Origin of the sequence: Pseudomonas sp. PA27(2017) (assembly GCF_001945445.1) — a bacterium.
Taxonomy (GTDB): Bacteria; Pseudomonadota; Gammaproteobacteria; order Pseudomonadales; family Pseudomonadaceae; genus Aquipseudomonas.
Map to the genome: position 1 here is coordinate 57543 of NZ_MSXW01000019.1, position 85921 is coordinate 143463.

Consider the following 85921-nt stretch of genomic DNA (forward strand, 5'->3'; position numbering starts at 1 on the left):
TGATTAGGCTGGGATCTTGTATACGAGGCCTTCTAACGCTATTCACCGCAATCATAGTGATCGTGATTAGCATCGCTGTAGCAGCGGCAATATTGGTGGCAACGATTCCTTTGCTGCCCATCGTAGCTCTGTCCATCGCAGCGCTCTGCGCGCTACTGCAATAGACCGTTCCTATTGTCGTTACAGCCCTGCCGCAATCAGCAAATCAGAAGGTTTGCAGCCCAGCGCGGTCGCGATGCGGGCAATGTTGAGAAAGGTGACGTTGCGCTCCCCTCTCTCGATTTTCCCCATGTGAGAGCGATCAATTCCCGAGGCGTCGGCTAGCGCCTCCTGAGACAGCTTTTGCTCCTTTCGACGCACACGCACAGCCTTCCCGAGGCTTGCTAAGGACTGGTCGTGGTCATGTGAAACAGAGATGCGTGGCATGCCATGCATCCTTCCGATATGCTTCAAATACGACCACGGTATTTACGACCCATTTATCAATCACCGCGGTAGCACAGGGAGTACCCCCAGAGATGACAAAGCTCACCTATGAGGATCTGGCCACGAGCAAACTGGCTCAACTAATCGGCCGAAAGGAATCCTTTGAGGTCGTTGGTCTAGGCGGCAAATTGCTCGAGGCCGTGAAGCAGGTAGAGAACAAGATCGAGGTGACCGGAATGACCTGCCGTGTTTACACGGCGGGCCGTATCGGCCTGGCGGCAGGTAGCTTTGCGGGCGGGATAACAGGAGCGCTGGGTGTGCTGACCGCCACCGGCATAGCGCTGCACAACCTCATGACCCTCAGCCCCGATTACGAGATAGAAAAGTATCCGACGTTCAACAGGCTCGTCGTCAGATACAAAAAGAAGAAGTAGCCCTTCACAAGCAACACCCCACCCAAAACATTGAGGATACGCATACGCGTGTGTGTCCTCGGATTGCAAAAATTCAGAGGATGAATAAATGAAATGCGCATATCTCGCGGCTGCGATCACGCTAGCTGTTAGCGTCCAAGCAGCAGGCCAACAAGATCAGAACCAATATGTAAGCGGCACCAACGTATACGTTTGCCCAGACAAGACCAACAAAGATCGTAACTATGACTGCCGCGTTCAAGGCACCAAAACCCCGCGCTTCAAGCAGCTCCCTTTCGTTGATAGAGAAACAGGAAAGCGCACCTTGGAAACCGTGCATGCCTACATCCCCCTGCGTTGCGGCGAGTATGGATGCGCCGTTGTGAATAACTGGCAGGGTTTCGAGCAAGGCGAGCTATTGGGCCGCGGCGCGCCGGGAATTTACCTCATCGACTCAGGCTGGTACCTAGACTACGACGCTGAAGGGAAGACGACTGCTTACCGGATGGATGTAGGCCCCCAGCGCGGTCAGGCAGCTTATGCAGCCAATGATCGTCCGGCTAACTATGGCAAGGAATCATGCTTCGACGACGAGATAGCCTCGATACAAGAAGAAGATCCAAATTTCCCCATCAGCTTTGACATGATGAATGAGATTCGTGAGAACTGCGGCTTGCCCAAAGAGGAATGAGTTGTCTCCTCCTGCAACGTGCATAAAGCCTCACGCCAAGCTCTGGCGTGAGGCTTTATTTTTTTGGTTCCCGCGAGGCCACCCTCTCTGAGTTGTCGGCGGTCGAGAGATAATAGCTCCTTTGTAAAGAGTTCCTTAGGCTTGCTCTCAGCTTCTCGTCCCTTTGCAAGCGGGATATTTCGAACAGCCCCAGAACTGATTTCCGGCATTTTTTCCTTTACGAGCAGTCCGGCGCACCATGGAAGCACCGCAGCTAGGACAACGATTCGAAGCTGCTGGTCGGACTGTTCCAATCGTGGCCGAATGACTTGGGGCTGGAGTCAAAGAACGATTGGCCTGAGCAGTCGGTTTTTTCGTAATTTGAATACTCACAGCTGCTGGCGCAGGTACAGCGATTCCCAGAGCAATGCAGTCCCGCTTGGCCGCTGCTCGATCGGCAAGGGCCTGCATTAGAACTTGATCTGGCAATGGCGTAGCTGAAGATAGCCTTGGAGCAGCGGCTTGTAACGCAGCCAAGCCAGCCCGGAGTCTATTCTGGAGATCGATCTGTTTAGTCGCAGAAGCGGAGCGTACAGCGTTCTCTGCCTGTACATCAGACGCATCTGGAGAAGCGTTATATCGGAACTTAGCTTCATGGCTTTGACGCCACGCAAGCATTTTCCTAGTCAACGCGTCACCAAAGCCCGGCACTGAAAGAACAGCCCTTGAATTGATGTCTGCAGCTGTTTCGATGCCGAAGGAAGCCAAGGTAGCGGTTTTCGCTGGACCTATTCCTGGAATCTTTGCACGTCTTATCAAAAATCGATCCAAGAACTCAGTTCTTTGGCGAGCCTCTCGTGTTGACTTCAGCTTCATTAGCGACTGGGCAAGATCGTCATCAACTTGCTGATACCGCCCCACGAGCCCTTCCAACTCGGTACGCAGAACAACCATCTCTTTCAGCCCGATGCGCTGAAGGTACGCCTGCGATGCCAAGCCTACTCGGTCGTCTGCATCTTTATAGGCTTGCAGAAACGGAGCTGTATGCACTGGGGCTTTGGAAAAAATCCCTACCAAGCCGTAGATACCAAGCCCTACCCATATAAGCGCTAATTTGGGGGCGAAAATAGCACCCACAACTGCAGCAATTATAGCCAAACCACCGAACGCCACTTTGTCAGAACCCTTGCTCTGCGCTTGAGTAACGGCCGTACTGGATGGGCCAAGATCTCCGCTCCAGGTCGGAAGTACCTCATCAGGCCGAGGCAGTCTTACAGCTTGGATCGCCGCCCATACTCGCTCCAAGTCGAAAGAGGCCACTGCCGGGATACTGCCCGCGATAAGTCCAATCGGAAACATCTCAACGCCAGACTGACTGGCAAGCCTGCACCAGAGGCAACTCCCAGCCGCACCTGGGAAATAATGACTTCGCACATTCGTGCACTGACGCAAATTAGTCTCGAGGCCTTGGAGCAAGCCCACCCAAGATCCGGGGTCTGGGCGGGCACTTGCGGTTAAACCGAACGCAGCTTCAAATGCTGAAGCGATAGAAGGAGTGAAATCACTCAGCAAAACTGAACCAGGTGGCGGAGTGGTGAGTGTTTCGTTTTGACGCTTGACGGAAAATGCAAATCGATTCTGTGCGATCGACTGGCCCAAGCTAAGGTCAGCTCCTCTGAAGCGGCCTGCGTAGGGGTGCTTACCCATAACCAAAAGCTGAAATATAGCGACAGCAAGACCAAAATTGTCGTGTGCTTGGGTTCGCTTAACATTACTAAGGCTGGCGCCATGAAGCTCAGGCGGGGTGAAGTCCTCTGTACCGACAACGCAGGGATAGAGCTGCCCCTTCAAGCTGAACTGAAAACTGTCGGCATCAATTAGTGCAACCGTAGCGTCCTGCGCAACCAGAACTCCAGAGTGATTAAGGTCACCGATAACGCATCCGGCTTGATGAACAGTTGCGACCGCGCGTGCGACGTTCTGAGCAACCCGAACAAGGAATCGATAGTCTGCTTTAGGGAAATGTATCTTGCGCGACTTCGGACTGTACAGTTCATGCAATGGTCGGTATCCCCCAACCAACCGCATGGAAAAACCGGCAAACACTCCCGAAGAATCAATAACCACATCAGAGGGAAATGCAACCAGATTGGTCGAGTCTGCAAGACTGCCCTCGACCATAGCTCGGACCTTACTTTCGCGCGATGGCCGAAGCTCAGGTTTGTATATTTTCACTGCTCGATCAGAATAGCCGGCAAGAGCGTAGACGTCCCCCTCTCCGCCCTTCCCAAGACGCTTATCGAGTTGTTCCTTCTTACCGGAAATCCAAACTGACAGGCTATTCATTTGCACGAAATCAGAATGAGCGTTTTGTCGTCATCTGTACGCTCACAGAGGGCCGGGCTGTCTAAATAACGTGCAAGTGAAACTGACAGTTCAGCAAGACGCCCTTCTCCATCGTTCTGATCGATAGGTTTAATCATCGGATCAAAAAATCTAGCGAAAGGCTGATGCGTTGCATGCTCCAAAGCAACCGACTCAAGCCCATCGGAAAACAACGCAAAGGCGTCATACTCAAGATCCAAGTGGAGCGTATGCAGTCGAATCTCCGGATCATCCGTGACGAAGAACGTCGTCGACGCAAACTCTCCATTTTCCGGCCAGCACAATGCTTCCCATACACCATTTTTACGAGCGACAAGCGCGCTGTCTCCAACCTGCAGAGCTAAGACGCGACTTTTGGAAATCACCAGCATTACGAGGGTCGCGGCAAATTGCCGCCTCGTCACTCCACGCTTTTCAGCAGCCATGGAGAGACGGTCCCGTAGCTTGTCTATCCAGCAGAGAAGGATTTCACTGTCGGGTAGGTCATTGTGACACTCAAACCATGCTCTGAAGTCGTTCATCAAACTACGGCAAAGCAAGGATGCTCCTTGCCCACCATGACTCGCGCTCCCTGCACCGTCTGAAACAACCGCGCAGAGAATATTTGGCTTGATCTGCATGACGCTATAAGCATCCTGCTTCCGGGTACCCATTCGCACATGGGATGTGCCCGTACGAGATGCAACCGCCCAGCGCCAGCGTGGACTAACCTGCAACGGCCCAGCCCTCTGGAGCAGTCGGATTTACGAGGGGAACAGCATCGCCTGGGTTTGACTGAGATACGGCGCTTAGAGAGCTAGAAAGCCAAGCGAAGAGCTCGCGGAAAGCGAGGCCTTTTAGTTTTAAGGGCTGACGAGTTCCGAGCTCGGAAAGGGTGGACATATCCGCGCCGGCAACGCCAACGGAGTAAAACATAAATTCCTTTTTTGCCTCGCCCTCGTGGATACGGCGACGCGCCTCCTGCCAGTTGTCAGTTGGGGCACCATCGGTAATTAGGAAAACCCATGGGCGGTAATATTTGACACCGTTATCACGATATCGAGCTTTACGATCACGCAGGAGATCAAGAGCCCGCTCGACAGCCTCGCCCATCGGAGTTGTACCGCTGGCCTCCAATACCTCAGGGAAAAAACCATCGACCGTAGTGAAATCGGTGCGCACTTCGACGGGGCCAAATGTCACCACAGCTAACTCCACGCGCTTAGCGGCCATAGCGTCCGCATTCAAATCATCTTTGAAAAACTGCAGTGCATCGTTGAGCTGCTGTATGGGATCTCCGTTCATTGATCCCGAAGTATCCAACAATAAAATGCAAGGGCACCGCTGCTCTGGATTCTCTGCGAACTCGGCATCTGCGAATGGTTGCTGCTCGTAATCAATCATATTTTTCTTCCATTCCGTAACGATATCATCCTGCCACCATAATAATAGAGCGGATTAAAGATCTCACCTAATTTCGTATGTTCTACACTCTAGAAATGCAGCACCCGGCTGTGTGATGAGATAGCTGAGCGCACAAAAGGCAGCCACCAAGCCGGCATGCTGTGGGTAGCGCGGGGAAAGTCACCTATGGTTGCTATGGAATCCTGCGCTGATCGGGTGGCCACCCTTCCGTTGCAAACATCCCTTATCAGACCAAATGCGCTATAAAGCACCCGACCATACGCAACTTGGAGGTATGCATGTACGGAAAATTCGAGCTGGGCACAGCATGGCGTCTAAAAACTGATCCAGCGGGTGATGTGTACAAAGTACTGATGCACTCACTAGGCATCGGTGCTGGTAGCAAAGAAAAAAATGAGCCGAAAATCACCTTTGAGCTAGGTGATTCGATGGCCAGTTTTTCCGTAAACTGGGCCATCGAGAACATGGTTCCAGCCTAAGGCATATGACTAAGCTAGCCCTTGCCGCACCCGCAAGGGCAGTTGACAGACCATGATGCTTCACTCGTAAAACAGCCTAGGATCAAAGCGCTTGTCGAACAGCTCGGGAAGGCTGCTCGATTCCCCATCCCACTCGCCCATCCAGTGCAAACCAAGCAGTGAGTCGTAGCGTTTCACTAGCTTCTTCTTACCCAGTTTTCCAGCAAGTGCCAGTGCCTCTGCGAGCACGTTCTTGAAGATATCAGGATCGCGACCAACACCGAGGTTGTAGGCTGCTTGGTAATGCTCCAGCGCCTTCTCATTCTGCCTGCAGAGCACTAAGAATCGAGCGCGAAGCCATTCGACGATGTGATATGTCTGCCCAGCGATAGGCTCCCATGTAAGCTCAAGACGAGTGAGCATATCCTGAACGGCTGCCGCATCACGCGGCACATCAGGGCTGTAGAGCGCTTCGCGCAAAGCACCGTAGGGGCGATCAGGACCAATACAGTACTGCTGCACATTTTCCATAGCGACCTCTCGCTTACGCCAGAAAAATGCTTTTTCAGCGTCAGCAATAGTGAGCTCTGTCAGGCTGAAATGATTGGCGATCGATTTGCGGTACTCAAGTGGCGTTCGGGATAACAACCGCCCAGCAACAACCCACAGCTTTGGCCCCATTTCATGATCGAGGCCCAACGCCTTTAGAAGCTCAAGCGCACGATCTAAATTAGGCACAGTGGGGCCTTTCAGCCATGCATCCAGCGTGTCGCGACAGTTATCGAAGTCGATGCCGTGTTCTTTTGCTCGATGTTCGCAAATTAGGCTGTAATCCTTGCTACCTCGGGTGCATAGCGCTTTGATCACACACCCGAATGGCGCAGAACTATTCAGAACGACAGTAGGCTTAACCAACGGCAGGACTAGGTAGACTGCATTCAAAAGCAAATAACCGCCTACTCCAAAAATTGTTGGCCAGAGGAGCTCACGCATATGCTGACGCTCAAGCAGCCCCGCATCGTGGCGGGTTACAAAGCCGGCATAGAACTCAAGCCATCGGCGAGCGCCCACGAATATCAAGTTCGCTGCGTATGGATCCCCCAAATATTCAGCCAGGCGCGCTTCTATGCTGTAAAGAATGGTTGTTGGAATCTCGATTGGGTCCAGACCCGGTCGTTTACGGTCATCCTTGAATGCTTTCAGATCCTCGTAAAGATTGCTGATATCTGTAGACAGCACTAGGCCGCTACGAACGGCAACTTCATAGACAATCTCGCCGATTGACGGATAGGGCGATACGGGAAATTTCATCTGGGCACCTCTGCCAGGGGAGGCTAGCCTCCCCTGGCATCCTTGGTTCACTGTTTGCGGCCGGCCTTGTCCGCAGCGCTTGCAGCTCGTGATGCAAAGCTATCCGGAGGGATGACGCCGTTATTGTCACGAGCAGTTGCTGAGTAGATTCGAGCCTTGGCGTCTTGGGTCATGGCCCTGCTTACGGATTTCTTGGACATTTCAGTTACCTTTAAAGAGTCAGTGGAGACGCTGATGCGTCAAAGGGGACTCTACGCAGGCACCGATAACAGGTCAGGGGGGGAAACTCGGAAAAAGCCATGCAGAGCTTCAGCCCCCGCCTATCTCAATCACTGGCCAGAGCATATAACCATGACTGCCACCCATAACTTGCCAACATCGTCCTCCGAAAGCGGCATGTATCGGTGGCAGTGTCGGCTTCATCCGCCACATATTGATAATCCATCTGGTACCGCGTCTATTCCGCAGCTCCCGTAATTTTTTGGCACAGGATCTGGGCTACGGTTCGTCAACCAGTCGGAGGCTCAACCATCATCGCGAACTTGTGAAAACTCAGCCCTGACAATGTAATTTTTCTCCTCGTCAATCATGCTAGACATCCCTGCCTGGACACCTCCCTCTGCCAGCTTTGCCCTTATAGACAGTTCAAGGCTTTTATCAGCAGAAAACGAGGTGACTTCCTTGAGCTCTATAGAGGCAGATAGACAGCCGCCATGCTCTCGGGCGAAGACAACGGCTTTCCAGGCTGGCTCATAGGACAGCCAGAAAAACATGCCGCTTTCGACCTTACTGCCTACACGCCAAGCTCTTCCTGAAAGCGAAAACTCACGCACATCTTGGGCATTAGCGCTACCTTCGGTGCGGTTTTGATAACTGACATCTCCTGCGCCTAAAGGGCCACCCTGCAAAGACACTCCACCACTTACCGCGCGATGAGTTTTATCCGACGACGTCTTTGTGATGCTGATTTTTGTAGCGCCAAGATGAACCAGAAGCTTAATCAACTCCGACTCCCTCTCCTCCAAAAGTATGGAGTCGTATCGATCACTCGGGATATAGAGTGATCGTCCGTCAACCTCTGAGGAGTTAGGTAATGGATGCTTCCTGTATGCCCTGCCCACCACCGGATGTCCTGGCTGGAAATCATAGCCTGCTTCTTGGGCTTGTCTGCTGGTCATGGAATGACGCTGAATATAGGCAGCAAAAAGACGCGCCTCCTCCTGCCGAGCAGGGTCCTGCTCCTCGGTTTTTGACACTCCTCGACTCGAAGAAAACGAGTTACCAATGGCCGCCGCGGCTAATAGCACCACTGGCGACAAGGCCCCCAGGACCTGAGCCCCTCCAGCGACTGCGGCAGCCGATATCGCACCTGTACTGAAACCGGCCTCGCGGTCTGCCATTGTAAAATTTGGTGTATAGCCAGTATCGCTCTGCTGCGACGAGATAGCAGGCTCATCTACGATGTAAATCACGTCCAACATTCCACTTTCCTTGTAAGGCTAAATCATCATTATCTGGCACGAGCCAGGAAGCTCTGATGTCCACACTGGCTTTTGACACCGAGCCCCCTCTCTCAGCATGATGAAGGCGCTGGTGTTCAATCGTTTTTCCACGATACTGCTTTTGAGCTCCATGTAAGGTTACTCGAACTGCCGATGCAAACGGGATAGAATCAATTTCGCTCACATGAAAAAAGAGCCATAAAAAGACTGAAAATTTCTGCTCTATCCACGACTGGTGTCGAACCCACGCTGACGGTCACCGAAGGATTTCGTCGCAGCCTTGCATAGATAACTGACCCGGTGGAACAGCTCCGGCAGCGCATCATGATCACCAGCACGGATGTATCGGTTTATCCGATACTCAGACTGCTCAGGAATGTGTACCAGTCCCCATACCTGATCAACTGGAAGCTTCAAAGCGCTAGCCCAAGCCTCTTCCATGCGACGGACATTATTGGCTCTCCTTGAAACTAGCCGCCCTACGCCGTAATAGGCATCCCTGTTTAGCAGGATCAGCAAGTGATAATGCGGTCGCCTGTTTCGCCCCACCTCGCGGGCCCAAACGTAACGAACTCGCGAGTCCCGGGCACACGGGTTCCTACCCTGTGCCCGGGCACGATCATGCCTGATCTTGGCCTTGAAGGATTCGATGAAACGACTGATAACTGCATTCGTGTAAGCGTCATCAGAAAGCTCAGCATCCTGCGGAAAGCGCAGGTCTATCCTGAAGGCCAAGACCCTCGGGTAGTGATCCACTGCTCGCTCGATGGTTCGCTTGGTGGCTACGAGATATTCAAGGATAAATGGTCCTTTCTCGGACATGATTGGCATGCCCTCGAAGGTGTTCTCCCAGTACAGATGAAGATTCGGATTATCTGAATGACGGGTCACGGGTACTACTCCTCAAAGAGTTTCATACCCTGTGCTGCTTATATTTTTTTTTACTGATCCGTAGCTGATGGTAAAACCCACTAACCTACAACATGGCCCGCTATACCTTGCGGCTCAGGGTGTAGCTCATTTTATAAAGCATAATACTCACGCCAAAATTTCCAACCGCTGTAATTTCTAAGAATTCGGTGTACGGCAGCCCATATAAACCTGAAGCAAAGTAAATCCCAATCACTCTGGAATTAAAATATGGCTAGGCATAACCTCCGGTAATATTAACCTCAAAAATCCGGACTGCAGGTGAATGCAGCTGATCGCAGCAAAAAATTGCTGAGGCAGCAAGGCTGGTTGCAAGGTCTGCAGCAGCGGCTAAATAGCTATGCTGTTTAAGCCATATCGCGCTCATCAATCCTAGACCGAATCCAAGCCACTACCTCGCTCTCAATCCAGCCAACACTTCGTTCAGTCAGCGGCACAGGGCGCGGAAACGCGCTTGAGCCAATCAGCTTATAGATTGTTGACCTAGCCAGACCAGTAGAGCTGATTACCTCTTTCAAACGCATGACTCTCAAAAACATCTCTCCTCTGCTGACTGTGCCGCCCAGGCACAAACAGAGGATTCTCTCCGATCCGACACCCAGCAGCGAATGCGACTAAGACTCCCACAGCCACAATCTTGACAATGTCATATTTTTATCTGAAATTACTGACATTGTCAGGAGCGGTGATCACCGGAGGCTGGACGATGAGCGACGGACCCCACAGAAGCTTGCCGATGCGAAAGCCTTGGAAAGAGGTAGCCAGGCGTGGCGACAAGGCAGCTTACAGCGCCAGTGAAGTAGCAGACGCCGCAACCAACGCCCTAGCAAGCGATTTCAAGAAGGAGGTTTCCTGGGAACTGACCCAAGAGCTGAAATCCATTTTTTCCGGTCGTGACAACTCCCTCATGCTCCCTGAAATTGCACTTGCTCAGTTAAATGATGCCAACGCTCTTGCAGCTGGATCAGTGTTTGGCAGAAATGTCGTGGCATGCAGCATTGCGCTCATCCAGGAAGGCAAATTCGGTTCAGATGCATTTCATGAAGCTGTAGGCCTTGCTGCAAAAATGCGCGGACTAGCAACCACGCGATCTATTCAAGAGCACTTTCTGAGAGAGTCCAACCACAAGCGAGCGGATCATGTAAGCAAGCGTATTTCCGACGCAATCTGCGGACTCGCAGAAAACCAATTGGGCTTGATTCTGTTGGGCCCGGCACCGGTCTCTCAGCGTTCAAGAAAAATGACCGGCTTGGATGCGGGAGTATCGCTTTGAAAAATTTCTTACCTCTGAAGGAGATGGCTGTTGATGTGGTCGAGTCCGGCGTACGCCCAAGAAAAGGCATGCTGCCCTGCCATCTCGGACAGAACATCAATTTCGATCTAGAAGCTCTCGCATCCTTCTCCTCGCAAAAATGGCAACCCAGGGTCTATGACGCCCTAGTCGTGGCCGCTGCCGTTGAGTTTTGTGATCGCACTCTTACCCGCAGCACAATGAACTGGGGGCGGCGTTTTGATATACGTATTCCAGTTCATGACCACGAAAAATGGTCAGAAAATGCAGTTACCGGAGCACTAGTGGAGGCACTGAACCTTCTTACCGGAGACGCCTGGCACTTCGAGTTTCACGCTCGAAAAGCTCCCGCAGAACCACCAGTCCAAGATCACATGCAGTTCCCATCCAACGCGGAAGCAGTCATTGCCTATAGCGATGGCATGGACTCCCGTGCGGTAGCCGAGCTTGAAAGTAAGCGCTTAGAAAATCGCTTGGTTCGCGTGAGAGTAGGCAGCAAGCAGCACGACATATCCAAGAAGGAACGTCTCAAAATCCCGTTCACGGCACTCCCCTATTCAGTGAAATTTGATGACCGCAAAAATACTGAAACTAGCGCCCGAAGCCGCGGATTCAAATTTGCTGTCGTATCTGCCATGGCGGCATACCTAGTTGATGCACCAGCAACCATCGTTCCTGAGAGCGGCCAAGGCGCACTCGCACCCGCCCTCCTTCCAGTTGGTCATGGGTACGAGGACTACCGAAACCATCCGGTCTTCACCAAACTGATGGAGCGTTTTGTTAACGCGCTACTCGACTATCCGATCCAATTCCAATTCCCCCGTCTATGGAAAACGAAAGGCGAAACCCTGCGCGAATTCGTCGAAACCTGCGGAGATAGAGCTGGCTGGGCAACTACCAGATCTTGTTGGCAGCAGTCGCGGCAAACTGCCGTTTTAGGCTCGTGGCGACAGTGTGGCATTTGTGCTGCGTGCATCCTACGTCGCCTAAGTGTCCATGCAGCTGGCTTGACTGAAGCGCCGGAGACCTACGTGTGGGAATCGTTGAGCGCAACAGACTTTGAAGCTGGAGCAGCAAAAGACTTCAGCAGACAGACTCAAGCCTTGCGAGAATATGCTATCGCGGGGGTGCTCCATTTTGAGCATCTCTCTTCGATTAGGGACTCCACGCAGTACGAACTGATCAAACGCCTCAGGACGAACGAGTTAGCTCGTGCCTTGGCTGAAACGCCACAAACGGTGGCGAAGAATCTTGACCGGCTCTTGCAACAACATGCCATGGAATGGTCAGCGTTTACGAACGATCTGGGACCAGAGTCGTTCGTGAGAAAATGGATAGATTACGCATCATGACCAAACCAAATTACGAACTCAGCCCAGTAGAGCTGGGTGAACGACTGAAGGTTGCGCGGGAAACCGCGAACATCACTCAAGATGCTGCCGCTAAGGCAGTAGGCGTAGCGCGCACTACGCTTGTCGCCATCGAGAAAGGGCAACGTAGTGCGCGGCTCGATGAAATCCAGGCACTTAGCCGCTGCTATGGCGTGTCTGCCAACTCGCTGCTGCGACAGGAAGCCGTCCATGTGGATCTTGTTCCACGCTTCCGCTCGCTTCCAGATACCAATGAGGTAGGTGTCGAGCAAGCTGCACGGATGTTGAACGACCTCGTTAGGGCTGAGGTGGAGCTTGAAAATGTGCTCGGTATTCAGAGAGCACACAATTACCCCGCAGAGAAAACTATCCTTCCTGGCGATGTCCGCAAGCAGGCCGAGCACGACGCGCAGAGCCTACGAAACTGGTTAGGACTCGGCGAAGGACCAATACAGGACATATTTGCGCTTTTAGAGCTGCAGCTGGGCGTACGAGTCTATAGTCGAAAACTCGCCCCTAAAGTTTCTGGGCTGTTTGCTTATGATGACGCCGTAGGTGCCTGCATACTGATCAATGCCAGCCATCGGAAGGATCGCCGTGCACAAACCAGTGCTCATGAGCTTGGTCATTTTATTGCGACTAGGCGCCGGCCAGAAATCTATCAAGACGAAAAATATGAAAACTCTCGCGAGGAGCGATACGCGAATGCATTCGCGAGTGCATTTCTTACGCCAGCCCGGGCCGTCATGGAGAAATTCAAGGAGCTGACCATTGGCTCAACCCATCTCACTCGCAGACACATCATCCTGCTTTCCAGCTTTTTTGGCGTATCTCGCCAAGCGATGGTGATGCGCCTTGAAGAGCTGAGTCTAACTAAAAAGGGAACCTGGGACTGGTTCATGGATAATGGCGGCATTACCGATGAGCAAGCCCGCCAGGTTCTGGGAGATACTGTATTTGACTCGGTTCCGGCTGATGTGACGCAATCGTCACGACTCTTCTTGCTGGCGATCGAAGCATGGAAGAAAGATCTAATCAGCGAAGGCCAGATGTCAGAGATGCTGAAGCTTGATCGCAAGAGAGTACGTGAATTGCTTGATGAGGCAGAAGAGGACGAGGTAGATGACCTTTTCAAGCTGTCTCATTAACCAGAGGAACGCCATCGTCCTGGATGCTAGCGTAATCATAAATTTGCTGGCGACGGATCATGCGAACACTATCTTGCAAGCATTAGCTGTCCCTCTCTATGTAACCGACTACGTCGTGCGCGAGATCGAGCAAGGCGCAGTAAATGGAAGGCCAGAACCAGCGCTGCTTGCTCAACTGATCAGCAACCAAGTCTTGATAATCAAGGAACTGACAGGAACCGCCTTAGAAGATTTCTTTGGGATGGTATCCGGACATACCTCTAGTTCGCTTGGCGACGGCGAGGCGGCTACTTTAGCCCTCGCATATCGAAATGATCTCTCTGCTGCCATTGACGAGAAGAAGGCTACCCGAATCGCTGCTGAACGCTTTGCGCGCCTGAAACTCGTCACTACGGTCGACATCCTAGCGTACGCTCCTGTGCGGTCTTCACTTGGAAATGAAGTTCTCGCCAACGCGACACTGCATGCTCTAAAGCGCGCCAGGATGCAAGTTAGAGAGCATCAGTTTGATTGGATAGCCCAGCTGATAGGTATAGAAAATGTGGCTGCCTGTCCAAGCTTGAAACGACACATAAGACGAGGGACATATGTGCTTAATCCTTAAGCGTGCCTCCTCAATCTACCAGGACACACTCGACCAATAGAGCAATGCGTGAAACCAAGATCCCCATCGGGGAACGTGACGCTCCCCTATCCGCGACTACGATGTCGAAACGGGATACGTTGTGGATACGTCTGCCCCACGCGTCAGCAATCGTTGAATGCAGCCAACAACCCAAACTAAAACGCCGAGCAGCTGAGGGCGTTCTCATGGGCCTAAGAAATGCAGGGAAACGAGTGGACTCCTCAACCAAACCATAATCAGACATCAATGGCGGTGGTCTTCCAGACCTCTTGCGCCAGAGCGATGAGCAACGCGTGGCGCCTCTCGATGGATGCGGCATTCCACGCAGAAAAAGCTGTCAGTTTGGCATTGATCCGAGAAATGGATGTGTTCTGCCCAACGTCGGTCAATGCCACCAGACTGCGTGTCAGGTAGTTTCCGCTCTTGTGGTACTCGACCTGCTTGGCCGTGTAAAAGTCATTGCCCGCGACGATGTTGATGGGCTTCTCCAGCAATGTCAGGTTGCCCAGCCGATTCTTGTAGTCGTCATAGACCATCCCAGGATTCTCGGTGGCCCACTTGGCATGCAGATCGGCCTCTGGCTTGTTGGGCAGAATATGCTCGATTTCCAAACTGGTGAACGGTTCCAGACTGCCTGGCACCTTCAATCCGTTGAACGCCATCTCAACGTGCTGAGTCAGCCGGGCCAGCAGATAACGCGTCCGATACTGCTGCATCGAATACAAGGTGAAGCGTTTTAGGGCATCGGCCAATTCCTGTGACTTGCCCGCCATGTTCTTCTCAAAACGGTCGGCGACGAATGCGTTGAGCTGAACCTTCTGCTTCACCGCATCAGTCGTCTCCGCAATCGTGCGCAGCTCATCGGCCCACTGGGAGAAACTGCGCTCCAGATCCTTTGTCGGGGTCTTGGTGAAGATGTAGTAAAAGAGGAAGCTCTCGAGCTGCGCTACGAAGTGGTCGAACAACGCCTTGGGGAAGTTGGCCGCCGCCAGTAGCAAGACGTAGTGCAAGCTGAACGCGCCACCGGTCAGGCGCTTCAGACTGTCCATCGCCAGACTGGGCTTGCCGTCGTTGCCCTGCCCGTTGGCAAAGGCCAGGTAGTGTTCGACGTTACGGATCACCTTGCGGACGAACTCGAAGGGCTTGCCTTGGTAGTCGCATAGCGCCGCGTTGTCCTTGGCGATGAACCAGTCGTAGATCTCGTCCTCACGAACCACCGCATCGCCGCGCTCGTTCTTGATCGCGTAGTTGGCCATCAAGAAGTAGCGCAGGAAGCGCAGCGGCTTTTCCTTCTCCTTCTCCAGCGGCTTGGTTATCTTTTTCCATTCGTCCTTGAGCTGGGTGAACTGCGTTTGCTTGACCTGGGTGAATAGCAGGTTCTTGAGCAAATCCATCGGGTTCAGGCCCACGCCGCGCTCGTTGATCGTCTCGAAAATCTTCAGCGCGCTACTGACGTCGGTGGAGATCTGGATGAAAACGACGTTGTTGGCCAGATAGCCCCAATACTTCTTCAGCTTGGCGACGTCGTCGTAGTTGTCCTTCAGATAGCGGTAAAGCGTGCTGTAGGCGTTGATCAGATTTTCCAGCGAGCCGAAGCTGGCGATGCCCGCAGCCTGGATGCCTGCGCGCACAGCCATAGGTTCGGCATCCAGCGCCACCAGCTTGGCCATCACTTCGCCTGCATTCTCGTAACGCGGCTCCAGCTTCAGGTTGGTGCGCACCTCGCCGTCGCTGTCCACGTAGCTAGTCGAGATCAGCCCGGCAATCATTTGTCGTTGAGGCTCTCCGTGGAACAGATGCTTGAGCGCGCACAACAGCAGGAAGAACGTGGTCAGGCGCTGCTGCCCGTCGATCACCTCGTAATGGTTCTTATGCTCGGTGGGCGACACTAGCACGGTGCCGATGAAGTATTCCCGCGTCGTCCCGGCATCGATCTGCTCGCCGATATCCTCAAGCAGCTGATGTACCTCCTTGTCCGTCCAGACGTACTCGCGCTGGTAGTCAGGGACGATATAGAAGCATTCCCGGAAAGCTTCCTCGATGCTGTACTTGTGGTTTTCGATGCGAGCCATGTTTGTCTTTTGTTCCTGTCCCGTTTTTTCTTGTAATACGACCTCAGCCGAGGTGACGATTGAATACTTGGTACCCGGTCAAATCAGCCGCAGGGTTTATCTCCATCGCGCGGGCACGAAGCTCCCGGTGGTCTCTGTAAGCTCCGCGTCGCTCCCAAGTCTGACCGTTTTGCTCAATGCCTCGAATCAGCTCAATGCAATCGTCCAGATCAAATTTCGGCAACAGAGGTCGGATCGCCTCATTGAAGCGCTGGTCAGCACCGTCGTAGCTTGTGCTGGCCACGTAGTACGCGCTCGCAAGACGTACTACGGTTTTCTCCCATTCAGGTGAATCCGATATATGCCGCAAAGCATCCCAGGTTTCGCGCCCGATCTCCGTGTAGGCATCGCCAATAAACCACTCACGCAAGGATTCGGCATGTTCCGGCAATGACGCTGCGGTGAACCACGCCAAGCATCGGGACGATACATCGTTGTCTACGGCATGTTGAATCGCGGTTTTAGCGTGATCTGCCAAAAGCCCGTAGATCGGGCCGGAACGGGATAAAAAGTGGATCAGGAAAATCAGCGCTGTGCCGCCAGTTGCTATCGTGCTGAAGTAATCCCCGTCGGCTTCGATCTGCGCACGAAACTGGCCGGGGTTGCGGCTATAGAGCAGGTTCAATGCGCTGTAGTTGATGGCGCGGTTCTTTTCGCATTTTTCGTCCGTCAGCCTGAACACGAATTTCCAGAGAGCTTTGAATACGGCTTTTTCGACCTCCGGATTGAAGCGCGAGAAATACTTGCTATCCAAGTACGCCTTTAGCTTCTTGTCATCGATCAGGATGCCCGATGCCTGTTCGAGGTCTTCGACCAGATCACCGACAATCTGCTTCGACAAGATAGGAGCCTTCGTGAGCAGACCATCAAGTGCGTTGCGGATCAGAGCACGGGCAGTATCACGGTTTGGCCGATGCAACTGGAAATTCGCGTTGACCACCGGATGTGCTGCAAGATGGCGCTGCCGTTGCAGGTGGAGCAAATTCTCACGCTCAGCAATGTCCAGTAACTGGGTCTGCTCGGCCACCGATTCCACCAGCTTCGTTTCCCAGACGGGAGACCGCTCGTTATCCTGCTGCATCTGTCCAATCTCGGCCAGAATGCTCTTGGCTTTGGCATCCCCGTAGAGATCAACCAAATGCTGGAGCTTGAACAGCAGGTCACAGACCACAACCGACCAGAGCATCACGACCGCTGACCGATGGTTGCCTGCGGAATAGCAGCTCAGTACCTCGGAAAAATATTCCTTGCTGCGTGCATCGAAAATCTGCGTCGCGCGCTGCTCGATGGAGTATTCGTCCAACATCACGCCCCCTAGTTCACGATCTCAACGTATCCAATCAGCTCTGCCGAATAGCTGCCATCCCCATTCGCTGCGCCCTTGTGCTTCAGCTCCCGCTGCAGTGTCGGCTCAACCACCTGCGCGAATAGTTCCTGCCGCTGTTCTGGCTCGAACATCGGTAGGGTTATTGGTGCCTGCAGGTATTGCTCCGCCAGCCGCTCGACCGCCGGAACCCTGGTACCGTCCTGCTTGACGGCAATGGGCTGAATTACGACACGGCGTTCACCATTGCCTATGGACGCCTCGACCAACCAGAGAGAAAGTAGAACCGGCGCGTCCACATCCCCTGAAACCGCAATGCCAATATCTTCAGGTGCAACGCTGCGCCAGCGTCCAAATTCTTCCTGTATCAGCGGATGATCCAGGCCCATCAGTTCCACATTATCGCTGCTGGTTGCCGTATCGCGGTTCAAGGTAAATCGTGCCCGACGTGTACCATCAACCGTCACAAGGTCGTACGTTTTGTCGTCGATTTTGACCAGGCGCTGCTGACAATCCGCCACTGCTGCCGACAGGAAACGCACCAGTCGATCCAGACTGGACGACACGTCGGAGAACGGCTTGTAGTCATCAAGACAGAAGCCGTCGAGGTCTTGGAACAGATCAAACACCACCTGCCGCGCCTCGCGTGAGTTCGACAACGCCGCTTCCAGTTCCACTTGTGTGCGTTTCAATTCAGGATCGGACAACGCTTCCTGGTAAAGACGGTCATAATTGAGACGCTCGGATAGCTGGCCAAGAATCTGCGCGCGCAGGTCTTCGGCAACCTTGCCTTGGTCGTCGACCTTGCCGACTGTCTTGGCAATTTCCGTCAGCTTCTCGTCGAGCATCAGGAAAATTCGTCCCTCGATGGTGTCGGACAGTACCAGGTTGTAGACCTGTGCCGTGTGGTTTTGACCATAGCGGTGGATGCGCCCGATTCGTTGTTCCACATCCATCGGATTCCACGGCAAATCGAAATTGAACAGGATTCGCGCGAACTGCAAATTCAAGCCTTCGCGGCCGGCCGCTGTACACACCAGTACACGCGGCCCATCTTTCAGGCGGAATTTCCGCTCTGCCGCCAACTTGGCACCGTGGTCGCCGCCGCGCAGCACAACCACACCCTGGCCTGGATAGGCCTGCTCAATCTCACGTGCAATCAGATCGACCGTGCCGAGGTAGGTGGCAAAGATGACGATCTTCTCGCCGGCATTCTGCCGCCACAGATAGCCCAAGCCATCCAGCAACTTCTGCGCTTTGGTTTCCCGCTGGAGCGGAAAGACCTTGAGCAAATCGCCGATACGCAGGCGCTCCTCGGGCAAATGCAGCTCCACGACTGCAGAAGCAGCTTCCTCTGCGTGCGTTGCAGAGTACTCGCTGCCGTAAGGGTCGGAGGCCATTTCCAGTGCCTCCTCATCTAACTTCTTGACCAAGCGGTATTTGAGGTCGGCGAGCACACGATCCACTTCACTTCGCCCGATGCTGTCATGCGGCAGGCCAAACTCCTCATGAATCAATGCCCGCGCTTCCTCAGTCAGGCGCTCACGACCTTCAATATCAAGCTCTTTGTCCCGCAGCAGCGCTTCGTGCAGGGTCAGCATAAGCAAGCGGCGCTTGAGCGTGCGGCGCACAGCCGCAAAGCTGGAAGCTGCAATCTTTTGAAAAATCGCCATCAAAAAACCTAGCGCACGCCCCTTGTTACCCTGGCGACGGGCTAGGTCGAAGCCGTCCTCCAGATACTCACGCAGCTTCTCGTAGAACAGTCGCTCTGCCTGATTCATCAGGAAAGATTCGGTATGCACCCAACGTCTTGCAAACAATGGCGATCCATCAGGCTGACAGGCATCAGCCTTAGTACGGCGAAACATCACCGTATTGAGACGGTGGCGGTTTTCCAACATCTCTTCGGGGCTGCCAAAGAGCGTGGGATTCAGGAGCTGAACCAACATCCAGAACTGGAAATGATTGCCTTGGTGGGGAGTGGCCGACAGCAGCATCAGATCACGCGAATGATCCTTCAAGGCCTCAGCCAGCTTATAGTTCTCGGTCTTTCTGACCTTCCCCCCAATGCGGTGTGCAGTCAGATGGTGCGCTTCGTCGAAGACCACAAGATCCCAACGAGGGGCATCAAGCAGGCGCTTGATACGCGCCGGGCGTTTGAGGGTGTCGATGCTAGCGATCAGTCGATCGTGTTTGGCAAAAGCATTCGTCTTTCGGTCGGTGATGTCACCCTCAGAGCCGAACACCTCGAAATCAAGGTTGAACACCTCGTTCAGCTCACGGTGCCAGTTGTTTACCAGCCCGGCGGGCACCACCATCAGAGCGCGATTCAATTCACCTCGGCTAGCCAGCTCTCGCAAGATCAACGCAGTTTCGATGGTTTTGCCCAAGCCCACCTCATCGGCAATCAGATAGCGCCTGGGAGATGCCGTTGCAATGCGGTGTGTCAACACCACTTGATGCGGTAATAGGTCGATCTTGGCCGAGGTCAGCGCCGACGCGCTTTCCATAACAGGCAGAGCGTGAGCCTCGTAGGACAACCAAGCTTTGCGTGCCCGATCTGTGCCGCCATCGACAGTACGCAGGATGCGCTCGGTGCGCGAGAGCTCGCGGCGCACTGCACCCACCGGCACACGGCGCTCGCCCACGCCGAAGAAGGCGCGCAAGTAGCCATCATGCGCCGAGTCAAGAACGACACCTTGGCCGAATTCGTGGTGAGTGATCCGTTCGCCGGGTTGAAACTGAGCCTCTGCTTCCACGCGCCGACCTCAAGTAATTCGCAAATGGAACAGACCCGCAGCTCTTGCGCCCTCGCGCAGCAGGATTTCCTGCGGATACTCGTTGGCCTCGCCCCAGAGTAAGCGACCAAAGTCGAGCTGATTTCCACGGTGCGGCGCCTCGCACAACCACGACACTGCATCGGTAGTAGGCAGAACACTGAGGCGTTTATCTCCCTGCGGCATCCAGAAGATCAACGCACCATCGCCTCCCCATTCGTCCTGAAACGAAAGAATCGCGCGCTTTATTGTATCCCCCAACCACACTTCCCCCTGGTCAGGCGCCAGCAAATCAAGACTACCCTCGAGGCCAGCAACCACCAGAGTTCTACCTTGATTGCTAGGTAACTCCTCGGGCCACCCACTCCCATTCGGAACGGCGGCAAGCAGGAACTGACGTAGACTCCACACCTCGCCGGCCGCACAGACTGTGTTGCGTGCTTCCTCATCCCAGAGCCAGCTGGTGCCGCGCCGTTGCCACACCGTATCGAGCACCTGCCTCATTACGCATACTCCCCATCGTCATTAAACAGCGATCCTTGCTGCGGCTTGGGTGCCTGGCTGGCTTGCCAGGTTGTGAAGATCGACACCGCGCGCGAGGCAGCATTTCGGGTGGTTTGATCCGGGCCATTTTTTTGCAACCACTCCAGCAGCGGCTTGAGAGCAACGTGTGGATTGAAGTTGTCGTTCTTCAGTGTGTCAGACGCATTGATGCCGCTGCCATCAACACACGCACCGATCAGCATGAGTGCCTGATCTAGGTCGGAAGTGAGCTTACGTTTGTGCTTACCCTGCCAATCGCGAGCAAAGGCAAGAGGATCAGTGCGGATGAAAATTTTTTTCACCTCAGAGCACCAGCCGCGCTGCACAAAGTCGTCAGTAGTTGTGATGGTCCCACGCAAAAATTTCTGCAACTGGTCACGTTGCAACTCTGTGGCAGAGCCGAAGGTACGCAGGAACTGGCGTGTCATCGGCTCAGCATTTGCCGGTAACGGCTCTTTTCCTTTATCGGCATCGTCATCAATGAGCTGATTGATGCCGATCAGGGCCTCTCTGACGGAAATCGTACGACCCTCATCCACATAGACTTTGCCGTAATGGCGGGAGAAATACTCCAGCGCTTTGCCGCGCCGAATCACTTGAAGGTCTGCGTCAGGCAGGCCCTCCTTAGCGTGATTCTCAAGCATTGCCTGCAATTGACGTACATCAGCCATTACCTCGCGGCGCATGCGGCCCCAGCTCACAGGTTTGGGAGCTTCAGTACGTTTACGACAGACGTGAACAATGTCGTACTCAATCTGTTGAGAACCGAATGTTCCTGGTTTACTACCTTCACCTTTAGTTTCGTCGCTACGAATCGGGTAGGCTGCTTCTAAATAAAAACCCGCTTCAAATAGACTCTCAAGAACAGACACCCAAGGCTCATCTTGGCTATGATGGAAGGTGAAGGCGAGGATGCCACTTGGTTTCATTATCCGCGCACATTCACACCAGACAGCAGTGAGTAATTTTTGATAATAACCCTGAGGATTTTCTGGATTGCGAACCGGATTATCAACTGCTTCTAGTGACTTTGGCGTGAGCTCTAACTGCCACTGTGGGTACTTATCTTTTAGTGCAAGGCGCAACCAGACATGAAAAAAATCTGCCAATTCTGCATATTGAACATTATTGCCGAACGGTGGATCAGTGATAACCAAGTCAATCGAAGCAGCATCAATATCGTCAAGATCCGTGGAAGATCCCCAACGCACCGTGCCATCTAATAACGCGTCACCAGGATAAACTTTTTCGCTCTTACCCGAGACAGCATCCTTCAGCGCTGATTGCTCAAGAGCGAGCCGATCATTGGACACCAACTCCCACGGCTCATTTGCCCATTCACGTGACTCAATCAACCCCTCTACGCAAGAACTCCAGTTCCCACGACCTAAGTCACCAAACACACAATTCTCAACCGGCGTATTCTTTGGATAGTAATTATTATTTGAAAAATGTGGTTCCAGCTTGTCTGCCTGCGAGTTCCATAAGCAGAGCATGTTCTGATTGCGAAGATATTGCTGGAATGCTGCCAGTACATACTCTCGTACTTCCCATCGATGATCTCTAGGTGAGACTGTCATTATCGCCTTGAGCAGCTGAGTCTGAACCAGCATCTGCCTAGGATTGAACATATCCGCAAATGTTGGATAGCCATGCTCGGGAATTTTTTGATAAGTAGTCTTAAATCCCTCAGGTACAGCAGTCCTCGGCCAATAAGCACTCAAATCGGTATTCTTACGGGACTCCCACTCAGTAGCTGCGGCATCGAGCTGGCGAGAGTCAAGGAGAGGGGCAAAAAATCTGCCTCCATAATTGGCTCCAGTAGCTTTTCTTTTTGGAGAAAAAGCTTGAACGGCGTATGCAGCCATCTGGGCTTTACCGCCATTTCCTGTCATGGATTTAAGTACATCCTGAACCGTGCCACATGAAGCACAGGCGAAAGCAGACTTTTTGGCAACCGTTCCTTCGCTTGTTTTGATAGAGACCTGACTTTCCGGGCACGTCACAACCTCAGGCAATTCGCCACGCACTTCCAAGAGTCGAATTTTCCCAGCACGCTCTTTATTCCATCGTGCGGTGGACACCGCATCGTCTTGTACAGCACCGCCATAAGGCTCTCCGTTCAAATCTTGCTTGGGAGAGCCGGTCAACCATTGCGGATGCACCAGCAGACTCAATTCGACCTTCTTGTTCTTACCCTTGCCCAGCTTGATCTGACCTCGTGAGCCAGCAATAGCCAATCCGTCCTTAGGGTGAATATTGGCTGCTGCCGTATCTCCGCAGTGCGGGCAGGTAACGCCCAACACTGGATCAAGCACCGCATAGGGCTGCTCCGTAGGCGCCACGAACAGCGGCACATCAGGGGCCATTCGAGCTGCGTTGGCTTCAATATGGAACTGTCCCCCGCATTTGCCGCAGGCATGTTCCCAGTGCTTAACGCTGAGGGCCTTCACCGCCATCACGGGGCTGCTCATAATTGGCGTTCGATGGCCGCAGCCTGTCACCTGACAAGGACCATGCTTGGCCCAAAAGGTATAGATAATCTCAGGGCCTTCGTAGCGGTATTCCTGGCGTTGCTCACTAGGGATAGCTAGCGGATCGAAATCTGCGGGCATTACCTTATTTGTCGGCAGGTGCGTCCAAACACCTTTCTCACCTTCCGGGCCGTCACAGTAGTAGTACGGCATGATCTGCGGCTTGACCTCGGCCTCGATGTCGGCAAGCAGGCGCGTCACCTCATCCAGATCAACGTTGGCCAGTTCTTGCTTGACCACGAACCAGGCTACCGGATTCAGGTCGTTCCCAACCATCTGCATGCCAAGACGTGAGCCTTCGACCAACGTGGTGCCGCCGCCCATGAAGATGTCGGCCACCTTCAGGTCCTTGAAAGCACCTTTTTTCTGGTGGTTCGCGTAGTAGTTGTCCCACACCAACTTGGCGGCATGTGATTTGTCTTCAGGAGCTTTGGTCGCTGCCGCGATCAACATCGAGCGGAACACGCTGGAGCGGCGCCGTGCCCACCACTTCGACATCTGGTAAATCGGCTTGCCGGCGTTGCCTTCGATGATCGCCACCTGATTGACCGGCAAAATCGGGAAATCCACTTCCAGGCAAGTCTTAGGGCGGTTCGGATCGTTGAAGTCGACGGTCTCAAGCGCAACAGCCTTACCTGCCCCAACAGCCTTGGCGACTTCCTGCGCGAGTAGTTCTTTTTTTGTGGCCATTAAGATGCTCCCCCAACTGCACCGACCGCCACTTGCGGCCGGAGTCTGGTGCGAAGTTGTTCGTAAATTGGAATCTGGATGCCTTCAGCTACCTCTAGGGTGACTGCAAGGCCGTAAGGAATGGCTTCATCAAGGCTTGCTGTTGCATCCTTCTTACACGCCACCTGCAACAAAATACTGTCGCCATCTTGATATGCGGCGATCTGCTTGGAACCTTCAACCACCTCGTGTTGCACTGTGCCGCGCAACATTTGGTTGTGGTCTGCATCTTGGCGAGCTAGTTTCAGGGGCAAATCACCCCAGCCATCAACAGGAGAAAGCTCAAGCTTTGCTTCGCGGAAACTGCGGTGATCCGGATTGACAGGGCTAAACCAAGCCAATGTCACCACCATCCGCCGCCACACCTGACTACCGGACAGGCCGGGAGGCAGCGGCAGCCGATACTCGTGAATTTCATTCTCGCGAATTTCGCCACACCCAAGAACCGTCGCCCGCTGCTCTGTACACGCCAGCACTCGTTCAATTTCAACCGAGCCATACCCGAGATATCGGGCCGTGATTTCCTTGATTTTGCGTGAGTTTTCAGGTGTCTTCAGTGCAGCCGTTATTGCATTGCAGGCGTCATCATCCTGTTTCGCACCATGTACCAACAACGCTTTTATGACTACGGCGATAAGACCATGTGAAATGTCTTCCCCGTGCTCAGTGCGCAGCGTATCAAGCACATCGTAAATGCGAGCAGCACTACGAGTAGCCAAGGCTGTAGCATTGCTAGTGCCTCGCGTGTAAACAGTGTGCGACAAACTGCCTGCCTGACTGCTATCCCAAGCGACTTTCTGTCCTGGCGCACCTAACGAGCCATCCAGGTGATACAAAGTTTGGCTATCCAAAACGGGCGTTCTATACAGTTGTCGGCCGCCGGGGAAAAGAATCTCCGGCTTGATAGAACGACGAAAACCATGACCAAGCCGTGCAACAGGGCTAAAGAGAGGTGCACCTGACAACAAGTCTGTTCGTTGTCCTAAATGATAATTTCCGCTGCTATCAGAGTGCGTTGCGCCCACCGAGATGGCATTTATGGACTCTGCGGGAGACACTATGCGTCGTCCAGACAACTGACCCCGAATGCACTTCAAGATATGTTCGACTTGCTGATCCTTGGTCAAAGCCTGAAATTCAAGTACCGGCAAACCGATATCAATACTTTCGGGATAGTTTCCGGCGCTCACACAGAAAAGCACACGGTATTTCCACGACAGCCAGTCAAGTAGCCTCGCCCAAGGACTGGGCGTGTGAATAAAAGGACGAGCCGGATCGCCAATGGACACGTTGATGACGCACACATTTGGCGCTTGTGGGGGTACTGTACCTTCACCCTCAAACATCCGTCTGACCGCACGTGCGATACGATCCTCAAAGAAAATCTCATCGGGGACGTGCTCGCTCCGGTTTCTTGGATCAGATTGAGGGTCTGGCTGCATGACGGGCAGCACATAAACCAGACGCGACAGTGGATTGGACTGGCCCTCCACTATCTCTCCATGCACGACCAAAGACGCCATTGCCGTGCCGTGCTTCCTCTCACCTGGTTGATACTGCTCGGAAAGATTGTCAGGATCGTCAAACAGCAAGCGCCCCTTCAGTGCCTGATGCTGCACATTGGGAACACCATCGAGAATGGCAGCAACCGGCGGAAGCTCAACCGCCCCCTCAGCAATTTCGGTTTCAAAACCGTCGCCGGCCTCTGTAGCAGCAAGACTTTGCCCAGTAGGACGAAAGTACATAACGCCATGGAATTTGAAGAGCTGGATGGCTGTATCGTGGATGTCGGAATCAAGATCGCTCAACAGTTGCCGGATACTCTGTGCTGGTAATTCAGCCTTTACGGCATGAAATGCTATCTCCGGTATATCAATAAAGCCGCCCAACGTCCGGCCACCGGCAGCTTCCAACAAAGAGGCTACATTGCGCTCTGCTTGCACACGCCGCTGTTCTGATTTGCGATAAAACAGCTCGATCTGGCAATGGATCGGCTGCAACGGATTAATAGGATCAAGCAAATCCCGCCAGCGATCCAACATGCCCGTATCGCGCAGTGTTTCTTCGATGCCCCAACGACGGATCTCTACCATCTGGTTGAACACATTGCGCCACTTGGTTTTCCCAATCGGCAGAAATTGGTTATTCTTCCATTGCTCCCAAAGCGACAGGAGCTCCCGCATCCCACCTTCATTGGCAAGCGACAGGAACATTCGGCCCTTTACGGCTTTTCCCGTAGGCTCTCCTTTGGTATTGCGCTCATAAAAATCCTCATCCGGAGGAATGTCGTCAACATCCCATTCGCCCAACCACTCCAGGCCAATCGCTTCTACTGCCTGCCGGAATTCGTTAACGCTGCCCGCAATTTCAATGACCAGAACGGTTTCAGGTTCTAGCCCAGCGGCTGACCCGCTGACATTAGCTTTGTAACGATCAAACTCCTGCTGTAGAGCAGTCAATTGTGGGCCGAGACGAACCACCTGTTTTCCGTGACCGGGAACATGGGGCTGGCTTGATGGAAAGCCTTTACCCTTAGGTGGAGCTATGGTTTTTGCTTGCGGGAATACCAGAAGAGGGAGAGAGGTTGCCATCAGCGATCCTTACCTTATTTCGCCGTTGTTGCGTTCTTATCTTCGGTCGGCTTCAAACGGCTTTTCCATTGCTCCAACTTGAGCTTGGTCACTTGCTGGGCGTTTTCCGATTTCATATCGAGCACGGCACGACGAACCACACCATGGCAGAACTCTTCAGTTTCCGCGAAATTCAATCCAAGCAGGTGTTTGGCCAGGGTTGCAGGTTCGTAACCAAAATTCACATTGCATTTTTGACCAATCGATGCAATGTATCGGGTCAGTTGCTCGCGGGTTGGGATTGGTAGTTCGATACGCAATTGGAAGCGTCGCCAGACGGCTCTATCCAGAAGCTCAGGATGATTGCTGGCCGCAACCACCACTACGTAATCGGGCATTTCGTCCAACTGCAACAGTAATGTACTGACTACGCGTTTTATTTCTCCTGTTTCATGGGTATCGCCGCGTTCTTTTCCGAGAGTCTCAAACTCATCAAACAACAAAACACAACGCTGCGTCCTCGCATAATCCAGCAAATTTTTTAGGCGGCTTGAGGTTTCGCCAAGATAGCTTCCCACCAAAGTTTCATAACGAATGACGATAAGTGGGTACATTAATTCAAAAGCCAGCGCCTCAGCCAAGGTTGTTTTCCCATTCCCAGGCGGGCCAGCGAGCAGAATCCGGTTTCTTGCCCGCAAATTATGAGCATGCAGCAACTCAGCACGATGCTGTTCTTCGATAAGTTCTTCTACCTGGCACTTGATCTTGTCGGGCAGCACCAGACTGTTAAGATCGCGCTCTGGGGTAATTTCGTAGAACAAATCTTTAACTGCACTACCAACGCTTGGCCTTGCCTCAGAAGGCCTCAGAGTTTGAGCTGAGCTAGCTTGCAGAGCTTTTGCAAGCCGCTCCGCTAGCAATCGATGCCCTTTATTTTTTTCTTCCTTAATGAGGCTTTCTGCAGCTTTCCGGAACGCAAGCTGATCTCCGCGGGTCGCGGTTTTAAACAGGTCAACCAATAAATCAGCTTGTGCCATTACCTATTGCTCCAAAAAGTACGGAAGCAGCCTTTCATTTGCTTATTTCAACAAACGGCGATAGCACTTCCAGTAGCGACAGGCCGCCATGTGTCAAAGTTGGGTAGCCTCCTTGACTACGCCATTTTCTTCGTCCCATAGCCAACAAATGAGCCCCGTGAGGACTCTGAATTTGCAAGGCAACCGGAGGAACGAAGGGGCCTGCATCACCATTACCAGCTTTACTACGCCCGCTGGAAAAAGTCTGCTTGAGGTGGGCGGCGACCTCACCACCGGCATCGGGGAAGTAGCCCGTGGCGGCGTAGCCGTGATCCGAAGTAATGACCAAGCGCCGCCCAGTAGCTAGACGCTCCACAAAGGCCCAAAAATCGTCGCCGGAAAGCTGCTGCGCGGCATCCTTGGTCAGCAGCTCCAGCCCCTGACCTGCACCATAGTCATGAAGCTTGGCATCCGGCCAGTGATGCCAGAACACCCAGTTCTTCGCCCCGGACGCACTAACAACCAGACTTTCACAGTCCTTCCAAGGTAGATCGATGGTCTCGGTCTGAGCCGGTTGCAGCTTGTGAGCTAATCCGCCTCCGTTGGCCTGCAATTGACTGCGACTTGCCAAGCCCAGTGCACGGGCGAATTGGTTGGTTTCACTAGGCAACTCAGAGGCGGTAGCTGTAACACCTTGCAGAGTAAAACCGCGCTCTTTGGCGCCTTGAAGCAACCAGGGCAGCTCGCGCAAGCTCAATGCATCCAGAATCAGCACAGCACGAGCTGCACTATTGCCATAACTCTGCTCGGCCCACCATTGAGCAAGACGATCGGAAGTGCGCTCGACCCCGCTAATTTCGGATTGACCGAAACACCGCCATAGATCCCAAGCACTGGAGCCGAGGAACAGATCGAGCTCGCCGATCTCTCGGTCGCGCTTGACAACTTCGCTAGGGGCATTGCCTTCCGCTAACGGCCTGGAGGCAATTTCGACTGCGCGTTCAATGATGAAACGCCACGCGTCCGCAGCGGAGCCTTGAGTCAGGCGCTGCAATATTCCCGCATCCAGCGCCATCAGTTGTCCTCCTTCTCAAGGCTCAGCTCGAAGGTCATGCCGTCGGGCAGCTTCTTGAGCAGCTCCTTGAGCTGCGCGCCGGTGGCGGCAGTCACCTTTATCGTGACTTCACTACCGGCCTCGCCAACGATTTTCAAGGCGTCCACTAGGCGACTATTCGCACTGCCGATGGAAGCAAGTCGAACCTCGTGGACAGGGGAAGCAGGGCCAATGCCCCAGCCTTCAAGCTTGCCGATCAGGTTGAGCGGCGAAGTTGGCGGATTAGAGAGCGGAATGCGAGGTTTGGCAGTGGAGCTTGTGCCACCGCCAAAGATGTCGCCACCATTCGGCGATGTACCGCTGCCGGGAATGTTATCGCCACCGACAGGTGAGGCGGGTGGCGTGGTCGTACCACCGCCAAAGATATCGCCGCCCGATCCATTACTGGAAGCGCCAGCAGGAGACTGCGGCGCGGGTGGCGTGGTGCCGCCGGTCGCGGGCACGGCCGAGGGCTCCATGAGGAAAACCTCATCCAGTTGACGCCCAGTGTAGGAAAGTTTGGGCCGCAAGCGCCGCCATGCAGATTCCTCGTCTTCGCCTGCGTGGGTTTGCAGATGCTCCAGATTGCGCAGATTAATGGCGATCTTGCCGCGTGCGCACAGACGGAGGATGCGCTCCTTCATCGCAGTTTCACCCAGCCAAGGGATGCAGTCCTGACCCGCAGGGCGTGGCTCCTGCAATTCGCGCAGCAGCTTGCCGAGGGACGCATTCTCGGAGGCCGCCTCGAGCACGAGGTCCTCGAAGTCTTCAGGCACGAAAAGATCGTTGGTCAGCGTTTCCTCGATGCCTTCGGGGATTTGCGCACCTTGCTTTTTCAGGTGCTCGACACTGAACAGGGATTGCTGCGGGTTCTGGTGATCGTAGCGGTGCAGAGCAGCGAAACGGTCAAAGCGCTTCTTCAAGTTGTCACGCAGGGTGCCTTCGAATTCTTTGTGCAGTTTTTTGTATTCAGGGTTCTGACCGCTCCATTCCTGCGCCTTCATTTCGGCGCGCGCGAGGATGAGCAGATCTCGATCCAGGAATGCATTAGTGGAACCAGATCGGGGCAACAGGAAGCGAACGGTGTTGCGGCGCTTTTGCAGGTGATCCTTGAGCCAACGACCCAACGTCTGATCGGCTTTTTCCGGTTCTTCCGGCAGTACCAAGACAGGCAAACGGTCATCCCAGCGCTCTGGCTGCTCGGCTTCGTCGAGTGATGTCCATGGGTCTGTCTGCCAGGATCTCGGCAAAGCAATCACGCGGAAATTTTTTGCGACCTCGTCGCTGCCGCCGATGACGTAGCGCACCTGCTTGGCCAGGTGCGCCTGATCGGAGCCATCGGTGAAAAGCTTGTCGTTACGGGCGCAAGCCATCAATCTGGCCCGTGGATTTTCTTCCTCACGGAAGACCAGGCGCGGGCCGTCTTGATGGATGTTGAAACTGTTCTCGACAATCGTCGCCAGCTCGACCTGGAAGGCGTTGCTGTCCACCGGCTTGTTGCGGGTGATGTCCACCTGCAGCGTGGCTGGATCGGCCCCTGCGAGGTTGCCAACAGCAATCGACCGCAGCCACAGCGCCCCCACGATCTCTTGCAGGTGTGGCGCAAGATTGGCGTGGTCGTACACCGCCTCGGTCACCGAGATGATGTTGTGCTGTGCCTTTTCGCGCAGGGTGCGATGGTGTTCGTTGGATACTGAATCCAACAGCGCGCCAATGCCCGAGGTATCGTCATCCAGCCGGAAGTCGGCGGCGGTGAGCACAGGCACGGCTTCGCCACGGCTCTTGTAAAGGTTGGCCAGGATACGAATCATGTCGCGCGCTTCCTGAGCGTCAGTGGCGATCAGCACCTGCTCCTCCAGCAGACGCAACAGGTGCGGTGCATAAGGCCAAGACTCGGTGAATTCGCGGCGCTTGCGCTCCTGCTCGGCCGGCGGCACATCAAGCAGGCGGAAGTATTCTGAGACGTGCTGTGCGACCAGTGACTCAATAGTGCCGTCAGCTATATGAAGACGGTTGTCGAACAAACGGTGCAGCAACATTCGCCGCCGATCCTGCTGGATGCGCTCGGCATTGCCCCCCGCCTTGAAGTCAATGGCTACCGGATTAACACGGTGTACCTGCTGGTAGGCATCGCTTCCACCATTACGAACGGAGATCACGAGCACCAGCAGATCTGGGCGCTCCTTGGCAATCTCCGAAAGGATCTGGATAAAGTTAAACGCCCAGTTCTTCCATGGGTACTGCTTGGTATTGGTCAGGCCGTCATACCAGGTCTGGAACTCATCCAGCAGCAGCATCGTTGGCGTGTGCTCAAGGAGCTCAACGATGAGCTTGTCGGATGGGATATCGGTCTTGGCAGCCCCCATACCCTCCCACTTACCCTTAATGAATTCGCCGCGAGGATGGCGCTCGAACAGCAAATCCCACAAAAATTTGTAGCGCTGGCGGTGAAGGCTCTCGCCAATGACCAACATTCCATTGCGCAAAGCAATCTGACTGACATTGGCATCACCTAGCGTGGCAGCCCATCCCTTTAGCCAGGCCCCAGTCGATATTGGATCGTTAACAGCGTGATATAGAGCAGCCATCAGGTGGGATTTACCCAGACCGCGCTCTCCGATCACTACCACCGGGCGCCCCTGGTTAGGGCCTACAGCCTCAATGCCCTTTAATAGGTCATGGGTCGGATAGGTGATCTCTAGAAACTGCTGTGCGGCGATTTGCGTCGCACCAGTATTTGCGTCGTTGGAGAGCTCGATTGCTGTCCCTTTGAGGCGCTTGCCTCGAAACTCTTCCCGTAAAGTCAATCCAAGCATTATTCAAGCTCCCCAACAAAATTGGCCTCTCGGTCTCTGGCCATGCACCCTGCACCCTGCACCCTGCACCCTGCACCACCAACATGAGACTATGGGCTCGGCTTTTGTGACCAAACAGCCAAAAAGACATCATGGATAAGCCAATCTCAATTGGCAACCAATTGGCAACCAGAAGACCACTTTCCTGGAAGTGCAACAAAACCATCAGGCATAAAAAAATCCAGCCACCGCTAAGTGGCTGGATTTTCTAGGGTTTTTTGGTCGGGACGGAGTGATTCGAACACTCGACCCCTTGCACCCCATGCAAGTGCGCTACCGGGCTGCGCTACGCCCCGACGGGTGTTGCTGGTGCCTTTGGCGTTAGCCGAAAGCGGGAGAGACTATAAACTAAGCATCTGAATTGTGGAAGGTTTTTCTACAAATTCATTTGCGCAGGACGTGGAGTACATCTTCCAGCTCGGCGATCATCTGCTTGATGAGTTGCTTGTACTGGGTGGTGTCGTCCTTGGCTTCTTCGCCGGTCAGGCGCAGGCGTGCGCCACCGATGGTGAAGCCCTGGTCGTACAACAAGGCACGGATCTGGCGGATCATCAGCACGTCCTGGCGCTGGTAATACCGACGGTTGCCGCGACGCTTGACCGGGTTGAGCTGTGGAAACTCCTGCTCCCAATAACGAAGCACGTGCGGTTTGACCGCACAGAGCTCACTGACCTCGCCGATGGTGAAGTACCGCTTGCCGGGTATGACAGGCAGTTCGTCGTTATGACTTGGTTCCAGCATAGGCTTCAACCCTGGCTTTGAGCTTCTGGCCGGGGCGGAAAGTCACGACACGGCGGGCCGTGATCGGGATCTCCTCCCCTGTTTTTGGATTACGACCGGGGCGCTGACGCTTATCGCGCAGATCGAAGTTACCGAAGCCTGAGAGCTTCACCTGCTCATTGAGTTCCAGTGCCTGGCGGATTTCTTCGAAGAAGAGCTCCACCAGTTCCTTGGCTTCTCGTTTGTTCAGGCCCAGCTCATCGTACAGACGTTCGGCCATCTCAGCTTTCGTCAGTGCCCCCATACGCTAGTTCCTTAACGTGGCGTTGAACCTTTGTTCCAGGGAGGTGAGGATGTTTTGCGTGGTGGTGCTCACCTCATCGTCATTTAGAGTGCGCGATGGATGCTGCCAGGTCAAGCCGACCGCCAGGCTTTTTCTAAGCGGATCAATACCTTTACCCTGATAAACATCAAACAACCTGAGGTCGGTGAGCCACTCGCCGGCCTGCTCGCGAATGTCAGCCAACAGGTTCTGGGCCGGCACGTCACGGTCGACCAGCAGCGCCAGGTCACGACGCACTTCGGGGAAGCGCGACAGTTCCTTGAACGCCGGCATGCGGCCTGCGGTGATTTCGCTCAGCAGCAGCTCGAACAGGAACAGCGGCTGATCCAGGCCGAGGGTCTTGGCCAGTTCCGGGTGGATGGCACCCAGGTAACCGACCAGACGCCCTTCGCGCTCGATGCGTGCGGTCTGGCCCGGGTGCAGGGCACTGTGCTCGCCCGGCACGAAGGCGAAGCTGGCGGCGTCGCCTGCGGCGGCCAGCAGCGCTTCCACGTCGGCCTTGGCGTCGAAGAAGTCGACGCTGTCACGGCCATGGGCCCAGCTTTCCGGCAGGCGGCTGCCGGTGATCACGCCGGCGAGCATCGGCTCCTGCTTGAGCTCGTCCAGCTGGCCGACGAAGCGCAGGCCGCTTTCGAACAGGCGCACGCGCGACTGCTGACGGTTGAGGTTGTGCTCCACCGCCTTGACCAGACCCGGCCACAGCGAGGCGCGCATGGCGGCCATGTCGGCGGAGATCGGGTTGGCCAGGGTCAGCGGCTTGACGCCCGGGCTGAACAGCTCGAACAGCTTGGGATCGATGAAGCTGTAGGTGATCGCTTCCTGGTAACCACGGGCCACCAGCAGGCGGCGCAGCACCGGTAGGTCGGCGACGGCCTCGGCCTTGGTCTGCGGCGCCAGGCGCGCCTGCGGGTAACGCACCGGCAGGCGGTTGTAGCCGTAGAGGCGGGCCAGCTCTTCGATCAGGTCGACTTCCAGGCTGATATCGAAGCGGTGGCTCGGCACCTTGACCTGCCACTGCCCTGCCCCACCCTCGACGCTCAGGCCCAGGGCGCCCAGCAGTTTGACGATCAGCTCGTCGTCGAGCTTGAGGCCGAGCATCTGCTCGACGCGCTCGGCGCGCAGGCTGATCGGCGCAACGTTCGGCAGTTGTGCCGGGTCGACCGCTTCGATGATCGGGCCGGCTTCGCCGCCAACGATCTCCAGCAGCAGCGCGGTGGCGCGTTCCATGGCTTCGCGGGCCAGCTGCGAGTCCACGCCGCGCTCGAAGCGGTGCGAGGAGTCGGTGTGCAGGCCGTAGGAACGGGCCTTGCCAGCCACGGCGATGGTGTCGAAAAAGGCGCTTTCCAGGAACAGATCACGGGTGGTGTCGCTGACGCCACTGTGCTCGCCGCCCATCACGCCGGCGATGGCCAGGGCGCGCTGGTGGTCGGCGATTACCAGGGTGTCGGCACGCAGGGTGACTTCCTGGCCGTCGAGCAGCACCAGCTTCTCGCCCTCTTCGGCCATGCGCACGCGAATGCCGCCCTGGATCACGTTCAGGTCGAAGGCATGCATCGGCTGGCCGAGTTCGAGCATCACGTAGTTGGTGACGTCGACGGCGGCATCGATGCTGCGTACATTGGCGCGGCGCAGGCGCTCGACCATCCAGCGCGGGGTCGGCTTGGACAGGTCGACGTTGCGCACCACGCGGCCCAGGTAACGCGGGCAGGCTTGCGGAGCCAGCACGTCGACCGGGCGCACTTCATCGTGGGCCGGGGCGACCGCAGCGATTTGCGGGCGGGTGACCGGGGCGTCGTACAGCGCGCCGACTTCACGAGCGAGACCCGCCAGGGACAGACAGTCACCGCGGTTGGGGGTCAGGTCGACTTCGATGCTGACGTCGTTGAGTTCGAAGTACTCACGGATGTCCTGGCCCACCGGCGCATCGGCCGGCAGTTCCAGCAGGCCGTCGTTGTCTTCGCTGATCTGCAGTTCGGAGGCCGAGCAGAGCATGCCGTTGGACTCGACGCCGCGCAGCTTGGCCTTCTTGATCTTGAAGTCGCCGGGCAGCTCGGCGCCGATGGTGGCGAACGGGATCTTCAGGCCGGGGCGCACGTTAGGCGCGCCACACACCACCTGAAAGGTTTCACTGCCGTTGCTGACCTGGCACACGCGCAGTTTGTCGGCATCGGGGTGCTGCTCGGTGCTCAGCACTTCACCGACGATCACGCCGCTGAAGGCACCGGCCACGGGGCTGACGCTGTCGACTTCCAGGCCGGCCATGGACAGGCGCGCGACCAGCTCGTCACGGCTAGCCTGGGGGCTCACCCAGCTGCGCAGCCACTGTTCACTGAATTTCATGTTGTCTGTTCTCCTGATCGAATTCGATTACGAAACTGCTGGGGGCTAGCGAAATTGCGCCAGGAACCGCAGGTCGTTATCGAAGAACAGCCGTAAATCGTTGACGCCGTAGCGCAGCATGGCCAGGCGCTCGACGCCCATGCCAAAGGCGAAGCCGGAGTATTTTTCCGGGTCGATGCCGCTCATGCGCAGCACGTTGGGGTGCACCATGCCGCAGCCCATCACTTCCAGCCAGCCGGTCTGCTTGCACACGCGGCAGCCTTTGCCGCTGCACATCACGCACTGCATGTCGACTTCGGCCGAAGGCTCGGTGAACGGGAAGAAGGAAGGACGGAAACGCACGCCCAGGGGCTTCTCGAAGAACACGCGGAGGAATTCCTCGATGGTGCCCTTGAGGTCGGCGAAGCTCACGCCTTCGTCCACGAACAGGCCTTCGACCTGGTGGAACATCGGCGAGTGGGTGATATCGGAATCGCAACGGTACACGCGGCCCGGGCAGACGATACGGATCGGCGGCTGCTGGGCTTCCATGGTGCGTACCTGTACCGGCGAGGTATGGGTGCGCAGCAGCATGTTGGCGTTGAAATAGAAGGTGTCGTGCATGGCACGCGCCGGGTGGTGGCCCGGAATGTTGAGCGCCTCGAAGTTGTGGTAGTCGTTCTCCACTTCGGGGCCTTCGGCGATGCCGTAACCAATGCGGGTAAAGAACTGCTCTACGCGCTCCAGGGTACGGGTAACCGGATGCAAGCCACCGGAAGCCTGGCCGCGGCCCGGCAGGGTGACATCGATACGTTCGGCAGCGAGCTTGGCACTCAGGGCCGCCGACTCGAGAATCTCTTTACGGCTGTTGAGGGCGTCCTGGACGCGCTCCTTGGCCGCGTTGATCAGCGCGCCCGCCTTGGGGCGTTCTTCGGCAGACAGGTTGCCCAGAGTCTTCATGACCTGGGTCAGCTCGCCTTTCTTGCCCAGATAGTGAACCCGCAGTTGTTCCAGGGCGTTCACATCGTCGGTGTGACTGACAGCCTCGAGCGCTTGCGAGACCAGCACATCCAGATTTTCCATTTACAGACTCCAGATACGAAACAGGGGAAGAGCTTGAAGGCTCTTCCCCTGTCGATGACGTTTAGAGTCGACCTGCGGGTTACGCCTGTCGCCTCTAGTGCACCGGGAAACCCGGTGATTGTCGGGGACTTAAGCCAGTACGGCTTTCGCTTTCTCGACAATCGCAGCAAACGCCGCTTTTTCGTTCACTGCCAGATCAGCCAGAACCTTGCGGTCGATTTCGATCGACGCTTTTTTCAGGCCAGCGATCAGACGGCTGTAGGACAGACCGTTGATGCGAGCACCAGCGTTGATACGAGCGATCCACAGAGCGCGGAACTGACGCTTCTTCTGGCGACGGTCACGGTAGGCGTATTGACCCGCCTTGATGACAGCCTGCTTGGCAACACGGAATACACGCGAACGTGCGCCGTAGTAGCCTTTAGCCAGTTTCAGGATTTTTTTGTGACGAGCACGAGCGATAACGCCACGCTTAACACGAGCCATGAGTAATTTCCTCTATCTTGACCGAGATTAACGAACGCGCAGCATGCGCTCGACTTTTGCCTTGTCCGACGGATGCATCAGTTCGCTACCGCGAAGTTGACGCTTACGCTTGGTGGACATCTTGGTCAGGATGTGGCTCTTGAAAGCATGCTTGTGCTTGAAGCCCGCAGCCGTTTTGAGAAAGCGCTTGGCAGCGCCGCTCTTGGTTTTCATCTTTGGCATGTTCGTAACTCCGCATTCAGTTGATATAGATAACCATAAGGCCTGCCGTGCCCTGGAGGTTATTTCTTGCGTTTGGGAGCGATGACCATCATTAGCTGGCGTCCTTCCATCTTAGGATGCTGTTCGACGGTACCGTGTTCGGCGAGGTCGGCTTCGACCCGCTTCAACAGTTCCATACCCAGCTCCTGGTGGGCCATCTCACGACCACGGAATCTCAGAGAGATCTTGGCCTTGTCCCCTTCCATCAGGAAACGTACCAGGTTGCGTAGTTTTACCTGGTAATCCCCTTCTTCCGTCCCTGGACGAAACTTGATTTCCTTGATCTGCTGCTGGTGCTGGTTCTTCTTGGCAATGGCAGCTTGCTTCTTCTTCTCGAAGAGGTGCTTGCCGTAGTCCATGATCCTGCACACAGGCGGCTGGGCGTCGGCAGAGATTTCTACCAGGTCCAGCTTGGCCTCTTCAGCGATCCTAAGCGCTTCATCAATAGAGACGATGCCAATTTGCTCACCGTCAGCGCCAATTAACCGAACCTCGCGTGCCGAGATATTCTCGTTGATCGGAGCCTTCGGGGCGCCTCGTTTATCTTGTCTCATATCACGCTTAATAATGATTACTCCAATTCTTGGCGACCACGCCGGGAAACCGCTTGCGCGAGCAATTCAGTGAATTGAGCGACGGGCATGGAGCCCAGATCGGCACCCTCACGAGTGCGCACAGCGACAGTTCTTGTCTCGACTTCCCGATCGCCGATCACCAGCAGATAGGGAACCTTGAGCAAAGTATGCTCGCGGATTTTAAAGCCAATCTTCTCGTTCCTCAAGTCCGACTTGGCACGAAATCCGTTTTGATTCAACGTTTTTTCGACTTCGAGGGCGAAATCGGCCTGCTTGTCGGTGATGTTCATGATCACCGCCTGGGTCGGCGCCAGCCACGCCGGGAACACGCCGGCATAGTGCTCGATCAGCATACCGATGAAGCGCTCGAACGAACCGAGGATGGCACGGTGCAGCATGACCGGGCGCACACGGCTGTTGTCTTCGGCGATATAGCTGGCGTCGAGGCGCTCCGGCAGGTTCGGGTCGTACTGCAGGGTACCGCACTGCCAGTTACGGCCGAGGCAGTCGCGCAGGGTGAACTCGATCTTCGGACCGTAGAACGCGCCCTCGCCCGGCTGGTATTCCCACTCCAGGCCGGATTCGTTCAGCGCATCGGCCAGGGCGCCTTCGGCGCGATCCCACAACTCTTCGGAACCCACGCGCTTGGCCGGGCGAGTCGACAGCTTCATGGCGATGTCGGTGAAGCCGAAGTCCTTGTAGACGTCCAGGGTCAGCTTGATGAAATCGGCCGCTTCTTTCTTCACCTGTTCTTCGGTGCAGAAGATGTGCGCATCGTCCTGCACGAAGCCACGCACGCGCATGATGCCGTGCAGCGCGCCGGACGGCTCGTTACGGTGACAAGCACCGAACTCGGCCAGGCGCAGCGGCAGGTCACGGTAGGACTTCAAGCCCTGGTTGAACACCTGCACGTGGCACGGGCAGTTCATCGGCTTCACCGCGTAATCGCGGCTTTCCGACGAGGTGGTGAACATGTTCTCGGCGTAGTTGGACCAATGGCCGGAGCGCTCCCAAAGGATGCGATCGACGACCTGCGGGGTCTTGATTTCCGAGTAACCGTTCTCGCGCTGCACCTGGCGCATGTACTGCTCGAGCACCTGGTAGACGGTCCAGCCGTTGGCGTGCCAGAACACCATGCCCGGCGCTTCTTCCTGCAGGTGGAAAAGATCGAGCTGCTTGCCGATCTTGCGGTGGTCGCGTTTCTCGGCTTCTTCGATACGCTGGATGTAGGCCGCCAGTTGCTTCTTGTCCGCCCAGGCGGTGCCGTAGACGCGCTGCAGTTGCTCGTTCTTGGCGTCGCCACGCCAGTAGGCACCGGACAGCTTGGTCAGCTTGAACGCCTTGAGGAAGCGGGTGTTGGGCACGTGCGGGCCGCGGCACATGTCCACGTACTCTTCGTGATAGTACAAGCCCATGGCCTGTTCGTCCGGCATGTCGTCGACCAGGCGCAGCTTGTAGTCTTCGCCACGGGACTTGAACACGTCGATGACTTCGGCACGCGGCGTCACCTTCTTGATGACGTCGTAATCCTTGTCGATCAGCTCTTTCATGCGCGCTTCGATGGCGGTCACGTCTTCAGGCGTGAAGGGGCGCTCGTAGGCGATGTCGTAATAGAAGCCATCGTCGATGACCGGACCAATGACCATGCGCGCAGTCGGGTACAGCTGCTTGACCGCGTGACCGACCAGGTGGGCGCAGGAGTGGCGGATGATCTCGACACCCTCCTGGTCCTTCGGCGTGATGATCTGCAGGGTCGCATCGTTTTCGATCAGGTCGCAGGCGTCAACCAGACGGCCGTCGACCTTGCCGGCAACGGTGGCCTTGGCCAGACCGGCACCAATGGATTGCGCCACCTCGAGTACGGATACCGGGTGATCGAACGAACGCTGACTGCCATCGGGAAGAGTAATGGTGGGCATGGCGCCTCCTCTCCTAGTGGTGACCTCTACCAAAGGCCACATGGGTTGGGATGAGCCAGTAAGCGATCCGGTGGCGTATCTGCCATACAGAGGCAGGGGCCGTGAGGCCAACCGAGAACGAACCGCAGTCACTGGAGGATGTGAAACGGTGGATGCTTTCAGAATCACGCGGGCCTGACAAGGCAAACCGGCCATCTTCGAGAAATTCCGAAGCACCGGGCGCAACCCGCGACGGGAACGCAAAAACGACGAGCAAAAAAAATGGCCGCCGAAGCGACCATTTAAAGAATTTGGTAGGCACAATTGGATTCGAACCAACGACCCCCACCATGTCAAGGTGGTGCTCTAACCAACTGAGCTATGTGCCTGCTGTGGGTGCGCATTCTACGGAGCAGCGAAAAAGAGTCAACACCTTTTTTCGCTAACTGACTAAAAAAACTGAGTTTTTTTGATTTGGTCGGTTTGGATGCCCTGCCCCTTGGCGCGAGGCTGCTGGAAATTCCTGGGTATCGCTTCGCTCGACCCAGGCTACTGGCTGAGTTCGCCCTACAGCTACGAGTGGCCACCGTTGCGGTTTGACCTACGGACTAATCTGTGGGAGCGGGCAGCTACTTCGGCTCTAGGGTTCGGCCACCAGAGGCCACGCCTTCCAGCATCGCTACAAAAAACGGCGCTCGATGAGCGCCGTTCGTTTTCCCGCAAGTACCACTACTGAACCGGACAGGCCACAGGAGCGGCGCACTGCTCACTGGTGGTGCCCTGCTTGCCAATCACGCTGAAGCGCTTGTCGTCCGGCTTCAGGCGCTGGGCGCACTGGCGGGCGCTGGCGGCTTCAGCCTTGCAGCCGCGCTCGTCGAGCACCTGGGACAGGTTGAACCAGCCGGGCGCGAAATCAGCCTGGCGGCTAACGCTCTCGCGAAACGCCGCTTCGGCGCCGCGCAGGTCACCACCTGCATAGCGGCTGTTGGCCAGGGCGAACCAGCCTACGGCCTGTTCGGGCCAGCGCTGGGTCGCGGTGCGGTAAGCGTGCGGGGCAACGTCCTTGCGGCCAACCTCTTCCAGATCCGCCGCGGCTTTGAGCCATACGGTCGGCTCGGCAGTGGCGGGCAAGGTGTCGGGCGGCACGGTGACCACGGCCCAGCGATTGCCACGGGCCCAGGTTTTGTCGAAGGCGGCGAACTCGGTCACCCAGCGGCGGGTAGTACCGGAGCGTAGGATGAGTTTCTCTTCACGGCGGTCGTAGCCCACCAGCACTGCGAAATGCCACTGTGGGTACCAGTCGAAGCCCAGGTTCTGCAGCACCAGCACGGGGTTGCCGGCGGCGACCTCGGCGAGCAGCGAGTCGAGCTTCGGCTTGAGCGGGTAGACGAGCAAATCGTGAGATCGCGCCGCAGCGACCATCTCGACCTGCAGGCTGCCTTCGCGGCCAGGAATGTAGACCTGATCCTGCAGGAAGCCCGGCGTGGTCAGCACACCGCGCTGGTTGAGCATGGTCGCCAGGGCGGCCGGCCCACATTGGTAAGCGCTCTGCGGATAGAAGGGAACGCTGCTGAGCTCGACCCGCTCAGGCAGGCGCTGGGCGTCCGGTGACAACACCGGAGACCTGGCGCACGCACTGAGCAGAACGATCAGAAGTGAAACGGAGAGCAGTCTTAGCGATTTATGCATTTCACGAAACTGAAGATGTCGGTGGCGCAGAGCATATCGGTGATGATGAAGATCACCAAGAACAACACGATCACGCCGACCACGCCGGCACCGGCCGGGGCTTCAGACAGTTGCTGGTTGAATTGCGCGAGTTCGGCACTGGTCAGGTTGTTGATGCGGTTCTCTACCTGATCACGCTCCACACCCATGGCGAGCAGCTTGTCCTTGACCTGTTGATCATCGAGCATCGACAGCAGCTGCTGACGGTCGACCTGCTGTTGCTGCTCGGTCAGCACTTCACCCGTGCCGATCATCGCGGCATTGGCGAGTGGAACCTGAGCGATCATCAGGACATGGAACACTGCCAGCATGGCAGCCAAGCGACGAAAGAACGGGGATTTGGTCATTTTGGTATCTCCTTATCAACCATCATCCTAGACCCGTGTGGCACACAGCCAGTTCCGCCTATATCTGCTGCCCGCTCGCCCTCCCCTACACGCCTGTAATTGCGCGGCCTGCAGCCGCATCGGCCGCCCCTGAGCAAAGGCCTTTCTCCATTAACCAAAAGCTCAGTCCATGGTGCCCAACTCGCTGCTCAGGTAATCGAGAAAACAGGTGATGCGCGAGGTTAGCGCCGTGTTGCGGTAGTACACGGCGTGGATCGGCTGGCGAACCTCCACGGTGTGCTCGGCGAGCACCTGCACCAGGTCGCCACGGCTGCGGTCGAGGTGGGTCATGAAGTCCGCCAGGCAGACAATCCCCACGCCCTCCAGCGCCAACTGCCGCAGCGTTTCGCCGCTGGAGGCCTGCAAGGTCGGCACGATGTCCAGGCTTTCGCCCCCGGCGTGGCGCAGTGGCCAACGGTTGAGGCTGTCGGGCTGGGTGAAGCCTAGCAGGCTATGGCCTTGCAGCGCGGCGACGCTAGCGGGCGCGCCATGGGCGGCCAGGTATGAAGGGCTGGCCAGCACCCGCAACCGGCTGCTGCCCAGCGGCCGCGCATGCAGGGTCGAGTCGCGCAATTGGCCGATACGGATGGCCACGTCGGTGCGCTGCTCGATGAGGTCGATGATCTGGTCGCTGCTGTGCAGCTCCAGCTCGATGTTCGGGTAGCGCTCGCGAAACCCCTTGATCAGCGGCACCACGGCATGCAGCACGAACGGCGCCGCAGCGTTGACGCGCAGCCGCCCGGCTGGCGTTTGCCGGCGCACGCGCATCTGTTCTTCGGCCTCCTCGACGCTGGCGAGGATGCGCCGCGCCTGGAGCAGAAAAGCCTGGCCCTCCTCGGTCAGCTCCAGGCGCCGGGTGGTGCGCTGCAGCAGGGTGACATCAAGCTTCTCCTCCAGCCGGCTGAGGGCGCGGCTGATGCCCGAAGCGGTCTGCCCCAGTTGCTGGGCGGCGGCGCTGATCGAGCCGGCGGCGACCACGGTGCTAAACGCGAGGAGTTCGTCGAGGGAGGTTTTCATGGCGGCATTCGTGACCGGGCAGCAAATATGTTTGCCATGAAACGCGGTTTTTCTGCACAAGTCCACGTTCCATACTCACTCGCCAATCCAGCGCAACAAGCGCTGGGCAGTGCTGTCAGCTACAGACAGTCGTTCATTTCACAGGAGACTCCCATGCCACAGATTCCCGCCCTCGGCCTCGGCACCTACCGCCTCAAGGACCAGCAGGTCATCGACTCGGTACGCAATGGCCTGGAGCTCGGCTACCGGCATATCGATACGGCACAGATCTACGGCAACGAAGCCGAGGTTGGCCAGGCCATCGCCGATGGCGGCGTGCCGCGCAGCGAACTGTTCGTCACCACCAAGATCTGGGTCGACAACCTGGGCGCCGACAAGCTGATCCCCAGCCTCAAGGAGAGCCTGCACAAGCTGCGTATGGAGCAGGTCGACCTGACGCTGATTCACTGGCCGTCGCCAGACGATGAACTCCAGGTCGCCGAATACATGGCCGCCCTGCTGGAAGCCAAGGCTGCCGGCCTAACCGCGCAGCTGGGCGTTTCCAACTTCACCAACGCGCACCTGCAGCAGGCTATGGAAGTGGTCGGCGCGGACCAGATCGCCACCCACCAGGTTGAGATCCATCCGTTCCTGCAGAATCGCAAGGTGGTCGAATTCGCCCAGGAACACGGCATTCACCTGACCGCCTACATGCCACTGGCCTATGGCAAGGTGATGACCGATCCGGTGATCCAGGAAATCGCCAGCCGGCATGCCGCCAACCCGGCGCAGGTTGCACTGGCCTGGGCGCTACAACAGGGCTTCGCGGTAATCCCCTCGTCGACCAAACGCGCCAACCTGGAGAGCAACCTCGGCGCCTTGAAGCTCACCCTCAGCGACCAGGACATGGCCGCCATCGCCGGACTGGAGCGCGGCGAACGCCTGGCCAATCCGGACTTCGCGCCGCAGTGGGACTAAGTGCTCGGCTCAGAGCCTGTTCACGACCTTTATACGCCTGAAGCAGCAACTACAAGGCAGAAGCAGCCACTAAAACCGACCTGTGGGAGCCCCGACCTCGGGGCGAAACGATTGCAGCCTCACTGCCTATTTTGGCGGTGCCTGAGCGAATCGCCGCGAGGTCGCGGCTCCTATCGAAGCAGGCTCGGCTCGTAAGGTGGATCGGGGCGTAGCTGACGCTTCGCCTACGCAGCTCGCCCCGTCCACAGCTCCGAAACCCGCAATGGTGGATGAAAAAAGCGTCCATCCACCCTACATCCGATACAGCCAGTTAGCTGCCAAAATCCGCGAGCCCGGGCTGAACGATTATGAGCAGGCTCTCAGAAGTCGACCCTGCCCCTGCCCGCCTTGATCGCCCCACGCTTGGCCTTGCCTTCCAGCCGGCGCTTCTTCGAGCCGAGGGTTGGTTTGGTCGGGCGGCGGGCCTTTTCGGTCTTGCCGGCCGAGCGGATCAGTTCGGCCAGTCGCTCCAGGGCATCGGCGCGGTTCTGCTCCTGGGTACGGTACTGCTGGGCCTTGATGATCACCACGCCATCGGCGGTGATGCGGCTGTCACGCATGGCCAGCAGCCGCTCCTTATAGAAAGGCGGCAAGGACGATGCCTGGCTGTCGAAGCGCAGGTGCATGGCGCTGGACACCTTGTTGACGTTCTGCCCGCCCGCGCCCTGGGCGCGAATGGCGGTGAGTTCGACTTCATCGTCTGGCAGATGAACGCTGTTGGAAATGACCAGCATGGGGCGCCTTGTTTCGAGTGGGCGTGCAGGATAGCCCAGGGTAGACGCCAGCATGGCTGAAACCTTTGCTTGAAATTTCCCTCTACGCCCCTTGAGGCGCTCAAGTAAGTTAAGCGACCCGCCCTCCCAGCCTGCGAGAACACCCATGGATTCGATCACCCAAGCCGTACTCGGCGCCAGCATCCAGGGCGCGCTGTTGGGGCGCTGGCAGGGCCGCAAGGCCCTGTTGTACGGCGCCGTGCTGGGCACCCTGCCAGATCTCGACGTGGTCATCGACTACGGCGACTCGGTGGCGGCGATGACCTACCACCGCGGCTTCAGCCACTCGCTGTTCGTGCTGACCGGCTTCGCCCTGCTGCTGACCTGGCTGCTGCGACAATGGCGGCCCAACCCCGGCTACTCGTCACGGCGATTGTTCCTGGCCATCTGGCTGGTGTTGATCACCCACCCTCTTCTCGATGCTTTCACCAGTTACGGCACGCAACTACTCTGGCCGTTCGCACCGACGCCGGCGGCCTGGTCGAGCATCTTCATCATCGACCCGATCTACAGCCTGCCGCTGCTCGGCGCGGTGATCTACGGGCTGATCGCTGGTTTGAAGGACAAGGCCAACCCGGTGGTCAACTGGGCCCTGGCGTTTTCCACGGTCTATCTCGCCTCGACCCTGGGCGGCAAGTACATGGCCGAACATCGCGTGGAGCAGGAACTGGCGCGCCAGGGCATCGAAGCCGAGGCCATCTTCAGCTCGCCGACACCCTTCAACACGCTGTTGTGGCGCGTGGTGGCCATCGAGGACGAGGATTATCACGAAGCGCTGGTTGGCTGGTTCGACAGTGCGCCGCCAGTACTGGAGCGCATGCCGCGCGGTGCGGCGCTGGGCCAGGCCCTGGACGATTCCCACGCCCACCAGCGCCTGAAGTGGTTCACCAATGACGTGCTGCGTTACGACCGCATCGGCGATCACCTGGTGGTCACCGATATCCGCCTGGGCATGACCGGCTTTCACCCGTTCCGCTTCGACTTCGCCCATTGGCAGAACGGCGCCTGGCAGGTGCAACCCTATATCGAGCGCTGGCCTTCGGAACGCGGCGACATGCAGCGCCTGGCCCTGCTCTGGCAGCGCATCTGGCAGCCGTCAACACCCGTGCCACTGGCTTTGTGGGCCAGCGAGCTGAGCGTCGATCCCAAAGGTGACGGCCCGTCCGACAGCGACCTGGCCCCAGGCCGCAAAGCCGCCAGTTCCGCGAACGACAAAGGCGACCCGGCGCTGTAACGGCGCCAGGCTGCGGTAGGCGGGAAGTCACCCCGGGTATCGCAGGCTCGACCCGAGCCGCCACTGCAGCCCGCAACATCAGCCCAGACCGTAGCCTGGGTGGAGCGAAGCGATACCCAGGAAGCCTTCTCCCGGGCATCCGCGATGTCAGGTCCGGAACTGCCGCACTAGCCCCTGCAGTTCGACGCCCAGGCGCGCCAGTTCGGCGCTCGAGGTGGCGGTCTGCTGGCTGGCACTGGCGCTCTGCTCGCCGATATCACGCACCCGGGTGACGCTTTCGCTGATGGTTTCCGCCACGGCGCTCTGCTCTTCCGCGGCGGCGGCGATCTGCTGGTTCATCTGCTCGATGGTACTGACCGCCTGGGTGATGCGGCCGAGGGCATCGCCCGCCTCGCCGGCCAGGCCCACGGTGCGCTGGGTCAGCGCGCGACTGCCTTCCATCTGCGTGGCCGCGCCGTCGGCGAGGCGCTGCAGGTTGGCGATCAGGTTCTCGATTTCCTGGGTCGAATCGTGGGTGCGGCGGGCCAGCGCGCGCACCTCATCGGCCACCACCGCGAAGCCGCGGCCCTGGTCACCGGCGCGTGCGGCCTCGATGGCGGCGTTGAGCGCCAGCAGGTTGGTCTGTTCGGCCACCGCGCGAATCACTTCCAGCACGCTGCCGATGCGCCCGCTTTCCTGATTCAGCGCCTGCATGGCCTCGGCCGACTGCTCGACTTCCTGGGCCAGCTTGCCGACCTGGCCGATGGCCTGCTGCACCACCTGGTTGCCCTGCTGCGCTTCGCGGTCGGCATCGGCGGCGGCCAGCGAGGCCTGCTCGGCGTTCTGCGCCACTTCCTGCACGGTGGCGGCCATCTGGTGCATGGCGGTGGCAGTCTGTTCGGTTTCCACCTTCTGGGTCTGCACGCCGGCACTGGTCTGGGCGGTAATGGCCGACAGTTGCTCGGCAGCCGCGGCAATCTGCCCGACACCGGTGCCGATGCGGCCGACCAGATCGCGCAGGCTACTGGTCATGCCCTGCATGGCCTCGAGTAACTGGCCGAGCTCGTCGCGGCGGTTCTGCGGCAGATCCTGGCTCAGGTCGCCGCCAGCGATACGCCGCGCGAACTCGACGGTCTGACGCAGCGGCGCGACGATGGAGCGGCTGATGGTGAAGGCAGCGAACAGGCCGATCAGCACCGCCGCGAGGCCCATGCTGCCGAGCAGCAGCATGGCGCTGCGGCTATCGCCGCTCATGGTCTGCTCTTCGATGTTCTTGGCCTGCTCGGCCAGTGCCAGAACCTGGTCGGCCTGCTTGAGCATGGCGGCATCGCTGGCCAGACTTTGCTCGTGCACCTGCTGGAAATTGGTGAACGCTTGCTGATAGTTGGTCAAGGCCACCAGCGCCGCTTCGATGGCGCGCTTCTGGTCATCGTTGAGCCAGACCATCAGGCCATTGGCCGAGGACTGCAGGTCGTAGCTGACGAAGTTCCAGTCCTCCAGCGCCGAGGGCGAGCCATCGATGATGAACTGGCTCTCGTGGCTGCGCAGTTCGAGCATGCGCTTGCTGAGGTTGGAGGCGGTCTCGGCCAGGGTCAGCGGGTCGCTGCCGCGCAGTTGGTCACCGGCCAGGCGCAACTCGCGCACGGCGTCGTACATGCCCAGTTCGATCATCTCGAACTGGCTGCGCGCCTCCTGGGCGGCCTCGCCCATCTGGGTGCGGGCCTCGTTGGCGCGCACCTGCTGCTGCACGCTGGCGTCGAACTGCTGCAGATAGTCGGCGGTGGCGGTATCCATGGCCTGCAGGCGCTCACGCTCGGCAGGCGTGGCGCTGGCGATCTGTTCGGCCAGGCCGGCACGCACCTTGGCGAGCTGCTCGCGCATGCGCTGGGCATCGGCTTCGCTGTGGCTGATCGCGTAGTCGCGCTCCATGCGCCGGGCGCCGAGGATCTGCGCGTCGATGGTCGACAGCGATACGGACTGGGCATGACCTTTCATCACCGCCTGCACGGCAACGAAGCCACTGGCCGTCACGGCAACGGTCAGCAGCAATACCAGGCCAAAACCGACCAGAAGTTTCTTGCCTACGGAGAGGTCGACGAACAGTCGAGTGGCAGAATGCAACATCCAAGCGGCTCCATTTGTTTTTATAGATTGCAGTGCGCGGACAGGTTGATGACCGCGCGACTCATGGCGTCAGCCAGTTAATCGGCCGCAAGGGGCAAAGCCTGAGCGAAAAAAAACCGATCACTGGCGCCATCAAGTCGCCACTATACCGCCACGAGCCCGTACGCATGGCCAAGCCTGCGACAAAAGGTTACAGCGCGTACGTGGGAGTCGATGATTAGGCACAAATGCCACCCGCAGCATTGCGCTGCGGGTGTGGGACGAATCTCAGCGAGCCAGGCGGCGCTGGCGGATCTGGTAGCAACCCCAGATGAACAGCAGCCAGAACGGAATGGCGAACACCGAGATGCGAATGCCGGGGATGAACAGCATCACGCCCAGGATGAACAGCACGAAGGCCAGGCACAGGTAGTTGGCAAAGGGGAACCAGAAGGCCTTGAACGACGGCTCGACGCCCTTGGCCTGCATGGCCTTGCGGAATTTGATGTGGGCCAGGCTGATCATCGCCCAGTTGATCACCAGGGCGGCGACCACCAGGGACATCAGCAGCTCCAGCGCGCTCTTGGGCACCAGGTAGTTGATCACCACGCAAATCAGCGTGAACAGCGCCGAAAAGAAGATCGCCAGTACCGGCACGCCGCGCTTGTCGACCTTGAGCAGCGCCTTCGGTGCGTTGCCCTGCTCGGCCAGGCCGTAGAGCATGCGGCTGTTGCAGTACACGCCGCTGTTGTAGACCGACAGCGCCGCGGTGAGCACCACGAAGTTGAGCAGGTGCGCGGCGGTGTCGCTGCCGATCAGCGAGAAGATCTGCACGAAGGGGCTGCTGCCGTAGGAGTCGCCGCCAGCGGTCAGGGTCGCCACCAGATCGTCCCAGGGATGCAGCGACAGCAGCACGGTCAGTGCGCCGATGTAGAAGATCAGGATGCGGTAGACCACCTGATTGATGGCCTTGGGAATCACGGTTTTTGGCTGGTCGGCCTCGGCCGCGGTGATGCCCACCAGCTCCAGGCCGCCAAAGGAGAACATGATGATGGCCATCATCATCAGCAAACCGGAAACCCCGTTGGGGAAGAAGCCGCCGTGGCTCCACAGGTTGCTGACCGAGGCCTGCTCACCGCCCGCGCCACTGAACAGCAGGTAGCAGCCGAGCAGGATCATGCCCATGATCGCCACCACCTTGATGATCGAGAACCAGAATTCGGCCTCGCCGAACACCCGCACGTTGGTCAGGTTGATGGCGTTGATCAGCACGAAGAACGCCGCCGCCGTTGCCCAGGTGGGGATTTCCGGCCACCAGTACTGCACGTACTTACCCACCGCGGTCAGCTCGGCCATGCCCACCAGCACGTAGAGCACCCAGTAGTTCCAGCCGGACAGAAAGCCGGCGAACGGCCCCCAGTAGCTATGGGCGAAGTGGCTGAACGAGCCGGCCACCGGCTCCTCGACGATCATCTCGCCAAGCTGGCGCATGATCAGAAAGGCGATGAAACCGCCGATCGCATAACCGAGGATCATCGATGGCCCGGCAGAGGCCATGACCCCGGCCGAGCCCAGGAACAGGCCGGTACCGATGGCACCGCCCAGGGCGATCAACTGAATGTGGCGGTTCTTCAGGCCGCGCTTGAGCGGGCCGGTCTGGAGCATTTCGCTTGGCATCTGTCACCTGTGGGTGATCGACCGTGACGGGATCGAACCCGCCCGGCTCGTGGCCTTGCGGAATGGCTTGGGTGCTTGCGGTTACTGCGCGTCGGGCTGGGCATCCGGCGCGGCATGCCGGAATGCTTCAAGGGCCTCACAACGGGCGGTCAGCGCGAGGATGCGTGGGTACGCATCGAGGTCACAGTCGAAACGGCGCGCATTGTACACCTGTGGAACCAAACAGGCTTCCAGATAGCCAGGCCGCGTGCCCAGGGAAAATGTATCGCCGTACGCCGCCAACCCCTGCTCCACCGCTGCCAGTCCTTCGGCCACCCAATGGCGGTACCAGGCGTTTTTCGCCGCGTCGTCCACGCCCAGCTCGCGGCTCAGATACTGCAGCACCCGCAGGTTGTTGAGCGGGTGCACGTCACAGGCGAGATGCAGCGCCAGGGCGCGTACCTGGGCACGGGCGACGGGGTCGGCCGGCAGGATGGCCGGCACCGGGAAAATCTCCTCCAGGTACTCGATGATCGCCAGGGACTGGGCGATGGGCACCCCGCCGTTTTCGTCGTCCACCAGCAGCGGCACCAGGCCCTGGGGATTCAGCGCCTGGTAAGCCTGGCCATGCTGCTCGCCGCCATCGCGCACCAGATGCACCGGCACCTGTCGATAAGCCAGGCCCTTGAGGTTGAGGACGATACGCACCCGGTAGGCAGCGCTGGAGCGCCAGTAGCCGTATAACGTCAACATATGAACCTCCGTACCTAAGCTACCTCTGCTAGAAGGCAATCGAACCCCCACGAGAGACCAACCCTGTGGGAGCCCCGACCCGGGGCGATTCTCGCGGTCGACTCCGATCTGACGTCAAGCCGACCTTCGCTTCACACCAGGCGTTGTGCCCTTACTTGAGTTATGGATAGCGCTCCACCTGCTGGTCGATGGCACCGAAAATGCTCGCCCCGGCGGCATCGAACATCTCGATGCGTACCCGGTCACCGAACTTGAGAAATGATGTCTTCGCCTCGCCCTGCTCGATTACTTCGAGCATGCGCTTCTCGGCCAGGCAGCTGGAGCCGGCGCTGCGGTCGTAATTGGAGACGGTGCCCGAGCCGATGATGGTGCCGCTGCCCAGGGGCCGGGTGCGGGCGGCGTGGGCGATCAGGGTCGGGAAGTCGAAGGTCATGTCGGTGCCTGCATCCGGCTGGCCGAACAGCGCGCCGTTGATGTGCGACACCAGCGGCCGGTGCACGCGCCCGTCGCGCCAGCTATCGCCCAGTTCGTCCGGGGTGATCGCCACCGGCGAGAAGCTCGACGACGGCTTGCTCTGGTAGAAGCCGAAGCCCTTGCCCAGCTCGCCGGGAATCAGGTTGCGCAGCGACACGTCGTTGACCAGCATCAGCAGTTGGATATGCCCGGCCGCCTGGGCCGGCGTCGCGCCCATGGGTACGTCATCGGTGATCACCGCCAGCTCGGCCTCCAGGTCGATGCCCCAGGCCTCGTCACCCAGGCGAATCGGCGCGTGGGGCGCGATGAAGGTGTCCGAGCCGCCCTGGTACATCAGCGGGTCGTGCCAGAACGACTCCGGCATCTCGGCACCCCGCGCCTTGCGCACCAGCTCGACGTGATTGACGTAGGCACTGCCATCGGCCCAGTGATAAGCACGCGGCAGCGGGCTGTGGCAGGCGCTCTGATCGAAGTCGAAGGCTTGCGCCTCCAGCCCGTCGTTGAGGCGCTGGTACACCGCTTCGAGCTGCGGGCGTTTGCTCGCCCAGTCATCCAGGGCGGCCTGCAGCGTCGAGGCGATCTGCGCCACGCGCACCGCGCGGGTCAGGTCGCGGGAAACCACCACCAGGGCGCCATCGCGGCCCTGGTTCAGCGATGCCAGTTTCATCAGGACTCCTCTCCTGGCGCGCGCCAGGAATTCACGTATTCGGCGACATCCACGGCAGCAGCGGCGTCGGTCACCTCCAGGGCACGGCGGGTGTCGATCATCACCGCCACTTCTTCGGCGAAGGTGGCCGGGTCGGTCTGCGCCTTCTTCAGCGCCTTGGGATGTGGGCCGTGGGGAAAGCCGCACGGGTGCAGGGTGACCATGCCGGCCTCGATGTTGTCGCGGCTGAAGAAGTTGCCGCGGTGGTAGAACAGCACTTCGTCGTAGTCGTCGTTGTTATGGAAGAACGGCACCTTCAGCGCGCCGGGGTCGGACTCAACCGGCCGCGGCGTGAAGGTGCAAACCACGAAACCCTTGGCCACGAAGGTGGTGTGCACCGAAGGCGGCAGGTGGTAACGATGGCTCATCAGCGGACGGATATCGCGCCAGTTCAGCCTTACCACCGTGTTGTCGCCATGCCAGCCCACCGCATCGAGGGGGTTGTAGGGATAGGTCACGGTGCTGATCTGGTTGCGTCGTTTGATTCGGACCTGCCAGGTGTTTTCGTCCTGCTGAGCCTTGAAGGCGTCGTCGATATGCGGGTGATCGAGCACCGCGGGGTCGAAGATCGCCTGGCCGCCGAGCAGGCCCTTGTCCGGCAACTGGTAGGCACCGTCGGTGTTCTCGACCAGCAGGAAATGACTCGGCGCAGTCGGCTCCAAACGCCAGGCGGTGCCGCGGGGAATCACCAGGTAATCGCCGTCACGGTATTCCAGGTGGCCGAAATCGCAATGGAAGTGGCCGGCACCGTCGTGCACGAACAACAGCTCGTCGCCGTCGCTGTTGCGCACCAGGTGGCGCATGGCGCTGGCGGTCTTCCATACGCGCAGGCGAATGTCGGCGTTGTGCAGGGTCAGCGGCGCCTCGAACGGACAGTCGTGCTCGCTGGGAATCCTGTTGAAGTTGAAGGCGTGGGGGCGCAGCGGCCCCTGCCAGTCGATCCAGCCGGTGGGCGGATGCTTGTGGTGCAGGTGCGTCACCGGGCCGAAGAAGCCCTCGCGGCCCATTTCCCGTTCGTAGGTATCGGCGGGAAAATCGCAGTGGGCCTGGCGCGAGTGCTCGCCTTCGCGCAGGGGAAAGCTGATCCATTTACGGCTCATGGCCTTACTCCTCGCTGATCACACCGCGACGCAGCTGGTCTTCTTCGATGGACTCAAACAGCGCCTTGAAATTGCCCTCGCCAAAGCCCTGGTTGCCCTTGCGCTGGATGATCTCGAAGAAGATCGGGCCGATCACCGTATTGGTGAAGATCTGCAGCAGGATGCCGTCATCTTCCGGAGCGCCATCGATCAGCAGGTTCAGCTCGCGCAGCACGTCCAGCGGCTCGCCATGGCCGGCCACGCGCTGGTCGACCTTCTCGTAATAGGTGGCGGGGGTGCTCATGAACGACACGCCGTTGGCCTGCAGTTGGCGCACCGTGGCGTAGATGTCGTCGGTGGACAGGGCGATGTGCTGGATGCCCTCACCGTGGTACTCGCGGATGAATTCCTCGATCTGCGACTTGTCGTCCGCCGATTCGTTGATCGGGATGCGGATCTTGCCGCACGGCGCGGTCATCGCCCGGGACAGCAGGCCGGTGAGCTTGCCTTCGATATCGAAATAGCGGATTTCGCGGAAACCGGCGATGCGCTCGTAAAAGCCGGACCAGACGTCCATCTGCCCGCGCTTGACGTTGTGGGTCAGGTGGTCGATGCATTGCAGGCCGACGGCATTGTCGTTGGCTGAGCGGCCCTCGATGAATTGGAAATCGACGTCATAGATGCTGTGCTCGCCGCTCTCATTGCGATAACGATCCACCAGATACAGCAAGGAGCCGCCGATGCCCTCGACGCAGGGAATGTTCAGTTCGCCGAAGTTGGCGTGGCTGCCGACCAGCGTGGCGCCCTGCTCTTTCACGTAGGCCGCGGCCTGGGCGGCGTTCTTGACCCGGAATGCCATGGCGCAGGCACTGGGCCCGTGTTTTTCGGCGAAGGCGTGCACATGCCCGGTCGGGCTGCCGTTGAGCACGAAGTTCACGTCGTGCTGCTGGAACAGCCACACCTGCTTGCTGCGGTGCTTGGCGGTTTCGGTGAAGCCCATGGCTGTGAACAGCTGGCGCAGTTGCTCGATGCCTTCGGGCGTCGGGGCGGTGAATTCGACGAATTCGAAACCGTCGGTACCGATGGGATTGTGCTGCTCGATTCTGGACACGGCATTCATGGGGGTGACCTCGTTGTCGTTATGCCCTCATGACAATCGAGGCGCCGCGGGCTAACAAGGCCGCTCGGCATGCCTGAACCGGGCCACAGCACCCATCGTTGGCAAGGCTTCGGTACATGGCAGCACATCCAACCGGCAATCGCTGCTGGCAGACCGGTTGGACGGCCGATCTCGTAAACCTTTCTTTACAGCGCGGTCGATTAACCTGCCGACGGGATGACGACGATGTGCGGGCAGAGCGCAGAAAACGCTGCCACAATGACAGCATCCAACTGCGTCATAACAATGAGGCCGCCATGAGCAGTGAAACGCCTACCGAAGCCGAAAGTGCTCCCGCCGCATTCGACCTGGCGCCCGCCAGCGACGACGAACGCTTGGCCAAGCTGGAAAAGGCCAACCGCCTGAACCGCATTCTGATCTTCGCCCTGGCTCTGCTGCTGTTCATCATCCTCTCCAGCCTGGCGACTTCGGCCGTGGTGAAGATGCTTGCCGACGAGCCGCCCCCCTTCGACCCCGAAGCTTTCGCCGCCCTGCAGCACCGCGCCGAGCAGCTGGAAACGGAGCTGAACACGCTCAAGGAAGATCAGAAGCGCCAGGACGCCCTGCTGAAACTGGCCGCCACGCCCCCGCCACCGGCGCCCGCTGCGGCGGCACCAGCAGCGCCACCTTCCCAGGACATCGCGGCGCTGAAGCTGATGGGCCGCACCCTGCTCGGCCAGGAACAGAGCTACCAGCAGAGCCTGGCCGCCCTGAAGAACGGCATGCGCGACCTGGCGGACATGGTGCCCGGCTCACGCAGCTGGCTGGACGATTACAACGAGGAGATCGACAAGGCGGTCAACGCCAGCATGCAGCGCGTCAAGGCGATTCAGCAGTGGGGCAGCAAGCTGCCGCAGGAGTAGCCTTCTTGGCAGCCCGCCGTTTCGCGGCGGGAGCGACGCTTCCACGCAAACGGTGGGTTACCCGCGATCCTGTAGGAGCGGCGACCCGCCGCGAATCGTCGGCACGACGCCGACCCTGCAGCAAGGCCGCCATCGTTTCGCGCCGGGTCGGTGCTCCCACGCAAACGGTGAGCTGCCCGCGATCTTGTAGGAGCGGCGACCCGCCGCGAATCCTGTGTACGACGTCGGTCTTGCAGCAAGGCCGCAATCATTTCGCGCCGGGTCGGCGCTCCCACACAGACAGTGGATTGCCCGCGATCCTGTAGGAGCGGCGACCCGCCGCGAATCCTGTGCACGACGCCGGTCTTGCAGCAAGGCCGCAATCATTTCGCGCCGGGTCGGTGCTCCCACGCAAACGGTGGGCTGCCCGCAATCTCGTAGGAGCGGCGACCCGCCGCGAATCGTCTGCACGACGCCGGTCTTGCAGCAAGGCCACAATCATTTCGCGCCGGGTCGGCGCTCCCACACAGACAGTGGATTGCCCGCGATCCTGTAGGAGCGGCGACCCGCCGCGAATCGTCTGCACGACGCCGGTCTTGCAGCAAGGCCACAATCATTTCGCGCCGGGTCGGCGCTCCCACACAGACAGTGGATTGCCCGCGATCCTGTAGGAGCGGCGACCCGCCGCGAATCCTGTGTACGACGTCGGTCTTGCAGCAAGGCCGCAATCATTTCGCGCCGGGTCGGTGCTTCCACGCAAACGGTGGGCTGCCCGCAATCTCGTAGGAGCGGCGACCCGCCGCGAATCGTCGGCACGACGCCGCCCCTGCAGCAAGGCCGCCATCGTTTCGCGCTGGGTCGGCGCTCCCACACAGACGGTGAGCTGCCTGCGATCATTGTGGGAGTCGCGAACCACGGCGAATTTTGAAGGCGACGCGGCTGATCAGTGCTGCAGATTGCCGTAGAGCTTGGCGTACAACCCGCCTTCGGCGATCAATTGGCGGTGGTCGCCATCTTCGGCGACGCTGCCGCCGTCGAACACCAGCACCCGATCAGCCTGCTTCACCGCGCTCAGGCGGTGGGCGATGATCAGCGTGGTGCGGCCATTGAGGAACTGCGCCAGCGCCTGGTGCAGGGCGTATTCGGTGGCGGCATCCAGGGCCGAAGTCGCTTCGTCGAGAATCACCACTCGAGGGTCGGCCAGCACCATACGGGCGATGGCCAGGCGCTGTCGCTGACCGCCGGACAGCCGCACGCCGGAGCGCCCGACCACGGTATCCAGCCCCTGCGGTAACTGGCGTACGGTCTGCGCCAACTGGGCGATGGTCAGCGCCTGCCAGCAGGCCTCGTCGCTGCGCTCGCGGCCCATGCACAGGTTGGCACGCACCGTGTCGTTGAACAGTGCCGGGTGCTGCAGCACCACCGCCACATGCTCGCGAATGGTCGGTAGGCCGATCTCCTCCTGGCTGCTGCCGCCAAAGCGAATCACCCCGGCCTGTGGCGTATAGAGGCCCAGCAGCAGTTGCACCAGCGTGCTCTTGCCGCCGCCGCTGGCACCGACGATGGCGACCTTCTCGCCTGGCGCGATGCTCAGGTTCAGCCCGTCCAGCACCGGCTCTTCGCCGTAGGAAAAGCTCAGGTCGCGAATTTCGATGCCGACGGTCTCGCGCCCCTCGAAGGGATCGACGCCGCCCACGTAGTCCGGCTCGTCACGCCGCGCCAACAGTTCGTTGATGCGGGTCAGCGCGCCACCGGCAGCGTAGAAGGCGTACTGCAGATTGAGCAGTTGCTCCACCGGGCCGATCATGAACCACAGGTAGCTGAACACGGCGAGCATCTGGCCGATGGACAGGTCGGAGAACAGCACGGTGAGCATCGCCGCGGCGCGGAACACGTCGATGCCGAACTGGAACAACAGGCCGCTGGCGCGGTTCGAGGCGTCGGTCTTCCATTGCGAGGCCACGGCGTAATCGCGCACTTCCCTGGCACGCCCACCGAGGCGACCGAGGAAGTAGCCCTGGCGGTTGCCGGCGCGCACTTCCTGGATCGAGTCGAGGGTTTCGGTCAGTGCCTGGGTGAAGCGCGAGGTGCTGTCGTTCTCGAGCTTCTTAAGGTGTTTGACGCGCTTGCCAAGCTGCACCGTGGCGTAGATCACCAGCGGGTTGAACAGCAGGATCAGCAGCGCCAGCTTCCAGTGCATCCACAAAAGAATGCCCGAGGTGCCGACCAGGGTCAGCACGCCGACCAGAAAGCGGCTCAGGGTTTCGCCGATGAATTTGTCCAGGGTGTCGAGATCGGTGACCAGGTGGGTGGTCACGGTGCCGCCACCGAGGCTTTCGTACTCGGCCAGGGAGATACGTTTGAGGCGCTCGATCAGGCGGATGCGAATGCGGTAGACGATGTCCTTGGAAAGCCGCGCGAACAGCCGCGCCTGCACCACGTTGAACAGCAGCGCGCCGCCGCGCAGCAGGAAAGTCAGCGCCAGCATCAGCAGGATGTAGCCGACCGCGCCCTGCCAGGCCGCGGGAAGGAAGTTGTCCATCACCTGCAGCGCGGTGTTGCCGTCGCCCAGCAGCACCTCGTCGACCAACAGCGGCAGCAACAGGGGAATCGGCACGCTGCACAGAGTCGCCAGTACGGCGACCAGGTTGGCGAGGATCAACGCACGCTTGTGGCGCAAGGCCAGGCGACGGATTTCCGCCCAGCTCAGGCGATCAACCATCGACGGCGTGCTCCAGCCAGCGCGTGAGCAATGGCGACAGGGCGTCGAGCGGCTGGTAGCCGTTGGTGAGCAGTGCCAGGCGCCCGCCCTTCTCGGCCAGCAAGGTCGGGAAACCGGCGATGCCGAGGTCCTGCACCCAGGTGAAGTCGGCGGCGGTAGCGCGGTGCTGGGCCTCGCTGTCGAAGGCCTCGGCGAATTCGATCCGCGGGATGCCGACCTCCTCGGCCAGTTGCACCAAGGTCGCGGCCAGGGTCACGTCGGCGCCTTGCTGGTAGAACGCCCGCTGGATGCGTTGCGCCATCGGCCAGGCGCTCTGCGGGTCGAGATCACGCACGGTGACCACCGCGCGGCAGGCCGCCTCGGTGTCGTAACGCATGCCCAGTGGCAGCCCGGCATCGAAGTTGAACAGCTGGCCGGTGCTGGCGTTGACCGCCTGCCAGTAGCCCAAATAGCGCACCCGCGCCGCCGCGTCGATGGCCACCTGATCACGGCGCAGACCACCGAGCACCAGTTGCATGGGCACGCCACGCTCGGCAGCCTGGGCGGCCAGCGCCTCGACCACCGGCGCGAAGCCCCAGCACCAGGAACACATCGGGTCCATTACGTAGAGCAGGCGCGCATCCATGGCTCAGGCCTCGTTTTTCTGGCGGGGATTGTTACCCAGAGGATGGGGCTGATTGCGCGCTTTCGCCAGTTCGATCTGGCGTTGACGCTCGCGGGCGCCCTCGCGGGTCTTCTCCGGCAGCGAGTCCCAGCAATGCGGGCAACTGACGCCGGGGCTGAAGAATTCCGATGCGCGATCCTCGACCGAAACCGGCGTGCGGCAAGCGTGACACTGGTCGTAATCGCCCTCACTGAGGTCGTGGCGCACGGTCACCCGGTTGTCGAACACGAAGCAGTCGCCCTGCCACTTGGTCTCCTCCTGCGGCACTTCCTCCAGGTATTTGAGGATGCCGCCCTTGAGGTGATAAACCTCTTCGAAGCCTTCGGTGAGCATGTAGCTGGAGGCTTTCTCGCAGCGGATGCCGCCGGTGCAGAACATCGCCACCTTCTTGTGCTTGCTGGGGTCGAAGTGCTCGCGGATGTAGTCCGGAAATTCACGGAAGGACTTGGTCTTGGGGTCGATGGCGCCTTCGAAGGTGCCGATCGACACTTCGTAGTCGTTACGCGTGTCGATCAGCAGCACTTCCGGGTCGCTGATCAGCGCGTTCCAGTCTCTGGGTTCCACGTAGGTGCCCACGCGCTGGTTGGGATCGACGCCCGGCACGCCCAGGGTGACGATCTCCTTCTTGAGCTTGACCTTGGTGCGATAGAACGGCTGCTCGACGCAGTACGACTCCTTGTGGTCGACGTCGGCCAGGCGCGGGTCGCGGGCGAACCAGGCGAACAGCCCGTCGATACCCTCACGGCTGCCGGAAACGGTGCCATTGATGCCCTCTTCGGCCAGCAGCAAGGTGCCCTTGATACCGTTGGCGACCAGGGTGTCGAGCAGAGGTTGGCGCAGCGCTTCGTAATCGGGCAGGGAAACGAACTTGTAGAGTGCCGCGACGACGATAGTGTTGTCGGTCATTGCAGATGTCCTTCAGTAGTCGCCCTCGCAAAGGGCGGACTGGGTACGAAATGTAGGCCGCTTCGGCAAAGCATCGCACTGCCCGACGGCGTCGCCTGGGCCTCAGTGAGGTGCAATGGAGAAATGGGCCGTGCAGTTTACTGGTGTTGGCCGCCCAAGTGTAGGGCGCGGCGCCGGAACGCCAGGTGATGGGCATGGTCGAGAAAGAAAGGCGGCCGCGATGGCCGCCATCGATCGACACCATTCGCAGCCTGAGGAGGAACCGCCCATGAAAGCCGTCGTCGTGCGTACGCCTGGAGGCCTGAACCGGATCGAAGTGATCAAAATCGCCGATCCCGGCCAGCCCGGGCCGGGTCAGATTCGCGTCGCCCTGCATGCCAGCTCGCTGAATTTCCATGACCTGCTGGTGGCCAATGGCAGCATTAGCGCGGCCGACGGTCGGGTGCTGATGGCCGACGGCGCCGGCGTAGTCGAAGCGGTCGGCGAGGGCGTCAGCGAGTTCAGGGTAGGTGATCATGTGGTGTCTGGCTTCTTCCCGCAGTGGCCGGACGGCGACGTGGGTACGGCAGTCAGCAACTTCGCCGGCACGCCGGGCGATGGCATCGACGGCTTCGCGGCCCAGCACGCGGTACGCGCGGCCAGCGCCTTCACCCACGCACCTCGGGGCTGGAGCCATGCCGAGGCAGCCACCATCACCACCGCGGGGCTGACCGCCTGGCGGGCGCTGGTGGTCGATGGCGGGCTGAAGGCCGGTGACAGCGTGCTGGTGCTGGGCAGCGGCGGCGTATCCATCGCCGCCCTGCAGATCGCCAGGATGATGGGCGCCTCGGTGATCGCCACGTCCTCATCGGACGAGAAGCTCGAGCGCCTGCGCCAGCTAGGCGCCGATCACACCATCAACTACCGGCAGACCGCGGATTGGGGCAAGCGCGTGCTGGAGCTGACCGATGGCCGCGGTGTGGATCAGGTGGTCGAAGTGGGCGGCCCAGGCACCCTGGCGCAGTCCATCACTGCAGTGCGCGTGGGTGGCCATATCGCCCTGATCGGCGTGCTGACCGGTCGCCAGGGCGACGTGCCGACCTCGGTACTGATGGCCAAGCAGGTGCGCCTGCAGGGGCTGATCGTCGGCAGCCGTCGTCACCAGCAGGACTACATCCGGGCGCTGGAGCGATCCGGCGTACGGCCGATACTCGACCAGAGCTTCCCGCTGGACGAGCTCGCGGACGCATTCCGCCTGCAGGAGAGCGGCAGCCATTTCGGCAAGATCGTGGTCGAGTGGTGAAAGGCGCTGCGGCCATCGAGAGTTGAGGAGCGTGCGGGCAATACTCAGTAAAGTAGCCTGGGTCGAGCGAAGCGACACTCAGGACTTCGCTTGTACCGATGTAGCCAATGGCGATTGAAGCGCGAGCGCCCTACCCGCAGAAATCGTAAGGCAAGCTGCAATCAGTGGTCGTGCTTGCTGCCACCACGGCAGGTTGGTGAATCCGGTACCACGCCCTGCTGGGCCCATTCCTGCGGCGTGTAGGTATGCAGGGCCAGCGCATGCACCTGGCTCATCAGCTCGCCCAGCACGCCATAGACCTTCTGGTGGCGTTTCACGGCATTGAGGCCGTCGAACTGCGGGCTGACGATCACCGCCTTGTAGTGCGTTTCCAGCCCACGGCTGTGCATGTGGCTTTCGTCCAGCACCTCGAGTTGCTCGGGTTGCAGGGCGGCGAAGGCGGTACGCAGGTGATCGATCTTGGGCATTGCGGGCTCCATGGAGGGCGTGGCCAGCGCCTGGCTGGCCACGGCGGGTATCAGGGCTTCTTGGCGCCCAGTTCACTGCCCATATCGGTGAGCAGCTTGTTGACCGCCGGCACGGCGCTTTCCAGCTTGGCCTGGGTGATCTGTGCGGACTGGGCGGTAAGCGCCGGCATCTGCTTGAGCACTTTCTGGCCCAGCGGCGATTGATAGAAGGCGATCAGATCCTTGAGCTCCTGCTCGCTGAAATTGCTGGTGTACAGCTTGACCATGTCGGGCTTGAGCTTGTCCCAGCCGACCGCCTTGTCCAGCTCGGCGTTGGCCTTGGCCTGGTAACTTTCCAGCACGGCCTTCTTGCTCTCCGGCGCCTTGGTTTCGGCGAAGCGCTGGGCGAACATCTGCTGAACCTGAGCGTAAACCGGAACAGCCAGCTTGTCGGCGTTGGCGAGCTGCAGGAAGCGCTCGGCATCGGCGGCATGGCTGCGGGCATCGGCCAGTACCTGGGTGCTACCGACGGCCATCAGAGCGGCAATGCAGAACGCGGGGATACGGGACATCGGGGTACTCCTGAACACAAGGGTGAGGTGCTTTGACCGACAGCGGCGCATTTTGTGCCCCGGCGCCGCGCCTCTCAAGCCTTTTCGCATGCCATGTGCGCCCGTCTACCCATGGGATTCAGCGGTAAATGCCCACTGGCGCACCCTTGCGGCGAAGTTCAAACTGCCAGCACTTGCCCGCCACGCCGGACAGTTGCATGCTCGGCGGCTCTTTTCATGCACACATGGACGTGCCCGATGAATAGCCCCTTCGTTCCACCACCGCCAATCCCGCTGTGCGATGCGCGTGGGCGCCTCAACCCGGAGGCCGTCGGCTGGTCGCCGCGGCCGCGAGTGGACTGCTCCCTGCCCGGCAACCTGGGGCGTCGCAAGCGCTGGAATCACTGGAACATCAGCACACCAGAATGGACGCTGTCGCTGATCCAGGCCGACCTGGATTACGTTGGCTACGGCGCCGCCTACTTTCTCGACCTGAACAGCGGCCAGCACGTAGCCCTCAATCAGCTCAGCCTGTTTGCCCGCGGCTGCAACCTGCCGGACACGCCCCAGGGCGGCCACGCCTTCGAGCACCATCGCCTGCAGCTGCATTTCAACGAATACCCCGGCCGCGTGCGGCTGACCGCCACCTCACCGAATATCGGCGGCCAGCCGCTGCACCTGGCACTGGACATCCAGCGCCTCGCTCACCTGGAGTCGGTGAACCTGGTGGTGCCGTTCGGCAACAAGGGCTTCCACGCCACCTGTCGCCAGGTGGGCCTGCCGGTGACCGGCAGCGTGCATCTGGGCGACAAGGACTACGAATGCACCAGCGGCCACAGCTTCGCCTCCATGGATTTCGGCCGTGGCGTATGGCCGCTCTACAGCCAGTGGACCCGCGCGGTGTTCGCGGCGCCCGGCGGCATCGGTGGCAACTTCGGCAGCGGCTGGACCGAGCACAGCGGGTTGACGGAAAACGCCCTGTGGTTCGGCGGCACCCTGCTGCACCTGGAGCAGGCCGTGCAGATTCGCCAGATGCGCAACGACCCGCTGGCGCCCTGGCACCTGACGACCGAGGACGGCCAGGTCGACCTCACCTTCACCCCGCGCCAGGCCCATGTCGCCAAACCGCGCCTCGGCTTCGGCCTGCTGTATGCCGACACCTACGAGTGGTTCGGCCAATACGACGGCCTGCTGCGCAATGCCCTCGGCGAGCGCGTACCGGTACGCGCGGCACAGGGCTGGATGGGCACGAGCCGAACGCGCTGGTAGTTGGAACGTGTGGTCACCAGTGCAGCCTAACGTGATTGAAACGCGACGGAGAGTCCCGCAATGAGCCGTACCGAAACCGACAGCATCGGCCCCATCGAAGTCCCCGAGGACGCCTACTGGGGCGCCCAGACCCAGCGTTCGCGGATCAATTTCGCGATTGGCGAGGAGCACATGCCGCTGGCGGTGGTGCATTCCCTGGCGCTGATCAAGAAAGCCGCAGCGCGCATCAATGATCGCATCGGCGACCTGCCCCATGACATCGCCCGGCTGATCGAGCAGGCTGCCGATGAAGTGATCGCCGGCCAGCACGACGCGCAGTTCCCGCTGGTGGTCTGGCAGACCGGCAGTGGCACCCAGAGCAACATGAACGTCAACGAGGTGATCGCCGGGCGCGCCAACGAGCTGGCCGGCAACCCGCGAGGCGGCAAGAGCCCGGTGCACCCCAACGACCACGTCAACCGCGCGCAGAGCTCCAACGACTGCTTCCCCACCGCCATGCACATCGCCGCTGCCGGCGCCGTGCAGCGCGACCTGCTGCCGGCCATCGCCGAGCTTTCCGAAGCCCTGGCTGACCAGGCGGCGCGTCATAACCGCCTGGTGAAGACCGGCCGCACGCACATGATGGATGCCACGCCGATCACCTTCGGCCAGGAGCTGTCGGCGTTCGTCGCCCAACTGGAGCTGGCGCAGCAGGCGATTCGCGCGACCCTGCCGGCAGTCTGCGAACTGGCTCAGGGCGGCACCGCCGTCGGCACCGGTCTGAATTCGCCCCCCGGCTTCGGTGAAGCGATTGCCGCGGAGCTGGCAGCCTTGAGCGGCCTGCCATTGAAGAGCGCGCCGAACAAATTCGCTGCCCTCGCCGGCCACGAGCCGCTGACGGCCCTCTCCGGCGCCCTGAAAACTCTGGCCGTGGCACTGATGAAAATCGCCAACGACCTGCGCCTGCTGGGCTCCGGCCCGCGCGGCGGCTTTGCCGAAGTGCGCCTGCCGGCCAACGAGCCGGGCAGCTCGATCATGCCCGGCAAGGTCAACCCGACCCAATGCGAGGCGCTGTCGATGCTGGCCTGCCAGGTGATGGGCAACGACGTGACCATCGGCTTCGCGGCCAGCCAGGGGCACTTGCAATTGAACGTCTACAAGCCAGTGATCATTCATAACGTGCTGCAGTCGATCCGCCTGCTGGCCGATGGCTGCCGCAACTTCCGCGAGCACTGCGTGCTTGGCATGGAGCCCGACGCCCCGCGCATGGCCGAGCACCTGGAGCGCGGCCTGATGCTGGTCACCGCGCTGAACCCGCATATCGGCTACGACAAGGCCGCGGAAATCGCCAAGAAGGCCTACAGCGAAGGCACCACCCTGCGCGAGGCGGCCCTGGCGCTGGGGCACCTCACCGAGGAGCAGTTCGACGCCTGGGTGCGCCCGGAAACCATGCTGCAGGCCGGCCAACATGACTGACGGCGCCAAGAGTGGCGCCACCCCGCTGGAGGGGGATGGCAAGCGGATCCTGATGATCATCGGCTCGCCGAAAAGCGACAGCTTCTGCCATTCCCTGGCCGAGGCCTACGCCCAGGGCGCGCGCACCGAAGGCCACGTGGTGCGGCAGATCCGCCTGGGCGATTTGAGCTTCGATCCGGTGCTGCACGAGGGCTACAGCCAGAGCCAGGCCCTGGAGCCGGACCTGCTCGAAGCGCAGCGGCAGATCCACTGGGCCCAGCACCTGGTGTTCGTCTACCCGGTCTGGTGGGGCGGCCTGCCGGCCCAGCTCAAGGGCTTCTTCGACCGCGTGCTGCTGCCCGGCTTCGCCTTCAAATACCGCAGCGATTCGCAGCTCTGGGACAAGCTGCTCAGCGGCCGCACCGCCGACCTGCTGGTCACCCTCGACACGCCACGCTGGTACTTTCACTGGATCTACGGCGCGCCGGCCCATCGGCAGATGAAGCGCACCATCCTCGGCTTCTGCGGCATCAAAACGCGCCGCCTGGAGACGTTCTCGCCGGTGCGTCCCTCTTCGGAGAATCAGCGGCAGAACTGGATAAGGCGAGCGGAGTTGCTGGGTAGTCGGGTTTGATACTTGGACTCTGCTTGCGATCTTTCTGGGCGACGTTGAAACGCTAAAGAGGCTGCCACAAGACAGAAGCAGACACTCAAACCAACCTGTGGGAGCCCCGACCTCGGGGCGAAACGATTGCAGCCTGACTGCCTATTTCGGCGGTGCCTGAGCGATTCGCCGCGAGGTCGCGGCTCCCACAATGGATCGGATAACGGCCGCTACCGCCACATTGCAGTCAACACGCCGAAGCCGAGCCGAAGGATCGTGAACGGGCTCCTGGAACGATCAGGCGGCCTCGAAAGGTTTCACCTATACGACCCGCCCCATCTAGGAAATAAATCGCTCTTACGAAGATCCCGTGCCGATAAATACCAGCGCCACACTGATGGTGACGAACGACATCACCGTCGCTACCAGCAGGGTCGCACTGCAGCGGTCCTCCAGGCCGAAGCGCTGGCCAAGGATCGGGAAGATGCTCATCATCGGTGAGCAGGCGAACAGCACGCCCACCGCCTTCATCACCGGGTCGACGTCCGGCACCAGCATGAACGCGCACAGCACCGCCAGCGGATGCAGGATCAGCTTGCCGCCGGAAATCCACGCGGCATCCACCCACACGCCACGGGCCTTCATGCCGAACAACCCGGCACCGATCACGAACAGCGCCAGCGGCGCCGATACCCCGGCCAGCATGTCGATGGGTTTGAACAGCAGCGGCGGAATCTCGATGCCCAGCAGCGAGACGCACAGGCCGATGATGATGCCGATGATCACCGGGTTCTTCAGCAGCCGCCCGAAGGTCATGCTCAACACCTTGAGGCCGCCGCCGCCCTGCTGCTTGCCCGCCTCGGCCAGCACCAGCGCCAGGGGAATCATCAGCAGGTTCTCGACCAGCATGCCCATCGCCATGCCCAGCACCGCCGGCGAGCCGATGGCGGCCGCTACCAGCGGGTAGCCGACGAAACCGCTGTTGGAAACCGACATACCCATGGCGTTGATGGCCGAGCCCGACAGGTTGTCGCCACGCACCCAGCGCGACACGCCGAACGCCAGGGTAAAGGCCGCCAGGGAGCCGAACGCATAGGCAAGCAGGTAGCCGGGCACCATGGTTTGCTGGATCGGCGAGGTGCCCAGGGTCTTGATCAGCAGCGCCGGCATGGCGAAGGTGATCACGAAGGCGCCGATGCCGCGCACCTGCTCACGATTGAGCAGGCCGCCCATGGCCGCGAGGTAGCCGAGGCCGATCAGCAGGAAGATCGGTGCAGTGATCTGGAGAATTTGCAGCACGGGTTCAGGATTCCTTGTCGCAGGTGGCGCGGGCCTCTAGGCCGGTGTCTTCGGTCGTCGCGAGTTCTCGTTTGCTCAATTGACCAAGACGGCTGCGGGTTCGCACGAAATCCTGATGGGCGGAGCCGCGGCACAGGCGCTCGAGACTGAATTCGCTGCACAACAGCAGCGTGGCGCCGGCATCGTACGCGATATCAACCAGGTTGATGAACCGCTGGCAGGCATCGGTGGGCTGCGAATCCAGGGTCGGCACGCCGGTCAGGGCCAGGCGCGGATAACGCTGCAGCAGCCAGAGAAAATCTGCCGTGGAGTGGGCATTACCGCACAGCTCGGCGAACTCCAGCCAGGCGCGACCGGGCGCCAGGGCACGCACCGACAAGGGATGATGATTGACGGTCAGCAGCTGATCGCACTGCGCCTGCTCATCCAGCGCCAACCAGTTTTCCAGATAGGCCTGGCCGCCCGCCGATTGCGGCCAAAGGTACTCACCCCAGTGCTGAGCGTTGCCCGGCAGCTCGCGGTAATCGGTGCCGGCATCCAGGCTCATCACCGTGAACCGCTTTTCGAGCATCTCGATGGCCGGCGTGAAGCGCTCGCGGTACAGCGGATTGGGGCACAGCCCGGCCGGCGGATAGTTGGAAGTCATCACCAGGCCGACGCCCTCCTCGACCAGCACGTCGAGCAGACGGCGCAGCAGCATGGCATCGCCGATGTCATGCACATGAAATTCATCGAAGCACAGCAGGCGGATGTCCTGGGCCAGCGCGCGGATCGCCAGCACCAGCGGGTCAGGCTGGCCGGCAAAGGCCTGCATGCGCTGCTGCAGCTCCTGCAAAAAGGCATGAAAATGCACGCGGCGCTTGGCGCTCAATGGCGCCGCCGCGAAGAAGGCGTCCATCACGAAGCTCTTGCCGCGCCCCACGCCACCCCACAGGTAGACGCCGGCAACCGGCTTGCGCAACCAGCCACGCCGCCCGGTGCACCAACCTTGCAGCCACTGCCCCAGGGTATCGATCGCGCGCTGCTGCTCGGTGTCGGCGTGGAAACCGCGGGCCTCGAGGGCCGCGGTGAAACCTTGGTGGATGCGCGCGTCGATCTGCTCGGCGGGCGCATCCAGGTCGCTGTCAGAAATCAAAAAACACCGTTTCGCCGTCCCCCTGAATGCGGATATCAAATCGGTAGGCCGGCTTGCCGTCAACCTCGCAGCGCCTGGCGATCAGGGTCTCGCGGCGCGAAGGCTGCTCGATCAGGTTCAGCACCGGATCCTTGCCGTTGGCCTCGGCCTCATCCTCGAAATACAGGCGCGTGTGCAGGTGGATGTTGATGCCCCGGGCGAACAGCGCGACGTTGATGTGCGGCGCCATCGGTACGCCGGCAGCGTTGTCGACCACGCCGGGTTTGATCGTCTGCACCGTCCACTCGCTGCCGGCATCGAAGGTGGTGGCGGTACGGCCGAAGCCATTGAAAGGCTTGTCCAGGTCGTAGTCGGCGTCATAGCGGCCCTGGTGGTCGGCCTGCCAGAGTTCCAGGAAGGCGTCGCGCACCAGATGACCGTTGCCGTCGTAGACGTGGCCGATCAGGGTGATGTGCTCGCCCGGCGCACCGGGCTTGGCCATCTGGTTCCAGATTTCCTGGTCACGGATCGGGTTGCCGGCAGCGGCCAGGGCCAGGCCGATGTGCACGTAGGGGCCGGCGGTTTGCGAAGCGGTTTCGGGCAAGAGTTCGACAGGCATGGCGGGCTCCTCAGCAATTCTCGAAGTGGGTCTTGCGCTGGCCGCGCAGCACGATGTCGAAGCGATAGGCCAGGCAGTCCATGGGGTTGGCCATGCTCATGTCGAGCTTGGCGATCAGCGTCTGTACCGCGTCCGGGTTGGCGATCGACTTGACGATCGGGCACAGCGGAATCAGCGGATCCCCTTCGAAATACAGCTGGGTGATCAGTTTGGTGGCGATCGACGGGCCACTGATGGAGAAGTGAATGTGCGCCGGGCGCCAGTCATTCGGGCCGTTACGCCACGGGTATGGGCCCGGCTTGACGGTACGGAAGCTGTAGTTGCCTTCGCCGTCGGTCAGCGCGCGGCCGACACCGCCGAAGTTCGGGTCCAGCGGCGCCAGGTAGCGGTCGTTCTTGTGGCGGTAGCGGCCGCCGGCATTGGCCTGCCACATTTCCACGAAGGTATGGGGAATCGGCTTGCCGTACTGATCCATCACCCGACCGCACACCAGGATGCGTTCACCGATGGGCAGGCCACCATTGTCGAAATTGAGCAGCAGATCGTTGTCATGCTTGCCCATCTTCAAGTGGCTGAAATCCGGCCCGGTGGTTTCCGATATCGATTGCGGAATGCTCACCAGCGCCTGGCGCGGCGAACGGGCGATGGACGTTTTGTAATCGGGGGTCAAGGCTTTGGGGTGCCAGTTGCGATCACGGATGATGAAACGGCTGTCCTCGGACATGGGACGCTCCTGTTTATTGAAATTGTGGAGTCGCCGGTCATACGGCCGCCGGGGCGCCGATGCAGGCTCTGCCGGCCATGATCAGATAAATGGGCACAAGGCGCCTATTGAAAAAACATCGGCGATACATAACCAAATGGTTATTTATATCGGCATTCGAGATGGCATCGCCGGGCGGCGAACCCCCAACGGAGGCTTGGTGATCGGCAGCTACAAAGCAGAAGCAGCCACCCAAACCAACCCGTGGGAGCCCCGACCTCGGGGCGAAACGATTGCAGCCTGACTGCCTATTTCGGCGGTGCCTGAACGAATCGCCGCGAGGTCGCGGCTCCTACAGTGGATTGAATAACGACCGCTCCCGCCACTTAACCACCACAAACAACGAATAGCGTAAAAGGCCATGAAAAGGTTGCAAGCGCTTCAGGTTGCAGCTCAATTCTGTACGCTTTGCACCGACCCACCATCGACGCGCAGGTTGCTGCCGTTGATGAAAGACGCGCGCTCCGACACCAGCAGCGCGATGGCCGCTGCCACTTCTTCCGGTTGGCCACGGCGCTGCTGAACGATTCCGGGGCGCTCTTCCTTTAAGAAGCTCTGCACCGCTTCCTCGAAGCTCACGCCCAGTTCTTCGGCCCGTTTCTTCATCATGCCGTCGGTCATGCCGGTTTCGATGAACGCGGGCGATACCGTGTTGCACAACACGCCGTGGGCCGCTTCCTTGTAAGACAGGTTCTTGATGAAGGCGGCCAGCGCAGCCTTGGCCACGTTGTAGACGGCCTCTTCCCAGTACGGCTGCACGGCGTTTTCCGAAGTGATGCACACCAGCCGGCCCCAGCCGCGCTTGCGCATGGCTGGGACGGTTGCCCGAGCGACGCGTACGGCGGTGAAGAAGTCGGTGTCCCAGGCTTCCTGGTAGTCGGCGTCCGAGAGTTCCAGGGGGTCCCCCTTGGCGCCGGTCACACCGGCGGTATGCACGACGATGTCGACCTTGCCGAAACGTGCTTCAGCCTGGCGGACGAGATCATCGACCTCGGCTTGCCGGGTCATGTCCGCGGCGATCAGCAGCGGATCGCCGGCGAGGTCCGCGGCGGCCTGCTGCAACGCATCCTGCTGGCGGTCGGTCAGCACCAGCTGCACGCCCTCCTCTGCCAGCAGGCGCGCGGTCGCCAGACCGATCCCGCCCGCCGCGCCACTGATCAGTGCCACACGATCTTTCAAGCCCAAGTCCATCAACCTTCTCCTTCAGCGATACGAGTCGCGATCAAATGAGCGAATGCGAGCATCTGCTCGGCCAGTGCGCGGGGTGTCTGCAGGGGCATCAGGTGCCCCGCCCCGGGTAACGTCAGTACGGCGCTGTGGGGAAAGTGCGCCAGGGTGGTACGGCTCTGCGCCTCGGCATCCGGCACCTGGCGGTCGTCAGCGCCGCAGATCAGCAACGCCGGGTAAGGCAGGCTGCCGATGCGGTCCTGCCAGTCTTCGCGGCTGCCGTGGTCGACCCAGGCACGCCAGGCCTCGAGGTTCACGCTCTGGGCGTCGGCAATGGCGACCTCACGCAGGTCATCCGGCAAACGGTGGAAACTGGACTCATCGATGAAGGCTTCGGCCTGCTCTCGCGAAGCGTCATAGGCACGCTGGCGGTCGCGGTCGGCATCGCTCATCGGCTGCGGGCCGGGCGGCGACGGCGCCACCAGCACCAGGCCTTGAAGATAGGCCGGCTGCCGCGATGCCAGGACCGTCGCGACCTTGCCGGTCATCGAATGGCCGACGAGGATGCAGCGCTCGAGCCCAAGCTCGCGAATGCTCTGGTCGACCTGGTCGGCCATCTCGCTGACCGTGTAGCCAGGCACCGCGCTGGCATTACCGAAACCCGGCGTATCGAGCGCCACGCAGCGGTGCTCGCGGTCCAGATAGGGAATGATCGGCCCCCAGATACGGTGCGAGCCGCCGAGAAAATGCATCAGCACGAAGGTTATCGGGCCCTGGCCCTGCTGGCTGTGTGGGAGCATGGAACGCCTGCCTCATGGGGGGTTCAGAATGGAAAGCGAGGCGGCGCGGAGAGTTCAGTTATTTGCTTGGGCGCGTAAAGGCGATGCGGGCCCAGCAACGCACTGTAGCCGCTCATCGGAGTGCTCAGTCGCTTACTACGACTCGCGGGGAGTACTTGGAAAAGGCCCGTAAACCTACATGAGTCTCGAAGAATTGGTTGTTCTGGCGACTACCAAACTGCCTGACTCATGCAGGTCTCTGCAAAATATGCGATTGATCTGCATGGAAGCTGGTGGGAAATCATCCAGAATCAGCCCCTCTTTCTCCGAACTATTGTCGCGGTATTTTTTCATCCTCGGGAATAACGACTGGAGCCACTATTATCTGAAACGTTTCCCCCTTAGGAAAAAGAAAATCATCTGTCATCGTTAATAGTGACATGGAGGCAAGTATTTGCTCATCAATACTGGGATAGCCACTGCTTTCCGCGATTGACACTTCAGGCCTATTGCTGCCAAGCATGAAGACTAAACGTACTTTCGCAGTTGCTGGCGAGCTCACGCCAGCCGATAGTCTCCACAGTTTATCTTTATATATTCGACTGCCGACAGCGCCTTTCAAACCTTGAAGCCAAAGCTGGTTATACTTGGGCTCCTGCGCCAACTCCAGCGTCATGCCTTCGCTACGCAAGCGCCTCACCTCAATCCACGCCTCGTCTCCATACTTTTTGGATTTCGAAATATAAAGATCCAGAGCGGCTTTTGGGTCTACCGCTCCCCCCTCTCCACCTTCCATCAATTTACCAAGCTCAACAGTAGCTTGTAGTGAACCCGCATCCGATGCGCGCTTGTAGAGCTGCCTTGCCAGCACATAGTCAACCTCTTGCCCGCGCCCCAGTTTAGCCATTCGCCCAAGCGCTACGTATGCTGCGGGGTTAGCGTCTGCAGCAGACTGATACACCTCTCTTGCTTTATCATAATTAATCGGCACGCCAATACCTCGCTCATACCAACTAGCGAGCAGCACCCGGCAAAGGTAGTTTCCAGTACTTGCAAAGTTGTTGACTGCCTTAAACTCATCAACAGTAATATCCGCCCGATCCAGATACCTCAAGCACTCAGCACCCTCAACCGCCGAAATATTATAGTCGCCATGTGACGCAGGGCTATTACAGCCCCCTATAGAAAGAACTACGAACAGAAGGAAAATTAAATTAACTAAAGGCATGTAGCAAACCCCATCACATACAAGAAAATTTCAAAATAGTGTTAATGGATGATATAAATACTAATAAAGCCATATATCGGCAGGATTAGAGATCATCGACCTAGCTGCACGCACGAATCAATGACTCTGATCCCATCGATTTGACCTAAGAATCGTATTACCTGCATGAGTCTCGGGGGTTGGTGTGTTTGGCGACTACCAAACTGCCGACTCACGCAGGCATCTTCAAGCTATCCAATTGATCTAAATGGATATTTTGCGGGGTTCCCTCAGACTCTGACCCCATCGATTCTGTTCTATGTTCTAGATTACCGGCGGCGCCATTTTTTGGAGTAACTAGCCTTGGTTCTCGTTAAAAAACCTCATGCCTTAGCAACTTAAAGCCACCACCTTGGCCAATCAATTTCTCTATATCAGCCGAACGATTTGTAGCGTTTACATAGAGCAAAATTCTATAGCTCGCATAGTTCTGCTCTACTGGATCGCCGTCAAAAGGATCAACATTCAATTTTAAAACAAAACTCTCTGAATCATTCCTGCCCCACATATAGTAAATACCACCTTGATAAGAGCTATCCCTTTCCTCAAAGGTCTCTCCCAGCGCTCTTTCCACATCGTCTCTCGCCAACATAAGGCATGATTTTTCCGCACCATAGAGATCATACGCAATAGTCATTTCGGTAACACCGCACTCGGAGCACGACTTGCGGCTGTTGCCACAGAGTCATAGATCATAAAATTAACTTCACGCCCTGCTTGGGCGCTCATCTTACTCGACAAATCTTTCAGGCCAAGGGCTTGCAAGTCTCTTGCACTCAACGGCCCTGTACGAGTTCCGCCACTCCTCAAACCTATTCCTAAGGATTGAGCGCGTTGCAAAAGTTCTGGACTTGCCAGCGCAACATCAAAGTCACTCACCCTGCCAACGTCAAATGCCTCCCCAGTTTTAAAACTTTTACCTGTTACGGCACTTCCTTGGAGAATTGGCTCTACATTCTCATAGCCAGCGCGTGCCAAACCATCTCGAGATCAATAGGGTCAGAGTCGAATGGCACTTACTTTAGCTTCTTTGGATGTCCGGATCTGCGGATTGTGCGGCGTGCGCAGGTACGTTTCTGCGTCATCAGCGGGTAAGGCTTTGGCCGCCGTTTGACTGCCCGAGGCTCTATTCTGCCAGGGCGCCGGCCTACACGTTTCTGTGCGATCAGCCTCAGCAGTTCAGCGATGGCGTCGTTAACACAGCACCTGTCCAGCAGGCGCCACGTCAGCCATAGCTGGACGCTGTGCTTGAAACTCAGTTGCCTGGGCATGCAATCAGCCAACAACGCGGACTCGGTCATCAGCAGGCGAATCAGGTTGTAAGCCAGCAGGTAAACCCACAACTCCTTGATCGCCATCTGTGGTGTCTTGCAGCTGAGCACCTCCAGGCCCAGCGTGCTCTTGAGGTTGCGAAGGTCGAGCTCGACATGCCAGCGCTGCTTGAACAGCTCTTTGAGTGATGCCTTGGGCGTCTGTTTGGCGCAGCACAAGGTGGTGACCAGAATCTTGCCACCGACTTTCAGTTCACGCACGGTGAGTGTTTCGGGGACTTGTTCGTAGTCCTCTTGAGTCATCCAGGCAGGACGTTTGCGAGGCTTGGGCAGGTCGATCAGCGGGTCTCGTTCACCGAGCTTTTTGCCGCGCCGAAAGTCGGTATTGCGCCGGCGGGCACCGTATTGCTCGAATACACCGTCAACGCCCCTGCGTTGGAGCTCATGCAGCAGGAAATAGGTGGCATAGAAGGCATCGCCCAGCAGCAAATCGCCGCGCTCCAAGGTGTCGAGCATCGAGCGCAGCAGCGTCTGCTCATCACCACCCTTGCCGCGAAAACGCCCGATCGACGCGTCGAGAATCGCGCCACTGCTCAAGCAGATGATGCCCACGGCCCGACAGATCGGAAAGCCCAGCCCCGGTTGCTGCGCACGGGACTGCGGGTATGCCGCTTGGTTCTGAGGAGTATCGGGCATGCTCAGCGTGGTGCCATCGACCAGGCGCACGGGGCGTGTTTGCCAGAGCGGTTGATTGACACAACGTCCGCTGATCGATGAACCGCTACCACGAACCAGTTTGGAAACCAGCTCGACCGGCAAGCGCTTGCGCGCCTTGCAGTAGCCACCGGTGTGCGTGCTGCAGCGCCGTTGCTTGGCCCGCAGTTGCCTGCCCGCCAGCTCGTTGACGGCTTTTTGGCAGGATTGGTCAGCACTCAGCGCTTGCCCCATGAACAGTGACAGCGTTTGCAGTGGTGGAAATTGTCGATGCCTGTACGCCGGCAGGGCCGCCTCGACTTGATCCGACAAGGCAGGATCGTTCAACAGTTCGAGCAGGGCGTGGGCATCAAGGGTCGAGGCATGATGTCGGGCACGCTGTTGTTGATGGAAAGCGGCCTGGCGCTTAGGATTCATGAAGGCTGCTCCTTGGCTTCGGCGGTGTGTTCGCAACTATCCACCGTAGACTTGGAGCAGCCTTTTTCGTTTCAGATCAATCAGTTGAATACAAAGTAAGTGCCATTCGGGTCAGAGTCATTGATTTAGCTATATGACCGAATCAATGACTCTGACCCCATCGATTGCATTACAAGCCTAAACCACTATCGAAATGGAGGAATAATCGTGATCTGCCCCCTATTATTCCCTCTCTAACCACACTCGAACGCTCTCAAGCCACGCCCTAGTACTTAACCCATCTACCTTGGGACTATAATTCCCCCCCCAATCATAAACCAAACTATCAGAAACACTCTCCAGCGCCAAAACAACTTCAATATCATTACGAAGCCCCGTTATCATTTCAGCGCTTTCGCTACTGACAAATTTCTTAACCACCATTTCCGATGACGAGCTATCTATCATCCAGTCCTGATGAAAATAATTACGTAAAAAATAATGAAGAATCGGGCACAAAATAGACCTCCTACTACTCTGGATATGCAGTAATTATAATAAATCCTTTCGGCATCGACGGATCTTTCTCTAGAAAAACAACCACCTTGCTAGAAGGGCTTGCCATGCTTGCACCACTAGGAATCACACGTCCAATTTCGTAACCAAGCTCTTGCGTAAACGAGTATTTATTACCACCACTACCACTCATCCAAGCGTCTACCCCCGCCCTATTTTTGGCAAAAGCCTCTCCAACAGCCTTATCAGCGACAGTCAAATCATTAAACGTAGAGGAAGCTTTAATGTGCGGCTCAGAAGCAAGCCGCGCCAAAAGCTGTGCATCTGTTTTACCAACATGTTTCTGCACAGCATGCCCGCCACTATTATCGTGAAAAATTAAAGTCCTCCCAGTTTCGCTTTTCACGCTGTACGGTATTTTCACTGGCCTATCCGGCAATGGATATCCAGCTTCCATATCCGTCTGCGCACTATCCGGATTATGGTTCTTCGCCGGAGAAACATTCTCCTTGGTCTTGATAACCTTAGCAGTCTTGCTGCCCGCCGCACCGACCAGCAACATAGCTATCAGCGAACCGCCACCAATTAGATAAACATCCCCTTCGTACTGCTCATCCAACTCGTCTCGTTCAACCGCCTCGGCGACGGCCTTGCCCAAAACACCTTGAAGGTACGCCTGATATTGCGCCACTTTCTCGCCAAATGGCGTTTCTGAAAGCGCCTGCTCTGCGGCCCACATAATCAAACCCTTAGGTCCTTGCGCTGCGGCCATCACGAACCCGACCGCTTCTGCCTTCTCGGGATTGGCCTCAATATAGGCGTTGGCTGCCGAAACTCGATCCAGAATTTTCTGCTCAATACGGAGATCATCTTTTTTCCCTATGATGCCCGTAGGTGGCAACTGCAAGGCATCAGGAGATACATCCACACCGGCCGCAGCCAGCCCCTGCTCCGTCTCTCGCAACAACTCAGGGTCTTTCAAGAAAACCTGGGAAATATTCCGAAGCTCAGCCAACACCTGATTCTGAAACGCCTCATCTGCCAGAAGCGCTCTAGCCTCTGCCCGATTCATCCCAGACATGATCAAGCCGTAAAGCGCCTGCTCGGCAATCTCCTGACCACCAGCCTCCAACGCCCCCTCAGGCAGGGGCTTGCCCGTCAATCTCTCCCATTCGTTGAGGCTGGCATTCACCAGAATGCTTACATCTTTAAAATTGGCCTTGGCTGTTTCGTCATACGTCATCAACGCATGAGCCCACTGCCCCGCTGTAGCGACTGGATCACTTACAGCATCCAGCGACGACTTACTGACATAAAGATCCGTCCGTTCTTCCTTGTCCTTGGTAATTTCATAGGCCTTACTGGTATCGCGATTCAGCCCAGTTATGGAGTCCTGACCAATTTCGGCATCGCTACGGACAACGATCTCACCTGCGCCCACCGTGGCCCGCACGATCTGCTGGCGATCCTTCTCGTACTCGTAACCCTCGACGCTCCAGCCCGTCTTGCCTTTTTCGCCCTTGCCTTCCTTGCTTTTGTCTTGCTGGGTATCTTTTGCATCGTTCTTACCGTACGAACCACCGACATTCAGGTAATAGCTGTGCTCCTTGTCGTGCCCGGCGATATCGCTGAAGCCCAGGGTGCCGGTATCCAATTTGAGGTTGCCGGTGTTGGAGGCAATCAGTGCACCATCGATTTGCGTGTGTTCTTCGGTGCGGATGTCCAAGCGATCACGCGCAACGATACGGGTTTGATTTTCCACCCACTCGGTAGAGCCCGTGGTTTCGCCGTAGCCAACCGAAGCACTGAAACCGGCTCCGGGGCCGAATGTGGCGGTAGCGCTGACATCGAATTCCCTACCTTTGACTTTCCCCGTATCAGGGAGTGAGGTCACGGTCAGATCACGTCCTACACGGCCAGTTACTTCGTCGCCACTCAGTTGTGCACCACTTATGGCGGTATCTCGGCCACTGGTGAAGTTCAGACGATCGCCGGCATACAGGTAGGCTTCCTGCTGGCGCTGACCTTCGCGTTCAAGATCGCCCTTGCCGACGTTGACGCTGACATACACACCAACGCCCTCGGAGCCGAAGGTCAAGCCAACTTCGCCGCCGCCGCTGCGGCGAGTGCTTTCACTATCGCTGGCATTCTGAGCGGCACTGATCTTGAGGTCGTTACCGGCCTTGAGGTCGATATCGCGCCCTGCCTGAACCTGCGTACCGATCAGGTTCAGGTCATTGCGTGCGCTGAGATTTACATCACGTTCGGCATTGAGCACCGCGGCACTGGCGGTTCCCTGGCTGCCCTCTTCACCCGCTACGCCACGACTGCCGCCAATACCAACCTTGAAGCCACCACTGGTGCCGCCAACAATTCCACCTTTACCCTGGCTCTGCTGGCTGTCATAGCTTTGCTCGCCACGGGCGACATCAAGCACGATGTCCCGGCCAGTGACATTGATGTCACGCCCGGAATGGAACTGAGCGCCACGTACCTGAACGTCATTACCTGCTTCCAGGTTGATGTCGTTACCCGCTTCCAACGTCGAAGCGCGATTTCCAACCACAGTCTGGCTGACGCTCTGGCGTTGGCTGGTACTACCGAAATGCGCATCGAACGTCGGCCCAGCCAGGAACTGGCTGACGGAGTCCACCGCCTTGAGCGTGCTCGATGCCTGGCTGACAGTGTTCTCACCTTTGCCGGCGCCGCTTACCGCATTCTTGGTTCGCTCGTAGTTGTGGTTAACCGTGACGCCTACGCCGCTACGGTTCTGGCTCTGCTCTCTTTCGATACTCGACTGTTCGCGAGCCGCATCGACGACGATGTCGCGCCAGGCCTTCATGTTCAGGTCGTAGCCGGCCTGCATGTCCGAGCCTTGCTGCCGGATATCGCGCCCAGCACGTACATCCAGGTCCAAACCGGCGTTGATCTGGCTGGCTGCCGCAGTCTGTTCGCTGGTACGAGTCTTGTCCTTGAGCGACTCGGCCCCGGCAAAGGCACTAACACCATTGCCATCGGAGCTCAGTTGCAAGCCAACGGTCTTGGTGTTCTTCCACGAGGTGACCTGCTCGCTGCTGCTTCCTGCAACGACGTTTACGTCACGTCCTGCATCGAGGAGCACATTTCGACCTGCGCTGACGCCGCTGCCCACGACATTGACGTCGCGCTTGGCGATCAATGAAGCATCACGCTCGGCGTTGACCTGGCTGCCCACATTGGTGGAGCTGATGATTTCCTGGCCGCTCTTCTTGGCGTTAGAAATTGTGATACCGCCAAGCCCTGCTGCATTACTGGCGGAAAGATCGAACTTCTTCTTGTACGACTCGCTGCGGCTATACGCCTCGTCATTCGCCGCTACCAGGTTGATATCACCCGTGTCCTTCACCAACCCGGCGCGCAGCTCGACGTCGTTACCGGCATCGGTGGTACTGGCCCGTAGACGGATATCGTTACCTGCCGCGATGACCACGTCGTTGCCCGCTTCCAGCTCGCTGGCGACCTGGGCGGCGCTGGTCTTGAGTTGGCTCTTGCCGCTCTTGGAGAGGCCAAGGAAACCGGATTTGGTTTTCTTGGAATAGGAGCCATGCTCCTCGACACCGGACAGCACGGCCACATCGCCGGTACCACCAAGCAGCAGATCATTACCCGCCGTGAGCTGGCTACCGATAACCGTTACGTCGCGACCACCGTCAAGATTCAGGGCGCCATTGGCTGCCTTGCTGGTGTTGACAGTAAGATCGTTGCCCGCCTCGATCACCGAGGCGATGTTGGTGCTGTTGTAGCTTTCCTGCTGTTTACTGCTGCTGCGCCCGAATGAACCTTTCTTCTTCTTGAAGTAGTAGGAGGCGCTTTCATCCTTGGCCGACAGGATGTTGATGTCCTGGCTGGCGTCGATGTCGACATCGTTGCCCGCCTGTACACGGCTGGCGATCACGCTCAGGTCATTGCCCGCTCCCAGGCTGATGTCACGACCGGCCTGGAGCTCGCTGGATTGCTGGGTGATCTGATCACGGCTTTGGGTGACTTTCTTACTGCGCGACAGAAAATGGCTCTCGTTGGCGGCGCTGGAGAGCACCAGATCACGCTCGGCACCGAGGTCAATATCGCGGCCTGCCGTCACGCGGCTGGCCACCACACCCAAGTCACGCCCGGCAGCGATATCCAGATCACGCCCAGCGCTGACCTGGGCGCCCACCTGTGTTACCCGTTCATTGGCGAACCAGTTGCCGCGAGTCTGGTACTGCCCCTCCTGCACGGAAGCGACGGTAACGTCGCGGCCAGCCTGGATGGTAAGGTCGCCGCGGCTATCGAGGACACTGCCGAGGTTGCTCACGTCGCGCCCAGCCGCCAGGCTGAGGCTCTCGGCGGCTTCGATGCGGGCGGCGTTGTCGACGTAGGTCTGCCCCCAGCGATAGGAGCCTATGCTGGCCGCATGCTGAGTGACACTACGCTCATTGACTATGTCGCCTTCACCGGCGACCAAGCTGACATCGCGCCCGGCGATGATGCCGCCCTGGGCATTGCGGATGCTTTCGGTCGCCAGCAACTGGAGGCGGTTGCCCGCCTCGACCAGACCGCTGTTGCGGATGTTGTCGGCCGTAGCCTTGAGGTTTTCGCTCGCACGCAGGGTGCCCTGGTTGGCCAGCTCACCACCGCTGATCAGCGTAACGTCACTACCTTGAATCAGTGTTCCATTGGCCGCCAGGCGGCCTTCAGCCTGCGCCAAGTAAAGTACAGGCACCAATACCTTCTCACCCGCGACCTCGTGTTCTTCGAGCCAGACGATGTCGTGAGTCAGCGCCGCCACCTGCTGGGCGCTCAAGGTCACGCCCAGGCTCAGGTTCAGCCGTTCCTTGCTCGCAACAGCGTTGTCCATCAGATAACGAAACATCGCTTCGTCGCTGGTCAGTCCGGCGAGATAACGCTGCCCCGTATGCGCCACGATGGCTTCGCGCACCAGGCGCTGTTCGTAGAGGCCATCTCCCAAACGCTTTTGCGCCTGGTCGGGGTCATAGCCCAGCTTGCCCAGCATGTAGTCGGAGTTCACGAATCGCTTGAGATCGGTCAGTGCTGGGTTGGTTTCGATTAAATATTTGTGTCGAACTGAAGTATGCGATGGGTTAAGCGAATTTCGAACGCCTACAACTTCGGGTAAGTCGATATTCGGGAACCCCGCTGCAAGCTGATCGCCCTGCAAAGTGCGAGCATTAGCGATGAACGCTTCAGGAGGCAGCGAGGCTTGAGAATTACTGACGCTCAGCGAGGCTGGCTTATTGGTCTGATTGGTGTCAGCTGGCGTATCTTGGGCAAGGGTGGCACTTACAGAGACAGCGACCTGATCGCTCAGGCGAAATAACCCATTGGTACCCTGCGGCAGTGCAAAGCCGGGAAGCGATAATGGATTTACCTGTTTTTGTTGCAGATCAGGAGGAAGCTGTTTATTGAGATAAAAAACAGTTTTCGCTGAACTACCAATACTGGTGTCAACAGTTTTTTTCGCGTTTCCCTCAGGCTTGGAAGCCGCCTTCTCGACACCATTTAAAATCTTGTTGGTCGCAGATATATTAATGGATCCCCCAGCTTGTATCACAGCCTGAGCAATTCCAGCACCAATGTTCCCCACAGTAAAATCAGAGAACGGAGTGGCATTTTTAATAAAGGATGGAGCATCTACTCTTATGCCTGAAGAGTACTTACCCTCTTCCATAACCAAGTCACGCCTAGCATCGCCAAACCTGCCCGGTAATAATATCCCGTATGTTCCGACATGCTGATATCTTTCGCGCCCCGCTGGCTCACCACCTGTGACACGAATATAGGGCTTAACCCTCGCGCCCTCCTCCGAAGAATTCCAGAATCGGAAATTGCGATCATAACCAGCATCATTATAAGCATTATAACTTATAATCTGCCTCCACATATCCATTGATGGATACAGCTTAAGATACTTGTAGTTAACTCCGCTTTCAGTAGAAAACGATGAGTTCTCAAAGCTTTCTGCTTCAGCAGAAAAATCTCTTCCTGCGCTTATTTGAGAAGCGGAATTGACAAACTCTTTAGCATAAACCCTAAGATCACGCCCAGCAGCAATACTAGCGCTTGGCGAGTCCTTCAACAATTGAGTCTCAAACTCACTGACCCAAACTAAATGTGACTCCTCGATCCGTCCAAACCTAGGCCTGTCGCACGAGAAACAACGTACTCCTATTGCCGCCGACTTATTAACACGCACAGTCTCAAACTGATCTTTTTTATTCACCAACAGCATAGATTTAATTACTAAATCATCGCCACTCTCCACACTCCCCGACAGATTGCTAACTTGCCTTGCCCACGCCCCGTGATCATCTCCGGCGAGATCGATTTTGCCTAAGCTGTATATATCTGCATATTTGTTAGTGAGATCACCCACGCGGAGCGCCATATCCTTACCGCTGAAGATGAGAGCGTTCTCGTTGGTTATACTCGTCGAATAGATTTTGAGCGCTTCGCCACCGCCCAAGGTGCCGTAATTGTTCAATGTATGCGCGTTAACGGTCAGGCCGCCGGCCGAGGTCAGACGGCCATGGTTGGTCAGGGTGCCCGTGCTGCTGATGCTGCTCACCCCACCACCACTGATGCGGGCGGTGCTCGCCAGATCGAGGCTGGCGGCTTTCAGGTTCAGCGCGCCCAGACTGGTTACCTGCCCGGCCCCGCTGTAGGCACCGATCAGGTCGAGGCTGAGGCTGCCGTCGCTGGCCAGCAAACCGTCGTTGATCCAGCTGCCGCCGCTGCCGCTCAGGGACTGGCTGGCCAGCAACTGGCCCGTGGCGGTCTGGGTGAAGCTGCCGATGTTCAGCACCAGGCGCCCGGCTTGCAGCACGCCGCTGTTGGTCCAGCTATCGGCGCTCAGAGTGAGCAGGCCGTTGGTGCTGAGGTCGCCCCCGGCGCCCATGACCTGGGCGGCGCTGAGGCCGAAGTTGCCGGTGCCGACATGCAGGATGCTGCCGCCGCTGCTCTGCAGGCCGGCAGTCTCGAGTACAAGGTTGGTGTTGGCGGTTTCGATGCGGCCGCGGCGGTTGTCCAGGCTGCTGGCGGTGATACGGGTATCGCCAGTGTTGCCCAGCGCACGCAGGCTGCCATTGCGGTTGTCCAGGCCGGTGCTGGCCAGGCTCAGGCTGCTGGCGCTTTCGACCATACCGTAAACGTTGTTCAGCGCCCCCGACAGGCCGAAGTCGATGCGCCCGGCCGAGACCTTGCCGCCCTGCCCCAAGGCAGCGCCCTGGTTGTTGAAGTCCCCGACGATGAGGCCAAGCATCTGGTGGGCATACAGGCCACCACCCTGGTTGTTGAAGGTGGCGCGGCCCAGGTCGATCGAGGTGTTGCCGGCCAGCGCGGAAATGTGGCCACCACGGTTGTTGAGGCCTTGAGCTTCGACGTCGAGCGTCTGCGCCTGGGTGGTGCCGCCGTCGTTGTCGAAAAGCCCGGAGCTGACCAGCTTGAGCCAGCCGGTCAGGCTGCTGAGTACGCCGCCACGGTTGTCGATGCTGGTGGAGCGCTGCAGGTCGAAATTGCCAGCACGGCTCTGGAGCTGGCCGCTCTGGTTATCCAGCGCACCATCCAGGGTAAGCAGCAGGTCCCCCTGGCTGCTCAGGCTACCGGCAGCGTTGTCGAGGCTTTGTGCGCGGATGCCGACGGCCCCGAGCTGGCTGTGGATCAGGCCGCCGCCCGTATTGTTCAGGGCACCGGTAAGCAGCAGGTTCAGGCCATTGCGCGCAGCGACGGTGCCGCCCGCGTTGTTCAGGCTGCTGGCGGTCAAGTCGAGCAGGTTCTGGCTGATCAGGCTGCCGCTCTGGTTGTCGATGGCCTGGGCCTTGAGCACCAGCGGGCCGGTACTGGCCAGCTTGCCCTGCTGGCCATTGCGCAGATCGCCTGTGAGGGTGAGGCCGAGCGCCGCGCCGCTGGTGAACTGGCCGGCGCGGTTGTCCAGGCGGGTTGCGTTCAGGCTGCTGGCCTTGCCACTGCCGATCTGCCCGGCGTTGTTGTTCACCGCCCCGGCATTGGCCGTCAGGCTGCCTTGGCTGTCGATAAGGCCATTGCCGCTGTTGTCGAGCACGCCGCTCAGGCGCAGCTCGAGATCGCCACCGCTGGAGACGATGCCCTTGGCGCTGTTGTCCAGGCTGGCGGCCTCGATTTCGAGCTCCGCCTTGCTGACCAGAGCGCCTTCACCGCTGTTGTTCAAGACGCCCTGGCTGCCTTCGAGCTTGACGCTCAGCGCGCCGTCACGGCTGGAGACGGTGCCGCGCGCGCTGTTGTCCAGGCTGCCAGCGGCGATATCCACGCCCTGCCAGCCAGAGATCAGCCCGGCTGCGGCGTTGCGCAGGCTGCCCTTGCCCACATCGAGCCCCAGTTGGCCGGCGCTGATGATGCGGCCCTGCTCGCCGTTGTCGATGGCACTGGCGAGTAGCCGATAACCCTGGGTGCTGGAGACTTCCCCGCCAGCGCGGTTGTCCAGTTTGCCCAGCGCCTGCAGGCTCAGCGGGCCGTTGGCCGTGAGCAGACCGCCCCGGTTGTCCAGGTCGCCTCCCTTGAGGTCGATGCGCACGCCCGCTTCGCCGATCAGCCGGCCCTGGCGCTGGATCAGTTGGGTAACGGTCAGGCGCAGGTCTTTCTTGGCCGACAGCTCGCCGCCGCTGTTACCGAGGTCTCGGCTGGAGTCCAGACGGCTGGCCGTCAGGTCGAGGGCATCGGCACTGGTGATCAGCCCGTTGTCGCGATTATCCACCGCGTCGGCCGTCATGTTGAGGACCTGGCGGCTGCTGATGACGCCGTTGCGGTTGTCCAGGTCGCCGGAGGCGAGTTCGAGCCCGGCCTGGCTGAGCAGGCTGCCGCCCTGATTGTTCAAGGTGCCGGTCGTCACCTGCTGGTCACCACCGCTAGCCAGCAGGCCGGCGTTGGCGTTGTCCAGTTCGGCCGCTTCTACGATTAGGCCCTGGGCGGCCGAGAGGGTGCCCTTGTCGTGGTTGACCAGCTTGCCGGTAAGCTTGACCTGCATATTGCCCTTGCTGGCCAGCACCCCGGCGGCGGAGTTGTCCAGGCTGTCCGCTGTCACTGCCAGGCTACCGGCCGAGATCGCGCCCTTGAGGCTGTTTTTCAGCATCTGGGTGATCTGCAGTTGCAGCGCCTGAACGCTGATCACCCGGCCCGCGCTGTTGTCCAGCTCAAGGGCCTTGAGGAGAAAGCCCTGGCTACTGGAGATTTCACCACCGGCGCTGTTGTCGACCTTGCCGAGGTTCTTCAGCAGCAAGGCCCCCGGCGTGGCGATCAGGCCGTTGCCGCTGTTGTCGAGGTCGCCGCCCTGCAGGTCGAGGGTCAGCGCGCTTTCGCTGACCAGCCCACCACCCGCGTGCTGATCCAGCGCCATGGCGCTGACCCGGGCCGTGCCCTTGGCGGCTATCCGCCCCTGGTCGTGGTTGTTGAGCTGGGTGGCATCCAGTGAAAGGTCGCCAACGGCGGTGATCCCACCCAGGCCGTGGTTATCGAGCAGCCCAGTTTCAATGCTCAGCGCCTGCCCGGCACTGATGCTACCGGCCTTGCTATTGTTCAGGCTGCTGTTACGGATGCTCAGTTGGCCATCGCTGACCACCCTGCCGCCCTGGTTGTCCAGGGTGCTGCCCTTAATGCCCAGTGCAGCGCCGCTGGAAAGCAGACCAGCCGCTTGGTTATCGATGCTAGCGGCTTCGATCTGGAGGTCCCTCGTAGCGAGAATTCGGCCCTGCCCCTGGTTGTTCAAGGTCCCCTTAAGCTGCACACCAATAGTTCGCTGACTCGTCAGGGTGCCGCCAGCACTGTTGTCCAGGCTGCCGCCGTGCAAAATAAGGCCATCACGTCCGGCGAGCACTCCCTTGGCGTTATTCAGCAAACGCTGAACGTACAGCTCCAGCCCCTGATCAGCGACGATCAGACCGGCACCACTGTTATCCAGCACGGCACCGGGTTGCCCGCTACCAGCATGGACTCGAACCACTGCCAGACCAGGTGTGGAAATTTCCCCACCCGTGTTGAGCAGCACTTCGCCAGCGACGATCTCTAAGGCTTCAGTAGCCGCGATCAAGCCACCCTGACGGTTGTCTAAGCGCGTGCCTTCGAGGGTTAGCCGGCCCTGGCTCAGCAGCTCGCCGCCATTCGCCTGCTCAAGGTGACCGATCTTCGCATCGAGATTACCCTTAGCGCTGACCTGCCCCTGATTACGGTTGTCCAGGCTGGACAGCTCAAGACTCACACTTCCCTTGCCACTGAGCGTGCCGCCCTGGTTGTTCAGGCTGCCCTGGTTCAGATTGAGCGCTCCGTCAGCCTGAATTCGACCACCCCGGTTGTCCGTCGCCGCCTCGTTCACGCTGAGGCTGGTGCGGCTCGATAGCAGACCATCACCGCTATTGTCGACGGAGGCTGCGCGGATACTCTGTGAGCCTTGGCTGACCAGCGTTCCTTGGCCGTGGTTATCGAGGTGACCACTCAGCGTGACGCTCAGGCTACCCTGGCTGGCCAGGGTTCCTTTACCGCTGTTGTGCAAGTCGCCTGCCGCAATCTCCAGACGCTCTTGCGCAAACAACGTCCCCTGCCGATTGTCGAGCGCACCGCCAGCCGCTACGGCGATGTCCACTTGCTTGGCCGCTATCTGCCCACTGCGATTGTACACGTCCCCCGCCACCGCGCTCAAAGCAACATCGCTGCGTACCTGGCCGTTACGGTTATCCAGCTGTGATGCATCGATTCGAGTGAGCGTCTTGGCGCTGAGCGTGCCGCCCTGATTGTCCAGGCGCTGACTGGCCTTGACCTCCAGTTGGCGATTGCCGATCAGGCTGCCGGTATTGCTTACCTGCTGTGCCTCGATGCGCAAATCCGCCGCCGTGCGGCTGTTGTCTGGCCTAACGCCGGCCTCGACCAGGCCCTGGTTGATCACCTGCTCCGCCTTGAGCCGAATATCGCCCGCTGCGGCCAGGCTCTGCTGCATCTGGAGCGAACCCTGGGCGCTGATCCTGGCCTGACCAGCAGCGTAGGCCTTGCCTGTCAGCGCCAGCTCGCCGGCGTCAATGGAGAAGTCGCCAGCCGTCGAGGTCTGCGCTAGGCTCAACTTGCCATTGGCATCGATCCGAATATCCCCGGCACTGGCGGCCATATCACCGGCCAGTTTCACACCCACGCCCGCTTCGGTACCGACCAGACGAATCGCACCGGCGTACATGCCGCCCAGGGCGGAACTGTCGATGGCCAGCTGGGGCTGCGAGGATCCGTCGTCGGCCTTGGCGGTGGCCTGCAGGGTGGCAACATCGACCTCGTTGCGGCCGGCGATGACGTTCAGGCGCTTGGCGTGGATTTCGGCGTTGATCTGCGCGCTGCGGGTGATCAGGTCGAACTGGTCGACGTTGCCCGCATTGAGGCCAGCGCCTTCGATGGCGATGTCGCCGCCATTGACTTCGAAGCCCTGTAAGCGGCCGTTGTTTACAACTGGAGCGCCGGTGCTCAGGGTGGCGCGCGGGGTGTTGATGAAACCGCAGCCGTCGCAGGTGATGCCATGGGGGTTGGCCACGATGACGTGCGCTGCCTGCCCGGCCACTTCCGTGTAGCCCTTGAGCTGGCTGCGGTTGCTGCCGGTCACTTCGTTGAGGATGACGCCGGCAGCGCGACCCTGCAGGTTGCCGTTGCCGACGATGATGCCGCCGAGCTGGGTGCTCTGCAGCCGCTCGGTGGCATTGTTGAGGATCAGCCCCTGCCCGCCGACGTTGTAGTCGGTGAATTTGTTGTGCGACAGGCCACTGCCGGTTGGCGTGGCGATGTTGACGATGGGCACGCCATTGCCGGCCCGGTCGAGGCTGGTGTTGCCGCCCGCCTGGGCATCAACGGTCAGTTGCGCCGCCGAGGCGACGATGGGATTGAGGAACATCACGCCGGCAAGGATCAGGGCGATGTTCTGGAAGAAGGGGCTGCGAACGTCCATGTCAGGGTGCTCCAGGGCGTAAACGAATCAGAAATCAGAAGAAAAGGTCGACGCGGAAATACACCGGGCGCTCGCCCTCGGTGATCACGTCGGGGCGCTCCAGGGA

General features: G+C 58.9%; 66 protein-coding genes, 2 tRNA genes and 1 pseudogene (1 of these 69 running past the window's edge). 15 read left to right on the plus strand and 54 right to left on the minus strand.

The window, feature by feature from the left end; translation table 11 throughout:
- Window positions 1–164 carry the 3' portion of a hypothetical protein gene (locus tag BVH06_RS26265; protein ID WP_371915278.1) on the plus strand. The gene continues 127 nt to the left of window position 1, outside the view, so 164 of the gene's 291 nt are visible here — the last part of the coding sequence; its start codon lies off the left edge, out of view; it ends in the stop codon at window positions 162–164.
- 16 nt (window positions 165–180) lie between these two features.
- On the opposite strand, the gene BVH06_RS10190 is transcribed toward BVH06_RS26265, so the two are convergent.
- Window positions 181–426: a helix-turn-helix domain-containing protein gene (locus BVH06_RS10190; protein ID WP_075933995.1), complete on the minus strand. Its 246-nt coding sequence runs from the start codon at window positions 424–426 to the stop codon at window positions 181–183.
- Between the two features lie 92 nt (window positions 427–518).
- Between BVH06_RS10190 and BVH06_RS10195 the strand changes: the two genes are divergently transcribed.
- Together BVH06_RS10195 and BVH06_RS10200 are read left to right on the plus strand one after the other, a co-directional pair.
- Window positions 519–860 (plus strand): hypothetical protein, encoded by a 342-nt coding sequence (locus BVH06_RS10195; RefSeq protein WP_075933996.1) that lies wholly within the window; start codon window positions 519–521, stop codon window positions 858–860.
- A gap of 88 nt (window positions 861–948) precedes the next feature.
- Window positions 949–1530 carry a hypothetical protein gene (locus BVH06_RS10200; protein ID WP_075933997.1) on the plus strand — a complete coding sequence of 194 codons (582 nt, stop codon included), beginning with the start codon at window positions 949–951 and terminating at the stop codon, window positions 1528–1530.
- 147 nt (window positions 1531–1677) lie between these two features.
- Here the strand turns inward: BVH06_RS10200 and BVH06_RS25845 are convergent, their stop codons facing one another.
- From BVH06_RS25845 to BVH06_RS10215, 3 genes are read right to left on the minus strand one after another with little or no spacing between them, the layout of a single operon-like run.
- The gene (locus BVH06_RS25845) at window positions 1678–3855 is read right to left on the minus strand and encodes a helix-hairpin-helix domain-containing protein (RefSeq protein WP_075933998.1); all 2178 of its coding nucleotides are present in this window, start codon (window positions 3853–3855) and stop codon (window positions 1678–1680) included.
- Window positions 3852–4610, minus strand: coding sequence for a PP2C family serine/threonine-protein phosphatase (locus BVH06_RS10210; RefSeq protein ID WP_075933999.1), 759 nt, complete (start codon window positions 4608–4610; stop codon window positions 3852–3854). The genes BVH06_RS25845 and BVH06_RS10210 overlap by 4 nt, the downstream gene beginning before the upstream one ends.
- Window positions 4600–5277: a VWA domain-containing protein gene (locus BVH06_RS10215; protein WP_075934000.1), complete on the minus strand. Its 678-nt coding sequence runs from the start codon at window positions 5275–5277 to the stop codon at window positions 4600–4602. The genes BVH06_RS10210 and BVH06_RS10215 overlap by 11 nt, the downstream gene beginning before the upstream one ends.
- Before the next feature lie 299 nt (window positions 5278–5576).
- Between BVH06_RS10215 and BVH06_RS10220 the strand changes: the two genes are divergently transcribed.
- Complete coding sequence (locus BVH06_RS10220) at window positions 5577–5777, plus strand: hypothetical protein (protein ID WP_075934001.1); 201 nt, start codon at window positions 5577–5579, stop codon at window positions 5775–5777.
- A gap of 60 nt (window positions 5778–5837) precedes the next feature.
- On the opposite strand, the gene BVH06_RS10225 is transcribed toward BVH06_RS10220, so the two are convergent.
- From BVH06_RS10225 to BVH06_RS10240, 4 genes are all read right to left on the minus strand, one after another.
- Entirely contained in the window at window positions 5838–7067 is a 1230-nt protein-coding gene (locus BVH06_RS10225) for a hypothetical protein (RefSeq protein ID WP_075934002.1), read from the minus strand.
- A gap of 524 nt (window positions 7068–7591) precedes the next feature.
- Entirely contained in the window at window positions 7592–8548 is a 957-nt protein-coding gene (locus BVH06_RS10230) for a hypothetical protein (protein WP_075934003.1), read from the minus strand.
- 243 nt (window positions 8549–8791) lie between these two features.
- A complete protein-coding gene (locus tag BVH06_RS10235) occupies window positions 8792–9460 on the minus strand; it encodes an inovirus Gp2 family protein (RefSeq protein WP_075934004.1) in 669 nt (222 codons plus the stop codon).
- 386 nt (window positions 9461–9846) lie between these two features.
- The gene (locus BVH06_RS10240) at window positions 9847–10032 is read right to left on the minus strand and encodes an AlpA family phage regulatory protein (protein WP_033988864.1); all 186 of its coding nucleotides are present in this window, start codon (window positions 10030–10032) and stop codon (window positions 9847–9849) included.
- 173 nt (window positions 10033–10205) lie between these two features.
- Here BVH06_RS10240 and BVH06_RS10245 point away from each other — a divergent pair, with 173 nt between their 5' ends.
- From BVH06_RS10245 to BVH06_RS10260, 4 genes are read left to right on the plus strand one after another with little or no spacing between them, the layout of a single operon-like run.
- Window positions 10206–10772: a hypothetical protein gene (locus BVH06_RS10245; protein ID WP_075934005.1), complete on the plus strand. Its 567-nt coding sequence runs from the start codon at window positions 10206–10208 to the stop codon at window positions 10770–10772.
- A complete protein-coding gene (locus BVH06_RS10250) occupies window positions 10769–12142 on the plus strand; it encodes a 7-cyano-7-deazaguanine synthase (protein WP_083651976.1) in 1374 nt (457 codons plus the stop codon). The genes BVH06_RS10245 and BVH06_RS10250 overlap by 4 nt, the downstream gene beginning before the upstream one ends.
- Window positions 12121–13308: an XRE family transcriptional regulator gene (locus tag BVH06_RS10255; protein ID WP_256575162.1), complete on the plus strand. Its 1188-nt coding sequence runs from the start codon at window positions 12121–12123 to the stop codon at window positions 13306–13308. Before BVH06_RS10250 ends, BVH06_RS10255 begins: the two co-directional genes overlap by 22 nt.
- Window positions 13283–13912 carry a hypothetical protein gene (locus BVH06_RS10260; RefSeq protein ID WP_075934008.1) on the plus strand — a complete coding sequence of 210 codons (630 nt, stop codon included), beginning with the start codon at window positions 13283–13285 and terminating at the stop codon, window positions 13910–13912. The genes BVH06_RS10255 and BVH06_RS10260 overlap by 26 nt, the downstream gene beginning before the upstream one ends.
- A gap of 257 nt (window positions 13913–14169) precedes the next feature.
- On the opposite strand, the gene BVH06_RS10265 is transcribed toward BVH06_RS10260, so the two are convergent.
- The 22 genes from BVH06_RS10265 to BVH06_RS10370 form a co-directional block, all read right to left on the minus strand.
- Window positions 14170–16005 carry a DUF262 domain-containing protein gene (locus BVH06_RS10265; protein ID WP_075934009.1) on the minus strand — a complete coding sequence of 612 codons (1836 nt, stop codon included), beginning with the start codon at window positions 16003–16005 and terminating at the stop codon, window positions 14170–14172.
- Window positions 16006–16048: 43 nt separating this feature from the next.
- The gene (locus BVH06_RS10270; RefSeq protein ID WP_083651979.1) at window positions 16049–17350 is read right to left on the minus strand and encodes a hypothetical protein; all 1302 of its coding nucleotides are present in this window, start codon (window positions 17348–17350) and stop codon (window positions 16049–16051) included.
- A gap of 8 nt (window positions 17351–17358) precedes the next feature.
- On the minus strand, window positions 17359–20127 hold the full coding sequence (locus BVH06_RS10275; RefSeq protein ID WP_075934010.1) for a DEAD/DEAH box helicase: 2769 nt from the start codon (window positions 20125–20127) through the stop codon (window positions 17359–17361).
- Between the two features lie 9 nt (window positions 20128–20136).
- Complete coding sequence (locus BVH06_RS10280; RefSeq protein WP_075934011.1) at window positions 20137–20649, minus strand: hypothetical protein; 513 nt, start codon at window positions 20647–20649, stop codon at window positions 20137–20139.
- Window positions 20649–23912, minus strand: coding sequence for a DUF1156 domain-containing protein (locus tag BVH06_RS10285; protein WP_075934012.1), 3264 nt, complete (start codon window positions 23910–23912; stop codon window positions 20649–20651). The genes BVH06_RS10280 and BVH06_RS10285 overlap by 1 nt, the downstream gene beginning before the upstream one ends.
- Window positions 23912–26542, minus strand: coding sequence for a S8 family peptidase (locus tag BVH06_RS10290; RefSeq protein WP_075934013.1), 2631 nt, complete (start codon window positions 26540–26542; stop codon window positions 23912–23914). Before BVH06_RS10290 ends, BVH06_RS10285 begins: the two co-directional genes overlap by 1 nt.
- A gap of 14 nt (window positions 26543–26556) precedes the next feature.
- Window positions 26557–27558: an AAA family ATPase gene (locus tag BVH06_RS10295; protein WP_075934014.1), complete on the minus strand. Its 1002-nt coding sequence runs from the start codon at window positions 27556–27558 to the stop codon at window positions 26557–26559.
- 34 nt (window positions 27559–27592) lie between these two features.
- A complete protein-coding gene (locus BVH06_RS10300) occupies window positions 27593–28612 on the minus strand; it encodes a hypothetical protein (RefSeq protein ID WP_075934015.1) in 1020 nt (339 codons plus the stop codon).
- Window positions 28612–31446, minus strand: a complete 2835-nt coding sequence (locus BVH06_RS10305) for a DUF499 domain-containing protein (RefSeq protein WP_075934016.1) — start codon at window positions 31444–31446, stop codon at window positions 28612–28614. The genes BVH06_RS10300 and BVH06_RS10305 overlap by 1 nt, the downstream gene beginning before the upstream one ends.
- A gap of 258 nt (window positions 31447–31704) precedes the next feature.
- Window positions 31705–31781: transfer RNA gene (locus BVH06_RS10310), tRNA-Pro, on the minus strand.
- Window positions 31782–31869: 88 nt separating this feature from the next.
- Window positions 31870–32226 carry a MerR family transcriptional regulator gene (locus tag BVH06_RS10315; protein ID WP_013791840.1) on the minus strand — a complete coding sequence of 119 codons (357 nt, stop codon included), beginning with the start codon at window positions 32224–32226 and terminating at the stop codon, window positions 31870–31872.
- A complete protein-coding gene (ihfA, locus tag BVH06_RS10320; protein ID WP_013791841.1) occupies window positions 32207–32509 on the minus strand; it encodes an integration host factor subunit alpha in 303 nt (100 codons plus the stop codon). Before ihfA ends, BVH06_RS10315 begins: the two co-directional genes overlap by 20 nt.
- 3 nt (window positions 32510–32512) lie before the next feature.
- The gene (gene pheT / locus BVH06_RS10325; RefSeq protein WP_075934017.1) at window positions 32513–34888 is read right to left on the minus strand and encodes a phenylalanine--tRNA ligase subunit beta; all 2376 of its coding nucleotides are present in this window, start codon (window positions 34886–34888) and stop codon (window positions 32513–32515) included.
- A 45-nt stretch (window positions 34889–34933) separates the two neighbouring features.
- Window positions 34934–35950 (minus strand): phenylalanine--tRNA ligase subunit alpha, encoded by a 1017-nt coding sequence (pheS, locus tag BVH06_RS10330; RefSeq protein WP_075934018.1) that lies wholly within the window; start codon window positions 35948–35950, stop codon window positions 34934–34936.
- A 129-nt stretch (window positions 35951–36079) separates the two neighbouring features.
- Window positions 36080–36436 carry a 50S ribosomal protein L20 gene (gene rplT, locus BVH06_RS10335; protein ID WP_013791844.1) on the minus strand — a complete coding sequence of 119 codons (357 nt, stop codon included), beginning with the start codon at window positions 36434–36436 and terminating at the stop codon, window positions 36080–36082.
- 27 nt (window positions 36437–36463) lie between these two features.
- Complete coding sequence (gene rpmI, locus BVH06_RS10340) at window positions 36464–36658, minus strand: 50S ribosomal protein L35 (protein ID WP_013791845.1); 195 nt, start codon at window positions 36656–36658, stop codon at window positions 36464–36466.
- 59 nt (window positions 36659–36717) lie between these two features.
- The gene (gene infC, locus BVH06_RS10345; RefSeq protein WP_170833973.1) at window positions 36718–37269 is read right to left on the minus strand and encodes a translation initiation factor IF-3; all 552 of its coding nucleotides are present in this window, start codon (window positions 37267–37269) and stop codon (window positions 36718–36720) included.
- Window positions 37269–39191 (minus strand): threonine--tRNA ligase, encoded by a 1923-nt coding sequence (gene thrS, locus BVH06_RS10350; protein ID WP_075932575.1) that lies wholly within the window; start codon window positions 39189–39191, stop codon window positions 37269–37271. Before thrS ends, infC begins: the two co-directional genes overlap by 1 nt.
- A 291-nt stretch (window positions 39192–39482) precedes the next feature.
- Window positions 39483–39559, minus strand: a tRNA-Val gene (locus BVH06_RS10355).
- A gap of 340 nt (window positions 39560–39899) precedes the next feature.
- Window positions 39900–40859, minus strand: a complete 960-nt coding sequence (locus tag BVH06_RS10360; protein WP_075934019.1) for a PA2778 family cysteine peptidase — start codon at window positions 40857–40859, stop codon at window positions 39900–39902.
- A complete protein-coding gene (locus tag BVH06_RS10365) occupies window positions 40844–41245 on the minus strand; it encodes a PA2779 family protein (RefSeq protein WP_075934020.1) in 402 nt (133 codons plus the stop codon). The genes BVH06_RS10360 and BVH06_RS10365 overlap by 16 nt, the downstream gene beginning before the upstream one ends.
- A gap of 162 nt (window positions 41246–41407) precedes the next feature.
- On the minus strand, window positions 41408–42301 hold the full coding sequence (locus BVH06_RS10370) for a LysR substrate-binding domain-containing protein (RefSeq protein ID WP_075932578.1): 894 nt from the start codon (window positions 42299–42301) through the stop codon (window positions 41408–41410).
- Between the two features lie 153 nt (window positions 42302–42454).
- Here BVH06_RS10370 and dkgB point away from each other — a divergent pair, with 153 nt between their 5' ends.
- Window positions 42455–43258 carry a 2,5-didehydrogluconate reductase DkgB gene (dkgB, locus tag BVH06_RS10375; RefSeq protein WP_075932579.1) on the plus strand — a complete coding sequence of 268 codons (804 nt, stop codon included), beginning with the start codon at window positions 42455–42457 and terminating at the stop codon, window positions 43256–43258.
- A 359-nt stretch (window positions 43259–43617) separates the two neighbouring features.
- On the opposite strand, the gene arfB is transcribed toward dkgB, so the two are convergent.
- Entirely contained in the window at window positions 43618–44031 is a 414-nt protein-coding gene (gene arfB / locus BVH06_RS10380) for an alternative ribosome rescue aminoacyl-tRNA hydrolase ArfB (protein ID WP_075934021.1), read from the minus strand.
- 145 nt (window positions 44032–44176) lie between these two features.
- Here arfB and BVH06_RS10385 point away from each other — a divergent pair, with 145 nt between their 5' ends.
- On the plus strand, window positions 44177–45304 hold the full coding sequence (locus BVH06_RS10385) for a metal-dependent hydrolase (protein WP_075934022.1): 1128 nt from the start codon (window positions 44177–44179) through the stop codon (window positions 45302–45304).
- 147 nt (window positions 45305–45451) lie between these two features.
- Here the strand turns inward: BVH06_RS10385 and BVH06_RS26270 are convergent, their stop codons facing one another.
- The 7 genes and pseudogenes from BVH06_RS26270 to hppD form a co-directional block, all read right to left on the minus strand.
- Entirely contained in the window at window positions 45452–46324 is an 873-nt protein-coding gene (locus BVH06_RS26270) for a methyl-accepting chemotaxis protein (RefSeq protein WP_371915280.1), read from the minus strand.
- Window positions 46307–47407 (minus strand): annotated as a pseudogene (locus tag BVH06_RS26275) (HAMP domain-containing protein); the annotation flags it as partial. The pseudogene BVH06_RS26275 and the gene BVH06_RS26270, both read right to left, overlap by 18 nt.
- A 267-nt stretch (window positions 47408–47674) precedes the next feature.
- A complete protein-coding gene (locus tag BVH06_RS10395) occupies window positions 47675–49063 on the minus strand; it encodes an amino acid permease (RefSeq protein ID WP_075934024.1) in 1389 nt (462 codons plus the stop codon).
- Between the two features lie 81 nt (window positions 49064–49144).
- Window positions 49145–49795: a maleylacetoacetate isomerase gene (gene maiA / locus BVH06_RS10400; RefSeq protein WP_075934025.1), complete on the minus strand. Its 651-nt coding sequence runs from the start codon at window positions 49793–49795 to the stop codon at window positions 49145–49147.
- A 160-nt stretch (window positions 49796–49955) separates the two neighbouring features.
- Window positions 49956–50936: a fumarylacetoacetate hydrolase family protein gene (locus BVH06_RS10405; RefSeq protein WP_075934026.1), complete on the minus strand. Its 981-nt coding sequence runs from the start codon at window positions 50934–50936 to the stop codon at window positions 49956–49958.
- A complete protein-coding gene (locus tag BVH06_RS10410; protein ID WP_075934027.1) occupies window positions 50936–52075 on the minus strand; it encodes a homogentisate 1,2-dioxygenase in 1140 nt (379 codons plus the stop codon). The genes BVH06_RS10405 and BVH06_RS10410 overlap by 1 nt, the downstream gene beginning before the upstream one ends.
- Window positions 52076–52079: 4 nt before the next feature.
- The gene (hppD, locus tag BVH06_RS10415) at window positions 52080–53174 is read right to left on the minus strand and encodes a 4-hydroxyphenylpyruvate dioxygenase (RefSeq protein ID WP_075934028.1); all 1095 of its coding nucleotides are present in this window, start codon (window positions 53172–53174) and stop codon (window positions 52080–52082) included.
- A 296-nt stretch (window positions 53175–53470) separates the two neighbouring features.
- Here hppD and BVH06_RS10420 point away from each other — a divergent pair, with 296 nt between their 5' ends.
- Window positions 53471–54076, plus strand: coding sequence for a hypothetical protein (locus tag BVH06_RS10420; protein WP_075934029.1), 606 nt, complete (start codon window positions 53471–53473; stop codon window positions 54074–54076).
- Window positions 54077–54998: 922 nt separating this feature from the next.
- On the opposite strand, the gene BVH06_RS10425 is transcribed toward BVH06_RS10420, so the two are convergent.
- Genes BVH06_RS10425 through BVH06_RS10435 form a run of 3 tightly spaced genes read right to left on the minus strand, consistent with a single transcriptional unit; the run spans window position 54999 to window position 58347 of the window.
- Window positions 54999–56777: an ABC transporter ATP-binding protein gene (locus tag BVH06_RS10425; protein ID WP_075934030.1), complete on the minus strand. Its 1779-nt coding sequence runs from the start codon at window positions 56775–56777 to the stop codon at window positions 54999–55001.
- On the minus strand, window positions 56770–57402 hold the full coding sequence (locus BVH06_RS10430; protein ID WP_075932590.1) for a DsbA family protein: 633 nt from the start codon (window positions 57400–57402) through the stop codon (window positions 56770–56772). The genes BVH06_RS10425 and BVH06_RS10430 overlap by 8 nt, the downstream gene beginning before the upstream one ends.
- Window positions 57403–57405: 3 nt before the next feature.
- A complete protein-coding gene (locus BVH06_RS10435; RefSeq protein ID WP_075934031.1) occupies window positions 57406–58347 on the minus strand; it encodes a rhodanese-related sulfurtransferase in 942 nt (313 codons plus the stop codon).
- A 268-nt stretch (window positions 58348–58615) separates the two neighbouring features.
- On the opposite strand from BVH06_RS10435, the gene BVH06_RS10440 reads away from it, so the two are divergent.
- Window positions 58616–59629, plus strand: a complete 1014-nt coding sequence (locus BVH06_RS10440) for an NAD(P)-dependent alcohol dehydrogenase (protein WP_075934047.1) — start codon at window positions 58616–58618, stop codon at window positions 59627–59629.
- 161 nt (window positions 59630–59790) lie between these two features.
- Here the strand turns inward: BVH06_RS10440 and BVH06_RS10445 are convergent, their stop codons facing one another.
- Both BVH06_RS10445 and BVH06_RS10450 read right to left on the minus strand, forming a co-directional pair.
- Window positions 59791–60096, minus strand: a complete 306-nt coding sequence (locus tag BVH06_RS10445) for a BolA family transcriptional regulator (RefSeq protein WP_075934032.1) — start codon at window positions 60094–60096, stop codon at window positions 59791–59793.
- Between the two features lie 50 nt (window positions 60097–60146).
- On the minus strand, window positions 60147–60647 hold the full coding sequence (locus BVH06_RS10450) for a DUF2059 domain-containing protein (RefSeq protein WP_075932593.1): 501 nt from the start codon (window positions 60645–60647) through the stop codon (window positions 60147–60149).
- 237 nt (window positions 60648–60884) lie between these two features.
- Between BVH06_RS10450 and BVH06_RS10455 the strand changes: the two genes are divergently transcribed.
- From BVH06_RS10455 to BVH06_RS10465, 3 genes are read left to right on the plus strand one after another with little or no spacing between them, the layout of a single operon-like run.
- Window positions 60885–61895: a DUF2804 domain-containing protein gene (locus BVH06_RS10455; RefSeq protein WP_075934033.1), complete on the plus strand. Its 1011-nt coding sequence runs from the start codon at window positions 60885–60887 to the stop codon at window positions 61893–61895.
- A 60-nt stretch (window positions 61896–61955) separates the two neighbouring features.
- Window positions 61956–63350 carry a class II fumarate hydratase gene (locus BVH06_RS10460; RefSeq protein WP_075934034.1) on the plus strand — a complete coding sequence of 465 codons (1395 nt, stop codon included), beginning with the start codon at window positions 61956–61958 and terminating at the stop codon, window positions 63348–63350.
- Window positions 63343–63963, plus strand: coding sequence for an NAD(P)H-dependent oxidoreductase (locus tag BVH06_RS10465; RefSeq protein WP_075932596.1), 621 nt, complete (start codon window positions 63343–63345; stop codon window positions 63961–63963). The genes BVH06_RS10460 and BVH06_RS10465 overlap by 8 nt, the downstream gene beginning before the upstream one ends.
- A gap of 327 nt (window positions 63964–64290) precedes the next feature.
- Here BVH06_RS10465 and BVH06_RS10470 read toward each other — a convergent pair whose 3' ends face one another.
- The 11 genes from BVH06_RS10470 to BVH06_RS25380 form a co-directional block, all read right to left on the minus strand.
- Window positions 64291–65232, minus strand: coding sequence for an AEC family transporter (locus tag BVH06_RS10470; protein WP_075934035.1), 942 nt, complete (start codon window positions 65230–65232; stop codon window positions 64291–64293).
- A 4-nt stretch (window positions 65233–65236) separates the two neighbouring features.
- Window positions 65237–66367, minus strand: coding sequence for a cell division protein ZapE (gene zapE, locus BVH06_RS10475; protein WP_139315613.1), 1131 nt, complete (start codon window positions 66365–66367; stop codon window positions 65237–65239).
- Window positions 66357–66965, minus strand: a complete 609-nt coding sequence (gene pcaG, locus BVH06_RS10480) for a protocatechuate 3,4-dioxygenase subunit alpha (protein ID WP_075934036.1) — start codon at window positions 66963–66965, stop codon at window positions 66357–66359. The genes zapE and pcaG overlap by 11 nt, the downstream gene beginning before the upstream one ends.
- Before the next feature lie 10 nt (window positions 66966–66975).
- A complete protein-coding gene (gene pcaH, locus BVH06_RS10485; protein WP_075934037.1) occupies window positions 66976–67689 on the minus strand; it encodes a protocatechuate 3,4-dioxygenase subunit beta in 714 nt (237 codons plus the stop codon).
- Window positions 67690–68121: 432 nt separating this feature from the next.
- A complete protein-coding gene (locus tag BVH06_RS10490) occupies window positions 68122–68919 on the minus strand; it encodes an SDR family NAD(P)-dependent oxidoreductase (RefSeq protein ID WP_075934038.1) in 798 nt (265 codons plus the stop codon).
- Window positions 68919–69695, minus strand: coding sequence for an alpha/beta fold hydrolase (locus BVH06_RS10495; RefSeq protein ID WP_075934039.1), 777 nt, complete (start codon window positions 69693–69695; stop codon window positions 68919–68921). The genes BVH06_RS10490 and BVH06_RS10495 overlap by 1 nt, the downstream gene beginning before the upstream one ends.
- A 310-nt stretch (window positions 69696–70005) precedes the next feature.
- Window positions 70006–70902: a tetratricopeptide repeat protein gene (locus BVH06_RS25375; RefSeq protein WP_139315614.1), complete on the minus strand. Its 897-nt coding sequence runs from the start codon at window positions 70900–70902 to the stop codon at window positions 70006–70008.
- Between the two features lie 352 nt (window positions 70903–71254).
- Window positions 71255–71578 (minus strand): hypothetical protein, encoded by a 324-nt coding sequence (locus BVH06_RS10505; protein ID WP_075934041.1) that lies wholly within the window; start codon window positions 71576–71578, stop codon window positions 71255–71257.
- Window positions 71579–71957: 379 nt separating this feature from the next.
- Window positions 71958–73343, minus strand: coding sequence for an IS4 family transposase (locus BVH06_RS10515; protein WP_075934042.1), 1386 nt, complete (start codon window positions 73341–73343; stop codon window positions 71958–71960).
- A 222-nt stretch (window positions 73344–73565) separates the two neighbouring features.
- Window positions 73566–73841, minus strand: coding sequence for a contact-dependent growth inhibition system immunity protein (locus BVH06_RS26280; protein WP_168172901.1), 276 nt, complete (start codon window positions 73839–73841; stop codon window positions 73566–73568).
- 13 nt (window positions 73842–73854) lie between these two features.
- On the minus strand, window positions 73855–85815 hold the full coding sequence (locus BVH06_RS25380) for a hemagglutinin repeat-containing protein (protein ID WP_075934043.1): 11961 nt from the start codon (window positions 85813–85815) through the stop codon (window positions 73855–73857).
- Window positions 85816–85921: the final 106 nt, after the last annotated feature.

What these genes read in the sequence shown, in the direction of transcription:
- BVH06_RS10190 (WP_075933995.1), bottom strand. Translation starts at nt 426, where the DNA reads ATGCCACGCATCTCTGTTTCACATGACCACGACCAGTCCTTAGCAAGC.
- BVH06_RS10195 (WP_075933996.1), top strand. Translation starts at nt 519, where the DNA reads ATGACAAAGCTCACCTATGAGGATCTGGCCACGAGCAAACTGGCTCAA.
- BVH06_RS10200 (WP_075933997.1), top strand. Translation starts at nt 949, where the DNA reads ATGAAATGCGCATATCTCGCGGCTGCGATCACGCTAGCTGTTAGCGTC.
- BVH06_RS25845 (WP_075933998.1), bottom strand. Translation starts at nt 3,855, where the DNA reads ATGAATAGCCTGTCAGTTTGGATTTCCGGTAAGAAGGAACAACTCGAT.
- BVH06_RS10215 (WP_075934000.1), bottom strand. Translation starts at nt 5,277, where the DNA reads ATGATTGATTACGAGCAGCAACCATTCGCAGATGCCGAGTTCGCAGAG.
- BVH06_RS10220 (WP_075934001.1), top strand. Translation starts at nt 5,577, where the DNA reads ATGTACGGAAAATTCGAGCTGGGCACAGCATGGCGTCTAAAAACTGAT.
- BVH06_RS10225 (WP_075934002.1), bottom strand. Translation starts at nt 7,067, where the DNA reads ATGAAATTTCCCGTATCGCCCTATCCGTCAATCGGCGAGATTGTCTAT.
- BVH06_RS10230 (WP_075934003.1), bottom strand. Translation starts at nt 8,548, where the DNA reads ATGTTGGACGTGATTTACATCGTAGATGAGCCTGCTATCTCGTCGCAG.
- BVH06_RS10245 (WP_075934005.1), top strand. Translation starts at nt 10,206, where the DNA reads ATGAGCGACGGACCCCACAGAAGCTTGCCGATGCGAAAGCCTTGGAAA.
- BVH06_RS10255 (WP_256575162.1), top strand. Translation starts at nt 12,121, where the DNA reads ATGGATAGATTACGCATCATGACCAAACCAAATTACGAACTCAGCCCA.
- BVH06_RS10260 (WP_075934008.1), top strand. Translation starts at nt 13,283, where the DNA reads ATGACCTTTTCAAGCTGTCTCATTAACCAGAGGAACGCCATCGTCCTG.
- BVH06_RS10265 (WP_075934009.1), bottom strand. Translation starts at nt 16,005, where the DNA reads ATGGCTCGCATCGAAAACCACAAGTACAGCATCGAGGAAGCTTTCCGG.
- BVH06_RS10270 (WP_083651979.1), bottom strand. Translation starts at nt 17,350, where the DNA reads ATGTTGGACGAATACTCCATCGAGCAGCGCGCGACGCAGATTTTCGAT.
- BVH06_RS10280 (WP_075934011.1), bottom strand. Translation starts at nt 20,649, where the DNA reads ATGAGGCAGGTGCTCGATACGGTGTGGCAACGGCGCGGCACCAGCTGG.
- BVH06_RS10285 (WP_075934012.1), bottom strand. Translation starts at nt 23,912, where the DNA reads ATGGCCACAAAAAAAGAACTACTCGCGCAGGAAGTCGCCAAGGCTGTT.
- BVH06_RS10290 (WP_075934013.1), bottom strand. Translation starts at nt 26,542, where the DNA reads ATGGCAACCTCTCTCCCTCTTCTGGTATTCCCGCAAGCAAAAACCATA.
- BVH06_RS10295 (WP_075934014.1), bottom strand. Translation starts at nt 27,558, where the DNA reads ATGGCACAAGCTGATTTATTGGTTGACCTGTTTAAAACCGCGACCCGC.
- BVH06_RS10300 (WP_075934015.1), bottom strand. Translation starts at nt 28,612, where the DNA reads ATGGCGCTGGATGCGGGAATATTGCAGCGCCTGACTCAAGGCTCCGCT.
- BVH06_RS10305 (WP_075934016.1), bottom strand. Translation starts at nt 31,446, where the DNA reads ATGCTTGGATTGACTTTACGGGAAGAGTTTCGAGGCAAGCGCCTCAAA.
- BVH06_RS10315 (WP_013791840.1), bottom strand. Translation starts at nt 32,226, where the DNA reads ATGCTGGAACCAAGTCATAACGACGAACTGCCTGTCATACCCGGCAAG.
- ihfA (WP_013791841.1), bottom strand. Translation starts at nt 32,509, where the DNA reads ATGGGGGCACTGACGAAAGCTGAGATGGCCGAACGTCTGTACGATGAG.
- pheT (WP_075934017.1), bottom strand. Translation starts at nt 34,888, where the DNA reads ATGAAATTCAGTGAACAGTGGCTGCGCAGCTGGGTGAGCCCCCAGGCT.
- pheS (WP_075934018.1), bottom strand. Translation starts at nt 35,950, where the DNA reads ATGGAAAATCTGGATGTGCTGGTCTCGCAAGCGCTCGAGGCTGTCAGT.
- rplT (WP_013791844.1), bottom strand. Translation starts at nt 36,436, where the DNA reads ATGGCTCGTGTTAAGCGTGGCGTTATCGCTCGTGCTCGTCACAAAAAA.
- rpmI (WP_013791845.1), bottom strand. Translation starts at nt 36,658, where the DNA reads ATGCCAAAGATGAAAACCAAGAGCGGCGCTGCCAAGCGCTTTCTCAAA.
- thrS (WP_075932575.1), bottom strand. Translation starts at nt 39,191, where the DNA reads ATGCCCACCATTACTCTTCCCGATGGCAGTCAGCGTTCGTTCGATCAC.
- BVH06_RS10360 (WP_075934019.1), bottom strand. Translation starts at nt 40,859, where the DNA reads ATGCATAAATCGCTAAGACTGCTCTCCGTTTCACTTCTGATCGTTCTG.
- BVH06_RS10365 (WP_075934020.1), bottom strand. Translation starts at nt 41,245, where the DNA reads ATGACCAAATCCCCGTTCTTTCGTCGCTTGGCTGCCATGCTGGCAGTG.
- BVH06_RS10370 (WP_075932578.1), bottom strand. Translation starts at nt 42,301, where the DNA reads ATGAAAACCTCCCTCGACGAACTCCTCGCGTTTAGCACCGTGGTCGCC.
- dkgB (WP_075932579.1), top strand. Translation starts at nt 42,455, where the DNA reads ATGCCACAGATTCCCGCCCTCGGCCTCGGCACCTACCGCCTCAAGGAC.
- arfB (WP_075934021.1), bottom strand. Translation starts at nt 44,031, where the DNA reads ATGCTGGTCATTTCCAACAGCGTTCATCTGCCAGACGATGAAGTCGAA.
- BVH06_RS10385 (WP_075934022.1), top strand. Translation starts at nt 44,177, where the DNA reads ATGGATTCGATCACCCAAGCCGTACTCGGCGCCAGCATCCAGGGCGCG.
- BVH06_RS26270 (WP_371915280.1), bottom strand. Translation starts at nt 46,324, where the DNA reads ATGCAGGGCATGACCAGTAGCCTGCGCGATCTGGTCGGCCGCATCGGC.
- BVH06_RS10395 (WP_075934024.1), bottom strand. Translation starts at nt 49,063, where the DNA reads ATGCCAAGCGAAATGCTCCAGACCGGCCCGCTCAAGCGCGGCCTGAAG.
- maiA (WP_075934025.1), bottom strand. Translation starts at nt 49,795, where the DNA reads ATGTTGACGTTATACGGCTACTGGCGCTCCAGCGCTGCCTACCGGGTG.
- BVH06_RS10405 (WP_075934026.1), bottom strand. Translation starts at nt 50,936, where the DNA reads ATGAAACTGGCATCGCTGAACCAGGGCCGCGATGGCGCCCTGGTGGTG.
- BVH06_RS10410 (WP_075934027.1), bottom strand. Translation starts at nt 52,075, where the DNA reads ATGAGCCGTAAATGGATCAGCTTTCCCCTGCGCGAAGGCGAGCACTCG.
- hppD (WP_075934028.1), bottom strand. Translation starts at nt 53,174, where the DNA reads ATGAATGCCGTGTCCAGAATCGAGCAGCACAATCCCATCGGTACCGAC.
- BVH06_RS10420 (WP_075934029.1), top strand. Translation starts at nt 53,471, where the DNA reads ATGAGCAGTGAAACGCCTACCGAAGCCGAAAGTGCTCCCGCCGCATTC.
- BVH06_RS10425 (WP_075934030.1), bottom strand. Translation starts at nt 56,777, where the DNA reads ATGGTTGATCGCCTGAGCTGGGCGGAAATCCGTCGCCTGGCCTTGCGC.
- BVH06_RS10430 (WP_075932590.1), bottom strand. Translation starts at nt 57,402, where the DNA reads ATGGATGCGCGCCTGCTCTACGTAATGGACCCGATGTGTTCCTGGTGC.
- BVH06_RS10435 (WP_075934031.1), bottom strand. Translation starts at nt 58,347, where the DNA reads ATGACCGACAACACTATCGTCGTCGCGGCACTCTACAAGTTCGTTTCC.
- BVH06_RS10440 (WP_075934047.1), top strand. Translation starts at nt 58,616, where the DNA reads ATGAAAGCCGTCGTCGTGCGTACGCCTGGAGGCCTGAACCGGATCGAA.
- BVH06_RS10445 (WP_075934032.1), bottom strand. Translation starts at nt 60,096, where the DNA reads ATGCCCAAGATCGATCACCTGCGTACCGCCTTCGCCGCCCTGCAACCC.
- BVH06_RS10450 (WP_075932593.1), bottom strand. Translation starts at nt 60,647, where the DNA reads ATGTCCCGTATCCCCGCGTTCTGCATTGCCGCTCTGATGGCCGTCGGT.
- BVH06_RS10455 (WP_075934033.1), top strand. Translation starts at nt 60,885, where the DNA reads ATGAATAGCCCCTTCGTTCCACCACCGCCAATCCCGCTGTGCGATGCG.
- BVH06_RS10460 (WP_075934034.1), top strand. Translation starts at nt 61,956, where the DNA reads ATGAGCCGTACCGAAACCGACAGCATCGGCCCCATCGAAGTCCCCGAG.
- BVH06_RS10465 (WP_075932596.1), top strand. Translation starts at nt 63,343, where the DNA reads ATGACTGACGGCGCCAAGAGTGGCGCCACCCCGCTGGAGGGGGATGGC.
- pcaG (WP_075934036.1), bottom strand. Translation starts at nt 66,965, where the DNA reads ATGCCTGTCGAACTCTTGCCCGAAACCGCTTCGCAAACCGCCGGCCCC.
- pcaH (WP_075934037.1), bottom strand. Translation starts at nt 67,689, where the DNA reads ATGTCCGAGGACAGCCGTTTCATCATCCGTGATCGCAACTGGCACCCC.
- BVH06_RS10490 (WP_075934038.1), bottom strand. Translation starts at nt 68,919, where the DNA reads ATGGACTTGGGCTTGAAAGATCGTGTGGCACTGATCAGTGGCGCGGCG.
- BVH06_RS10495 (WP_075934039.1), bottom strand. Translation starts at nt 69,695, where the DNA reads ATGCTCCCACACAGCCAGCAGGGCCAGGGCCCGATAACCTTCGTGCTG.
- BVH06_RS25375 (WP_139315614.1), bottom strand. Translation starts at nt 70,902, where the DNA reads ATGCCTTTAGTTAATTTAATTTTCCTTCTGTTCGTAGTTCTTTCTATA.
- BVH06_RS10505 (WP_075934041.1), bottom strand. Translation starts at nt 71,578, where the DNA reads ATGACTATTGCGTATGATCTCTATGGTGCGGAAAAATCATGCCTTATG.
- BVH06_RS10515 (WP_075934042.1), bottom strand. Translation starts at nt 73,343, where the DNA reads ATGAATCCTAAGCGCCAGGCCGCTTTCCATCAACAACAGCGTGCCCGA.
- BVH06_RS25380 (WP_075934043.1), bottom strand. Translation starts at nt 85,815, where the DNA reads ATGGACGTTCGCAGCCCCTTCTTCCAGAACATCGCCCTGATCCTTGCC.